Annotated in this window: 105 protein-coding genes (2 of these 105 running past the window's edge); 59 read left to right on the top strand and 46 right to left on the bottom strand. The window is 69.5% G+C overall.

The features are described 5' to 3' along the window. The 3 genes in view from KHC19_RS16110 to KHC19_RS16100 are tightly spaced (at most 50 nt apart) and all read right to left on the bottom strand, a layout consistent with a single transcriptional unit that may run on beyond the window. On the bottom strand, positions 1-304 hold the 5' portion of the coding sequence (locus KHC19_RS16110) for a hypothetical protein (protein WP_213353388.1). The gene continues 749 nt to the left of window position 1, outside the view; only the first 304 of its 1053 coding nucleotides appear in the window; it begins with the start codon at positions 302-304; its stop codon lies off the left edge, out of view. Between the two features lie 50 nt (positions 305-354). Then, complete coding sequence (locus KHC19_RS16105; RefSeq protein WP_213353387.1) at positions 355-1494, bottom strand: M24 family metallopeptidase; 1140 nt, start codon at positions 1492-1494, stop codon at positions 355-357. A gap of 11 nt (positions 1495-1505) precedes the next feature. Next, positions 1506-2666 (bottom strand): mandelate racemase/muconate lactonizing enzyme family protein, encoded by a 1161-nt coding sequence (locus KHC19_RS16100; RefSeq protein ID WP_213353386.1) that lies wholly within the window; start codon positions 2664-2666, stop codon positions 1506-1508. A 272-nt stretch (positions 2667-2938) separates the two neighbouring features. On the opposite strand from KHC19_RS16100, the gene KHC19_RS16095 reads away from it, so the two are divergent. The 3 genes from KHC19_RS16095 to KHC19_RS16085 all read left to right on the top strand — a co-directional run bounded on the left by KHC19_RS16095 (position 2939) and on the right by KHC19_RS16085 (position 5061). Beyond that, positions 2939-3610 carry an aspartate/glutamate racemase family protein gene (locus KHC19_RS16095; protein ID WP_213353385.1) on the top strand — a complete coding sequence of 224 codons (672 nt, stop codon included), beginning with the start codon at positions 2939-2941 and terminating at the stop codon, positions 3608-3610. Between the two features lie 113 nt (positions 3611-3723). After that, positions 3724-4095 (top strand): RidA family protein, encoded by a 372-nt coding sequence (locus KHC19_RS16090; RefSeq protein ID WP_213353384.1) that lies wholly within the window; start codon positions 3724-3726, stop codon positions 4093-4095. A gap of 168 nt (positions 4096-4263) precedes the next feature. Continuing rightward, complete coding sequence (locus KHC19_RS16085) at positions 4264-5061, top strand: GntR family transcriptional regulator (RefSeq protein WP_213353383.1); 798 nt, start codon at positions 4264-4266, stop codon at positions 5059-5061. A gap of 111 nt (positions 5062-5172) precedes the next feature. On the opposite strand, the gene KHC19_RS16080 is transcribed toward KHC19_RS16085, so the two are convergent. From KHC19_RS16080 to KHC19_RS16045, 8 genes are all read right to left on the bottom strand, one after another. Next, positions 5173-6156 (bottom strand): ABC transporter substrate-binding protein, encoded by a 984-nt coding sequence (locus KHC19_RS16080; protein WP_213353382.1) that lies wholly within the window; start codon positions 6154-6156, stop codon positions 5173-5175. A gap of 80 nt (positions 6157-6236) precedes the next feature. After that, positions 6237-7010: an ABC transporter permease gene (locus KHC19_RS16075; protein ID WP_213353381.1), complete on the bottom strand. Its 774-nt coding sequence runs from the start codon at positions 7008-7010 to the stop codon at positions 6237-6239. Between the two features lie 10 nt (positions 7011-7020). Then, complete coding sequence (locus tag KHC19_RS16070) at positions 7021-7824, bottom strand: ABC transporter ATP-binding protein (RefSeq protein ID WP_246548952.1); 804 nt, start codon at positions 7822-7824, stop codon at positions 7021-7023. Positions 7825-8544: 720 nt separating this feature from the next. Further along, complete coding sequence (locus KHC19_RS16065; RefSeq protein ID WP_213353380.1) at positions 8545-9249, bottom strand: aspartate racemase/maleate isomerase family protein; 705 nt, start codon at positions 9247-9249, stop codon at positions 8545-8547. Next, the gene (locus tag KHC19_RS16060) at positions 9246-10364 is read right to left on the bottom strand and encodes an ABC transporter ATP-binding protein (protein WP_213353379.1); all 1119 of its coding nucleotides are present in this window, start codon (positions 10362-10364) and stop codon (positions 9246-9248) included. The genes KHC19_RS16065 and KHC19_RS16060 overlap by 4 nt, the downstream gene beginning before the upstream one ends. Before the next feature lie 26 nt (positions 10365-10390). After that, a complete protein-coding gene (locus tag KHC19_RS16055) occupies positions 10391-11458 on the bottom strand; it encodes an extracellular solute-binding protein (RefSeq protein WP_213353378.1) in 1068 nt (355 codons plus the stop codon). Positions 11459-11495: 37 nt separating this feature from the next. Beyond that, positions 11496-12290, bottom strand: a complete 795-nt coding sequence (locus KHC19_RS16050; protein ID WP_213353377.1) for an ABC transporter permease — start codon at positions 12288-12290, stop codon at positions 11496-11498. A gap of 13 nt (positions 12291-12303) precedes the next feature. Next, positions 12304-13284 (bottom strand): ABC transporter permease, encoded by a 981-nt coding sequence (locus tag KHC19_RS16045; protein ID WP_213353376.1) that lies wholly within the window; start codon positions 13282-13284, stop codon positions 12304-12306. Between the two features lie 137 nt (positions 13285-13421). Here KHC19_RS16045 and KHC19_RS16040 point away from each other — a divergent pair, with 137 nt between their 5' ends. Continuing rightward, the gene (locus tag KHC19_RS16040) at positions 13422-14396 is read left to right on the top strand and encodes a LysR family transcriptional regulator (protein ID WP_213353375.1); all 975 of its coding nucleotides are present in this window, start codon (positions 13422-13424) and stop codon (positions 14394-14396) included. Between the two features lie 486 nt (positions 14397-14882). Here KHC19_RS16040 and KHC19_RS16035 read toward each other — a convergent pair whose 3' ends face one another. The 3 genes from KHC19_RS16035 to KHC19_RS16025 all read right to left on the bottom strand — a co-directional run bounded on the left by KHC19_RS16035 (position 14883) and on the right by KHC19_RS16025 (position 18652). Further along, entirely contained in the window at positions 14883-16310 is a 1428-nt protein-coding gene (locus KHC19_RS16035; protein WP_213353374.1) for a homospermidine synthase, read from the bottom strand. A 347-nt stretch (positions 16311-16657) separates the two neighbouring features. Then, positions 16658-17299, bottom strand: coding sequence for a GNAT family N-acetyltransferase (locus KHC19_RS16030; RefSeq protein ID WP_213353373.1), 642 nt, complete (start codon positions 17297-17299; stop codon positions 16658-16660). Between the two features lie 222 nt (positions 17300-17521). After that, a complete protein-coding gene (locus KHC19_RS16025) occupies positions 17522-18652 on the bottom strand; it encodes a type III PLP-dependent enzyme (RefSeq protein WP_213353372.1) in 1131 nt (376 codons plus the stop codon). 690 nt (positions 18653-19342) lie between these two features. Between KHC19_RS16025 and KHC19_RS16020 the strand changes: the two genes are divergently transcribed. After that, positions 19343-19747 (top strand): SRPBCC family protein, encoded by a 405-nt coding sequence (locus KHC19_RS16020; protein WP_213353371.1) that lies wholly within the window; start codon positions 19343-19345, stop codon positions 19745-19747. Positions 19748-20068: 321 nt separating this feature from the next. Here the strand turns inward: KHC19_RS16020 and KHC19_RS16015 are convergent, their stop codons facing one another. Continuing rightward, positions 20069-20308 (bottom strand): hypothetical protein, encoded by a 240-nt coding sequence (locus tag KHC19_RS16015; protein ID WP_213353370.1) that lies wholly within the window; start codon positions 20306-20308, stop codon positions 20069-20071. A 326-nt stretch (positions 20309-20634) separates the two neighbouring features. Between KHC19_RS16015 and KHC19_RS16010 the strand changes: the two genes are divergently transcribed. From KHC19_RS16010 to KHC19_RS15980, 7 genes are all read left to right on the top strand, one after another. Beyond that, positions 20635-22257, top strand: a complete 1623-nt coding sequence (locus KHC19_RS16010) for a gamma-glutamyltransferase family protein (RefSeq protein WP_213353369.1) — start codon at positions 20635-20637, stop codon at positions 22255-22257. A 77-nt stretch (positions 22258-22334) separates the two neighbouring features. Next, positions 22335-23474, top strand: coding sequence for an alpha-D-ribose 1-methylphosphonate 5-triphosphate diphosphatase (locus tag KHC19_RS16005; protein ID WP_213353368.1), 1140 nt, complete (start codon positions 22335-22337; stop codon positions 23472-23474). Positions 23475-23517: 43 nt separating this feature from the next. After that, complete coding sequence (locus KHC19_RS16000; RefSeq protein ID WP_213353367.1) at positions 23518-24288, top strand: DUF1045 domain-containing protein; 771 nt, start codon at positions 23518-23520, stop codon at positions 24286-24288. A gap of 3 nt (positions 24289-24291) precedes the next feature. Beyond that, positions 24292-24906, top strand: a complete 615-nt coding sequence (locus tag KHC19_RS15995; protein WP_213353366.1) for a DapH/DapD/GlmU-related protein — start codon at positions 24292-24294, stop codon at positions 24904-24906. A 155-nt stretch (positions 24907-25061) separates the two neighbouring features. Further along, on the top strand, positions 25062-26039 hold the full coding sequence (sppA, locus tag KHC19_RS15990; protein WP_213353365.1) for a signal peptide peptidase SppA: 978 nt from the start codon (positions 25062-25064) through the stop codon (positions 26037-26039). 85 nt (positions 26040-26124) lie between these two features. Beyond that, positions 26125-26418 carry an integration host factor subunit beta gene (gene ihfB / locus KHC19_RS15985; RefSeq protein ID WP_213353364.1) on the top strand — a complete coding sequence of 98 codons (294 nt, stop codon included), beginning with the start codon at positions 26125-26127 and terminating at the stop codon, positions 26416-26418. A gap of 26 nt (positions 26419-26444) precedes the next feature. Beyond that, entirely contained in the window at positions 26445-26831 is a 387-nt protein-coding gene (locus tag KHC19_RS15980; RefSeq protein ID WP_343207737.1) for a LapA family protein, read from the top strand. 538 nt (positions 26832-27369) lie between these two features. Here the strand turns inward: KHC19_RS15980 and KHC19_RS15975 are convergent. Beyond that, positions 27370-27786 (bottom strand): Ohr family peroxiredoxin, encoded by a 417-nt coding sequence (locus KHC19_RS15975; RefSeq protein WP_213353363.1) that lies wholly within the window; start codon positions 27784-27786, stop codon positions 27370-27372. 266 nt (positions 27787-28052) lie between these two features. Here KHC19_RS15975 and KHC19_RS15970 point away from each other — a divergent pair, with 266 nt between their 5' ends. The 8 genes from KHC19_RS15970 (at position 28053) to KHC19_RS15935 (ending at position 38892) form a co-directional block, all read left to right on the top strand. Then, positions 28053-28949 (top strand): TIGR01459 family HAD-type hydrolase, encoded by an 897-nt coding sequence (locus KHC19_RS15970; RefSeq protein ID WP_213353362.1) that lies wholly within the window; start codon positions 28053-28055, stop codon positions 28947-28949. A 156-nt stretch (positions 28950-29105) separates the two neighbouring features. After that, complete coding sequence (locus KHC19_RS15965; protein ID WP_213353361.1) at positions 29106-30065, top strand: bifunctional riboflavin kinase/FAD synthetase; 960 nt, start codon at positions 29106-29108, stop codon at positions 30063-30065. Positions 30066-30147: 82 nt separating this feature from the next. Continuing rightward, on the top strand, positions 30148-33210 hold the full coding sequence (gene ileS / locus KHC19_RS15960; RefSeq protein ID WP_213353360.1) for an isoleucine--tRNA ligase: 3063 nt from the start codon (positions 30148-30150) through the stop codon (positions 33208-33210). Next, positions 33207-33704: a signal peptidase II gene (gene lspA / locus KHC19_RS15955; protein ID WP_213353359.1), complete on the top strand. Its 498-nt coding sequence runs from the start codon at positions 33207-33209 to the stop codon at positions 33702-33704. Before ileS ends, lspA begins: the two co-directional genes overlap by 4 nt. Before the next feature lie 72 nt (positions 33705-33776). Next, a complete protein-coding gene (locus KHC19_RS15950; RefSeq protein WP_246548949.1) occupies positions 33777-34475 on the top strand; it encodes a hypothetical protein in 699 nt (232 codons plus the stop codon). Positions 34476-34767: 292 nt separating this feature from the next. Further along, a complete protein-coding gene (locus KHC19_RS15945; RefSeq protein ID WP_213353358.1) occupies positions 34768-36135 on the top strand; it encodes a M16 family metallopeptidase in 1368 nt (455 codons plus the stop codon). A gap of 8 nt (positions 36136-36143) precedes the next feature. Beyond that, the gene (locus tag KHC19_RS15940) at positions 36144-37547 is read left to right on the top strand and encodes a M16 family metallopeptidase (RefSeq protein ID WP_213353357.1); all 1404 of its coding nucleotides are present in this window, start codon (positions 36144-36146) and stop codon (positions 37545-37547) included. A gap of 301 nt (positions 37548-37848) precedes the next feature. Beyond that, a complete protein-coding gene (locus tag KHC19_RS15935) occupies positions 37849-38892 on the top strand; it encodes a hypothetical protein (RefSeq protein ID WP_213353356.1) in 1044 nt (347 codons plus the stop codon). Positions 38893-38974: 82 nt separating this feature from the next. Here KHC19_RS15935 and KHC19_RS15930 read toward each other — a convergent pair whose 3' ends face one another. Further along, positions 38975-40360, bottom strand: coding sequence for a DUF3422 family protein (locus KHC19_RS15930; protein ID WP_213353355.1), 1386 nt, complete (start codon positions 40358-40360; stop codon positions 38975-38977). 234 nt (positions 40361-40594) lie between these two features. Between KHC19_RS15930 and KHC19_RS15925 the strand changes: the two genes are divergently transcribed. Then, a complete protein-coding gene (locus KHC19_RS15925) occupies positions 40595-41341 on the top strand; it encodes an alpha/beta hydrolase family protein (RefSeq protein WP_213353354.1) in 747 nt (248 codons plus the stop codon). Here the strand turns inward: KHC19_RS15925 and KHC19_RS15920 are convergent. After that, the gene (locus KHC19_RS15920) at positions 41334-41741 is read right to left on the bottom strand and encodes a hypothetical protein (RefSeq protein WP_213353353.1); all 408 of its coding nucleotides are present in this window, start codon (positions 41739-41741) and stop codon (positions 41334-41336) included. The genes KHC19_RS15925 and KHC19_RS15920 overlap by 8 nt on opposite strands. 272 nt (positions 41742-42013) lie before the next feature. On the opposite strand from KHC19_RS15920, the gene KHC19_RS15915 reads away from it, so the two are divergent. The 13 genes from KHC19_RS15915 (at position 42014) to KHC19_RS15855 (ending at position 56787) form a co-directional block, all read left to right on the top strand. Then, on the top strand, positions 42014-43495 hold the full coding sequence (locus tag KHC19_RS15915; protein ID WP_378297073.1) for an FAD-linked oxidase C-terminal domain-containing protein: 1482 nt from the start codon (positions 42014-42016) through the stop codon (positions 43493-43495). 1 nt (position 43496) lies between these two features. Beyond that, positions 43497-44915 (top strand): 8-oxoguanine deaminase, encoded by a 1419-nt coding sequence (locus KHC19_RS15910; RefSeq protein ID WP_213353351.1) that lies wholly within the window; start codon positions 43497-43499, stop codon positions 44913-44915. Between the two features lie 7 nt (positions 44916-44922). Beyond that, entirely contained in the window at positions 44923-46167 is a 1245-nt protein-coding gene (locus KHC19_RS15905; protein WP_213353350.1) for an FAD-binding protein, read from the top strand. 5 nt (positions 46168-46172) lie between these two features. Further along, the gene (glcF, locus tag KHC19_RS15900) at positions 46173-47492 is read left to right on the top strand and encodes a glycolate oxidase subunit GlcF (RefSeq protein ID WP_213353349.1); all 1320 of its coding nucleotides are present in this window, start codon (positions 46173-46175) and stop codon (positions 47490-47492) included. 200 nt (positions 47493-47692) lie between these two features. After that, positions 47693-48046: an antibiotic biosynthesis monooxygenase family protein gene (locus KHC19_RS15895; protein WP_213353348.1), complete on the top strand. Its 354-nt coding sequence runs from the start codon at positions 47693-47695 to the stop codon at positions 48044-48046. Positions 48047-48244: 198 nt separating this feature from the next. Further along, positions 48245-48913, top strand: a complete 669-nt coding sequence (locus KHC19_RS15890; protein WP_213353347.1) for an FCD domain-containing protein — start codon at positions 48245-48247, stop codon at positions 48911-48913. Positions 48914-48947: 34 nt separating this feature from the next. Next, positions 48948-50378, top strand: coding sequence for an MmgE/PrpD family protein (locus KHC19_RS15885; protein ID WP_213353346.1), 1431 nt, complete (start codon positions 48948-48950; stop codon positions 50376-50378). A 63-nt stretch (positions 50379-50441) separates the two neighbouring features. Next, the gene (locus tag KHC19_RS15880) at positions 50442-51428 is read left to right on the top strand and encodes a tripartite tricarboxylate transporter substrate binding protein (protein WP_213353345.1); all 987 of its coding nucleotides are present in this window, start codon (positions 50442-50444) and stop codon (positions 51426-51428) included. Positions 51429-51543: 115 nt separating this feature from the next. Then, a complete protein-coding gene (locus KHC19_RS15875) occupies positions 51544-52020 on the top strand; it encodes a tripartite tricarboxylate transporter TctB family protein (protein WP_213353344.1) in 477 nt (158 codons plus the stop codon). Continuing rightward, positions 52017-53543: a tripartite tricarboxylate transporter permease gene (locus KHC19_RS15870; protein WP_213353343.1), complete on the top strand. Its 1527-nt coding sequence runs from the start codon at positions 52017-52019 to the stop codon at positions 53541-53543. Before KHC19_RS15875 ends, KHC19_RS15870 begins: the two co-directional genes overlap by 4 nt. Beyond that, positions 53540-54922, top strand: coding sequence for an MmgE/PrpD family protein (locus tag KHC19_RS15865; RefSeq protein WP_213353342.1), 1383 nt, complete (start codon positions 53540-53542; stop codon positions 54920-54922). The genes KHC19_RS15870 and KHC19_RS15865 overlap by 4 nt, the downstream gene beginning before the upstream one ends. Next, positions 54919-55695, top strand: a complete 777-nt coding sequence (locus tag KHC19_RS15860; protein ID WP_213353341.1) for an SDR family oxidoreductase — start codon at positions 54919-54921, stop codon at positions 55693-55695. Before KHC19_RS15865 ends, KHC19_RS15860 begins: the two co-directional genes overlap by 4 nt. 90 nt (positions 55696-55785) lie before the next feature. Next, positions 55786-56787, top strand: a complete 1002-nt coding sequence (locus KHC19_RS15855) for an asparaginase (protein ID WP_213353340.1) — start codon at positions 55786-55788, stop codon at positions 56785-56787. 69 nt (positions 56788-56856) lie between these two features. Here the strand turns inward: KHC19_RS15855 and pnp are convergent, their stop codons facing one another. The 8 genes from pnp to rimP form a co-directional block, all read right to left on the bottom strand. Beyond that, on the bottom strand, positions 56857-59010 hold the full coding sequence (gene pnp / locus KHC19_RS15850; RefSeq protein ID WP_213353339.1) for a polyribonucleotide nucleotidyltransferase: 2154 nt from the start codon (positions 59008-59010) through the stop codon (positions 56857-56859). Positions 59011-59276: 266 nt separating this feature from the next. After that, on the bottom strand, positions 59277-59546 hold the full coding sequence (gene rpsO, locus KHC19_RS15845; RefSeq protein ID WP_213353338.1) for a 30S ribosomal protein S15: 270 nt from the start codon (positions 59544-59546) through the stop codon (positions 59277-59279). A gap of 215 nt (positions 59547-59761) precedes the next feature. Continuing rightward, positions 59762-60835, bottom strand: a complete 1074-nt coding sequence (gene truB, locus KHC19_RS15840) for a tRNA pseudouridine(55) synthase TruB (RefSeq protein ID WP_246548947.1) — start codon at positions 60833-60835, stop codon at positions 59762-59764. Next, entirely contained in the window at positions 60832-61266 is a 435-nt protein-coding gene (gene rbfA, locus KHC19_RS15835) for a 30S ribosome-binding factor RbfA (protein WP_213353337.1), read from the bottom strand. The genes truB and rbfA overlap by 4 nt, the downstream gene beginning before the upstream one ends. 149 nt (positions 61267-61415) lie before the next feature. Continuing rightward, positions 61416-64214, bottom strand: coding sequence for a translation initiation factor IF-2 (gene infB / locus KHC19_RS15830; RefSeq protein ID WP_213353336.1), 2799 nt, complete (start codon positions 64212-64214; stop codon positions 61416-61418). Positions 64215-64278: 64 nt separating this feature from the next. After that, on the bottom strand, positions 64279-64956 hold the full coding sequence (locus KHC19_RS15825) for an RNA-binding protein (RefSeq protein ID WP_213353335.1): 678 nt from the start codon (positions 64954-64956) through the stop codon (positions 64279-64281). An 89-nt stretch (positions 64957-65045) separates the two neighbouring features. After that, positions 65046-66662, bottom strand: coding sequence for a transcription termination factor NusA (gene nusA, locus KHC19_RS15820; RefSeq protein ID WP_213353334.1), 1617 nt, complete (start codon positions 66660-66662; stop codon positions 65046-65048). Continuing rightward, positions 66662-67447: a ribosome maturation factor RimP gene (rimP, locus tag KHC19_RS15815; protein ID WP_213353333.1), complete on the bottom strand. Its 786-nt coding sequence runs from the start codon at positions 67445-67447 to the stop codon at positions 66662-66664. The genes nusA and rimP overlap by 1 nt, the downstream gene beginning before the upstream one ends. Positions 67448-67664: 217 nt before the next feature. Between rimP and KHC19_RS15810 the strand changes: the two genes are divergently transcribed. Together KHC19_RS15810 and KHC19_RS15805 are read left to right on the top strand one after the other, a co-directional pair. Then, entirely contained in the window at positions 67665-68576 is a 912-nt protein-coding gene (locus tag KHC19_RS15810) for a 4-(cytidine 5'-diphospho)-2-C-methyl-D-erythritol kinase (RefSeq protein WP_213353332.1), read from the top strand. Positions 68577-68586: 10 nt separating this feature from the next. Then, positions 68587-68910, top strand: coding sequence for a YnfA family protein (locus KHC19_RS15805; protein WP_213353331.1), 324 nt, complete (start codon positions 68587-68589; stop codon positions 68908-68910). Between the two features lie 164 nt (positions 68911-69074). On the opposite strand, the gene KHC19_RS15800 is transcribed toward KHC19_RS15805, so the two are convergent. Then, positions 69075-70085, bottom strand: a complete 1011-nt coding sequence (locus KHC19_RS15800) for a polyprenyl synthetase family protein (protein ID WP_213353330.1) — start codon at positions 70083-70085, stop codon at positions 69075-69077. A gap of 171 nt (positions 70086-70256) precedes the next feature. Here KHC19_RS15800 and KHC19_RS15795 point away from each other — a divergent pair, with 171 nt between their 5' ends. The 8 genes from KHC19_RS15795 to KHC19_RS15760 all read left to right on the top strand — a co-directional run bounded on the left by KHC19_RS15795 (position 70257) and on the right by KHC19_RS15760 (position 78224). After that, positions 70257-70496, top strand: coding sequence for a putative signal transducing protein (locus tag KHC19_RS15795; RefSeq protein WP_213353329.1), 240 nt, complete (start codon positions 70257-70259; stop codon positions 70494-70496). Beyond that, positions 70493-71272 (top strand): tRNA1(Val) (adenine(37)-N6)-methyltransferase, encoded by a 780-nt coding sequence (locus tag KHC19_RS15790; RefSeq protein ID WP_213353328.1) that lies wholly within the window; start codon positions 70493-70495, stop codon positions 71270-71272. Before KHC19_RS15795 ends, KHC19_RS15790 begins: the two co-directional genes overlap by 4 nt. A gap of 63 nt (positions 71273-71335) precedes the next feature. Further along, complete coding sequence (locus KHC19_RS15785) at positions 71336-72229, top strand: S49 family peptidase (RefSeq protein ID WP_213353327.1); 894 nt, start codon at positions 71336-71338, stop codon at positions 72227-72229. 15 nt (positions 72230-72244) lie between these two features. After that, on the top strand, positions 72245-72439 hold the full coding sequence (locus tag KHC19_RS15780) for a hypothetical protein (protein WP_213353326.1): 195 nt from the start codon (positions 72245-72247) through the stop codon (positions 72437-72439). 151 nt (positions 72440-72590) lie between these two features. Further along, positions 72591-73796, top strand: a complete 1206-nt coding sequence (locus KHC19_RS15775) for an efflux RND transporter periplasmic adaptor subunit (protein ID WP_213353325.1) — start codon at positions 72591-72593, stop codon at positions 73794-73796. Positions 73797-73806: 10 nt separating this feature from the next. Continuing rightward, positions 73807-75819, top strand: a complete 2013-nt coding sequence (locus KHC19_RS15770; RefSeq protein WP_213353324.1) for a MacB family efflux pump subunit — start codon at positions 73807-73809, stop codon at positions 75817-75819. A 117-nt stretch (positions 75820-75936) separates the two neighbouring features. Then, a complete protein-coding gene (purD, locus tag KHC19_RS15765) occupies positions 75937-77202 on the top strand; it encodes a phosphoribosylamine--glycine ligase (protein ID WP_213353323.1) in 1266 nt (421 codons plus the stop codon). Positions 77203-77300: 98 nt separating this feature from the next. Next, positions 77301-78224, top strand: coding sequence for a patatin-like phospholipase family protein (locus KHC19_RS15760; protein WP_213353322.1), 924 nt, complete (start codon positions 77301-77303; stop codon positions 78222-78224). Here the strand turns inward: KHC19_RS15760 and KHC19_RS15755 are convergent. Continuing rightward, complete coding sequence (locus KHC19_RS15755) at positions 78221-78649, bottom strand: nucleoside deaminase (RefSeq protein ID WP_213353321.1); 429 nt, start codon at positions 78647-78649, stop codon at positions 78221-78223. The two genes, KHC19_RS15760 and KHC19_RS15755, sit on opposite strands and share 4 nt — an antisense overlap. A 117-nt stretch (positions 78650-78766) precedes the next feature. On the opposite strand from KHC19_RS15755, the gene KHC19_RS15750 reads away from it, so the two are divergent. Next, entirely contained in the window at positions 78767-81052 is a 2286-nt protein-coding gene (locus KHC19_RS15750) for a pseudouridine synthase (RefSeq protein ID WP_213353320.1), read from the top strand. 17 nt (positions 81053-81069) lie between these two features. After that, positions 81070-81636, top strand: a complete 567-nt coding sequence (gene rsmD / locus KHC19_RS15745) for a 16S rRNA (guanine(966)-N(2))-methyltransferase RsmD (RefSeq protein WP_213353319.1) — start codon at positions 81070-81072, stop codon at positions 81634-81636. Here the strand turns inward: rsmD and KHC19_RS15740 are convergent. Then, complete coding sequence (locus KHC19_RS15740; RefSeq protein ID WP_213353318.1) at positions 81633-82415, bottom strand: alpha/beta hydrolase; 783 nt, start codon at positions 82413-82415, stop codon at positions 81633-81635. The two genes, rsmD and KHC19_RS15740, sit on opposite strands and share 4 nt — an antisense overlap. A 300-nt stretch (positions 82416-82715) precedes the next feature. On the opposite strand from KHC19_RS15740, the gene infC reads away from it, so the two are divergent. After that, on the top strand, positions 82716-83240 hold the full coding sequence (gene infC, locus KHC19_RS15735) for a translation initiation factor IF-3 (protein ID WP_213353317.1): 525 nt from the start codon (positions 82716-82718) through the stop codon (positions 83238-83240). A gap of 233 nt (positions 83241-83473) precedes the next feature. On the opposite strand, the gene KHC19_RS15730 is transcribed toward infC, so the two are convergent. From KHC19_RS15730 to KHC19_RS15710, 5 genes are all read right to left on the bottom strand, one after another. Beyond that, positions 83474-84817 carry a bifunctional folylpolyglutamate synthase/dihydrofolate synthase gene (locus KHC19_RS15730; RefSeq protein WP_213353316.1) on the bottom strand — a complete coding sequence of 448 codons (1344 nt, stop codon included), beginning with the start codon at positions 84815-84817 and terminating at the stop codon, positions 83474-83476. 16 nt (positions 84818-84833) lie between these two features. Next, entirely contained in the window at positions 84834-85766 is a 933-nt protein-coding gene (accD, locus tag KHC19_RS15725) for an acetyl-CoA carboxylase, carboxyltransferase subunit beta (RefSeq protein WP_246548944.1), read from the bottom strand. An 87-nt stretch (positions 85767-85853) separates the two neighbouring features. Continuing rightward, positions 85854-86693, bottom strand: coding sequence for a tryptophan synthase subunit alpha (gene trpA / locus KHC19_RS15720; protein ID WP_213353315.1), 840 nt, complete (start codon positions 86691-86693; stop codon positions 85854-85856). Next, positions 86690-87901, bottom strand: coding sequence for a tryptophan synthase subunit beta (gene trpB, locus KHC19_RS15715; RefSeq protein WP_213353314.1), 1212 nt, complete (start codon positions 87899-87901; stop codon positions 86690-86692). Before trpB ends, trpA begins: the two co-directional genes overlap by 4 nt. Beyond that, positions 87898-88599 carry a phosphoribosylanthranilate isomerase gene (locus KHC19_RS15710; RefSeq protein ID WP_213353313.1) on the bottom strand — a complete coding sequence of 234 codons (702 nt, stop codon included), beginning with the start codon at positions 88597-88599 and terminating at the stop codon, positions 87898-87900. Before KHC19_RS15710 ends, trpB begins: the two co-directional genes overlap by 4 nt. A gap of 229 nt (positions 88600-88828) precedes the next feature. On the opposite strand from KHC19_RS15710, the gene cysP reads away from it, so the two are divergent. The 3 genes from cysP to cysW all read left to right on the top strand — a co-directional run bounded on the left by cysP (position 88829) and on the right by cysW (position 91868). Further along, on the top strand, positions 88829-89848 hold the full coding sequence (cysP, locus tag KHC19_RS15705; RefSeq protein ID WP_213353312.1) for a thiosulfate ABC transporter substrate-binding protein CysP: 1020 nt from the start codon (positions 88829-88831) through the stop codon (positions 89846-89848). 317 nt (positions 89849-90165) lie between these two features. After that, positions 90166-90987: a sulfate ABC transporter permease subunit CysT gene (gene cysT / locus KHC19_RS15700; RefSeq protein WP_213353311.1), complete on the top strand. Its 822-nt coding sequence runs from the start codon at positions 90166-90168 to the stop codon at positions 90985-90987. A gap of 2 nt (positions 90988-90989) precedes the next feature. Beyond that, entirely contained in the window at positions 90990-91868 is an 879-nt protein-coding gene (cysW, locus tag KHC19_RS15695) for a sulfate ABC transporter permease subunit CysW (protein ID WP_213353310.1), read from the top strand. 162 nt (positions 91869-92030) lie between these two features. Here cysW and polA read toward each other — a convergent pair whose 3' ends face one another. Further along, the gene (gene polA, locus KHC19_RS15690; protein WP_213353309.1) at positions 92031-94973 is read right to left on the bottom strand and encodes a DNA polymerase I; all 2943 of its coding nucleotides are present in this window, start codon (positions 94971-94973) and stop codon (positions 92031-92033) included. A 103-nt stretch (positions 94974-95076) separates the two neighbouring features. Between polA and truA the strand changes: the two genes are divergently transcribed. Continuing rightward, on the top strand, positions 95077-95826 hold the full coding sequence (gene truA, locus KHC19_RS15685) for a tRNA pseudouridine(38-40) synthase TruA (protein ID WP_213353308.1): 750 nt from the start codon (positions 95077-95079) through the stop codon (positions 95824-95826). 171 nt (positions 95827-95997) lie between these two features. Here truA and KHC19_RS15680 read toward each other — a convergent pair whose 3' ends face one another. Then, positions 95998-97332 (bottom strand): dihydroorotase, encoded by a 1335-nt coding sequence (locus tag KHC19_RS15680; RefSeq protein ID WP_213353448.1) that lies wholly within the window; start codon positions 97330-97332, stop codon positions 95998-96000. A 178-nt stretch (positions 97333-97510) separates the two neighbouring features. Between KHC19_RS15680 and KHC19_RS15675 the strand changes: the two genes are divergently transcribed. The 6 genes from KHC19_RS15675 (at position 97511) to KHC19_RS15650 (ending at position 101522) form a co-directional block, all read left to right on the top strand. Next, positions 97511-98314: a Crp/Fnr family transcriptional regulator gene (locus KHC19_RS15675; RefSeq protein ID WP_213353307.1), complete on the top strand. Its 804-nt coding sequence runs from the start codon at positions 97511-97513 to the stop codon at positions 98312-98314. Between the two features lie 159 nt (positions 98315-98473). Then, positions 98474-99319, top strand: a complete 846-nt coding sequence (gene ygfZ, locus KHC19_RS15670; protein WP_213353306.1) for a CAF17-like 4Fe-4S cluster assembly/insertion protein YgfZ — start codon at positions 98474-98476, stop codon at positions 99317-99319. Beyond that, the gene (locus tag KHC19_RS15665; protein ID WP_213353305.1) at positions 99319-99921 is read left to right on the top strand and encodes a DNA-3-methyladenine glycosylase I; all 603 of its coding nucleotides are present in this window, start codon (positions 99319-99321) and stop codon (positions 99919-99921) included. Before ygfZ ends, KHC19_RS15665 begins: the two co-directional genes overlap by 1 nt. A 32-nt stretch (positions 99922-99953) precedes the next feature. Beyond that, on the top strand, positions 99954-100550 hold the full coding sequence (locus KHC19_RS15660) for a YfbR-like 5'-deoxynucleotidase (protein WP_213353447.1): 597 nt from the start codon (positions 99954-99956) through the stop codon (positions 100548-100550). Continuing rightward, positions 100547-101050: a tyrosine phosphatase family protein gene (locus KHC19_RS15655; protein ID WP_213353304.1), complete on the top strand. Its 504-nt coding sequence runs from the start codon at positions 100547-100549 to the stop codon at positions 101048-101050. Before KHC19_RS15660 ends, KHC19_RS15655 begins: the two co-directional genes overlap by 4 nt. 199 nt (positions 101051-101249) lie before the next feature. After that, complete coding sequence (locus KHC19_RS15650; protein ID WP_213353303.1) at positions 101250-101522, top strand: hypothetical protein; 273 nt, start codon at positions 101250-101252, stop codon at positions 101520-101522. Between the two features lie 6 nt (positions 101523-101528). Here KHC19_RS15650 and KHC19_RS15645 read toward each other — a convergent pair whose 3' ends face one another. The 10 genes from KHC19_RS15645 to KHC19_RS15600 form a co-directional block, all read right to left on the bottom strand. Beyond that, complete coding sequence (locus tag KHC19_RS15645; RefSeq protein WP_213353302.1) at positions 101529-102062, bottom strand: GNAT family N-acetyltransferase; 534 nt, start codon at positions 102060-102062, stop codon at positions 101529-101531. Positions 102063-102174: 112 nt separating this feature from the next. Then, complete coding sequence (gene rpsU / locus KHC19_RS15640; protein ID WP_213353446.1) at positions 102175-102411, bottom strand: 30S ribosomal protein S21; 237 nt, start codon at positions 102409-102411, stop codon at positions 102175-102177. Positions 102412-102613: 202 nt separating this feature from the next. Then, a complete protein-coding gene (locus KHC19_RS26480) occupies positions 102614-103237 on the bottom strand; it encodes a DUF1330 domain-containing protein (RefSeq protein ID WP_213353301.1) in 624 nt (207 codons plus the stop codon). A 64-nt stretch (positions 103238-103301) separates the two neighbouring features. After that, the gene (gene pyrF / locus KHC19_RS15630; RefSeq protein ID WP_213353300.1) at positions 103302-104009 is read right to left on the bottom strand and encodes an orotidine-5'-phosphate decarboxylase; all 708 of its coding nucleotides are present in this window, start codon (positions 104007-104009) and stop codon (positions 103302-103304) included. 28 nt (positions 104010-104037) lie between these two features. Further along, complete coding sequence (locus KHC19_RS15625; protein WP_213353299.1) at positions 104038-104649, bottom strand: NADPH-dependent FMN reductase; 612 nt, start codon at positions 104647-104649, stop codon at positions 104038-104040. 83 nt (positions 104650-104732) lie between these two features. Further along, positions 104733-105332: a class I SAM-dependent methyltransferase gene (locus tag KHC19_RS15620; protein WP_213353298.1), complete on the bottom strand. Its 600-nt coding sequence runs from the start codon at positions 105330-105332 to the stop codon at positions 104733-104735. 158 nt (positions 105333-105490) lie between these two features. Next, positions 105491-106621, bottom strand: a complete 1131-nt coding sequence (gene dnaJ / locus KHC19_RS15615) for a molecular chaperone DnaJ (protein ID WP_213353297.1) — start codon at positions 106619-106621, stop codon at positions 105491-105493. Positions 106622-106852: 231 nt separating this feature from the next. Further along, on the bottom strand, positions 106853-108751 hold the full coding sequence (gene dnaK / locus KHC19_RS15610; protein ID WP_213353296.1) for a molecular chaperone DnaK: 1899 nt from the start codon (positions 108749-108751) through the stop codon (positions 106853-106855). Between the two features lie 240 nt (positions 108752-108991). Next, the gene (locus KHC19_RS15605; protein WP_213353295.1) at positions 108992-109921 is read right to left on the bottom strand and encodes a sugar phosphate isomerase/epimerase family protein; all 930 of its coding nucleotides are present in this window, start codon (positions 109919-109921) and stop codon (positions 108992-108994) included. Positions 109922-110066: 145 nt separating this feature from the next. Continuing rightward, entirely contained in the window at positions 110067-110450 is a 384-nt protein-coding gene (locus tag KHC19_RS15600) for a VOC family protein (protein WP_213353294.1), read from the bottom strand. 217 nt (positions 110451-110667) lie between these two features. Here KHC19_RS15600 and KHC19_RS15595 point away from each other — a divergent pair, with 217 nt between their 5' ends. Both KHC19_RS15595 and queG read left to right on the top strand, forming a co-directional pair. Next, positions 110668-111357 carry a glutathione S-transferase family protein gene (locus KHC19_RS15595; protein WP_213353293.1) on the top strand — a complete coding sequence of 230 codons (690 nt, stop codon included), beginning with the start codon at positions 110668-110670 and terminating at the stop codon, positions 111355-111357. Continuing rightward, positions 111333-112093: the 5' portion of a tRNA epoxyqueuosine(34) reductase QueG gene (gene queG, locus KHC19_RS15590; RefSeq protein WP_213353445.1), read on the top strand. It continues 406 nt past the right edge of the window; 761 of the gene's 1167 nt are visible here — the first part of the coding sequence; the start codon lies at positions 111333-111335; its stop codon lies off the right edge, out of view. Before KHC19_RS15595 ends, queG begins: the two co-directional genes overlap by 25 nt.

Here is a 112093-nt window from a genome sequence, read left to right as displayed (position 1 = left end):
GCGTCGACCATTCGGAATCGGCGATGTCGACCTTCCAGGGAGACTGTGCCGACGCCGACTGGACCACGATGCGCGGCTTGACGCGGCGGATACCTTCGGCCAGGGCGGCCGACGAGGTCGAATCGAGTTCGACGCTCGAGAATGACGCCGGCGAGCCGAAATTGACGGCGCGGGCGCGGCACGCTTCCACGAGCCATTTCATCCGCTCGACGTTTCTGCCGCCGATGACCACCGTGATTGCGGTGCGTGCGGTCGCGGCCAGATCGGCAAGCATGATCTCGGCATAATAGCCGGTGCCGACCACGAGGATGTCGCAGGATTGCGCATTCCGGTTTGTCATCCTTCCACCCCTTCTCACGCGCCGATGCGGATCAGCTTGTCGGTGTCGGTAAAGTCGGACAGCAGCACCGAGCCCGTCGCGGTGACGTGCAGGACGTCCTTGTTCTGCACCCCGAATCCGTATCCGGTGCGATAGCAGAGCGGCTCGAAGCCGAGCACCATGTTTTCCTCGACGACGGCGTCCTTGCCGGGCTGGCCCAGAATCGGCGTCGCGCCGATATAGGGGTCTTCGTGCAGGTGCAGGCCGATGCCGTGCCCGACGAACGAGATGGGCGGCAGGTTCATCCCGGCGAGCCGGCGGATGAAGTCGTTGTAGATCGCAAGGCAGCTCGCGCCCGGCTTGATCTGCTCGAGGATGGCATATTTGCACTCGACCATCAGATCCCAGATCTCCGTCGCCATGGCCGGCGGCTCCTCGACATAGGCGGTGCGGCAGACACCGGCCTGGTAGCCGTTGAGCAGGGAGAAGATCTCGACGCGGCAAATATCCCGCGGCTGCAGTTTGCGGCTCGTCGGGCCGACATTCGGAAGCTGGCTGCGTTCTCCCGTCGCCACGATCAGCAGCTTGAAATTCTCGGCGCCGAGCTCGTAGATCCGGCGGGTGAGGACCGCGGCGATATCGAGCTCGGTATCGCCCGCCCGCACCGCGCCGAAGCTGTCGGCGATCGCCTGATCGGCGATGCGGGAGAGACGATGGATGAGCGCGACCTCCTCGGGCGTCTTGATCTGGCGCGCGCGGTTGAGCTGCTGCTCGAAATGCACGAAGGTGGCATTGGGCAGGTAGCCGGCCAGACGCTGGAAATCGCCGGCCGGCAGATAGTCCATCTCCATGCCGATCCGGGAATTGGCCAGGCCGGCGCGCGTCAGGGCATCGGCGAGAACCTTCATGGCGTCGTCGTGGAACTCGCGCCAGACCGTGAGGGGCAACCCGCCGGCGCTCCTCTCGATCGTCGACGCTTCCATGTCGACGCCGAACAGGAAGTCGTTCCCGTCGGCGGTGAGGACGACCATCGCATGCCGATGACGGATCATCGGCTGCGTCGGGACCACAAAGCCCATGACATAGGCGAAGTTCTCGGGCGAGGAGGTAATCGCCGCGTCCAGCGCATCCGCGACCAGTGCCTGGCGAAGTTTCTGAGCAATAACCGTGCGCATGTGAACCGCTCCTAGAGATCGACCGCGTACATGTCGACTTTCCGTTCATCGACGGCGATGCCCATGCCGGGCGCGGTCGGGACGCGAATGCCGCCATCCTCGAACGTCATCGGCTCGATCAGGAGATCGTCGGCGTAGTAGATGCCGCCGATGCGCCCGTTGATCGCCTCCGCAGGCATGGAGACCGGGATAACGTTGGACAGCGTCGCGGTCGGCGCCGCCGCCGCCAGATGGACGTTGGCGAGATTGCCGACGCCGAGCTCCACGGAGCCGTTCACGTTGCAGACAATTCCCGCGGCTTCGCAGACGGCGGACACCTGCATGGCCCGGTAGAGGCCGCCGGGCTTTGTCGTGTAGATCGAGACGATCTGGGCGGCGTCCTGGGCGATGATCTGTATGACGTCGTGGGCATTCCAGGCCGATTCGTCCGCCATGACCGGGGCATCGATGGCGCGCGCCACGCGGGCGATCCGCTCGATGCCCATGACGGGCTGCTCGACATAGAGCAGATGGCAGTCCTGGATCTGCCGAACCGTCTGGATGGCCTGCCCGGGGGTCTTGTAGCCTTCATTCGCGTCGATGCAGAGCGCGATGTCCGGGCCGACCGCCTCACGAATGGCTCGCACGATGGCGACGTCTCTCGTCGGCTCCACGCCGACCTTGATCTTGATCGTGCGAATGCCGTCGGCCGCGACCTTCTTCACCTCGGCGACCGCCTCGTCGATCGGCAGAAGCCCGATCGAATGGGTGACGGGCACGATCTCCCGCTGAAGGCCGCCGAGCAGCACATGAACCGGGACGCCCAGCGCCTTCCCGGTCAGGTCGTAATACGCGAAATCGATGGCCGCCTTGGCGTAGGGATAGCCCTTGATCGCAGCGTCCATCCGCTTGTGCAGCAGCGAGGGGTGGCCGATCTCCAGGCCGAGGACGGACGGAGCGAGATAGCGCTTGATGACCGCGTCGACGATCATCGTGCTTTCACCGTAGTACCGGCCGAATTCGCCGCCCCAATCCTTCAGCGCCGGCGCCTCGCCCCACCCGACGGTGCCATCGCTCGCCGTGATTTTCACCAGAAGGTACTGACCGATCGTTTCGGTGAGGCCGGCCCACTGGTGCTTGCGACGGGTGGGAACTCTTACGAGCCGGGTTTCGATGGATGTGATCGAGATCATTTATGTGCCTCCATATTGTGACGACATAGTGTGATCACACATTGACTGTCAATGGCCTCGTCGATAAAACCCGCGGCCTGCCGAATTCCGGCGCCGGGCGCCCGTGGGAGCTTGCGGAACGTTCGGGGGATGGAACGTGAGCCGGCGGGCCCGGGCGCACTTGAAAAATGCGGAAGCAGGAATATGATCACTATTTGTGATCACATAAAGGGGCGCGGCTTATGCGTATCAGGGATATCGTTCCGGTTCGATCGCCGAAGGTTCTCGCCGGCATGGCCCGGCAGCGCCGGCAATGGGCGCGGCCGGGGGTCGAGATCGAGGTCGTCCCGATCGAGGCCGGTCCCTACTCCATGGAGTTCGCCACCGAAGAGGTGCTGGCGGGGCCCCATATCCTTGCCGCCGTGCGCAAGGCGGAGAATGACGGCGTCGATGCGGTCGTCCTCGATTGCTGTGTCGATCCGGTCCTTCGAGCCGCGCGTGAGACGGTGCGGATACCGGTGATGGCGCCGCTTCACTCGGGACTGCACGTTGCGAGCATGCTCGGCTCTCGCACCGCGGTCCTGAGCATGAGGAACGGCCAGCAGACCATCGAGGAGCACATTCGCGCCTATGGTTTCGAGCGCAAAATATGCTCGATGCAGGTGGTCGATTGCCCGCCGGCAGATCTGATCGAGAGCCAGCAATATTGCCTCGACGTGATCCACCGGGAAATCGAGGCCGCCCTTTCGGCGCATCGCGCCGAGGCGATCCTGTTCGCCTGCACCGCCATGTCCGGCTATGTCGACGGGCTTCGCAAACAGTACGATGTACCGATCATCGAGCCGATGGCGTGTGCGATCAACATGGCGGTCAGCCTGGTGACGCTCGGCCTCTCGCACAGCAAGCGTTGCTACGAGACTTTGCCCGTGCGGGGAACGGCGCCGGGCAGCATCGACATTCCGTGAGATCACGCAAGGTCGACGCGACCGAGGGATGCTTCGCCAGTGGTGATGCGTTCCGCCGCGCGCCCGGCGAAGGCCCGCCGCCACGGATCCAGCCAGCAAGAGAGGAAGAGAAGATGACGCAGACGATCACGCGCTATGCCGGCACGGCCCGGATGAGCAACATGGTGGCCTATCGGGGCGTGCTGGTGACCAAGGGCATCACCGCCCGCGGCATGGCGAGGGACATCACCGCACAAACCCGGGATGTTCTTCGGCAGCTCGATGCTCTGCTTGCAGAGGCCGGCCTGAGCAAGAGCGCCTTGCTGCAGGTGATGATCTGGCTCGCCGACAGCCGCGATTTTGACGCGGCGAACGCGGTCTACGATGCCTGGGTCGCCCCGGGCGAGCAGCCGGTGCGGGCTTGCGTGGAATCCAGGCTCGCGAGCCCGGAGATCCTCATCGAAATTCAGGCAAGCGCCGCCCTTGCAAGCGCCGCCCTTGGATGACAAGGGGCCGAGCGGCCCGCGGCCTGCCGAACGATATCGGCAGGCCGCGGGGCATCTGTCCGCGTGTGCGCTCGGCCGGCATCGTGTTTTCGCGATACGATCGGTGGTTGCGGGCCGGGAGAAGGTAAAGTTATCGGGGAGGGATTGTCGCGAGAGCAAAAATGTACGATGCTGCCGCTCCGTATTGATCACAAATTGTCATCACAAATGAAGCGCGTCAACAAGGAAATCCGCTCGGAAGATCTGGAGCCGCCGACCGAGCCGCGCGCCGTCCGGGGCGCGATGCAGAGCAACGTCCTCGCCAGCCTGCAATATGGGCTGATGTCCGGGCTTTTCGTGCCCGGGGAGGTTGTCAGCCTCCGCAAGCTGGCCGCGAGCCTGGGGACGAGCCTCATGCCCGTGCGCGAGAGCCTCAGCCGATTGGTGGCCGCAAGCGCGCTGGAGGAGCTGCCGAACCGTTCGGTCAGGGTGCCGCGGCTCGACGCTCAAAGCCTGGAGGAGCTTTTCGAGCTCCGGGTGCGGGTCGAAGGCCTTGCGACGCGCCTTGCGACATCGGTGATCGATGACGCTGCGATCGAGAAGCTGGAGCAGCTGAACCGGGCGGTGAAAGCGGCGCATGACGCCTCCGCCATGGGCGAGTTGCTGCAGGCGAACCAGCGCTTCCATTTCTACCTGTACCGATTGACGCGTTCCTCGGTGTTGCTGCCGATGATCGAGGGCCTTTGGCTGCGGGTCGGGCCGACCATGTTCTTCTCGCTCAGCACGCCGGGCCTTTGGGACAGCAGCTCGCATCTCGGCATCCTGTCCGCTCTGAAGCAGCGGGATCCCGACAAGGCAGAAAAGGCGATGGCGCGCGACATCATGAAAACCGGAAAGGTGCTCATCCAGCAGGCGCGGGAAGGCATGCGAACGGGCCCGACGGCAATGCTTTCCATGCGCCCGTTCAAAACCGGCGACGACGATTGAGCGAGCGGGACGCCGCCGGTCCGCATGGCCGCGCGTCTTCATCCGCCCTGATCGGGTTCCCCCTCGTCGCGAGGAGGAAGCGGGCTCCGACGCCGAAGCCCGCTCGTGCCGTTATTTCAGATAGTCGTTCGTATAGATCGTGCCGACATCGATCTTCTGCGGCAGCACGCCCATCTGCAGGAGTGTCTCCTGAAGGCTGTTCCAGCCTTCAGGGGTCGAATGCCCCATCGTGGTCTTGGAGACATCCTCCGATTCCGTGAGGCGCAGCACCTCGGGCAGCTTCATCTTCGCATAGACCTTGTCCGTCTCGGGATTGGCCTCGATGAATGCGGCCAGGGCTTCGGGTTCGTGCGCCTTGGCATAAATCCACCCCTTGACGAATGCGCGCGTGAACCGGCGGACCAGATCGGGATTCTTCTGGGCGAACTCGGAATTGGTGAACAGCGCCGTCGAGTAAATCTTCACGCCGAGATCCTCGAACAGGATCCAGTCCACATCCATCCCCGCGGCGCGCGCCTTCAGCCCGTCATTGAAGAAGTAGCCGATGCCCGCATCGATACGCCCGGCGGACAGCAAGGGAACGATGGCCAGGTCTGCCGGCACTTCCTTGAACGTCGTGGCATCCAGCTTCTGGTCGCCCTTGACCTTGTCCCATTGCAGTTTCGTCGTGCTCTTCAGCTGCACGCCAACGGTCTTGCCGGCCAGGTCCTTCTTCAGATCCTTGATCGGCTTGTCCTTCGGGAAGATGAGGGCTGTCGCATTCTGCTGAAGTATGACCGCGGTCGTCAGCAGCGGCAGACCTCTTTGCGCGGCGATCAGGATCTGGTCCGCTGTCGCATAGCCGAAATCCGCATCGCGATTGCCGACGAGTTTCGCCGTCACCGACGATCCCTCGCCGGGCATCAGCTTCACCTCGATCCCTTCATCGGCGAAGAACCCCTTCTTGATCGCCAGGAAGATCGGCGCGTGTTCAGACCCGTAGGCCCAGTCGAGCCGGATGCTGACCGTGTCGGCGGCCAGCGCAGCGAGGGAGCTGCCAAGCAGCAATGCCGCGCTCAGGGCGCCGGTTGTGTAGCGCTTGATACTCTTCAGCATTTAGTTCCCCTGTGTTCTCTGGATTATGTTTGGTTGGAGAGCGACGGGCAGACGGGTTGCCCACCGGGGGGCCGATGCCGTCACATCGTGCTGTGGCCGGAATCCTCGAGCTGCCCCTGTGGGAGCATGTAACGCTCAAGCAGAACGATCGCGAGATACATGAGAATGCCGAGGACACTCATGGTGACGATGGCCGCGAACATCAGCTCGGTGTTCAGCGTGATATTCGATGAGTTGATGACGTAGCCAAGTCCCTCGCCCGCAGCCACGAATTCACCGACGACGGCGCCGACGATTGCGAGCGTGATCGAGATCTTCAGGGCGGCGAAGATGTAGGGCAGCGCCCAGGGCAGGCTTATCTTCGTGAACTTCTCCCATCCGCTCGAACCAAGCGAATCCATGTACTGGAGCAGTTCCTTGTCGACGGATGTCAGCCCCTTCGCGGTGTTGATGACGATCGGGAAAAACGCGATCAGCGCCGCGATGACGATCTTGGGAGTGAGGCCGAACCCGAACCAGATAAGGAACAGCGGAGCGAACGCGATTTTCGGAAGGATCTGGGCGGCGATCAGAAACGGGTAGGTGAGATCGCGCACGATACGTGAATACGCAATGCCGACCGCGAGGAGGAAGCCGGAGACGACCGCGGCGATGAAGCCAAGGGAAATGGCGGCGAAGGTCGGCCAGCTTTCCTTCAACAGCAGCGCGCGATTTTCCCAGATCTTCTCGGCGATCGCTGTCGGAGCCGGCAAAATGACCGGGCGGATATGAAGCAGGTCGACGAGAAGCTCCCAGATGGCGAAGAAGACGACGAAGACCAGGAACTGTCCAAGGGTTACGGATAGCCGATACATCACAAATCTCTCATTCCGCAGCAATCGCGTGCGCGCGCGGATGCAGCAGGCTTCGGATATGGCCGGCCATCTCCACGAAGTCGGGATGCTCTCTGACGGAATCGACACGGGGGCGCGGGAACGGCACGTTGATGCGCTCGACGACGCGGCCGGGGCGTGCCGACATCACGACGATCTGCTCGGAGAGGATCACCGCCTCCGGTATCGAGTGGGTGATGAAAACGACCGTCGTTTCGGTCTGCTGCCAGAGTTGCAGCAGCTCGTTCTGCAGAGTCTCGCGGGTGATCTCGTCCAGCGCCCCGAACGGCTCGTCCATCAGCAGGATCTGCGGCCGGAAGGCCAGGGCCCGGCAGATGGAAACGCGCTGCTGCATGCCGCCGGAGAGCTCGTGCGGAAAGCGATGCTCAAATCCCTTGAGGCCGGCGATCTCCAGCCACTTGAGTGCCTCGGCCTCGCGCTGCGCCCTGGTCATGGACCGACGCGCGACTTCCATCGTGAGCATCACGTTCTGAAGCGCGGTGCGCCACGGCAGAAGCAGCGCCCGCTGGAACACGTACCCGACCTGGCCTTGGAGCCGCTCCTTCTCGACCGGCTTGCCATCGAAGAGGATGCGCCCGGAGGTGGGGGAATAGACACCGGACAGCAGCTTGAGGAGGGTCGACTTTCCACATCCAGAAGGGCCCACGACGCTCACGAATGAGCCCGGAGCGATATCGAAGGAGACCCTGTCCAGCGCGACGAATGGTCCGGTGCCGGTCCTGAATGCAAGCGACAGATCTTCAATGGTGATGCGCGGCGCCTTGCCCATGGTCATGCTGCTTCTTTTTTCCCGTTTTGGTGGACCGAAACCTGTCTCGTCCGAGAACTCCACCCGGCGCAGGAGCGCGCGCTCGTTTGCTTCAATTGTGACGACACAGTGTGATCACAAAAATGAAGTTGTCAATACGGCGCGCTGGCGAAGATGCAGGCATTGACTGCGTCTGGCCTGGGCAGGCGCCTGTGCACGAGGTGCATGCGGCGGCCGGGCTATCGATGCGGACAGGCTGGGGATTCAGGTCATCGCTCGCGGTGACAAGGACTGGACCGCGGTGCGGTTCGACGCCATGGGGCGGTTCGTCACGCGGGTCGTGCCGGCCGTCGATGCCGAACAAACGGGCCGGAAATCTGCGCGGATGCCCGCGCCTGCTCGGTCATGGGAAGCGCAAAAGCACCGCGCGGCATCTCGGAATCGACATTGGTGACGCCTTGAGCCGATCGACGCCAATGGACCTCTGGCCTTTGGCGTCGGCGATCGAGCCGCTGCCGACGCCGTTCACCCCGGTGGCCGCCAAGGATGTCCGCTCGCGGCGGGGGCCGCATCCCTTTCCGGGAGCTCGTCGCCTCATCACAGGCGTCGGCTCGTGCCGGCCGGGCTCGACGGTCACATCCGCGTCGCGGGCATCAACCCGCGCCGGCACGCCACCACCCAGCGCAAAGAGTCGAATGTCTTGTTGCTGGAGATGTCCAAATGTCCGCCTCTGGTGCGATCATTCCGTCAGGCAGGCGCCAAGGGTCGACATGAGCCTGTCATATAGTCGAGCGCGCCTTCGAATCCGATGGTGGTGGAATCGAGCACGGGGATGCGGGTTTCGTTCAGCGCCAGCCTTGTAAGCGCGTGCCCGGCGAGATTGGTGCTCCAGATGAGAACAGCGTCGAGATCGGCGACCGATGCCAGCCGCCTTGCGTGCGCGTGAATCTCTTCGGGCGTTATCCCGGCTGCTTCAAAATTATCGCCGATGCCGAGACAGTGCCCCGCGACGATGTCGATGCCCTCGGCGCCGAAGGTCTGCTTCAACCGCGCGCCTTCCCGGTCAGCCCCCTGGGCCAGCAGGCCGATGCGCCGGAGATTGCGCCGGCGAAGATGGTCCACCGTCGCGAGCGCCGTGGTGGTGCAGGGAATGCCGGTTTCCTTCTCCACGAAGGCGGCCAGACGCCGATCCGGCTCGAAACCGATCAGCGCGCCGCGCGTCGCGTTCCACAGGATCACATCGGGGCGCGTCTCTGCCAGCATGTCCGCCGCGCGGTGGAACGCGGGCATATCGTAGCCATCCGGCGGATGGCCGGCATACGGCACACGCGTGAAACAGGCATCGAGGTCGGGCCGTTCGCCCAGGATCGATCGCGCCACCCGTTCGACGACGCGATTTGACGATGGCAGGATGATCCCGATCGCGCGCGGGAAACGCAGGGACTGGTTCACTGTTCGCGTACCACCAATGTGCGGGCGGCGGACCAGTGCGCACTCCACGTTTCGCCGGGCTGCGGGTTCATGCGGGCGGCGTCTTCGATCGGGATCGAGACCTGAAGCTCCGGCTGGAGCTCCGCCTGTCCATCGGGTTTCAGCCAGACGGAGAGGACCTGCCCCTTGAACAGGCTACGGATGATCGTGCCGGTGAGCCTGTTGGCCGCGGCAGGCAGTTCGCCCGGTGTCAGGCGCATGCTTTCGGGGCGGATCGCCACCGCGACCCGATCCTGCATCGAGAAATCGTTGGGAACGGTGCTTTCGAACAGATGGCCGGCGGGCGAGCGCAGCGTCATGCGTCCATCGCTGATGTCGACGAGGCTGGCCGGGATGAAGTTCGACGTGCCGATGAAATCGGCGACGAAGTGCGAGATCGGCCGCTCATAAACCGCGCGCGCATTGTCGACCTGCTCGATGCGCCCGCCGCGCATCACCGCGATCTGGTCGGCGAGGATCAGGGCTTCCTCCTGATCATGGGTGACGAGGAGGGTGGTCAGGCCGAGTTCGTTGCAGAGCTGGCGCAGCTCGATCTGCATTTCCTCGCGCAGCTTCTTGTCGAGCGCGCCGAACGGCTCGTCGAGCAGGAGGACGCGGGGGCGGTAGGCGATGGCGCGGGCCATGGCAACGCGCTGCTGCTGGCCGCCGGACAGCGCCGCCGGCATGCGGTCCTCGAAGCCGGAAAGCCGCACGAGGGCCAGCGCCTCCTTTGCCCGTCGCATCGTGTCGCCCTTCGGGACGCCGCGCATGGCGAGACCGAAGGCGACGTTTTCCAGCACGTTAAGATGGGGGAACAGCGCGTAGTTCTGGAACAGCATGCCGAGGTTGCGCTTGTGCACCGGCTGGCCGGTCACGGAGACGCCGTCGATGAGGATGTCCCCGGCGGAGGGCTGGACGAGGCCGGCGACCATGCGCAGCGTCGTGGTCTTGCCGCAGCCCGAGGGGCCGAGCAAAGCGAGGATGCTGCCGCTCGCGGCGGTGAGGTTGACGTCCCGCACCACCTGGGTGTCGCCGTAGGAGCGGCTGATGCCGGCGAGGCGGACTTCGCCGCCCCCCGAAACGCTGGTTGTCGCCATGTCGATCTCCCGATGCGGCCTGTCGCTCAGACGGCGAAGATGCCGTTGAGCTTCTCGGTCCAGCCCGATCGACGGGCGTTGATGTATTCCCAGTCCGGCGTGAACAGGCCGCGCTTGTCCATCTCCTCGACCGGATAGGCGATGTATTTCAGCGTCTCCGGCGAGAACTCGATGCCGGAGACCGGCGGGGCGGTGTAGGCATATTCGGAGAACGCCTTCTGCACGGCGGGCTCCAGCATCCGGTTCATGAAGGCCACCGCGAGGTCCTTGTTCGGCCCGCCCTTCACCAGCACCTGGCAGTTGTTGCCGGCGAAGGAGCCCTCCTTCGGGAAGCTCATCGTCACCGGCGCGCCCTTGGCGGTATAGGGATAGATGTACTTCGACAGTTCCAGCAGGCCGATATCGGCCTGGCCCTGCGCCACCTCGTTCGCGGCCTGTGGGCCGTTGTCGAAGAGGTTCATGATGTTGGGCTTGAGCTCGGCGACCTTGTCGAAGCTGTCATCGACGAGGTACTGCGCCTGCGCGAACGGCTTGCCCGACTTCACCGCCGCCGCGACGATGAGGAAGAAGACGGAAGGTGTGTTCTTCGGGCTGACGAGCTTCAGCTTGCCGGCGAATTCCGGCTTCCACAGCTCGGCATAGCTGGCCGGCGGGGTGATCGAGGTGTTGTTGAACATGCTGGCCACCGAGATCGCCAGCGCCGTGCCCCAGCCATCGAAACCGAAGCGAGGATAGAGCTTGGCGAGCGCCGGCATGTCGCCCGCCGGCAGTTGCTCGATCAGCCCCTCGGCCTTGCAGATCGGGATGGCGACGTCGTCGATGAACATGACGGAGAATTTCGGGTTGGCTTTGGTCGCCCGCATCTTGCCGACATTGGCGAGGGTGAAGCCCTCCTCCGCCGTGACCCTGGCGCCGAAATCCTTCTCGAAGGCCGGGATGATGTTCTTCTTGACGAACTCGCCCTGCGAGCCGCCCCAGATGCCGATCTGGATTTCCTTGCCCTGGGCCCAGCCGTTGCGGACATACCCCATGGGCGCCAGCGCACCCGCACCGAGGACAAGCTTGCCGAACGTACGACGCGAAATCTGTGTCATGACCTGTTCCCCGATTCTGATGTGATGTGAGCCGGCGTCAGCTCGCGAGGCGCGCGAGGCTGAGCCCGAAGACCTTTTCGATGACGAGCACGAGAAGGAGCGCGAAGAAGATCATCAGCGACGCGATGGCCGCGATGGACGGATCGAAGGAGCGCTCGATGATCGTGTAGAGATAGAGCGGCACCGGGAAGTGGTTGCCGTCGGCAAGCCACATCGACACCGGGTAGTCGTCGAAGGAGACGATGAAGCAGAAGGTGCCGCCCGCAAGGATGCCCGGCCGCACCTGCGGCCAGATCACCCTTGTCGCCACCACATGGGGCGGGGCGCCGAGCACGGCGGCGGCGTCCTCGAGGCTGCGGTTGACCAGCAGCAGGCTCGCCGACACCGAGCGGATGACATAGGGCAGGCACACCACGGTGTGGCCGATGACGAGCTGCATCAGCGTGGCGCGCCATCCCATCAGCGCGAAGACCTGCAACAGCGCGACGCCGGTGACGATGAGCGGCACGATCAGCGGCGAGAGGATGAGGCCGAGCACCGCGTCCTGACCGGGAACCCTGTAGCGCGTCAGCCCCGCCGCGCAGGGTATCCCCAGCAGCAGCGACACGGCGGTGACGATGGCCGCGAGTTCCAGCGAGAACAGGAAGCTGCCGCGCGCTTCCGGGTTGGCGAGCACCTCGCCGTACCATTTCAGCGTGAAGCCCTGCGGCGGGAACACGATGTAGGGCGTGTCGGAAATCGACATCAGCACCGGCACGATGAGCGGCGCCACGACCAGAGCCAGGATGATGCCGACGGTGATCTTGAGCGGCAGGCTGACGGTCTCGTTCATCGCGCGGTCTCCGTCACCGGGCGCCGGCCGTCCAGCGCGCGAAGCGCCGGCCGACGAGCTTGAGGAAGATGAGGTTGGAGGCGAGCACGAGGGCGATCAGCAGGGTCGAGATCGCCGCCCCGAAGGGCCAGTCGTTCAAGGTCAGCATCTGCTGCTCGATCAGGGTGCCGAGCAGCGGCGAGAAATTGCCGCCGAGGATCTGGGGGGTGACGTAAGCCGCCGCGCTCAGCGAGAAAACCAGGGAGGCGCCGACCGCGAGGCCCGGCAGGCTGAGGGGCAGGATGACCCGCGTCAGGACGGCAAGACGCGTCGCCCCCGCGACACGCGCCGCCTCTTCGACCGAGCGGTCGATCCGGCCGATGGCGCCGGCGATCGGCATCACCATGAACGGCAGATAGACGTGCACGCAGGCGATCAGCACCGCCCATTCTGTGTAGAGCAGCACCGGCGGGTTGCTGATGCCGAACATCTTGAGGGCCCAGGCAAGGGCGCCGGTCTTGTTGAGGATGGTCTGCCAGCCATAGGAGCGCACCACCACGTTCACCAGCAGCGGTGCGAGAATGGTGATGGTGACCAGCCGGGCGAGCGTGGGGCCTCCCCGCGCGATGGCGATGGCCAGCGGATAGGCGAACAGCGCCGCGAACAGGCTGGTGAGCAGGGCGATGCGGACCGTGCGCAGCAGGATGCGGAAATAAAGGTCCGAGGAGAACAGCCGGACATAGTTCTCCAGCGTGAAGCCCTCGACGCTCACGCCCTCGACGACGCGGCTGGTCAGGCTGAGATGGACCATCGTCAGCACCGGCCACACGAACCAGACGGCGAGGAAAAGCACGGCCGGCGCCACCAGGAGATACCCCGCCATGCGGGTGCCCGTGGCCTGTTCCCAGGCTTGCGCTGCCCGGCGCGCGAACGCTCCCGGCTTCGGGTCCGCTCCTCGCTCCACCATGCGCGCGGGCGCGCGCTCGGGCAGGTCGATGCTCTCGGAATGGCTCATCGGCGGTTCCCGTGGCGGATGGGTAGAGGGTTGCGCGGCAGGCTGCCGGTCCGTCCTGCAAATTAGGTTCCGTCAATCGGTCATTGCCGTCCAGCGCAGATTCAGCAACAATCCATTCGAATAATTAGGATGGTCAGATGGCCCGCGCCTTTCTCGTTCCCGCATCGCTGCGCTACCTCGACCAGGTGGCGCGCTCGGGGTCGATCCAGAAGGCGGCGAAGGAGCTGAACATTGCGGCCTCGGCGATCGACCGGCAGATCCTGCTGCTGGAGCAGGAGCTCGATGTCGAATTGTTCGAGCGGCTGCCGCGCGGCATGCGCCTCACCGCCGCCGGCGATGCGCTGGTGACGCTGGCCCGGCGCTGGCGCGGCGACGAGCGGCGCGTGGCGGCGGAGATCAAGCAGCTCCAGGGCCTGGATCAGGGCCATGTAAGGCTGGTGGCGATGGACAGCCACGCCAACGGCTTCCTGCCGCCTTTCGTCGAGCGCCTCGCCGCCGAGCAGCCGCGCATCTCCTTGGAGGTGGAGATTGCCAGCCCGGACGATGCGCTCACGGCGCTGCTTGCCGGCAGCGCGGACATTGCGGCGATCTTCAACCTCACGCCGCGCCGCGACGTCCATGTGCACTGGAGCGCCGAACTGCCCTTCGGCTGCGTGGTGGCCCCGACCCATCCGCTGGCGAAGGCGGATACGGTGAGCCTTCAGGAAGTGGTGGCCCACCCCATCGCGCTGCAGAGCCGGGCGCTGATGATCCGGCGCTATCTCGACGCGCGCTATGGCTGGCTGTTCACGGATCCGCAGAAGGCGCTGGTGACCAATTCGCTGCAGCTGGTCAAGCAGCTCGCGCGAGGTGGACGCTACGTCGCCTTCACGTCCGAGCTCGACGCGGCATCCGAGCTGGCGGCAGGCCAGCTCAGATTCCTGCCGGTCCGCGACAAGAGCGTCGAGCCGCAGAGCGTGTCCATCGCCATCGATGCGAAGAAGCCGCTTTCCCGCATCGGCGGGATCATCATGAATTTGCTGACAGCAGAAATACAGTCGTCGTTGCAGAGCGCCCGGACGGCCGATGCCGGCCGCGTGAGCAATCAGGACGAGCGAATGTCCGCTTCTTGACCGGCGGTCTGCGGGACGCAGGCGGCTCGATCAAGCGAGGCGAGGTTCACGCGGGACGGTATGGTGACATCGTCGCGATCGCCGACGGGGGGTATCGTAGGGATCGGAGCGCTTTCCCAAAGCCGGTCGTCTCTCCCTCCGCCCCTTGCTTTCGCGCGAGACACGGACTGGTCCCGGGGAGCGACGCTTGTTCGGATGCGGTGGCCGGGCCGAAGGCGTGGATGGCCGGGACAAGCCCGGCCATGACGGTGCAGGGGAGGTTGCGGCGGCTGCTTTCGAGCGAAGTGGCTCGTCGTGACGGAGCGCGGGGTGGGAAGGCTGCTTCCGGACGGAATGGCCGGGCGCGTCCAGGCGGCAGGCGGGTGCCGTGAACGCGGGCGCCGTGACCGCGACCGCCGTGACCGCGACCGCCCGAACGAAAATGGCCGGGACATGCCCGGCCATTTCGTCACGTTTCCCGCGTCGTCACGTTTCCTGCGAAATCCCTCACCGCACCAGGATGTTGCGGAACTGCCAGGGGTCGCTGGCGTCGATGTCCTCGGGGAACAGGCCGGGGCGGCCGTCGAGCGGCGTCCAGTCGGTGTAGTAACCCTTCAGCGTGCCGAGATAGGGCCTCTGGATCTCCAGGCAGCGGCGATAGTCCATCTCGTCGGTCTCGACGATGCCGGCCTCGGGGTTTTCCAGCGCCCACACCATGCCGGCGAGCACGGCGGAGGTCACCTGCAGCCCGGTGGCGGTCTGGTAGGGCGCGAGGTCGCGCGCCTCCTCGATGGTCAGCTGCGAGCCGAACCAGTAGGCGTTCTTCGCATGACCGAACAGCAGCACGCCGAGCTCGTCGCGCCCGTCGACGATCTCGTGCTCGCTGAGGATGGTCCACGCGTCCTGGAACTTGCCCTCGTTGCCGAGCATTTCGTGCCACGACAGCACCGCGTCGTTGCAGGGATGGTAGGCGTAGTGGCAGGTCGGGCGGTAGGCGACGCCGGCCCCCTCGCGCACCGTGTAGTAGTCGGCGATGGAGATCGACTCGTTGTGGGTGACGAGGAAGCCGTGCTGCGGCCCGAGGCTCGGGCACCAGGTGCGCACCTTGGTGGCGGCGCCGGCCTGCATCAGGTAGATCGCCGCGCCGGAGCCCTGATTATGCGAACGGGCGGTCTCCGGCTGCCACTTCTCATGCGTGCCCCAGCCGAGCTCGGCCGGCTGCAGGCCCTCGGAGACGAAGCCCTCCACCGACCAGGTGTTGATGAAATGGCCGAACGGGCGCGGCGCGCTCGCGCGCTGGGTGTCGCGCTCGGCGATGTGGATGCCCTTGACGCCGAGCGTCTGGGCGAGGCGTGCCCAGCCCTCGCGCGAGGTCGGCTCGGCGAAGGCGAGGCCGGTGTCGGTGGCGATGTCGACCAGCGCCTGCTTGACGAACCAGGACACCATGCCGGGATTGGCGCCGCAGCAGGATACCGCGGTCGGCCCGCCGGGGTTCCTGCGCTTGGCGGCGAGCATGGATTCGCGCAGCGCGTAGTTGGAGCGGCTGGCCGGGGTGGCGTTCTTGTCGAAATAGAAGCCGAGCCAAGGCTCCACCACCGTGTCGATGTAGAGGGCGCCGAGCTCGCGGGCGAGCGACATGATGTCGACCGAGCCGGTGTCGACCGACAGGTTGATGACGAAGCCGCGCCCGCCGGTGGTGAGCAGCGGGGTCAGCACCTCGCGATAGTTTTCCTGGGTGATCGGCAGCTGCAGGAAGGTGATGCCGCGCTCGTCGAGCAGAGCGCGGTTGTCGTCCTTGGGATCGATGACGGTGAGGCGATCCTTGTCGAAGTCGAAATGCCGCTCCAGCAGCGGCAGGGTACCACGCCCGATCGAGCCGAAGCCGATCATCACGATGGGACCGTCGATTTTTCCATAGACCGGCCAGACCGACATTCTCAGGGACACTCCTTTGGTTAGCCTCAATACTTTGCAGGTGCGGGGCACCATGGTGGGGCTGGGGGGCGGCGTCAATAGCGGGCGCCACAGCGGGCGCCACACGGGTCGAGCGAGCCTGCCGCGCCGATGATGACGCGCGCGTGACATCGCGGCGAAGGGGGGACGCCGCCCCGGCGGGACCGCTGCGAGCGGTCGCCGGGCCGGGACGGCGCCAGGGCATGTTCCGGGCGTGCCGGCCGCGTGGGAGGCGCCACAGGCCGGTTGCCGGAACATGCTTCAACCCGTCGAACCGGAAGCGCCTCCCTGCCGGTCGAGCCTTAGCCCGAGGGGAAGGCGCTCGCGCCTCACGCCGAGCGCTTGAGCGCGGCGGGCACGGATTCGCGGGCGATCAGTTCGTCGAGGCTGGGGACGGCGAGGAAATCGCCGGTGGGGCTCACCAGGCCGCGCGCGCCCTCGAGCGCACCGGACTTGAGCTCCAGGCCGAGGAAGCGCGAGCGCTCGAAGGCACCCGGCAGCCACAGGCCGTCGGCGAGGCGCTGCTCGAAGCCGAAGCGCGCATAATAGGGCGCGTCGCCGACCAGGAGGATGGCGCCGTGGCCGAGGCGGGTCGCCTCGTTGATGGCGGTGATCATCATCGCCTTGCCGAGGCCGCGGTCGCGGAACCACGGATGCACCGCCAGCGGGCCGAGCAGCAGCGCCGGCCGGGCCGGGCCCGCCGTGACGTGCCACAGGCGCAGCGTGCCGACCACCCGGCCATCGGCGCCATGGGCGGCGAAGGCGAGGCCTTCCGCCGGCTTGCGGCCCTCGCGCAGGCGCTCCGAGGTCTTGCCGAAGCGGGCGGCGCGGCCGAAGGCGAGGTCGAGCAGCGCCTCGCGCTGGGCGACGTCGGCCGCGCGCTCCAGCGAGATCGCGGGCGCGGGACCGGCGAAATCGGCCGGGGCGGGGACGAGCGAAGCGGCGGCGAGATCGGTGACGGCGCGTTCCATGGCGGCCTCCAAAACCCGGTTCCCGGGCAAAAGAGGTGAAAAGGAATTGTGAAGGTGCGGCGGGGTGTTTCCGCTGCGGCGGCTCGATGCCGCCCGACACGAGGCCCGGGATGGATCCCGGGGAGCTCCGCCGTCGCGGCTGGTCGAGCCGACCGCGGGGGAGCCTCCCGAACCGGGTGTTTCCGGTTCGGGTCTGACAAAGGCGAGCCGGCCCGGGCCGGCTCAGATCACGTAGGATCGCAGCGGATCGAAGCCGTTGAACGCCACCGCCGAATAGGTGGTGGTGTAGGCGCCGGTGGCCTCGATCAGCACCTTGTCGCCGATGGCGAGCGAGATCGGCAGCTCGATCGGGGTCTTCTCGTAGAGCACGTCGGCCGAATCGCAGGTCGGGCCGGCAAGCACGCAGGGCTCGGTGGCATCCCCGTCCCGCTCGGTGCGGATCGGGTAGCGGATCGCCTCGTCCATCGTCTCGGCGAGGCCGCCGAACTTGCCGATGTCGAGATAGACCCAGCGCATGGTGTCGGTCTCGGACTTCTTCGAGATCAGCACCACCTCGGCCTCGATCAGGCCGGCGGCGCCGACCATGCCGCGGCCCGGCTCGATGATGGTCTGCGGGATGGCGTTGCCGAAGTGCCGGGACAAGGCGCGGAAGATCGCCTCGCCATAGGCCTCGGCGGCCGGCACGTCCTGCAGGTACTTAGCCGGGAAACCACCGCCGAGATTGACCAGCGACAGCGAGAAACCGCGCTCGGCGCACTCGGTGAAGATCTTCGAGGCGGAAGCCAGCGCCGAGTCCCACGCCTCGACGTTCTTCTGCTGCGAACCGACATGGAAGGAGACGCCGTGCGCCTCCAGGCCGAGGCGATGGGCGTGCTCCAGCACGTCGACCGCCATCTCCGGCTCGCAGCCGAACTTGCGAGACAGCGGCCATTCGGCGCCGGCGCCGTCGCACAGGATGCGGCAGAACACCTTGGAGCCGGCGGCGACGCGGGCCACCTTCTCCACCTCGGCCGCGCAGTCGACCGAGAACAGGCGCACGCCCAGCTCGAAGGCGCGGGCGATGTCGCGCTCCTTCTTGATGGTGTTGCCATAGGAGATGCGGTCCGGCGAGGCGCCGGCCGCGAGCGCCATCTGGATCTCGGCGACCGAGGCGCAATCGAAGCAGGAGCCCAGCTCGGCGAGCAGGCTGAGGACTTCCGGCGCCGGGTTGGCCTTCACCGCGTAGAAGACGCGGGTGTCCGGCAGGGCGCGCGAGAAGGCGGCATAGTTGGCGCGCACCACGTCGAGGTCGACGACGACGCAGGGACCATCCTCACGTCGGTTGCGCAGGAATTCGCGAATACGGTCGGTCATGGCGCTCTCCCACAGACCCGAAGCTTCGACCCATGGAGACGATCCCTCGCCCGCGCGGCGTCAATGAGCCGCGTCGGTGGCGAGAATGCGCCTCCGTTCGCCGGCCGCACGGTTTTTGCCGCAAGGCCGGATGAAGTGGAGCCGTGGCAGCGATGCAAGCGAGCGCGCATGTGGAGAGCGCGACCGTTCGACCGATGCCTTCGCTTGGTACGGGAAACCCGACCGCACGCCCGGCAAGAAGTAGTGCCTCTTCAGTGTCGCCGACCTTTGGAGGGTCGACCGAGACCAAAAAAGCCCGCTACGTCGTTGCTTCAAGTCACGTTCCCAGCTGAGAGCTGAGTGCGCCGGTTTCGCCTCCGGCTACCGATCTGGCTGGCGACGTTTCGGCCTCTTGTCCGAACTGTCGCCGATCGGCACGCGACCACAGGCACGTGCGAATATTGGGCGAGGCGTGATGTAGGGACATTCGCCGTCACATGCAAGCGGGTTTTGCGATTTTTTGCCGGCCTGCCCGCCGCGACGCTGCCCCGCGGCCGCAGGATAGCCGATTGCCATGTCCCGTTAAGGAGTTGGCAAGGATTGCCGCGGGCGGTTCCCCGCGCGACAGGCGTGGCCGGCTGCCGGAGCCACTTGCCCGCCGGCCGGGAGTGTGTTCTAGTTTTGTTCTTGTCGTGGAGAAGGGAGACGGCGATGTCGGTTCGGCCGGCGCTGCATATCGGCATCGGCATTGCGCGCGCCTTCGAGGAGGTACGCGCCTTCCTGTCCGACCCGGCAAACTTTCCCGCCTGGGCGGAGGGGCTGGGCCACGGCTTCACGCCGCTCGGGGGCCGCGAGTGGCGGGTGGAGACCCCGCTCGGGCCGATGCGGGTGCGCTTCACGCCGCCCAATCCCTACGGCGTGCTGGACCACACGCTGATCCCGGCCGAGGGCGCGCCGATGTACAACCCGATGCGGGTGGTCGCCAATGGCGAGGGCAGCGAGGTGGTCTTCACCCTGTTCCGGCGCGAGGGGATGGACGACGCCGGATTCGCGGCGGATGCCGAATGGGTGCGGCGCGACCTCGCGCGGCTGAAGGCGCTGATGGAAGCCGGCTGAGCGCGGGGGGCGACGCCTGTCAGGACGGCGGTGTCCTGCGCGCGGCGCCGGCGGTTCGCCCGGATCGCAGGACGGGGCGTGCACGACGTCGGCACCCCGGTCGTTAGGTGTCCGGTCGTTATGCGTGGAGACAGATGATTGCGGAGGAGCGGAGGGCCGACGGCCACGGCCTGTCCGGGGCAGGGAACCGGCTGCCGCGGGCGGGCCTGGCGGTGCGGGGCCACCACCCGGCCGCGTGGCCGGATCGATCGGGCGGATCTGCGGAGACGGCGGGAATGTTGCAGCGCGCGGGGGGCTCGATGGCCGCCCCGCGGTCGGGCATCAGCCCTCGACGAAGGGCTCGACGCTCTTGGCCTTCATCACGAAGCGGTAGATGCCGTAGACGGCGAGCAGGCCGAAGAAGCCCTCGAAGATCAGCTCCGTCATCCAGCCGGCATTGAACAGCGCCGCCACCGCCCAGCCGGCGGCGAGGCCGGCGCCGATGAGCTCGGCTCCCAGCAGGATAGCGGCGCTCACCACCGTGCTGACATGGTCCAAGCGGATGCGACGGCCCGTGCTCATCAGTGTTCCCTGCCTCGGTCTTCTGCACTTAATTGACGGCGCGCAACCTGCTATGCCCGGCCGCGCCGGTCAAGTCGCCCCACGGGAGCGTGATTCGGCGCCGCCCGCAGGCGTCCGCACCGGCAGGACGCCGGACAGGCTTCCGGCATGTGCCGGCGAGGCCTGCAGGCGACGAGTCCGGGGACAATCCCCGGAAGCAGCCCCGGAGCAAGAGCCCCGGAATGGAGAACCCGAGCGACGTCTCGGGAAAACAGAACCTGAGGCACGCAACGCCGGGGAGGACCTCCCCGGCCAGGGCCTCGGGAAACGAGACTGAGGAGACGGATATGGATCGCTTCGCCGCCTATGAAAGCCGCGGGCACGAGAGCAGGTTCGGAGGGCGCGGGGTGATCGCGGCGCCGCACCGGCTGGCCGCGCTCGCCGGCCGCTCCGTGCTGGAGGAGGGCGGCAATGCGGTGGAGGCGATGCTGGCCGCCGCCGCGACCATCGCGGTGGTCTATCCGCACATGAACCAGCTCGGCGGCGACGGCTTCTGGCTGATCCGCGGCCCGTCCGGTCGGGTGGCCTATATCGAGGCCGCCGGCCCGGCGGGCGCGAAGGCGACCCGTGCCTTCTATCGCGACGCCGGCCACGACGCCGTGCCGACGCGCGGCCCGCTGGCGGCGCTCACCGTGCCCGGCCAGGTCGGCGGCTGGATGCTGGCCGCGCAGATGGCGAAGGGGCTGGGCGGGCGCCTGCCGCTGAAGCGGCTCCTCGAGGACGCGATCGGCCACGCCCGGGCCGGCTATCCGGTCTCGGCCTCGCAGGCGCGGCTGACCGCCGAGAAGCTCGGCGAATTGAAGGACGTGCCGGGCTTCGCGGAGGTCTATCTCGCGGATGGCAAGCCGCCCGAGGCCGGCACGGTGCAGCGCGCCGAGCGGCTCGGCGACACGCTGGAGCAGCTCGCCGGCGCCGGTCTCGCCGATTACTACCGCGGCGATGTCGGGCGCGAGCTCGCCGCCGATCTCGAGCGCGCCGGGTCGCCGGTGACGCGCGCCGACCTCGAATCCTTCAGCGCGGTGGAGCGCAAGCCGCTCGCCGCGACGCTGCGCGGCATGAAGCTGTGGGGCTCGCCGCCGCCGACGCAGGGGCTGGCCAGCCTGATGATCCTCGGCGTCTTCGACCGGCTGGGCGTCGCCGAGCCGGAGGGCTTCGCCCATATCCACGGCCTCGTCGAGGCGACCAAGCGGGCCTTCCTGGTGCGCGACCGCGTGGTGACCGATTATGAGCGCCTCGCCACCGACCCGGCCTCCTTCCTCACGGCGGAAGCGCTGGGCCGCGAGGCGGCGGCGATCGACGCCCGCCGCGCCGCGCCCTGGCCGCACAAGGCCGCGCATGGCGACACGGTGTGGCTGGGGGCCACCGATGCGAGCGGCATCTCGGTGTCCTACATCCAGTCGATCTACTGGGAGTTCGGCTCCGGCCTGGTCTCGCCCTCGACGGGCATTCTCATGCAGAATCGCGGCGCCTCCTTCTCGCTCGATCCCAAGGCGGTGAACCCGCTGGAGCCGGGCCGGCGGCCCTTCCACACGCTCAATCCGTGCATGGCGGAACTGCCGGACGGGCGGTTCATCGCCTTCGGCTGTATGGGCGGCGAGGGCCAGCCGCAGACCAATGCGGCGGTGATGAGCCGCTACGGCATGTTCGGCGTGCCGCTCGGCGAGGCGGTGGCGCGGCCGCGCTGGCTGCTCGGGCGTACCTGGGGCGACGACACGGTGGAGCTGCGGGTCGAAGGGAGCTTCGATTCGCGCGTCGCCGACGACCTGCTGCGCGCCGGCCACGCGCTGAGCGTGGTGCCGGAGGCCTATAGCGACACGATGGGCCATGCCGGCGCGGTCGTGCTGCACCCGAAGGGGAGCGTCGAGGGCACCCACGATCCGCGTTCCAACGGCGACGCCGAGGCGGTGTGAACCGGGAAAGGCCGACGCGACAAGGGGTTCGCGCGGGTTCATCGAATGGTCACGGCAACATGCGAGACGCGCGGCCCATGGAAACGATTCTCACCAATGCCCGAGTCGTTCTCGACGACGCCGTCGTCGAGGGCACGCTGGTCGTCGAGGGCGGCGACATCCGCGCCGTCGACGAGGGCCGCTCGCACCTGCCGGCGGCGGTCGATTGCGCCGGCGCCTATCTGGCGCCCGGCCTGATCGACCTGCACACCGACGCGCTGGAAAGCCACTTCGTGCCGCGCCCGAAGGTGATCTGGCCGGACGCCCGCGCCGCGGCGCTGGCCCATGACGCGCAGATGGCCGGCTCCGGCGTCACCACCGTCTACGACGCCATCTGCGCCGGCGGCTTCGACCAGTCCAAGGCCGACCGCCGGGCGCTCTACACGGTGATGCTCGACGCCGTCGACGAGGGGACGGCGCGCGGCATGTTCCGCGTCGAGCACCGGCTGCACCTGCGCTGCGAGCTGACCGACCCGACGCTGGAGGAGCTGGTGGCGCAGGCCTCGGGGCGGCCGAGCCTCTCGCTCGCCTCGCTGATGGACCACACGCCCGGCGCCCGGCAATGGCGCAATGTCGAGCATCTCAAGACCTATCTCTCCGGCATCGGCAAGACCGCCGAGGAGATGGACCGCGAGCTGAACGAGCGCGCCGCCCGCGGCCGGGCGGCGGTGCCGGGCAATTTCGCCAGGATGATCCAGCTGTTCGCCGGCTCCGGCATCGTGCTGGCGAGCCATGACGACACCACGCCCGAGCATGTCGCCGACGCCAAGGCGGCCGGCTGCACCATTTCCGAGTTCCCCACCACGCCGGAAGCGGCGAAGGCCGCGCGCGAGGCGGGCCTCGCCACCATTGGCGGGGCGCCGAACGCGGTGCGCGGCGGCTCGCATTCCGGCGGCGTGTCGATGCGGGCGCTGGCGGCGCAGGGTCTGATCGACGCGCTCGCTTCCGACTATGTGCCGGCGAGCCTCCTGCAGGCGGCGCTGGCGCTGACCCGCGACCCCGGCCTGACGCTGCCGGCGGCGCTGGCGCTGGTGACGTCCCGGCCGGCGGCGCTGGCGGGGCTGGCCGATCGCGGCCGGCTGGCGCCGGGGCTCAGGGCCGATCTGGTCGCCTTCCATGTGATCGACGACACGCCGGTGGTGCGCGAGGTGTTCCTCGCCGGCCGCCGCATCTTCTGAACGACGGGACTTCGCGCAGGCGAAGCTGTTCTCGGGAGGACGCATGACCACGTTGCAGATCGATTTCCCGCTGGCCGAGCCGCGCCGGACCGAACCACGACCGGCCGAGGCCCGCTACGCCATCTATTTCGCGCCGCCGGCGACGAGCCCGCTGTGGCGGTTCGGCTCCTCGGTGATCGGCTACGACGCCGAGACCGGCCGCGAGCTGCCGCAGCCCCGGCTGTCGCGCTTCGCGCCGGATCGCTGGCGCGAGATCACCTCCGAGCCGCGGCGCTACGGCTTCCACGGCACGCTGAAGGCGCCGTTCCGCCTCGCGCCCGGCAAGGACGAGGCGGGGCTGCGCGCGGTCTGCGCGCGCTTCGCCGCCGACCGGGCGAGCTTCGCCTGCGCCGGGGTGACGCTGGCCGCCATCGGCCGCTTCTTCGCGCTGAAGACGGTGTCGACCTGCGCGGCCTTGAACCGGCTCGCCGCCGGGGCGGTGGCGGCCTTCGACGATTTTCGCGCGCCGATGAGCGAGGCCGAGCGCGAGCGCCGGCTGCGCGCGCCGCTGAGCGAGCGGCAGAAGGACTATCTGGCGCGCTGGGGCTATCCCTATGTGCTCGACGATTTCCGCTTCCACATGACGCTGACCGGTCCGCTCGACGACGCCGACCGCGGCGCGGCGGGGGAGGAACTGGCCGAGCTCTTCCTGCAGAGCGGTGCCGACGGGCCGCTGATCGTCGGCGGCATCGCGCTGTACCGCCAGGATGCGCAGCCGGACGGCGGCACCGGCGGCCGCTTCCGGCTGATCGAACGCTTCGCCTTCGGGAGCTGAGCCGTGACCAAGCTGGGCGTTGCGCCTCTCGTCGATCCGAGCGCCGAGGTGCACGCCTCGCGGCTCGGCCGCTATACCGAGGTCGGCGAGCGCACCCGGCTCGTCGAGGTGGAGCTCGGCGACTATTCCTATGTGGTGAACGACAGCGACATCGCCTACGCGACCATCGGCAAGTTCACCTCCATCGCCGCCATGACCCGGATCAATCCCGGCAATCACCCGATGGAGCGGGCGAGCCAATCGCATTTCACCTATCGCGCCGGCGACTATTTCGACGGCGAATCGAACGAGGACGGCTTCTTCGACCGCCGCCGCGCGCAATGGGTGACGATCGGTCACGATGTGTGGATCGGCCACGGCGCCATCGTGCTGCCGGGCCGCTCGATCGGCGACGGCGCGGTGGTGGCGGCCGGCGCGGTGGTCACCAAGGACGTGCCGCCCTACATGATCGTCGGCGGCAACCCGGCGCGGCCGATCCGCGCGCGCTTTGCCGCCGGGATCGGCGAGCGGCTGCAGGCGCTGGGCTGGTGGCACTGGGAGCATGAACGGCTGCACGCCGCGCTGGCGGATTTCCGCTCGTTGCCGGTGGAGGCCTTTCTCGCGCGGCACGGCGGCTGAGCCTGCCGGCTGGGCCGCCGGCCGCTTCCGGCCCGGCTTCTCCTGCCGCGCAACTCCCGCTTTCCATCTCCTGCCTTCCATCTCCTGCCTTGCGTCCGCCGAACTTGGGTTCTAGGTCAGGGGCTCGGCTTTGAAGACGGAGCGGCCCGGACCCGATGCTCGGCACTGCGATGGATGTCGATTCCCTGCTTGAGCGCCGGCGGCTGCGCCGCAAGCTCACCTTCTGGCGGGTGACGGTGCTGGTGGTGCTCGCCGGCGCGCTGGCGCTGGCGGCGATCTGGTGGAGCGACGGCGGCCTCACCCCGCGCTCGGCGCCGCATGTGGCGCGGGTGACCATCGGCGGCATCATCCGCAACGACCGCGACCGGCTGGAGATGTTCGACGACATCGCCACATCCGGCGCCCGCGCGGTGATCATCGCCATCGACAGCCCGGGCGGCACGGTGGTGGGCTCGCAGCAGCTCTATGACGGCCTGCGGCGGCTGGCGGAAAAGCTGCCGGTGGTGGCGGTGGTGGACGGCATGGCCGCCTCGGGCGCCTATATCGCCGCCATGGGCGCCGACCATATCGTGGCGCCGCGCAACGCCATGGTCGGCTCGATCGGCGTCATCTTCCAGTACCCGAACTTCACCGAGCTGATGAAGACCGTGGGCGTCGCCTATGAGACCGTCAAGTCGAGCTCGCTGAAGGCGGTGCCGAACGGCTTCGAGCCGACCAGCCCCGAGGCGCGGGCGGCGGTGATGTCGCTGGTCACCGACAGCTATGACTGGTTCCGCGGCCTGGTTTCCGAACGGCGCACCATCGCGGGGGAAAAACTCGACCTCGTCGCGGACGGGCGGGTATTCACCGCCCATCAGGGGTTGCCGCTGGGCCTGGTGGACGAGCTCGGCGACGAGCGCACCGCCCGCGCCTATCTTGCGCGCGAGCGCGACGTGCCGGAGAATTTGCCGGTGAGGGCGTGGCGCACCGGGCGCTCCGGCGAGGAATTCGGCTGGCTCAAGGCGGCCGGCACGCGGCTGATGTCGCTGTTCGGGCTGGAGGAGGCGGCCTCGCTGCTGCTCGGCCCGGCTTTCGAGGCGGCGGCGCAGTCTCGCCTTGACGGTCTGTTGGCCCTCTGGCACCCTCGCGATTGAGCTCTGGGGGGAGCCAACAGTTTCCAGAATAAAGTGTTTTCGGATTTGCGACGAGCCGAAGACGAACGAAGGGGCCGGGGCGTCGATGATCAAGTCGGAACTAGTCCAGCGTATCGCGGAAGCCAATCCGCACCTTTACCAGCGCGACGTCGAGAACATCGTGAACGCGATCCTCGATGAGATCGTCGGCGCGCTCGCCCGCGGCGACCGGGTGGAACTGCGCGGCTTCGGCGCCTTCTCGGTGAAGGCGCGTCCCGCGCGCACCGGCCGCAACCCGCGCACCGGCGCCCATGTGGCGGTGGACGGCAAGGCCGTGCCCTATTTCAAGACCGGCAAGGAGATGCGCGAGCGCCTGAACGGCGGCGTGGATCTCGAATAGCCGGACCCGCAAACCGGAGTGAAGGCGTGCTGCTGCGTCGCATCCTAACCCTCGTGCTGATCCTGCCGGTCTCGATCGGCCTCGTCATGCTGGCGGTGGCGAATCGCCATCCGGTGACGCTGGTGCTCGATCCCTTTGCCGGCGCATTGTCGGCGGAGCTGCCGCTCTTCGTGGTGGTGCTGGCGAGCCTCATCATCGGCGTGGCGCTGGGCGGGATCACCGTGTGGCTGCGGCAGGGCCGCTACCGCAAGGCGGCGCGCAGCGCCGGCCGCGAGGCGCGCCGGGCCAATGCTCAGGTGGAAAGCCTGCGCGCGGCGATGTCGGACAGCCGGCCGCGCGTGCCGCTGGCGCCCGGCGGCGGATTGGGGCCGATCGGCCCGGCGGCGCTGCCGGACCGGCGCGACGCCGCCTAGGCCGCCTTCAGGGGCGAGGATTCGACCCGGCAGAGGGCGCGATCGGCCGAACGGTTTGCTCCGGGGACCGGCGCGATCCGCTCCGATCGCGATGTCGCCTGCGTTCGCTCGCGTAGGTGCTCGCGGCGACCGACCGGGGTCGGCTCAGGCCGGCGACAATGCCGGAATTCATGTCGTGAAAGACCCCGGGTAAGAGGCCCGGGTGCTTGCAGGCCGGCGGGGGGCGCCGTGCTCTTGGGGCGTCTTTCGCCCTGAAGACCTTGACCCGTGAAAGCCTCGTCTCGTGAAAGCCTCTTGCCTGCGGCATTGCCGGGGGTGTGACGGCCTCGCCTGCAGAGAGGCGGACGCTTCCTGCCCGGGCGGGGATCGCCACGCGGGGCTCTTGTCCGTGACCCGGTCTGCGGTTCGCGTCCCCGGTGCTCGCGCCGTCCGGCCCGCGCTCCCGGGAACGGTGACGCCGCTGGGACGGGGCGGCGGATGGGTCGGGGCCGTCGAGTGCCGGCCCGGCGCGAGCCGGGCCGACCCGTCCGCTACAGCGTCATTCCACCGCCAGCTCGACGGGGATGTTGCCGCGCGTCGCCTTGGAATAGGGGCACATCTGGTGCGCCGCCTCGATCACCTCCTGCGCCTGCTCCCTGGTCAGCGCCGGCGCCTTGAGGGTGAGCTTCACCGCCAGGCTGAAGCCGGTGTCGCTCTTCTGCAGCGAGGCGGCCACCGTTACCGAGGCGTCGGAGACGTCGAGCTTCTTCTGCGCGCCGACCGCCTCCACCGCCGAGCCGAAGCAGGCAGCGTAGCCGGTGGCGAAGAGGTGTTCCGGCGTGGTCTTGCCGGGTTCCAGCACCCCGTTCTTCGGCATGCCCAGATCAACGGAAACCGAGCCGTCGCTGGTGGCGGAGTGGCCGTGGCGGCCGCCCTTGGCGGTGGCGGTGCCGGTGAAGAGCGTGGTCGCGGTCATGGGGAGCTCCTTGCGCTTTCGGGTTCGCCGATCATCGACGGGTGCGATGAAGATAGGGCGACGGTACCGGCCGGCAACGCCCGGCCCGGCGTTCCGGCCTCGCGGGGCGTGCGAAGCCGCAAAGCCGCGGCACCGCGCGCGGCGGACCGGGGCGGGAGGCTGCCATGCCGCCGCCGGCCTTGTGCCGGGGCGGCCGGCATGGCACTTGCTGCCCCGTCCCGCCGTCCGTTTCGCCCCTTCAACGATCCGCCGAGGCCGTTTCGCCCATGTCGTCCCCCTCCACGCCGCCCCGGCCCGCCGCGCCGATTCCCGTCCTGCCCTTCGCCGAGCTGGCGCCGCGCTACGACGTGATCCTGTGCGACGTCTGGGGCGTGCTGCACAACGGCGCCGTCGGCTTCGCGGCGGCGGCGGCGGCGCTGGAGCGGGCGCGTGGCAACGGCCTGACGGTGATCCTCGTCTCCAACGCCCCGCGGCCGAGCGGCGATGTCGCCACCATCCTCGACCGCTTCGACATTCCCCGCAGCGCCTATGACGCCATCGTCACCTCCGGCAACGTCACTACTGGCCTGCTGCGCGAGCGCGGCGTCGGCCGGATCTGGCATCTCGGGCCGGAGCGCGACCTCGGCATCTACAAGGAGGCCGGTGTCGAGCTCACCGGGATGGAGGCGTCGGAGCTGGTGGTCTGCACCGGGCTGTTCGACGACACCACCGAGACGCCGGAGACCTATCGCGACACGCTGGCGGCGATGAAGGCGCGCGGGCTCACCATGATCTGCGCCAATCCCGACATCGTGGTGGAGCGCGGCGGCGAGCTGGTCTGGTGCGCCGGCGCGCTCGCCGAGGCCTATGAGGCGATCGGCGGCACGGCGGTGTGGTGCGGCAAGCCGCACCGGCCGATCTACGAGGCGGCCTTCGCCAAGGCCGCCGAACTGCGCGGCGCGCCGGTGGAGCCGGCCCGTTTCCTCGCCATCGGCGACGCGCTGCGCACCGATCTCGCCGGTGCGCTCGGCGTGGGCATCGATTGCCTGTTCATCGCCGGCGGCATCCATGCCGGCGAGCTGGGGCTGGAGCGCTCGGGCACCATCGATCCGCAGGCCCTTGCCCGGCTGATCGCCGACGGTCCCGGCCTGCCGGTCGCCGCGGCGCCGCAGCTCGTCTGGTAGGCCGAGCAAGGCGCAGCCTGTCGAGCCGATAGCTTATTCGTATCGGCCGGCCGGTTTCCCGGGACGCGGAAAGCGGCTAGGGATGGCCCCGGATCGTCGCGCCGGCCGCCGTCGCCGCCGCCCGATCCGCCCGGCAGGTTTCGACGGTGTCGCCCGATGAGTGCTTCCCCCGCCCCCCGTCCCTTCACCGTGCTGCGCGGCGGCGATGCCGTGCCGGCCGCGCTCGCCCGCCCGGTGGTGGCGATCGGCAATTTCGACGGCGTGCATCGTGGCCATCGCGCGGTGATCGGCGAGGCGGTGCGCCGCGCCCACGCCGCCGGCAAGCCGGCGCTGGCGCTGACCTTCGAGCCGCACCCGCGCGCCTATTTCCGCCCCAACGAGCCGATGTTCCGCCTGACCCCGGAGCCGATGAAACTCGGCCTGCTCGCCTCCACCGGCCTCGACGGCGCGGCGGTGCTGGCCTTCGACGCGCTGCTGGCGGCGAAAGACGCCGAGAGCTTCGTCACCGACATCCTCGTCGAATGGCTGGGCGTCGATTGCGTGGTGGCGGGCTTCGACTTCCACTTCGGCCGTGCGCGCGGCGGCTCGCCGGCCTTCCTGCGCGAGGCGGGGGCGCGCCACGGCTTTGCGGTGGAGATCGTGCCGCCGCTGCTCGACGACGGCGCGCAGATCTCCTCCAGCGCCATCCGTGCGGCGCTGGCGCAGGGCCGGGTGGAGCAGGCGGCGCACATGCTGGGGGCGCCCTTCGCCGTCGAGGCCGAGGTGATCCATGGCGACAAGCGCGGGCGCGAGCTCGGCTACCCCACCGCCAATATGCGGCTCGACCCGACCATCGAGCTCGCCCACGGCATTTACGCGGTGACGGTGGAGATCGACGGGGTGGAGCGGCCGGCGGTGGCGAGCTTCGGCCGCCGCCCGACCTTCGACGACGGCGCGCCGCGGCTGGAGACCTTCGTCTTCGACTGGTCCGGCGATCTGTATGGCCGCAAGCTCAAGGTGGCCTTCCATGCCTATCTGCGGCCCGAGCTCAAATTCGCCGGCATCGAGCCGCTGATCGCCCAGATGGACGAGGACAGCCGCCGCGCCCGCGCCATACTGGGCGCCGGCGCCGGCTGAGGCGCTGCCGAGGCCGCTTGCAAACCCTTGCACCGCCTCGCCGCTGCGCTTACACCGTGCGCGACAGCGTGAGGAGCCGGCGATGACGAACCGAAACAGCGATGGACGCGAGCCGAAGACGCCCGACACCGAGGGTGGCGAGGCGCACGACTACTCCTCGACGCTGTTCCTGCCGCAGACCGACTTCCCGATGCGCGCCGGCCTGCCGCAGCGCGAGCCGGAATTCCTCGCCCGCTGGGAGGAGATCGGCCTCTATCGCCGCCAGCGCGAGGCCGGTGCCGGCAAGCCGCGCTTCGTGCTGCATGACGGCCCGCCCTATGCCAATGGCAACATCCATATCGGCCACGCGCTCAACAAGATCCTCAAGGACGTGGTGGTGCGCTCGCAGGGCGCGCTCGGCCACGATTCCAACTATGTGCCGGGCTGGGACTGCCACGGCCTGCCGATCGAGTGGAAGATCGAGGAGCAGTACCGCGCCAAGGGCCGCAACAAGGACGAGGTGCCGGTCGTCGAGTTCCGCCAGGAATGCCGTGCCTTCGCGCAGGGCTGGATCGACGTGCAGCGCGCCGAGTTCAAGCGGCTCGGCGTCGGCGGCGACTGGGACCATCCCTATGTCACGATGAGCTTCGACGCCGAGGCGCAGATCGCCCGCGAGATCATGAAGTTCGCGGCGAACGGCCTGCTCTATCGCGGCTCCAAGCCGGTGATGTGGTCGGTGGTGGAGCGCACCGCGCTCGCCGAGGCGGAGGTCGAGTATCACGACCACCAGTCGACGACGATCTATGTGAAGTTCCCGGTCACCGGCTATCGCAAGAGCGCCGCCACCGCCGGCGGCCTGCCCAAGGGGCTCGCCCCGGCCGACAAGGCCGACGACATCCACCTGTTCCCCTCCTATGAGGGCGCCTCGGTGGTGATCTGGACCACCACGCCCTGGACCATCCCCGGCAACCGCGCCATCGCCTTCTCGCCGGATGTCACCTATGCCGTCTACGAGGTGACCGAGGCGCCGGCCGACAATTGGGCCAAGGTGGGCGAGCACTTCATCCTCGCCGACAAGCTGGCGGCCGAGGTGTTCAAGGCCGCCCGCGTCACCGGCTTCGAGCGGCATGCGGCCGTGGACCCGACCCACCTCGTCTGCGCGCATCCGCTCGCCGGCGTCGAGGGGGTGAAGGACTATTTCGACTTCCCCGTGCCGGTGGTGGCCGGCGACTTCGTCACCGACGACACCGGCACCGGCTTCGTGCACATCGCGCCCGGCCACGGCGCCGACGACTTCAACCTCTATGTCGCCGAGCGCCTCGGCGAGGTGCCGCACACCGTCGGCCCGGACGGGCGCTATTACGAGCATGTGCCGCTGTTCGCCGGCCATCGGGTGATGGACGACAAGGGCAAGGACGGCGACGCCAACGACACCGTCATCAAGGCTCTCGCCGCCGCCGACAAGCTGCTCGCCCGCGGCCGGCTGAAGCACCAGTACCCGCATTCGTGGCGCTCCAAGGCGCCGGTGATCTTCCGCAACACGCCGCAATGGTTCATCGCGATGGACAAGGACATCGCGGCGGCGGACGGCTCCTCCACCGCCGGCGACACGCTGCGCGCGCGGGCGCTGGACGGCATTGCCGGCGTCGACTGGGTGCCCGCCTCCGGCGAGAACCGCATCAACGGCATGATCGAGAACCGCCCGGACTGGGTGGTGTCGCGCCAGCGCGCCTGGGGCGTGCCGATCGCCGTGTTCGTGAAGGACAAGGGCGACGGCACCGTCGAGATCCTGCGCGACGACAGGGTGAATGCCCGCATCGCCGAGGCCTTCGCCCGCGAGGGAGCCGACGCCTGGTACAAGGACGGCGCCACGCAGCGCTTCCTCGGCACCGACTACAGCGCCAATGAATGGCACAAGGTCGACGACATCCTCGACGTCTGGTTCGATTCGGGCTCCACCCACGCCTTCACGCTGGAGGTGCGCGAGGACCTGAAGGTCGATCGCGCCTTCAATGGCGGGCCGGACCGGGTGATGTATCTCGAAGGCTCGGACCAGCATCGCGGCTGGTTCCACTCCTCGCTGCTGGAGAGTTGCGGCACCCGCGCGCGGCCGCCCTATGACGTGGTGCTGACCCACGGCTTCGTGCTCGACGAGCAGGGCCGCAAGATGTCGAAGTCGATTGGCAACGTGGTCGCGCCGCAGGAGGTGATCAAGTCGTCCGGCGCCGACATCCTGCGCCTGTGGGTGTGCGCCTCCGACTATTCCGACGATCTGCGCATCGGCCCGGAGATCCTCAAGACCACGGTCGAGACCTATCGCAAGCTGCGCAACACGCTGCGCTGGCTGCTCGGCTCGCTGCACCACTACCGCGAGAGCGAGCGGGTCGCCTTCGCCGACATGCCGGCGCTGGAGCGCATGGTGCTGCACCGGCTCGCCGAGCTCGACAAGCAGATGCGCGAGGCCTATGCGGCGTTCGACTTCAAGCGGGTCAACGCGCTGCTGACCCAGTTCATGACCGCCGAGCTCTCGGCCTTCTATTTCGACGTGCGCAAGGACGCACTCTATTGCGACCCGATCTCCTCGGTGACTCGCCGCGCCTGCCTGACCGTGCTCGACGAGGTGTTCCGGCGCCTCGTCATCTGGCTGGCGCCGATCCTGCCCTTCACGGCGGAGGAGACCTGGCTGGCGCGGTTCCCCTCGCCGGACGGCTCGGTGCATCTGGAGACCTTCCCCGACACGCCGACCAAGTGGCGCGACGAGACGCTTGCCGACGAGTGGCGCAAGATCCGCCTGGTGCGCCGCGTGGTGCTGGGCGCGCTGGAGGTGGAGCGCGCCAACAAGCGCATCGGCTCCTCGCTGGAGGCCGCCCCGGTGATCCATGTGTCGGACCCCAACCTGTTCGCGGCGGTGAGCGCGGTCGACCTCGCCGAGGTGTGCATCACCTCCGACGCGCATCTGATGCCGGATGAGGGGCCGAAGGACGCCTTCCGCCTCGAGGACGTGCCGGGCGTGGCGGTGGTGCCGGCGAAGGCGGAAGGGCGCAAATGCGCCCGTTCCTGGAAGATCTCGCCGCTGGTGGGCACCGACCCGGACTATCCCGACGTCACCCCGCGCGACGCCCAGGCGCTGCGCGAGCGCGCCACCGCCCGGCGGGCCGCCGAATGAGGCTGCGCCTCTCCGGCCCGCTTACCGGCCTCGGCGCGCTCTATGCGCTCGGCGCGCTGGTCGTCGACCAGGCGTCGAAGCTCGCGGTGCTGCACGGCGTCGATTTCGGCGACGACGGCAAGGTGACGGTGCTGCCGTTCCTCGACCTGGTGCGGGCCTGGAACACCGGCATCAGCTACGGCATGTTCGCCGGCGGCGCCGATGGCTGGTGGCTGCTGGGTGGGCTGAAGCTGGTCGCGGCGGTGTTCTTCTGGTTCTGGCTGGCCGCCACCGAGCGGCGGCCGGAGGCGATCGCCCTCGGTCTGCTGATCGGCGGCGCACTGGGCAACGCCATCGACCGCGTCGCCTATGGCGCGGTGTTCGACTTCGTGTCGCTGCACGCCTTCGGCTTCTACTGGTACGTCTTCAACCTGTCGGACGTGGCGATTGTTGCCGGCGTGGCGCTGCTTTTGTATGACTCGTTCATCGGCGGTGCCGTAAAATCGCCGTCCTGAGATGAACACTGCGGACGAGCCCTGCGTGCCGGCCCTCGAGCGGCCGCGCGGGATCGGCAGGAGACGACCCTTATGACGACTTCGCCCATGACGATATCGACCCGTGCCCCGCGCGCGCTGAACCTTGCCCTTGCCGCGGCGTTCTCGTCGGGCCTGATGGCGCTGGCCCTCGTCAGTGCCGTCCCCGCCGCCGCCCAGGAAGACAATTTCACCGAGCAGATGCTCACCACGCTGGGGCTGGTGCCGCCGCCCGGCCCGGACATCGACTATCGCGAGCGGGCGCCCCTCGTCGTGCCGCCCTCGGGCGACACGCTGCCGCCGCCGCGCGATTCCGCCGCCATCACCCAGAATCCCGCCTGGCCGAAGGACTACGACGCCGAGCGCAAGAAGAAGGAAGAGGCGGCGGCCAAGAAGACCAAGGTCTTCGTCAACGACAACGCCCAGACCCGCGCCCTCGGCCCGGCCGAGATGGCCAGCACCCGCACCGGCGTCGCCTCCGATCACCAGGCGCAGGGCCGCAACGCCTCGGCGCGCGAGGACTGGCTGAAGCCGAAGGGCTACGGCCTGTTCAGCTTCGGTCCGAAGCAGGAAGAGAAGCCGACGGTGTTTGCCGGCGAGCCGGAACGCCAGTCGCTCACCGAGCCGCCGCCGGGCTTCCAGACGCCGGCGCCGGGCGCCGCCTACGGGGTGGTGGCCGACCGGCCGGAGGACAAGGCCTGGAACCCGCTGAGCTGGTTCGACCAGACCCAGCGCAACAAGGACCGCAACTGAGCGGATCTGCGAAGGCCGGCCGACAGGCCGGCCTTTTCCCGTTTCCGGGGGTGCGTTCACGCGGGATTGACCCCGCCGCCGGTCCGTTTGCTGCGGTTCCGGCCCATCCTTACGCCGATTTAATCAGCCGGAGCATGTTCTTGTCGCCGAACTCGTGCGACGTTCGCGGAACGTGCTCGGGGCACGCCCGGCACCAGGCCGGCCGCCGTCATTCCCCTCTACCGGGGGTGCGGACAGGGCGTTGCGTGCCCATATGACCCAACCGGATGCCGTTATGTCGACTGGAAAGCTGATGCCCGCTCTGTTGCTTGCCGCCGCCACCGGCGCGGCCGCCCTCGCCGCTCCCCGCCCCTCGGAGGCCGCCGAGGTGGCGCAATACACGCTCGACAACGGCATGCAGGTGGTGGTGGTGCCCGACCATCGCGCCCCCGTCGTCACCCACATGGTGTGGTACCGCGTCGGCTCGGCCGACGAGCAGCCGGGCAAGTCCGGCATCGCGCATTTTCTCGAGCACCTGATGTTCAAGGGCACCGCCAGCCATCCGGCCGGCGAGTTCTCGCAGGTGGTCTCGCAGATCGGCGGCCAGGAGAACGCCTTCACCTCCACAGACTACACCGCCTATTTCCAGCGCGTCGCCAAGGAGCACCTGAAGACGGTGATGGGCTTCGAGGCCGACCGCATGACCGGCCTGGTGCTGACCGACGAGGTGGTGCTGCCCGAGCGCGACGTGGTGCTGGAAGAGCGCCGTATGCGCACCGACAACGATCCGGGCGCGCAGCTCTCGGAAGCCGCGCAGGCGGCGATGTACACCAACCATCCCTATGGCCACCCGATCATCGGCTGGGAAGACGAGATCAAGCAGCTCAACCGCGAGGACGCGCTGGCCTTCTACAAGCGCTTCTACACGCCGAACAACGCCATATTGGTGGTGGCCGGCGACGTGGAGCCGGAGGCGGTGAAGGCGCTGGCGGAAGAGACCTACGGCAAGGTCGCGCGTCGCGCCGAGACCGCCGAGCGGGTGCGTCCGAAGGAGCCGACCCCGCGCGCCGAGCGCCGGCTGGTGCTGGCGGATGCCCGCGTCGGCCAGCCGAGCCTGTCGCGCGCCTATCTGGTGCCGGCCTATCGCAACGAGAAGAAGGACAGCGTGGCGCTCGACGTGCTGGCGCAGGTCCTCGGCGGCGGCTCCACCGCCCGGCTCTATCGCGAACTCGTGGTGGCGCAGGGCCTCGCGGCCGGCGCCGGCGCCTGGTACCAGTCGACGTCGCTCGACGACACCCGTTTCGGCGTCTCCGCCACTCCGCGCCCGGACGTGGCGATGGACAAGCTGGAGGCGGCGATGGACGCGGTGATCGCCAAGCTGGCCGCCGACGGGCCGGAAGCCGCCGAGCTGGAGCGCGCCAAGACCCGCCTCGTCGCCGAAGCGATCTACGCCCAGGACAACCAGGCGACGCTGGCGCGCATCTACGGCGCCGCGCTCGCCACCGGCACCACCGTCGACGACGTCAAGAACTGGCCGGACGAGGTGAAGCAGGTGACCGCCGAGGACGTGAAGGACGTCGCCCGGCGTTATCTCGTTCCCTCGCGGGCGGTGACCAGCCAGCTGCTGCCGGCCCGCGGCGAAGCGGCGGCCGCGCCGGCGACGCCGGACAAGCGCTCGTGAGCCTCCTCATGAGCACCCGTCACCAGGACCGGGGCACGGCCGTCTCGCCCGCGCCCGCCCGTAAACTCCTCGCCGCAGGCCTCATTGCCATGACCGCCCTCGTCTCCCTCGCCCCGACCTCGCCCGCCCAGTCCGAGACCACCCGCATCCAGCGCGTGGTCAGCCCGGGCGGCATCGAGGCCTGGCTGGTGCACGACACCACCCTGCCGCTGGTGGCGATGGAAGTGGCGTTCCTCGGCGGCGGCGCCCAGGACCCGGCCGACAAGCCGGGCGTCGCCAGCCTCGCCGCCTCGCTGCTCGACGAGGGTGCCGGCGATCTCGACGCCCGCGCCTTCCAGGACAAGATGGCGGAGAAGGCGATCGAGCTGCGCTTCGACGCCTCGCGCGACATGGTCGGCGGCTCGCTGCGCACCCTGTCGGAGAATGTCGGACCCGCCTTCGAGCTGATGAAGCTCGCCGTCGCCTCCCCGCGCTTCGACGACGAGGCGGTGGAGCGCATCCGCCAGGGCCAGCTCGCCAATCTGCGCCGGCGCGTCAACGACCCCTCGACGCAGGCGAGCCTTGCCTGGTCGGCGAAGGCCTTCCCCAACCATCCCTATGGACGCCCGCTCGCCGGTTCGCTGGAGAGCGTGCCGACGATCACCCGCGGGGACCTCGCCGCCTTCGCGAAGAAGACGCTGGCGCGGGACAATCTCAAGATCGCCGTGGTCGGCGACATCGCCCCGGAGAAGCTCGGCCCGGCGCTCGACGAGATGTTCGGCGCCCTGCCCGCCAAGGCGGAACTGACGCCGGTGCCCGACGTGACGCCGCAGGGCCTCGGCACGGTGGAGGTGAAGACGCTCGACGTGCCGCAGACCTCGATGGTGTTCGGCGGCATCGGGCTGAAGCGCAACGACCCGGACTTCATCCCCGCCTTCGTGCTCAACCACATGCTGGGCGGCTCGGCCTTCTCCTCGCGGCTGTTCAAGGAAGTGCGCGAGAAGCGCGGCCTCGCCTATTCGGTCTACAGCCATCTCGCGCCGCTCGACCATGCCGGGCTGATCCTCGGCGGCACCGCCACCAAGAACGAGCGCGCCGGCGAGACGGTGGACCTGATCCGCGCCGAATACCTCAAGCTGCTGACCGAGGGGCCGAGCGAGGAGGAGCTCGCCGATGCCAAGAGCTATCTCATCGGCTCCTTCGCGCTGCGCTTCGATTCGTCGGCCAAGGTCGCCTCGCAGCTGCTGCAGATCCAGATCGACGATCTCGGCATCGACTATATCGACCGGCGCAACGAGCTGGTCGCGGCGGTGACGCTGGACGACATCAAGCGGGTCGCCGGGCGGTTCCGCGAGAATCCGGCGCTGCTGTTCAGCCTGGTGGGCAAGCCGGAAGGGCTCGCCGGCGCCGGCAATGGCAGCTCCGGCGGCTGATCCGGCGAGGTGCGGGCCGGCAAGTGCCGGCTCGCCTGTTCCCCCCGGCGGCCATGCTTTGCTATAAGAACCGCCTCTCTGGAGCCCCGCCGATCGCGCCTTGTCGCGTGATCGGTGGAAAAGTGCTCTGAATTCAATGAACTGGGGCATGTTCTCGCCGCAAAGGCCGTTCAGCCTTTGCCGGACATGCGTTCAGGGGATCGGCCGTCGACGCGTATGAGCGCAGGGCTAACGCCGCAAGGGCGTGGTTTCCTGCGTCGGGGATGAGCGTCGCGTGCCGCGAGGACAGGGGAACGTGCCTATGCGTGAAGGCGTTTTCGGCGTCAGGGGAATCGCGGGTTCGCTGCGCCGCTTCATCATGGTGCCGGCTCTCGGGCTATCGCTTGCCGGTTGTGCCGGCGGTTTCGGCGGCGGCGGCAATGAAGGGCCCATGGGAGCCGGCAATGCCGACGGCCAGGGCGGCTTCGGCTCGACCATGGAGACCACCACCGTCGCCCCGACGTCGGGCTCTTCCTCCGGGCCGACCGCGGTGGGCCGCGCCGCGCCGGCCGCGCCGGCGCTGCCGGCCCCGGTGACCGCCGCCAGCGGCACCGGCGGGACCCAGACCGTGGTCGCCGGTGGCGCCGGCGGCGGTGCCAACTCCACCGCCGGCGTCGATCCGAGCGACTATACCTGCCCGGGCGTGCAGGTGCGCGGCGGCGCCGCCTCCTGGCAGGTGACCGACGGTGCCGAAGGCGGCGTGCGCTACCAGGCCAATCTCGGCACCTTCTCGCGCGAATGCCATTTTGCCCGCCCGGACATGACCATGCGCGTCGGCATCCAGGGCCGGGTGCTGCTCGGCGCCAAGGGCGGCCCGGGCAAGGTGACGGTGCCGATCCGCCTCGCCGTCGTGGAGGAAGGCCCGACGCCGAAGCCGGTCTGGACCAAGCTCTATGCGGTGCCGGTGGAAATCGGCCAGGGCGTGATGCAGGTCGATTTCGGCCTCGTCGCCGACGATGTGTCGTTCCCCCTGCCGTCGCCGGCCACTCTCGAGCGCTACGTCGTCTATGTCGGCTTCGATTCGCAGGCCGGTGCCGCCGAGGCGCGGCGGACCACACGGCCGCGGCCGGCGGCGCAATCCCGTCCTGCCCAGCCGCGCCCGGCCGCTGCCGCCGCGCCCGCGGCCGCGGCTCCCGCCCCCGTGACGCCTGCCCGCACGACCCCGGCCCCCGCCGCCGCCGCGCCGGCGACCACCGCCCCAGCCGCTGCGCCCGCACCGGCACCGGCGGCCTCCTCGGGCGCGTCGAGCGGCGGAACGCAGTGGATCGGCGCGCCGGCACCCTCGACGGGCGGCTTCTCGCAATAGACTGGCGGCCCGGCTGCTCGGTTTTCCGACATTCTGAAGCCCGTCGTCCCGAAAGAGGCGGCGGGCTTCGGCTTTCCGGGCGCTAGCCCTCGTCGAAATGGCCGCGGCGGATGCGTCGCACCACCATCCAGATCGCCAGCACCACGAAGGGAACGGCGAGCGCGGTGGCGATGCCGACGTCGTAGTGCAGGCCGGCATGCTCGGCGGCGGCGTGCAGCCCCTCCAGCGCGTAGTGCAGCAGGCTGATCACGTAATAGGAGATCGCCGCCACCGACAGGCCCTCGACGGTCTGCTGCAGGCGCAGCTGCATGCGGGCGCGCTTGTTCATCGAGGAGAGCAGGTCGCGGTTCTGCTGCTCAAGCTCGACGTCGACGCGGGTGCGCAGGAGGTTGGCGGCGCTGGTGAGCTTGAGCGAGAGGTTGGCCTGGCGCTGCTCGGTGGTCTGGCAGGTGCGCATCGCCGGCAACAGCCGGCGGGCGAGGAATTGCTGCCAGGTCGGGAAGCCGGCGATGGGCCGCTCGCCGATGGTGCGCAGCCGCAGGCCGACGATCTCGTCATAGGCGCGGCTGGCGCCGAAGCGGAACAGCGAGGCGGCGGCGTCCGCCTCCACCTCGGCGGCGAGCGAGGTGAGCTCGTCCAGCAGCTTGTGGTTGGCGGCCAGCCCCTCGGTGTTCTTCATCTCGGTGGTGAGGGCGCGCAGCCGCTCCTCGATGCGGGCGATCGAGGGAGTGATGCGCATCGCCTCCGGCAGGCCGAGCAAGGCGAGGGTGCGGTAGGTCTCGACCTCCAGCACCCGCTGGATGAGCGCGCCGGCGGCGTCCGGCGTCATGCCGCGGTCGCGCACCAGGATGCGCACGAAGCCGGAGACGTCGGGCTGGAAATCGGTGGCGATCTCGGCGAAGCCGTCCTCGACATCGGAGCGGGCGAGGCTCGATCGGTCGAACAGCCGGTCCAGCGGCAGCGAATCGGCGGTGTCGGTGGTCAGGTGCAGATCGACCGCCACCAGGAGCAGGCCGGGTTGTGGCAGCTGCGCCAGCGATGCCATCAGGCTCGCCGAGGACGGATGGAAAGGCAGGCCGCCCGCGATGATGTCCTCGGCCGGCAGTTCCCAGGTGTAGGTGGTGAATTCGGCGTGGCGCTCCCAGCGTACATTCACCCCGCCAAAGGCGGCGTGATGCTGCTTGGCCTGCCGTGACGGCGCCGGCTGGCCGCGGGCGGTGCACAGGGCGGCGAAGGCGTCGCGGTCGGCGGACGCCTCCTCCCGATTGACCAGAAAGGCGAGATGCAGCAATCGCGCCGGCGTCGCGACCGGCACGAAGGGGCGGGCATGCAGCTCGGCGAGAACCCCGGCACGCAGCGGATGGTCGCGGAACGGGCTGAGCGCGGGAGGCGGTCCGTTCGGTGCGGGTTGCGGCGCAGGCGCCGGGATGCCGGGCCGGGAGGCACCGGGCACGGGGACATCGGACATGACGGGCTCCCTCAAGCGCCGTGGAACTTTACGCCGAGCGCAGCGGTTGCACGGTGGCGGCGGCAAGGCAAGGCCGATGCGAGGCGGCAGCGTGCGAAACCGCGTCGCGCCGGGCGATCTTGTGGCGCATTTGCATTAACGGCCGGGCAATATCGTTACGGTTAAAAATTCGATTGCATTGCCGATTGCGGCGGATGCATGAAAGTTGCTTCGGATGGCTTGGGAAATTCGATCATGACGTTGCTTGCGCGTATCTGGGGTCTGTGCGTCGTCCTTGTCCTCGCTCTCGCAATGTCGTCACCGGCGGATGCCCAGACCGCCGGAAAGCCGCGCGTCTATCTGCTGCGTGGGCTCGCCAACATCTTCTCGCTCGGCATGGACGATCTCGCCGCCAAGCTGAACGCGCGCGGCATCAAGGCCACCGTGCATTCCTATGCCGATTGGCAGGCGGTGTCGGCCGCCGCGGTGGCCGAGGCCAAGGCCGGCAAGCGCCGCCCCTCGACGGTGGTCATCATCGGCCATTCGCTGGGCGCCGACGCGGCGGTCTATATGGGCAACAGGGTGACCGGCGAGGGCGTGCCGGTGCCGCTGGTGGTGACGTTCGACCCGGTGACGCCGACCACCGCCTCGGCCGCGATCGGCAAGGTGGTGAATTATTACGTGGCGTCGGGATCCGGCAAGCCGGTGGCCGGGCCCAAGGTGCAGAACATCAACATGGCCAGCGATTCCAAGGTCGGCCATTTCAACATCGACAAGCTCGCCGCGCTGCACGAGAAGGTCATCGCCATGATCGACCGGCCGGCGCCGCGTCCGCGCCGCCCCCGGCCGGCAGCGACGGTTCCGCCCGTCGCCACCCCTGCCGCTCCGGCGACGCCTTCAGCCGCGCCGGCGGCGGCTGCCGTCCCGGCCGGTGCCGCCCCCTCGTCGGGCTCGGCCACCGAGACCGCCGCGGTGCCGGCGGCTGCCCGCGCGCCTAATTGAAATCGACCGAAACCACCTTGAAGGTGTGCATCTCGCCGTCCTCGTCGCGCAGCGAGACATATTCGCCCGGCGCGAAGGCGTGGTCGCCGAAGCGATAGCCCGCCTCGTCGTCCTCGACATCTCCCTGGTCGTAATCGAACACCCAGGTGGCGCCATGCGCGCCCCCGGCGCGGTGCACCAGCCGGCCGTCCTCCGGCCGCTCGCTGCCCCAGAAGCGGTGCACGGTGCAGGCGTCCCGAACGGCATGCCAGGCGGCGAGGTCGATATGGCCGGTCGCATCGAGCGGGGCGACGAACTCATAACCGTGCCGCGCGCTGCCCTGCGGGAACTCCTTCGATCGGGCGAGATGCAGGCGGATGCGCTTCAGAGCGGCGGTATCGGCGGGCGCGTGGACGGTCATCGGACGCTTCTCCTGTCGCGGCATGCACGGGCATGCTCCCTTCTTGCCTCCAAAAAAGTGATCACCGCCGCGATCCGGCGCAAGACCGGCCGCCGGCGGGCGCGCCGAATTGATCGGGCTCGACCAACAGATGAGAGGCGTTGGTCTAGATTTTTTACCAGAGGCGGTGCATTGGTTCTCTAGAACGGGTCGAATGACCGAACGGGAGGACCGCCATGTCGCAGCAGAGCGCGGAGGCGCATGCGCCGGGTGAGGTGGGGCATGCGCTGGTCATGCCGGAGCCCAAGCGCGACGTGCTGGCGCGCCGCGCCGCGATCATCGCCGACCTCAGGGCCATCGTGCCGGGCGAGGGGGTAATCGACAGCACCATCGAGATGCGCCCCTATGAGAGCGACGGGCTGACCGCCTACCGGCAGCTGCCGCTCGCCGTGGTGCTGCCGTCCGACACCGCGCAGGTGTCGAAGGTGCTGGCCTATTGCCACGCCAACGGCGTCCGCGTGGTGCCGCGCGGGGCGGGCACCTCGCTCTCCGGCGGCGCGCTGCCGCTGGAGGACGCGATCCTGCTCGGCATGGGCAAGTTCAACCGCATCCTCGACATCGACTTCGACAACCGCACCGTCACCGCCCAGCCCGGCGTGACCAATCTCGGCATCACCAATGCGGTGGTGCATGAGGGCTTCTACTACGCGCCCGACCCTTCCTCGCAGATCGCCTGCACCATCGGCGGCAATGTGGCGGAGAATTCCGGCGGCGTGCACTGCCTGAAATACGGCCTCACCACCAACAACGTCATGGGTGTCGAGATGGTGCTGATCACCGGCGAGGTGATCCGGCTCGGCGGCCAACATCTCGATTCCGGCGGGCTCGACCTGCTCGGCCTCATCGTCGGCTCGGAGGGGCTGCTCGGCGTGGTCACGGAAGTCACCGTGCGCATCCTCAAGAAGCCGGAGACCGCGCGGGCGGTGCTGGTCGGCTTTCCCTCCTCCGAGGCGGCCGGCGAATGCGTGGCGGCGATCATCGCCGCCGGCATCATTCCCGGCGGCATGGAGATGATGGACAAGCTCGCCATCGAGGCGGCCGAGGCCTTCGTGAAGGTCGGCTACCCGCTCGATGTCGAGGCATTGCTGATCGTTGAGCTCGACGGGCCGGAAGCCGAGGTGAACCACCTGATCGAGCGGGTGTCGCAGATCGCCTCCGGGCTCGGCTGCATGACGCTGCGCGCCTCCACCAGCGAGGAGGAGCGCATGGCGTTCTGGGCCGGGCGCAAGGCGGCGTTCCCGGCGGTGGGGCGCATCTCGCCGGACTATTACTGCATGGACGGCACCATTCCGAGGAAGGCGCTGCCGCGCGTGCTCGCCGGCATGATCGAGATGTCGGAAAAATACGGGCTCGCCTGCGCCAACGTGTTTCACGCCGGCGATGGCAATCTGCATCCGCTGATCCTCTACGATGCCAACAAGCCGGGCGAACTGGAGCGCGCCGAGGCGTTTGGCCGCGACATCCTGCTGCTTTGCGTCGAGGTCGGTGGCGTGCTCACCGGCGAGCACGGGGTGGGCGTCGAGAAGCGCGACCTGATGGGCTCGATGTTCGACGAGACCGACCTCGCGCACCAGCAGCGGCTGAAATGCGCCTTCGATGCCGACGGGCTGCTCAACCCCGGCAAGATGTTCCCGCAGTTGCATCGCTGCGCCGAGCTCGGGCGCATGCATATCAGTGGCGGCAAGCTGCCCTTCCCGGACATTCCGCGGTTCTGAGATGGCGACGCTGCTCGCGAAGAACGCCACGGTGCTGGTCACCATGGACGGCGCCCGCCGGGAGATCCCCGGCGGCGGCCTGTTCGCGCGCGACGGCATGATCGAGGCGGTGGGGCCGGCCGAGGTGCTGCCGGCCACCGCCGACCGGGTGATCGACCTTTCCGGCCATGTGGTGCTGCCGGGGCTGGTGAACTGCCACCACCATCTCGACCAGACGCTGACCCGCAACCTGCCGGCGGCGCAGAACACCAATCTGTTCCGCTGGCTGAAGGCGCATTACCGGATCTGGGGCGCCCGCACGCCGGAAGCCTCGCGCACCGCCACGCTGGTCGGCCTCGCCGAGTTGGCACTGTCCGGCTGCACCACCGCCTTCGACCACGCCTATGTGTTCCGCAATGGCTGCAAGGTCGACGACCAGATCTTTGCGGCCCGCGAGAGCGGGATGCGCTTCATGGTCTCGCGCGGCTCGATGTCGCTCGGCGAAAGCCGTGGCGGCCTGCCGCCGGACGACTGCGTGGAGGACGAGGACGACATCCTCGCCGACTCGGAGCGGGTGATCGGCGCCTGGCATGACGCCGCGCCGGGTGCGATGCTGCAGATCGCGCTGGCGCCGTGCTCGCCCTTCTCGGTGACGCCGGAGCTGATGCGCGACAGCGCGGCGCTGGCCCGTCGCCACAAGATACGCCTCCACACCCACCTCGCCGAGACCATCGACGAGGAGCGCTACACGCTGGAGCGCTTCGGCAAGCGGCCGGTCGCCTATATGGAGGAACTCGGCTGGCTGGGCGACGATGTCTGGTTCGCCCATGCGGTGCATGTGAACGCCCATGAGATCGGCTGTTTTGCCGGCACCGGAGTCGGCGTGTGCCATTGCCCGTCCTCGAATATGCGCCTCGCTTCCGGCATCGCCCCAGTGAAGGCCTATCGGCGCGCCGGTGTGAAGGTCGGGCTCGGCGTCGACGGCTCGGCCTCGAACGACGGCAACCACATGCTCGGCGAGGCGCGGCAGGCGATGCTGCTGGCGCGGCTGCAGATCAGCCTGCGCCCGCCGGAAGGGCCGGATACCGCGCTCTCCACCTCCGATCCCTCGCGCGATCCCGAATGGACGACCGCGCGCGAGGCGCTGGAGCTCGCCACGCTGGGCGGTGCGGCGGTGCTGGGGCGCGACGATATCGGCGCGCTCCAGCCCGGCAAATGCGCCGACTTCACCGCCTTCCGCCTCGACGACCTCGCCTTTGCCGGCGGGCTCGCCGACCCCGTCGCCGCCTGCCTGTTCACCGGTCCTCACCGTGCCAACTGGACCGTGGTGCATGGCAAGCCGGTGGTGGAGCGCGGCGAGATCGTCACTTTCGACCTGCCGGCGGTGATCGCCGAGCACAACCGGCATGCGGCGCGCCTCGCCGCGCTGCATTTCGAGTGAACGCGCCATGACCGACGCCGCCCCCGTCATCGACCGCCTGCGTCCCCGCGATGAAGCCGAGGTCGTCGAGACCGTCCGCTGGGCGGTTTCCGATGGCCGTACGCTCGATGTCGCCGGTACCGGCACCAAGCGGGCGCTCGGCCGCCACATCCAGACCGACGCCACGCTCGACCTGTCGGCGCTGACCGGGGTGACGCTCTACGAGCCGGCGGAGCTGGTGTTGAGCGCCCGGGCGGGCACGCCGGTCGCCGAGATCGAGGCGCTGCTCGCGGCCTCCAGCCAGATGATGGCGTTCGAGCCGATGGATTACGGCCCGCTGCTTGGCCGTCCGAGAGGCGAGGGCACGCTGGGCGGGTTGATGGCGACCAATCTCGCCGGCCCGCGCCGCCCTTTCGCCGGCGCCGCCCGCGACCATGCGCTCGGCGTGCGCGCCGTTTCCGGCCGCGGCGAGGCCTTCAAGGCCGGCGGCCGGGTGGTGAAGAACGTCACCGGTTACGACCTGCCGCGCGGCCTGTCCGGCAGCTACGGTACGCTGGCCGCCTTCACCGAGCTGACCATCAAGGTGCTGCCGCGCCCGGAGACGCTGGAGACGCTGCTGATCTACGGTCTCGACGACGCCACGGCGGCGAAGGCGATGAGCGCGGCGGTCGGCTCCTATTACGACGTGTCCGGCGCCGCGCATGTGCCCTTCGCCCTTGCCGGGCGCATCCCGGCGCTGGCGCTGGCCGGCACCTCGGTGACGGCGCTGCGGCTGGAGGGCGTGCCGCCCTCGATCCGCCATCGCCGCGAGAAGCTGGAAGGGCTGCTCGGCGGCTTCGGCGGGCTCGGCCATCTGGAGGCGGAGGCCTCGGCGGCCTTGTGGGCGGCGCTGCGCGATGTCGAGCCCTTCGCCGGCGATCTCGCCCGCGCGGTGTGGCGGGTCTCCACCGCGCCGATGGCCGCCGCCGCCATCGGCGCGACGGTCGTGCAGGCGGGCGGTGCCTGCTTCTATGACTGGGCCGGCGGCCTGATCTGGATCGAGATGCCCGACGCCGATCCGCGCGCCGAGCTGGTGCGCGGCGCGGTCGCCAAAGCGGGCGGCCAGAAATCGGGCGGCCACGCGACGCTGGTCCGCGCCGATGCCGCCGCCCGCGCGGCGCTCGACGTGTTCCAGCCGCTCGATCCCGTCACTGGGGCGCTGGTGAAGCGGATGAAGGACGGTTTCGACCCGAGCCGGGTGCTGAGCCCCGGCCGCATGTATGCGGGAGTGTGAGGACCATGCAGACCCATTTCTCGCTCGCCCAGCTCGCCGATCCGCAGGTCGCTCGTTCCGAACAGATTCTTCGCGCGTGCGTCCATTGCGGTTTCTGCACCGCCACCTGCCCGACCTACACGCTGCTCGGCGACGAACTCGATTCACCGCGCGGGCGCATCTACCTGATCAAGGACATGCTGGAGAACGACCGGCCGGCCACCGCCGAGGTCGCCAAGCATGTCGACCGCTGCCTCTCCTGCCTGTCCTGCATGACCACCTGCCCGTCCGGGGTGCACTACATGCACCTCGTCGACCATGCCCGCGATCATATCGAGAAGACCTACAAGCGCCCCTTCCTCGACCGCACGCTGCGCGCGGTGCTGGCGAAAGTGCTGCCGAGCCGGTCGCTGTTCCGCCTGTCACTGGCCGGCGCCATGCTGGCGCGTCCCTTTGCCGGGATGATCGGCCAGGTCCCCGGCCTCGCCCCGGTCGCCGCCATGCTGAAGCTGGCGCCGGCCCGTCCTGCCACCCGCTCGGCGAGCGAGACTGTCCGCAAGTTCCCGGCGCTCGGCGCCCGCCGCGCCCGCGTGGCGCTGCTCGACGGCTGCGCCCAGCCGGTGCTGCGGCCGGAGATCGACGAGGCGACGATCCGCCTGCTCACCCGCATGGGGGTGGAGGTGGTACGCCCGGTCGGCGGCGGCTGCTGCGGCTCGCTCACCCATCACATGGGCAAGGAGGAGCCGGCGCTCGCCAATGCCCGCGCCAATGTCGACGCCTGGTGGCGGGAGATTGAGGGCGAGGGGCTCGACGCCATCCTCGTCACCACGTCGGGCTGCGGCACCACCATCAAGGATTACGGCCACATGCTGCGCCTGGAGCCCGCCTATGCCGAGAAGGCGGCGAAGGTCTCCGCGCTGGCCAAGGACATCAGCGAATTTCTGGTCGAGCGCGAGCTGCCGGCACCGGTGATCGAGGCGGGGATGCGCGTCGCCTATCACTCCGCCTGCTCGCTGCAGCACGGGCAGAAGGTGAAGACGGCGCCGAAGGAATTGCTGGCCCGCGCCGGCTTCACCGTGCTGGAGCCGGCCGAGGGGCATCTGTGCTGCGGCTCGGCCGGCACCTACAATATCCTCCAGCCGGAGATCGCCGGCCGGCTGCGCGACCGCAAGGTGGCGAATATCGAGCGCACGCAGCCGCAGGTGATCGCCGCCGGCAATATTGGCTGCCTCACCCAGATCGGCGGCGGCACCGCCATCCTCGCCGTGCATACGGTTGAGCTGCTGGACTGGGCGACCGGTGGCCCGAGCCCGTTGCCGGACACCTTCGCCGTCGCGGCGGAGTGAGGCGGGGCGGGGAGAGTCTTCTTGACGTCCGACCCCTCAGACGCCCTCATCCTGAGGTGCCCGGCCGCAGGCCGGGCCTCGAAGGATGGGGGTCTCGCGCGCCCGGATGAGCATCCTTCGAGGCTCGCCGGCGCTCGCGCCTCGGGATGAGGGTGCTATAGGCCGCGACGGAATTCGAAACGTCTGTTCGGGAGCACGCCATGATTGCCGTCATCTTCGAGGTTTGGCCGGCGGAAGGCCAACGCCAGCACTATCTCGAGCTGGCCGCCGCCTTGAAGGCGGATCTCGAAGGGCGCGACGGCTTCATCTCGGTGGAGCGCTTCGAAAGCCTCACCGAGCCCGGCAAGCTGCTGTCGCTTTCCATCTGGCGCGACGAGGAGGCCGTGCGCGCCTGGCGTTGCCTGCCCTCGCATCGAGCCGCGCAGGGCAAGGGACGCGGCGGGGTGTTCCGCGACTACCGGCTGCGGGTGGCGGGCATCCTGCGCGACTACGGCATGGATGAACGCGCGCAGGTGCCGGACGACAGCCGGGCGGCGCATCCGCCGGCGCCCTGATCCGCTCAGACCCGATTTCCCCTTCCATGACGTCGGCGGAAAGCCGGCGGCAGGCGCTTGCGTGCGTCACCGTTCCCGTCGCCGCCCACGGCTGGCGGTCGCACGACGATATCCTCGCCGTGAAATTGAAAATTGTAGGACAATCTTCAATTGACATGAGGGCAATTCCTCTGTCAGATGCCGATAACGGAGGGGCGCATGCCGACGCCAGAGATCGAACTGCTGAAATCCCGTTCCCTGCCGATGCTGATCGAGGAGGAGATCCAGCGGGTGATCCTGAGCGGCCAGTACGCGCCCGGCGACCGCATCAACGAGAAGGAGCTGACGCTGCGCTTCGGCACCAGCCGGGGGCCGATCCGCGAGGCGCTTCGTTCGCTGGAATCGAGCGGCCTGATCGAGCAGATCCCCAACCGGGGAGTGTTCGTGCGCAAGCTCACGCCGGAGCAGGCGGCGCAGATCTATGATGTGCGGGCGTTCCTGTTTGCGCTTGCCGGACGCTTGCTGGCGATGCGCGCCAGCGAGCAGGAGATCGCCACGCTGCGCGGCTTCGTCGCCGCCATGGACGAGGCGATCGCCGCCGACGACACCGATCGCTATCTGCGCGAGAATTTCGCGCTGCATGAATTCATCGTCGCCCACGCCGCCAATCCGGTGCTCGCCGGGCAATATCTGTCGCTGATCAAGCAGCTGCAGCTCTACCGCGCGCGCAATCTGGCGCTCGTCGATTCCATGCAGGTCTCCAATCGCGAGCACCACGAAATGGTCGAGGCGATCGCCGCCCGCGACCCCGACCGCGCCCAGGCCGCCCATATGGCGCATGTGATGTCGGCGAAGCGGCGGCTGGCGGCGAATGCCGGCCTTTCCTGAAATTTCATCGCCTTATCCATCGCAGGAGTTGTTCATGAGCGCTGCCGACGTCACGAGCCAGGCGCTGCGGTTCGTCGAGACGACCCGCTATGCGGACCTTCCCGAGGAGGCGCTGCGCATCGGCCGTCGCTGCATCGTCGACGCCGTGGGCCTCTATCTCGCCGGCAGCCGGGAGCCGTCAGTGCGGATCCTGGCCGAGGATGCGCTGGATCAGGGCGGGCGCGCCGACGCGCCATTGCCGGCGGCCGGGCGCCGCCGCGTTCCCGCGGCGCTGGCCGCCCGCGTCTGGGGAACCGCCGGCCATGCCCATGACTGGGACGACACCCAGGTCTCGCACGATCCGGCGCATGTCTACGGCCTCTTGACCCACCCCACCATCCCGCCGCTGACCGCGGCGCTGATCGTCGCCGACATGCTCGGCCAGCGCGACGGGCGGGAGGTGATGCTCGCCTTCCAGCTCGGCTTCGAGGTGGAGTGCAAGATCTCCGAGTGGATGCTGCCCCGCCACTACCGGCGCGGCCACCATTCCAGCGGCACGGTGGGCACCTTCGGCGCCTGCGTCGCCGCCGCCAGGCTGCTCGGCCTCACCGGCCCGCGCCTCGCCCATGCCTTCGGCATCGCCGCCAGCCTCGCCGCCGGCATCCGGGTGAATTTCGGCACCATGACCAAGCCGCTGCATGTCGGGCGCGCCTGCGAGAACGGCGTCACCGCGGCGCTGCTGGCTGCCCGCGGCTTCGATGCCGACCCGGCCGCTCTCGATGGCCCCTGGGGCTTCTTCTCGGTGATGGGCGAGGGCTTCGACGCCGGCAAGGCGGCGCAGGGCTTCGGCGCCCCGCTGACCATCGTGAGCCCCGGCGTGTCGATCAAGCCCTATCCGTCGGGCATCCTCACTCACCAGTCGATGGACGCCATGCTGAAGCTGGTGCTCGACCACGACCTCAAGCCCGAAGAGGTGGAACGCATCCGCTTCTTCGCCGGCAAGAACATCATCGAGCCGATCCGCTATCCGATCGCCCGCAACCATCTGCAGGCGAAGTTCTCCATGCCGGCGCTGCTGTCGATGATCGTGCTGCGCCGCCGCGCCAGCCACCACGAGTTCGAGGACGCCTTCGTCGCCGGCCCGGCCATGCAGGATCTGCAGGGGCACACCGACGTCATCAACGACCCGGAGATCGACGCGCGCGGCTACGACCTGATCCGCTCGCGCATCGAGGTCGAGACGCGGGACGGCCGCACGCTGGTGGAATGGGCGGACGAGCGCTATCGCGGCGGGCCGCTCAACCCGATCAGCGATGCCGATCTCGATGGCAAGTTCCGCATGTGCGCCGAGGGCGTGCTGCACGCTTCCGCGCAGGAGGATGTGCTGGCGCTGGCGCGCGGGCTCGACACCGGCGCCGACCTTTCGCGGCTGATGGCCCTGCTTTCCGCCACCGATGCCGGCGAGGTGCGGGCGGTGGCGGAATAGCGATCCGCGCGACGACCGGCGAGCAACCCGAAGAGGTGCCGCCTTTCACTGGGAGGAACGAGCATGAACTTCAAGGCCGATCTGACCCGCAGGACGGGTCTGGCGCTTCTCCTTGCCGGTGCGCTGGCGGGGAGCGGTCTCCTGGCCGGCAGGGCGGCAGCCGAGCCGGCGCCGTATCCGGTCAAGGTGGTGACGCTGGTCACCCATTCCAGCCCCGGCGGCGGCTCCGACGTGTTCCTGCGCGAGCTGTCGAAATATCTCGGCAAATATATCGACGCCACCTTCGTCGTCGAGAACGTGCAGGGCGGCAGCGGCGCCAAGGCGGTGGCGCGCGTCGCCGGCGCACCGGCGGATGGCAGCGTGTTCTACGCCACCACGCCGACCTACATCTACACCTCGCTGCTGTCGAAGCCGCCCAAGACCTACAAGGACCTGGAGCCGCTGGCGAACATCTTCGCCGACAGCGAGGTGGTGTTCACCCGTGCGGACGGCCCCTACAAGACGCTGCAGGACGTGGTCGACAAGGCGAAGAAGGAGCGCGGCAAGTGGGGGGCGGCGAACCCGGCCTCGCTGGAGCGCCAGGCCGCCGAGCAGCTCAAGCGCGCCGCCGGCGTCAACGCCGCCATCGTCACCCATGAGGGCGGCGGCGACATGATGCTGAACGTGCTCAACGGCACGCTCGACATCGGCGTCGGCGAGTTTCAGGAACTGCGGTCGCAGATCGAGGCCGGCAAGATCCGCGTGCTCGCCACCTTCAACCCCGAGCGCTTGCCGGAGAAGCCGGACGTGCCGACGGTGAAGGAAGCCGGCTACGACGTCCAGCTGGTGAAGTTCCGCGGCCTCGCCGGCCCGAAGGGCCTGCCGGACGCGGTGACCAAGACGTGGGACGCGGCGATCCAGAAGGTGCTGCAGGATCCCGACTACAGGAAGGAATACACCGAGGAGGTGCTGGTGGCGAAGTTCATCGACCACAAGGACTATCCCGCCTTCGTGAATTCCTTCGCCACCACCACCGAAGCCTTCCTGAAGGAGACCGGCGCCATCAAGTAGCGCCGGCTCCCGCCACCACCGGCGCGGCGCGCGCCGGCCGGATCACCCTGCGCGATGCATGGTCGCGACGCATGGCCGGAGGCGGCCGCGCCGCGGCTTCGGGAAAGGGTCTGTCATGAACAAGGACGCTTGGAGCGGCGTAGCGCTGCTCGCGGTGGCCGGGATCTACTACTGGGCCACCGGGGCGATTCCCGACAGCACGCTGGAGGACGAGGTCGGCGCGGTCGGCCTGCCGCATGTGCTGGCCCTGGTGCTGGCGCTGCTGGGTCTCATCCTTCTCGTGCGGGGCGTGCTCGCCGCGCGGAGCGAGGCGGCCACGGCGCCGGAGGATGAGGAGCGCGACGCGCGGCTGCCGCGCGCCCTCGGCTTCCTCGCCCTGGGCGCGGCCTATGTGCTGCTGCTCCCCTATGTCGGCTATCTGCTCGGCGTCGCGCTTCTGATCGGTGCGGTGGCGCTCTATGAAGGTGCGCCGCGAAACTGGACGCTGCCGGCCGCGGCGCTGGGCGGCGCAGTGCTGTACTGGGCCGTGTTCGTCAAACTCCTCGGGGTCAACCAGCCCGTCGGCACGCTGTTTCAGGGGTTGTTCTCATGACGACGTTCTGGGACATCGTCCATCTGCTCACCGGCACGCCGCTGATCCCGGTGGCGATCATGGGTCTCACCTGGGGCATCCTCGGCGGGGCGCTGCCCGGCATCTCCGCCTCGATCACCATGGCGCTGGTGCTGCCCTTCACCTACACGATGGACCCGGCGATGGCGATCGCGCTGCTCGCCTGCGTCTATATCGGCGCCGAATATGGCGGCTCGATCCCGGCCATCCTGATCCGCACGCCCGGCACCAATTCCTCCGCCGCCACCGTGATCGACGGCTACGAGCTGAACCGCCAGGGCCGCGCCGGCGAAGCGCTCGGCATCTCGCTGATGTCCGGCGTGGTCGGCAGCCTGTTCGGCTTGGCCATGCTGGTGCTGCTCACCGAGCCCCTGTCCTGGCTGGCGCTCGCCTTCACCCCGCCCTCCTATTTCGGGCTGGGCATTCTCGGCCTCAGCGTCATCGCCTCGATGACCGGCGGCTCGCTGGTGAAGGGCCTCGCGGCGGCGGTGATCGGCCTGATGATCGCCACCGTCGGCACCGACCCGATCTCCGGCGTCACCCGCTTCACCTTCGACGTGCCGGACCTGCTCAACGGCGTCGAACCGGTGCTGGTGATGGTCGGCCTGTTCGCGCTCACCGAACTGATGAGCCAGTCCGGCTCCGTCTCGCTGACGCAGCTGAAGGAATCGGTGCGCATCCGCCTGCCCGGCCTCGCCATGATGAACAGGCTGAAGCGTTCGCAGATCATCGGCTGCATCCTCGGCCTGTTCGAGGGGCTGACCCCCGGCGGCGGCGGCTCCATCGCGGCCTTCATGTCCTATAACGAGGCGCGGCGCTGGTCGAAGACGCCGGAAAAGTTCGGCAAGGGCTCGGAGGAAGGCGTCGCGGCGCCGGAGGCCGCCAACAACACGGTGGCGAGCACCGCGCTCATCCCGCTGCTCAGCTTCGGCATACCCAGCTCCAACTCGACGGCGGTGCTGCTCGGCGGCCTCTTGATGCACGGCCTGCTGCCCGGCCCGCGCCTGTTCGAGCAGAACCCGCAGGTCATCGACAGCCTCTATGTCGGCTCCTTCGTCGCCATCATCGCCCAGATCGGCGTCGGCATGCTGCTGCTCCCCGCCGCGGTGTGGCTGGTGAACCGCCCGCGCCCCTATCGCGCCGGCTTCATCTTCGCGCTCATCCTCTCGGGCATCTACACGCTCAACACCTCCACCTTTGACCTCGGCATCGCGCTGGCGCTCGGCGTCGTCGGCTACCTCATGCGCCGCACCGGCTTCCCCTTCCTGCCGATGATCCTCGGCGTGGTGCTCGGCCACATGGTGGAATCCAGCTACCGGCGCTCGCTGGTGCTGTCGGGCGGCGACATGATGGTGTTCCTGCAGGACCCGATCTGCGTCGGCCTGCTGCTCGCCGCCACCGGCTTCGTCGTCTTCTCGCTCACCCGCGAGCTGCGCGACGGCCGCCGGGCCCGGGCGGAGCAGGCGCGCAACCACAAGACCCATGGGCAGGAAGCGCACGGATGAACCCGCATGATCCCATCCCGTCCCTGCCGCTTGCGAATGCCGTCGGCGGCTTCGCCGCTGCGGCGGTGCCCTCCCCGGCAGCTGCCGCGGTGTGCCGCAGCCTGCTGTTCGACATTGCCGGGCTGATCGTCGCCGCCCGCGATGCCGATTATGTGCGGGCGGCGCTCGCCAGCGCCGTCGACGACGGACGCTGCACCGCGCTCGGCCATGCGCGCCGGCTCGGCATGTACGACGCGGCGCTGGTCAACGGCACCGCCGCGCATGGCGAGGATTTCGACGACACCTTCGAGGGCGGCCCGGTGCATCCCGGCGCGGTGGTGGTGCCGGCGGCGCTGGCGGCGGCCGAGCAGCACGGCATCGGCGGCGCGGCGGTAATGCGCGGCATCGCCGTCGGGGCGGAGCTGATGTGCCGCCTCAGCCTCGTCGCCCCGCAGGCGACGCACAAGGCCGGCTTCCACCCGACCGCCATCTTCGGCGCCCCGGCGGCCACTGCGACGGTCGCCGCCGTGCTCGGCCTCGATGCCGAGACTACGGCGCGGGCGCTCGGCATCGCCGGCAGCCTCGCCTCGGGCATCATCGAATATCTCGCCGACGGCTCCTCGACCAAGCGCCTGCATGCCGGCGCGGCGGCGCAGGCGGGGCTGCGCGCCGTGCATCTCGCCCGCGCCGGCTTTTCCGGGCCGGCCACGGTGTTCGAGGGCACGCATGGCCTGTTCAAGGCCTTCGCCCCCTCGAGGGCGCCGGACTTCGCCCGGCTGACCGAAGGGCTCGGCACGCGCTGGGTCATAGAGGGCCTCGCCTTCAAGCCCTATGCCTGCGGGACCATGACCCAGCCCTTCGTCGACTGCGCGCTGAAGCTGGCGGCGAGCGGCGTGAGCGCGGACGAGATCGTCTCCATCCGCTGCAAGGTGGGCGAAGGCACGGTACACCGTCTGTGGGAGCCGCTGGTCGCCAAGCATCGCCCGCCCAACGGCTATGCCGGCAAGTTCTCGACGCCCTATTGCATGGCGGTAGCCTTCATCGACGGTGCCGCCGGCCTCGGCCAGTTCACCGATGCGCGCTCGCAGGACGTTGCCGTGCAGGCGCTCGCCGCGAAGATCGCCTACGAGATCGACCCGGCGGACGAGTATCCGCGCAATTTCTCCGGCCATCTCGAGGCGACGCTCCGGGATGGCCGGCTTATCAGCTTCCGGCAGCCACATATGCGCGGCGGCGCGCATGAACCGCTCGGCGAGGCCGAGCTTGCCGCCAAATTCGAGGCCAATCTGGCGTTCGGCGGCATGGACGCCGCCGCCATCGCCGGGCTCCGCGGTGCGCTCTCCGCCCTCGCCTCGGGCGGCGGCGTCGATCTCGCGGTCGCGCGGGGCGAGGCCCGATGAGCGCCCTCGTGCCGGAGGCCTTTGCTTTTGCCGGCCGGGAACTTGCCGGGCGTGTCGCCCTCGTCACCGGCGGCTCGCGCAATATCGGCCGCGCCATCGCGCTCGCCCTCGCCGAGGGCGGTGCGGCGGTGGTGGTGGCCGGGCGGCGGGACCGCGCGGCGGTGGATGCCGTCGTCGAGGCCATCGCGGCGGCCGGCGGGCGGGCGCTCGGCGTGCTCGGCGACGTCACGCAGCCGGAAGAGGCGGCGGCGATGGTCGAGGCCGGCATGCAGGCCTTCGGCCGGCTCGATATCCTCGTCAACAACGCGGCGGTGCGTGACGAGGCGCCGCTCGCCGATCTCACCTATGGCCAATGGCGCGAGGTGATGGCGCTGTCGCTCGATGCCCCGTTCCTGATGGCGAAGGCGGCGCTGGAGCCGCTCTCGCGCTCCGGCGCGGCGGCGATCGTCAATATTGGCGGGCTCACCGCCTATATCGGCGCGCGCAACCGCGCCCATGTGGTGGCGGCCAAGGCCGGCCTCGACGGCCTGACCCGCGCCCTCGCCCATGAGATGGCGGAGGCCGGCATCACGGTGAACCTGGTCTCGCCCGGGCTGATCGAGACGGTGCGCGAGGGCGGCCACCGGCCGCATCACCACGGGGCGACCGCCAATCTCCTCGGACGGCGCGGCTTGCCGGAGGAGGTGGCGGCGATGGTACGCTTCCTCGCCGGCCCGGCCGCCCGCTACGTCACCGGCCAGACGCTGCACGTCAATGGCGGCGCCTATATGTGAGCGGCGGCATGGGGGTGCCCGGGTGGCGCCGAGCGACAAGCGGACCGGCGCGGGCTATAGAGGAACCCTCCCGCACTCCCCGGAGACGTCATGGCCGGTACCGTCAGACCTCCCCGCCTCCTTGCCCTGTCGCTGGGCGGCACCATCACCATGACCGCCGCCACCGGCGGCGGCATCGCCCCGACGCTCGGCGCCGGCGACCTGGTGGCCGCGGTGCCGGAACTGGCCGCCGTGGCCGAGATCACGGCGCGCTCGCCGTTCCGGCTCGGCAGCGCCTCGCTGACACTTGCCAACATCGTCCAGGTCGCCGCCGAGATCCACGCCGCCTTCGCGGAAGGGTATGACGGGGCGATCGTCATCCAGGGCACCGACACCATCGAGGAGACCGCCTTCGCGCTGGACCTGATGGTCCGCGACGCGCGGCCGGTGGTGGTGGTCGGCGCCATGCGCGGGCCGCAGCAGCCGGGCGCCGACGGGCCGGCGAACCTGCTCGCGGCTGCCCTCGTCGCGGCGAGCCCGCAGGCGCGCGGCCTCGGCACGCTGGTGGTGCTGAACGACGAGATCCATGCCGCGCGGTTCGTGCGCAAGGCGCATACCGCACTGACATCCGCCTTCGTCTCGGCGCATGGCGGCCCGCTCGGGCTGGTGGCGGAAGGGCGGGTGCGCGTCTTCGCGCGTGTCGCACCGCCGGCGCTGCCGGTGCTGCTGCCCGGTCCCGGCGAGTTGCCGCCGGTGGCGCTGGTGAAGATCGGCATGGGTGACGATGGGCGGCTGCTGCCGGTGCTTCCCGGGCTCGGCTATGCCGGCGCGGTGATCGAAGGTGCCGGCGCCGGCCATGTGCCGGGCGTGATGGCGGAGGCGGTGGGAGAGCTGGCGGCGCGGATTCCGGTGGTGCTGGCCAGCCGGACGCTTGGCGGCCCGGTGTTCGAGAGCACCTATGGCTATCCGGGCTCGGAGATCGACCTCATCGCCCGGGGCGTGATTCCGGCCGGGCTTCTGTCGGCGCTGAAGGCGCGGCTGGCGCTGGTGCTGGCGCTTGCCGCCGGGCTGTCGCGCGAAAACATCGCGGAGCTGTTCGCGGCCTTCGGGTGATCGCGGGGCGCAAACGAAAACGGGGCGCCCGAAGGCGCCCCGCTCGTTGGATGCGATGGGCGGCCGAACTCACTCGGCGGCGTCGCCTTCGCCCTCGGCCTTGCCCTTCGCCTCGAGATCCTCGCCGGTCGCCTGGTCGACGACCTTCATGGACAGGCGGGTCTTGCCGCGCTCGTCGAAGCCGAGCAGCTTCACCTTCACCTTGTCGCCTTCCTTGACGACGTCGGAGGGCTTCGCCACCCGCTCCTTGGCGAGCTGCGAGACGTGCACGAGGCCGTCCTTGGCGCCGAAGAAGTTCACGAAGGCGCCGAAATCGACGACCTTCACCACGGTGCCTTCGTAGATGTGGCCGACTTCCGGCTCGGAAGCGATCGACTTGATCCAGTTGATCGCCGCCTTGATCGACTCGCCGGACGCCGAGGCCACCTTCACGGTGCCGTCGTCCTCGATGTTGATCTTGGCGCCGGTCTTCTCGACGATCTCGCGGATGACCTTGCCGCCGGAGCCGATGACTTCGCGGATCTTGTCGACCGGGATCTGCAGTACCTCGATGCGCGGAGCATGCTCGCCGAGTTCGGCGCGGGCGCCGGTGAGCGCCTTGGCCATCTCGCCGAGAATGTGCGCGCGGCCACCCTTCGCCTGCTCGAGGGCGACCTTCATGATCTCCTCGGTGATGCCGGCGATCTTGATGTCCATCTGCAGGGCGGTGACGCCCTTGTCGGTGCCGGCCACCTTGAAGTCCATGTCGCCGAGGTGATCCTCGTCGCCGAGGATGTCGGAGAGCACGGCGAACTTCTCACCCTCGAGGATGAGGCCCATGGCGATGCCGGCCACGGGACGGCGCAGCGGCACGCCGGCGTCCATCAGGGCGAGCGAGGTGCCGCAGACGGTCGCCATCGAGGACGAGCCGTTGGACTCGAGGATCTCCGACACCGCGCGCAGCGTGTAGGGGAACTCGTGCGCGGGCGGCAGGATCGGGCGAATGGCGCGCCAGGCGAGCTTGCCGTGGCCGATCTCGCGGCGGCCGGGCGAACCCATGCGGCCGGTCTCGCCCACCGAGAAGGGCGGGAAGTTGTAGTGCAGCAGGAAGCGCTCCTTGTAGGTGCCTTCCAGGCTGTCGATGAACTGCTCGTCCTCGCCGGTGCCCAGCGTCGCGACCACGAGGGCCTGCGTCTCGCCGCGGGTGAACAGCGCCGAGCCGTGGGTGCGCGGCAGCACGCCGACTTCGGAGACGATCTGACGGACGGTCTTGGTGTCGCGGCCGTCGATGCGCACGCCCTCGTCGAGGATGGTCCAGCGGACGATCTTCGCCTCGAGCTCCTTCAGAACCTCACCGAGGGTCTGGGCGTCCGGCACGTCCTTGCCCTCGGCGGCCAGCGCGGCGTAGTGCGCCTTGGCCTTGGCCTTGGCGGCGCCGACGGCGTCGTAGCGGTCCTGCTTGCGGGCGATCTTGTAGGCGGCGCGCAGCTCGGCCTCGATCAGGCCGCGCAGCTCGGCTTCCAGCGCCGAGTTGTCGGGGGCGGTGAAGTCGCGCGGCTCCTTGGCAGCCTTCTCGGCGAGGCGGATGATCGCCTCGATGACCGGCTGGAAGTGGCGGTGACCGAACATGACCGAGCCGAGCATGACCTCTTCGGACAGCTCCTTGGCCTCGGATTCCACCATCAGCACGGCGTCGGCGGTGCCGGCGACCACGAGGTCGAGCGCCGAATCCTTCAGCTCGTCGACGGAGGGATTCAGCACGTATTCATTGTCGATGAAGCCGACGCGGGCGGCACCCACCGGGCCCATGAAGGGCACGCCGGAGAGGGTGAGCGCGGCGGAGGCGGCGACCAGCGACACGATGTCGGGGTCGTTCTCGAGGTCGTGCGACAGCACGGTGACGACGACCTGGGTGTCGTTCTTGTAGCCATCCGCGAAGAGCGGGCGGATCGGGCGGTCGATCAGGCGGGAGACCAGGGTCTCCTTCTCGCTCGGACGGCCTTCGCGCTTGAAGTAGCCACCGGGAATGCGACCGGCCGCATAGGCCTTTTCCTGGTAGTTGACGGTGAGCGGGAAGAAGTCCTGGCCGGGCTTCGGCGACTTCGCCGAGACCACGGTGGCGAGCACGGTGGTGTCGCCGTATTTCGCGAGCACGGCGCCGTCGGCCTGACGCGCCATCTTGCCGGTCTCGAGGGTGAGCGTGCGCCCGCCCCAGTCGAGTTCCTCGCGGTGAATGTCGAACATGTCTGTCTCTGGCTTTCCGAAGAGGGGCCATGAGCAAGACGGCGGGAGGTTCCTCGCTCCGGGAGCCCCCGGGAAAAGCCTCCGGCGATCCTGCCATGGCCGCCGCTTCTGTCGGATGCGGCGCGCCCCATGCCCGCCGCTCTTGCGTTCTCCGAAACCCGTTCGTCAGGCTCCGGGCTTGATGAGGCGGCGGCGCGGACCATCCACGCGCGCCGTCCAGATAGCGCACGAGGCCCGCACCGGCAGGTGCGAGCCTCGGCGAAACGTCAGCGGCGGATGCCGAGGCGCTGGATCAGCGACTTGTAGCGGGCTTCCTCGGTCTTCTTGAGATAGTCGAGGAGACCGCGGCGCTGGGAGACCAGCTTCAGGAGGCCGCGCCGGGAATGGTTGTCCTTGGCGTGGGACTTGAAGTGGCCGGTCAGGTTGGTGATGCGCTCGGTGAGGATCGCAACCTGCACTTCCGCCGAACCGGTATCACCCGGCTTGGTGGCATATTCGGTGATGAGCGCCTGCTTGCGCTCCGGCGTGATCGACATCGGATATCCTTTCCGGTTTTTCGGTAGTTTCGATAAGGCGGCCTGCATATTGCGGGCGCGCCGGCCTCGCGGCTCGGCCGGGCCGGGATGTCGTCCAGCACGGTCGAAAAGCGAAGGGTTCGCGCGAACCTCACGGTCCGCGGCGCGGGCGCAACATACACGAAAACGCCCGCAACGCCAGCCGCATCTTCGTGGCGGGCGACGCCCTCCCGGCCTCAGTTCGCCGGGTTGGCGTGGAAGATGCGGCGCGGGAAGATTTCCGCGCCTTCGGCCTCGCCGAGCGCCACCAGCCGGCCGCCGGCGGTAATGGCGACCGGGCCTTCGAGGATCGGCGCGTCGCGCCCGCGCAGGATGATCGACTGGCCGCGCGCCAGGCGCGCCGCATCCGCCGGGCTCACCCGCAGCGAGGGCAGGCTGTCGAGGCCGATCTCCACCGGCCGCAGCGCCGCGAAGGGCGGGGTCTCGCCATTGTCCGCGTGCATCGCGCGCAGATCGTCGAGCGGGATGAGTTCCGCCTCGGCGAAGGTACCGACCACGCTGCGCCGGAGCGCGGTGATGTGGCCGAGCGTGCCGAGCGTGCGCCCGAAATCGCGGGCGAGCGAGCGCACATAGGTGCCCTTGCCGCATTCGGCCTCGAACACCGCATGATCGGCGTCCGGCATGTCGACGAGGTCGAGCCGGTGGATCTCGACCGTGCGGGCGGCCAGCTCCACGGCGATGCCGTCGCGGGCGAGGTCATAGGCCCGCTCGCCATTGATCTTCAGCGCCGAGAAGGCGGGCGGCACCTGCTCGATCTCGCCGCGGAACGCCGGCAGGATGGCGAGGATGGCCTCGCGGTCTGGGCGGGCGTCGGAATGCGCGACCGCCTTGCCCTCGCTGTCGTCGGTATCGGTCTCGATGCCCCAGCGCACGGTGAAGCGATAGACCTTGCGCCCGTCCATGACGAACGGCACCGTCTTGGTGGCCTCGCCGAGCGCGATGGGCAGGCAGCCGGAGGCGAGCGGGTCCAGCGTGCCGGCATGGCCGGCCTTCTTGGCCTGGAACAGCCACTTCACCGCCCCGACCGCCTGGGTCGAGGTCATCCCCACCGGCTTGTCGAGCAGGATCCAGCCGTCGACGTCCTTCTTCGGGCGACGGGCGGGACGTTCGCGGCGATCCTTCTTCGGCGGCCGCGTGCCGGCCTCGGTGGCGGGGGAGAGCGTGGCGTCGCCCATTGCCGGCTCGATGGCGACCGACTCGGTGGTGGCGTTGTCCGTGGCCAGGGCGGCCTCGCTGATCGGGGCGCTCATGCCTCGTCCTCGTTGGTGTCGTTGTCGTTCTGGTCGCCGGGATGGTCGAGATCGCGCGCCACATCCGGCGAGCGCAGCAGCGCGTCGATGCGCGCGCCTTCCTCGAAGGAGGTGTCGATGCGGAAGCGCAGCTCCGGCACGTATTTCAGCTCCACCCGGCGGGCGATCTCGCCGCGCAGCGGCTTGGCATTGGTCGCCAGCGCGTCGATCGTCGCCTTGGTGTCCTTGCCGCCGAGCGGCATGACGAAGCAGGTGGCGATCTTGAGGTCCGGGCTCATCCGCACCTCCGGCACGGTGATGAGCACGCGCGACAAGGCCGGATCGGGCAGGTCGCCGCGCGACAGGATGTCGGACAGGGCGTGGCGCACCAGCTCGCCGACGCGCAGCTGGCGCTGGCTCGGGCCATTGCCCGAGCTCGCTTTGGTCTTCATGGCGTTCAACAGTCCCAAACGCCCGCCCCGGCTGTGCCGGCTGGCGGGACGGCTTCGACCGGAGCCGACGGATTTGGACCGTCCGGCTCCCGCGGAATCTTCACACGGCCGGGCGGAGAACCGTCCGGCCGTGCCGCATCAGGCGGGCATCACAGCGTGCGCTGGACCACCTCGACGCGGTAGCATTCGATGACGTCGCCGGCGCGCATGTCCTGGTAGTTCTCGAAGGACATGCCGCATTCCTGGCCGGCCTGCACCACGTTGACCGCGTCCTTGAAGCGGTTGAGCGTGGCGAGCTTGCCTTCGTGGATGACGACGTTGTCGCGGATGAGGCGGACATGCTGGCCGCGCTCGACGGTGCCGTCGGTGACGCGGCAGCCGGCGACCTTGCCGACCTTCGAGACGTTGAAGATCTCGAGGATCTGCGCGTTGCCGAGCATGGTCTCGCGGTTCACCGGCGCCAGCAGGCCGCCCATCGCCGCCTTCACGTCATCCACGAGGTCGTAGATGATGTTGTAGTAGCGGATCTCGATGCCGGCACGCTCGGCCGCCTCGCGGGCTTCCTTGTTGGCGCGCACGTTGAAGGCGATGATCACCGCGCCGGCGGTTTCCGCCAGCGTGACGTCGCTCTCGTTCACGCCGCCGGCGCCGGAGTGGATGATGCGGGCCTGCACCTCGTCGGTGCCGAGCTTCTCCAGCGAGGCGATGATCGCTTCCACCGAACCGGACACGTCGCCCTTGACGATCAGCGGGAATTCCTTGCGGCCCGCCGTCTTCGCCTGGCTCATCATCTGTTCCAGCGAGCCGCGGACGGTGGCGGAACGCGCCGCCGCCTTCTCGCGCTTCTGGTTCTTGCGGTAGTCGGTGATCTCGCGGGCGCGGGCTTCGCTCTCCACCACCGCGAGGCGGTCGCCCGCCTCCGGGGTCCCGTTGAAGCCGAGCACCTCGACCGGCATGGACGGCTCGGCCGAGCCGAGCTGGCTGCCCTTGTCCGAAATGAGCGCGCGCACGCGGCCCATCTCGGCGCCGGCCACCACGATGTCGCCGACATGCAGCGTGCCGCGCTGGACCAGCACGGTAGCCACCGGGCCGCGGCCGCGATCGAGCTTGGCCTCGATGACGGTGCCCTCGGCCTCGCGGTCGGGGTTCGCCTTGAGGTCGAGCACTTCCGCCTGCAGGCTGATCGCCTCGAGCAGCTTGTCGAGATTGGTGTGGGCCTTGGCCGACACTTCCACCTCGAGCGTATCGCCGCCCATGCTTTCGACCTGCACCTCGTATTGCAGCAGCTCGGAGCGCACGCGCTCGGGCTTGGCGTCGGGCTTGTCGATCTTGTTGATCGCCACGATCAGCGGCACCTTGGCGGCGCGGGCGTGGTTGATGGCTTCCACCGTCTGCGGCATGACGCCGTCATCGGCCGCCACCACCAGCACCACGATGTCCGTCACCTTGGCGCCGCGGGCGCGCATGGCGGTGAACGCGGCGTGGCCGGGCGTGTCGATGAAGGTGATCTTGCCGCCGAGCGGCGAGGTCACCTGATAGGCGCCGATGTGCTGGGTGATGCCGCCGGCCTCGCCGGAGACGACATTGGCCGAGCGCAGCGCGTCGAGCAGCGAGGTCTTGCCGTGGTCGACATGGCCCATGATGGTCACGACCGGCGGGCGCGACAGCAGGTTCTCCGGCGCGTCCGGCGTGTCGAACAGGCCTTCCTCGACGTCCGATTCCGCGACGCGGCGCACGGTGTGGCCGAGTTCCTCGGCGATGAGCTGGGCGGTGTCGGCGTCGATCACGTCGGTGATCTTCACCATCTGGCCCTGCTTCATCAGCAGGCGGATGACGTCGACCGCGCGCTCGGCCATGCGGTTGGCGAGTTCCTGAATGGAAATCGTCTCCGGGACCGTGACCTCGCGGGAGATCTTTTCCTTGGTCTCGACATGGCGGTGGCCGCTCATGCGCTGGGTGCGGCGGCGGAAGGAGGCGACCGAGCGCTGGCGCTCCTCGTCGCCGGACTGCGCCGTCACCAGGGTGAGGCGGCCGCGATTCTTCTCGGCACCGGCGGCAGGCCGCGCCGGCTTGGCGGGAACCGCCGGACGCACGGGGGCGCCGCCGGGGCCGCGGCGGGCGGGACGGCGGTCGTCATCCTCGGAATCCATCGCCGCATTGTTGCGCGGCGTCGCCACCCGCGGCGCGCCGGGGGCGGCGGCCGGAGCGGACGGCGTGGCAGCCGCCGGGGTCGCGGCGCGGGGCGCGGCGGCCGCAGCCGGCTGCGCGGCATTCTCCTCGCCGAAGCGCTTGCGCGCCTCCTGCTCGGACTTGCGCTTGGCCTCTTCCTCGAAGGCGCGGCGCGCCTCTTCCTCGCGCTTGCGGGCCTCGGCGGCCTCGCGCTCGACCTTTTCGCGGGCCTCGCGCTCGGCGCGGCGGCGAGCCTCTTCCTCGGCGCGCTTGCGCTCCTCGACTTCGCGCACGCGTGCGTCCTGAAGGGCGGCGGCGCGGGCGCGGGCCTCCTCCTCGGTCAGCGAGCGCAGCACGACGCCGCCGGGGCGGGTGCCCACGGGGCCCGGGCGCGGGCCGGAATAGTTGGAACCGGGAGCCGGCTGGGTGCGGCCCTGCACCGGCGGGCGCTGCGGCTGCTGCGCCGGCGCGGCGGGACGGGCGCTCTGCGGAGCGGGCTGCGCCGGGCGAGCGGCCTGGGGCGCCTGCGCAGGGCGCGGCGCGGCCGACTGGGCCGGGGCGGCAGGTGCGGCAGCCGGAGCGGCGGGCGCGGACGGTGCCTCGGGCTTGTCGCCCGGACCGATCACGCGCCGCTTCACCTTCTCGACCACCACCGACTTGGAGCGGCCATGGCTGAAGCTCTGGCGAACGACGCCCTGCTCGACAGGCCTCTTGAGCGTCAGGGTCTTGCCCTGTCCAACGCCCATCGTCTTCTCGCCGGGGTTCTTCGTATCGGTCATTCGGTATCCGTTCCTGAGCATCCAGCCCCTTGCGGGATGCCTCACATCTGTGCGCCGGCTTCGCTTATCCAGCGCGCCAGCTCTCGAGCCTTCTCACGCGCGCAAGAAACCCTGCGCTCGTCGGATGGGCGAGCAGCGCAGCATGTACCACATTTGCCCTGCCCAACGCCAAGTCCAATTGCACGCCTGACAAAGAGTTAACGAAGGCTATTTCCTTACCTTCCGCCTCGCCGACGCGCCGGGCGAGCGCATCGAGCTTGGCGACCCCGTCGCGCGCCGCGTCACTGGCGTGGACGAGAATGGCGGCGCCGCCCGTGAGCGCCTCCGCCACCTTGGTCGTGCCGGTCACCAGCTGGCCCGCCTTGTTGGCGAAGCCGAGGGCACCGAGCACGTCTTTCTCGAGCAGGGCGTCGACCAGCTCGATCAAGCCGGCCTCCGCCCGGCCCTTGCCGCGAAAGGCGCGGCCGAAGGCCTTTTTCTTCAGTGCCAGCTCCAGCTCGGCGCGGGTCGCCCCGACCCAGGCGCCGCGCCCGGGCAGTTTGCCGGCCAGGTCGGGGACCACCCGCCCGTCCGGCGCCACCACGAAGCGGAGCATCTCGCCCACCGGCCGCACGGTGCGGCCGGCCAGGCACAGGCGCGTGAGCGCACGGCGCGCCTCGGTGGGACCGGCATCGGTCTCCTCCGGCTCGCCGCCGCCGGCGGGGAGCCCGTGCTCCCCGGCCTGTTCGCTCGCCTGCCGCATCGCTGCGCCTTACTCCGCTCGCCGTCGACGGCGCGGTAAGCCGGGAGCGTCCCGCACCGGGCTGGCGCCCGGACGGAAAGCCCGAAGGCTCACGCCGCGCTGCCGGCGTCCTCCTCGGTGGTCTCCTCGGCCTCGTCGCCCGCGCCGGCGAGCTCCTCGGCCGAGATCCAGCCCGCCTTCACGCGGGCCTGCATGATCAGCGCCTCGGCTTCCTCGCGGGACAGCTGGAAGCCTTCCAGTGCACCGGCGATGCGGACGGTTTCGCCGTCCTTGCGCTCGGTCCAGCCCACCAGGTCGTCGGTGGCGCAGCCGGCGAGGTCCTCGACGGTCTTGATGTCGTTCTCGCCGAACGCCACCAGCATCGGCGAGGTCACGCCCGGCACCTCGCGCAGCTCGTCCTCGACGCCGAGCGCGCGGCGGCGCTCGTCGATCTCGGCCTCGACCTGCGCAAGATGGCTCTGCGCGCGGTTCTGCAGTTCCTGCGCCGTGTCCTCGTCGAAGCCCTCGATGCTCGCGAGCTCGGAGATCGGCACATAGGCGAGCTCCTCGACGGAGGCGAAGCCTTCGGAGGCGAGCAGCTGGCCCATCATCTCGTCGAGGTCGAGCGCCTCGGCGAAGATCTTCGAGCGCTCGGCGAATTCCTTCTGGCGCCGCTCGCTCTCTTCCGCCTCGGTCATGATGTCGATGTCCCAGCCGGTGAGCTGGGAAGCGAGGCGGACATTCTGGCCGCGGCGGCCGATGGCCAGGCTTAGTTGGGCATCGGGGACCACGACTTCAATACGCTCGCGGTCCTCGTCCAGCACCACCTTGACGACTTCCGCCGGGGCCAGCGCGTTGACGATGAAGGTGGCGACGTCGTTCGACCACGGAATGATGTCGATCTTCTCGCCCTGCAGCTCGTTCACCACCGCCTGCACGCGCGAGCCGCGCATGCCGACGCAGGCGCCGACCGGATCCACCGAGGTATCGCGCGAGGTGACGGCGATCTTGGCACGCGAGCCGGGGTCGCGGGCAACCGCCTTGATCTCGACGATGCCGTCATAGATCTCCGGCACTTCCTGCGCGAACAGCTTCGCCATGAACTGCGGATGGGTGCGCGACAGGAAGATCTGCGGGCCGCGCGGCTCGCGGCGCACGTCATAGACATAGGCGCGGATGCGGTCGCCGACCTTGAAGACTTCGCGCGGCAGCAATTCGTCGCGGCGCAGCGAGGCTTCGCCGCGGCCGAGATCGACGACGACATTGCCGTATTCGACGCGCTTGACCGCGCCGTTGATGACTTCGCCGATGCGGTCCTTGAATTCCTCGTACTGCCGGTCGCGCTCGGCCTCGCGCACCTTCTGCACGATGACCTGCTTGGCCGACTGGGCGGCGATGCGGCCGAAATCGAAGGGCGGCAGGGTGTCGGCGATGGAATCGCCCACCTGCGCCGCCGGGTTCAGCCGGCGGGCGCCGACGAGGTCGATCTCGGTGGCGTAGTTCTCCACCTGGTCGACCACCAGAAGGTGACGGGCGAGGCGCAGCTCGCCGGTGCGGGGATTGATCTCCGCATGGATGTCGGTCTCGGCGCCGTAGCGGGAGCGCGCCGCCTTGGCGATCGCGTCCTCCATGGCGGCGATGACGATGTGCCGGTCGATCGACTTCTCGCGCGCGACCGCATCGGCGATCTGCAGAAGCTCGAGCCGGTTTGCGCTGACGACAGCCATCAGTGCGTCTCCTTCGCGGTGGGTTTCCGGTTTGGCTTGCCGGAGGGCTTTCCGCCCGGAGCCTTGCGGCCGGGCGCGGGTTTCTTCGCGGGCGCGGCGCGCACCGGCATCTTCTTCTTCGGCAGGATGCGGACGACGATGTCCTCGCCTTCCTCCTGGCCCTCCTCGGCGGGTTCTTCGCCGTCCTCGTCCTCATTGGCCTCGCGCAGCGCCTTGTCGCGGCGCAGCGCCTCGCGGATGAGGTCGTCGGTCATGACGAGCCGCGCCTCGCCGATATCGGCGATCGGCAGCGCATAGGTATCGGGCGCGTCGGCCGGGGCGTCGGGCAGGCGGATGACCGCCGCGCCGTCCTTGTGGCCGATCAGCGTGCCGCGGAAGCGCTTGCGGCCGTCGAGCGGCATGGCGAGCTCCACCTTGGTCTCGTAGCCGGCCCAGCGGTCGAAGTCGCTCGCCCGCACCAGCGGACGGTCGATGCCGGGCGAGGACATTTCGAGATTGTAGGCGCCGGAGATGGGGTCCTCGACATCGAGCACCGGCGAGATGGCGCGGCTCGCCGCCTCGCATTCGTCGATGCCGAACGAGCCGTCCGGCCGCTCGGCCATGATCTGCAGCGTCATCGGGTCGCCGCCGGAGATCTTCACCCGCACGAGGCGGAAGCCGAGCCCTTCGAGCACCGGGGCCACGATCGCCGCCACCCGCGCGGCGGGGCCGGTCTCGGTAACGAGCCGCGGCTCGTCGAGCCGGGATTCGAAGGTGGGGGTGTCGGCGTTGTCGTTCTCGCTCATCGTCCTCACCGGACCGGAGATGATCGGCAATGCAAAAAGAGCGGGTCCCGGCGGCGGAACCCACTCTCAACCGACCGTCAGGTCATCTGAGATATGTGAATGACCGTCATATACAGCCAAAACGCGGTCCAGCGCAAGCCGCCGCTCGTCGGGCCGACCCGGCGACCCCGATGGACACCCGCTTGCCGCCGGGCCCGGCGCCGCGCATAAGCGGGCCATGCACCCTCCCGAGACCGCCGCGCTCCCTTCGACCCGCCGTCCCGTCGCGCCGCTTTTGGAGCGCGCGCCGGCCAAGGTCAATCTCGGCCTCCGGGTGCTGGGTCGCCGTGCCGATGGTTATCACGAGCTCTGGAGCCTCGTCGCCTTCGCCGGCGCGGGGGATCGGCTGACCTATGATCCGGCCGGCGCGCCGGGGTTGGGTCTGGCCGGTCCCGGCGCCGCCACGCTCGCCGTCGAGCCGGACAATCTGGTGCTGAAGGCCGCGCGGGAACTGGCGGGGCGCGTATCGGGACTGGAGGTCGGCCGCTTCACGCTGGACAAGCGGCTGCCGGTTTCCTCCGGCATTGGCGGCGGCTCGGCGGATGCGGCGGCGGTGTTGCGGCTGCTGGCCCGGGCGAACGGCCTCGCCCAGGACGATGCGCGTCTTTTCGAGGCGGCGCTCGCCACCGGTTCGGACGTGCCGGCCTGCCTTCACGGCCGGTCCTGCCTGATGGCCGGGCGCGGCGAGAGCCTCACGCCGCTGCGGCTGCCACGCTTCGGTGCGCTGCTGGTCAACCCACGCATTCCCGTCGCCACCGGCGCGGTGTTCCGCGCCCTCGGCCTCGCGGCCGGCGAGACACGGGCACCGCCCCCCGCGATGCCGGACGGTTTCGCGACGCGGGCGGAGGTGCTCGCCTTTCTGGCCGACCTGCCCAACGATCTCGAGCCGCCGGCGCGCAGGCTCGAACCCTCGCTCCAGGAGGTGGCGGAGCGGCTCGCCGGGACCCCGGCCGTTCGGCTCGTGCGGATGTCCGGCTCGGGGGCGACCTTCTTCGGGCTTTACGATGATTGCCGCGCCGCCGCGCGGGCGGCCAAGCAGATTGCCGCCGCCCGGCCGGACTGGTGGGTGAAGCCGACGGTCCTGGGCTGAGGGGAGGCCAATGACGACGGCATTCATCTATGCGCTGGCCGCGCTCGCCGAGATCGCCGGCTGCTTCGCCTTCTGGGCGGTCCTGCGTTCGGAAGCGAGCCCGCTCTGGCTGGCGCCGGGCGCGTTCAGCCTGATCGTCTTCGGCGCTCTGCTGACGCGGGTGGAGTCGGAGGCGGCGGGGCGCGCCTTCGCCGCCTATGGCGGCGTCTACATCGCCGCTTCGCTGGTCTGGCTATGGGCGGTCGAAGGGGTCCGTCCCGACCGCTGGGACCTGATCGGCGGCAGCGTCTGCCTCGCCGGCGCGGCGATCATCCTCTACGCGCCGCGGGGGTGAGGGCTTTACGGCCGATGGACACGGAGCACCCTCATCCTGAGGCACCCGGCCGCAGGCCGGGCCTCGAAGGATGGTCATCGGAGCGCGCTTGAACGAGCCTCCTTCGAGGCTCGCTTCGCTCGCGCCTCAGGATGAGGCTGTATCAGGGGGAGAGCGGTGAAGTGTCACCGTGCCCGCGCGACGCAGAATTCCACCACGTCGACCAGCGCCTGCTTGGCCGGGCCGTCGCGGAACAGGCCGAGGGCGTCCTTGGCGATGGCGCCATAGTGCCGCGCCCGTTCCACCGTGTCGGCGAGCGCGTTGTGGCGCGCGAGCAGCTCGATGGCGTGCTCGAGGTCGCCCTCGCCAATCTGGCCCTCCTGCAGGCAGCGCGTCCAGAAGGCGCGCTCCTCGTCATTGCCGCGCCGGAAGGCGAGCACGATCGGCAGGGTGATCTTTCCCTCGCGGAAATCGTCGCCGACATTCTTGCCGAGCTTGGCGCGCTGGCCGCCATAATCCAGCGCGTCGTCGATCAGCTGGAAGGCGATGCCGAGATTCATGCCGTAGCTGCGGCAGGCGGCCTGCTCGGCCTTGGAGAGCTTGCCGAGCACCGGGCCGACCTCGCAGGCGGCGGCGAACAGCTCCGCCGTCTTGCCGCGGATGACGGCGAGATACTCGTCCTCGCTGGTCGATGTGTTCTTGGCGGCGGCGAGCTGGGCCACCTCGCCCTCGGCGATCACCACCGCGGCGGTGGAGAGGATGTCGAGGCAGCGCATGTCGCCGACCTCGATCATCATGCGGAAGGCCTGGCCGAGCAGGAAGTCGCCGACCAGCACGCTGGCCTCGTTGCCCCACAGCATGCGGGCGGCGGGCTTGCCGCGGCGCATGTCGCTGTCGTCGACCACGTCGTCGTGCAGCAGCGTCGCGGTGTGCATGAATTCCACCGAAGCGGCGAGCTTGACGTGGCCCTCGCCGCGATAGCCGGCGAGAATGGCGGTGGCCACGGTGAGCATCGGCCGCAGCCGCTTGCCGCCGGAGGAGATGAGATGCGTCGCCACTTCGGGGATCATGGTGACGTCGGAGCCGGTGCGGGACAGGATCAGCGTGTTCACGCGCTCCATGTCGTCGCGCACGAGCGCGATGATGTTCTCCAGCGACGGCTCGGCAACGGGATCGAAGGGGACGACGACGGCCACAGTCATTTTCCGACAGGTTGAAAACCGGCGCCACAATAAGGACAGGCCCGGCCCCGGGGCAAGCCGCCCTCTGCCGCGCCGCGTCGCCGCCCTGCCGGCGACACGGGGACGGGCGTGCGGATCGGAGCCGCGCCTCTCCCCAGCCGAAGGGCGCCATGCCATGATGGACGCATGCAGGAAATCATGCGCACCAACGACCCGGTCCTCCTCTCCGCCGTCGAGGCGCTGCTGACGGCCGGGGGGATAGACCATCTCGTGCTCGACCGGCACATGAGCATCCTCGAAGGCTCGCTCGGGGTGATTCCCCGTCGGGTTCTGGTGGAGGACGGGGCGGCGATTCGCGCCCGCCGGCTCCTGGTCGAGGCCGGGCTCGGCCGCGAGCTGGAACCGGACCGGTCGGTGCCGGAATGAGCGCGGAAGGCGCGATTCCCGACGAGGTGCCGCTTACCGACGATGCGCTGCTCGGTGGCCGGCTGCACCTGTTGCAGCCGGCGCGAGGCCATCGCGCCGGCCATGATGCGCTGCTGCTTGCCGCCATGGTGCCGGCGGTGGCCCGCCATGTGGTCGATCTCGGCGCCGGCGTCGGCGCGGCGGGTCTCGCCGTCGCGGTGCGGCTGCCGGCCGCACGGCTGCATCTCGTCGAGCTCGATCCGCCGACCGCCTCGCTCGCCCGTCGCAACGCGGCGCGCCAGCAGCCCGATCTCGCGGCGCGGGTGGCGGTGGTGCAGGCGGATATCGCGACGCTGGCCCGGTCGGGCGGGCCGGTCGAGCCCGCGCCCCGCGCCGCCGACGCGGTGCTGATGAACCCGCCCTTCAACGACCCGGCGTGCCATCGCATCTCGCCGAACGACCGGCGGGCACTCGCCCATATGGCCCCGGACGCGACCCTCGATGGCTGGGTGCGGTCGGCGGAGCGGCTGCTGGCGCCCGGCGGCCATCTCGCGCTCATCCATCGGCCGGAGGCGCTCAGTGCGATCCTCGCGGCGCTGGACCGTCGTTTCGGGGCCGTGACGATACGTCCGGTGCACGGGCGGCCGCAGGCGCCGGCGATCCGGGTGCTGGTCGGCGCGGTGAAGGGACGCCGGACGCCGCCTTCGCTGCTGCCCGGCCTCCTGCTCGCCGATAGCGAGGGCCGGCCGACGCAGGAGGCCGAAGCGGTGCTGCGGGAGGGCGCGCCGCTCGCCTGAGCGTTATCGCCCGCACCGACGGAGGCGCTTGAGCCGGAGCGCGCGCGGCCCTATGTCTTGGGCATGGCAAATGCGTCCCTGTTCACCCAGTTGCGCCGGCACATGGCGCCCGTCCTGCCGGCGTCGCTGCGCGAGGACGTGGCCATCGTGCCGGTGGTCCGCCTCACCGGCACCATCGGCATCGGCTCGCCGCTGCGCCCGGCACTCACCCTGGCCTCGGTCGCGAAGAGCCTCGACAAGGCCTTTGCGGTGAAGCGGGCGAAGGCGGTGGCGCTGGTGATCAACTCGCCGGGCGGTTCGCCGGCGCAGTCGCATCTCATCTACAAGCGCATCCGCGACCTCGCCGCGGAAAAGCAGCTGCCGGTGCTCGCCTTCGTCGAGGACGTGGCGGCCTCCGGCGGCTACATGCTGGCCTGCGCCGCCGACGAGATCGTCGCCGACCCGTTCTCGATCCTCGGCTCGATCGGCGTGGTGAGCGCCGGCTTCGGCTTCGACAAGGCGCTCGGCAAGCTGGGCATCGACCGGCGCGTCTACACCGCCGGCGAGCGCAAGGTGATGCTCGATCCGTTCCAGCCGGAGAAGGAGGAGGACGTCGAGCGGCTGAAGAGCCTGCAGAAGGACATTCACGGCGTCTTCGCCGGCCTGGTGCGGTCGCGGCGCGGCGACGTGCTGACCGCCGACGAGGCGACGCTGTTTTCCGGCGAGTTCTGGGGCGCGGAACAGTCGCAGGAATTCGGCCTCGTCGATTCGATCGGCGACCTGCGCTCGTTCCTGCGCTCCCGCTACGGCGAGAAGGTGATGACCCCGCTCATCCAGTCCGGCGGCGGGCTGTTCGGCCGGCGCACGCCCGGCGTCGGCGCGTGGTCGGGATCGGCGGCGGCGATCGGCGCCGGTCTGGCCGACGAGCTGGTGCACGTCGCCGAGAGCCGGGCGCTGTGGGGCCGTTTCGGCCTGTAACCGGAGGACCCGTCGATGCCCCCTTTCCTCATCGTCGCCCTGGGAACGCTGGGTGCTGCCGCCCTGGTCAAGAAGCTGGCGCAGGAATCGCGTCGCGTGAATGCCGAACTCGACGCGGCGCGGCGCGACGAGGAGGCCTCCCGCGCCCCGGCCACCGACACGCTGCGCCGCGATCCGGCGACGGGTGAGTATCGCCCGCAGCGCCGCTAGAGGCGCTCGACCGGAACCGCGCCGCGGGCGGCGATTTTCCCGATCGTGACGCAGCGGTATCCTCCTCGCGCGACATTACCGCGAATTCACTTTGTACGGTGTGGCTTCCGGGCTATCCCCTTGCATGGACAGGGAAAGCGGCGGGACGGCGATGCTTCAGCGCTCCGGCACGGAATTGGGTGAGACACGGCTCGCGCCGCGGCGGCGGCGATGGCCGTGGCTGCTCCTGGCCGGCCTCCTCGCCGGCGGCGGCGGGAGCTACGCCTATCTCGCCCGCGAGCGTGCCGGTGCCGAGGCGCCAGCCTTCCAGACCGCCAGCGTCGAGCTCGGCGACATCGAGACGGTGGTCACCGCGATCGCCAAGCTGCAGCCGAAGAACTATGTCGATGTCGGCACCCAGGTTTCCGGCCAGCTGCGCGTCATCCATCCCGATGTCGGGGCGGTGGTGAAGAAGGGCGACCTGCTCGCCGAGATCGATCCCACCGTCTACCAGACCCGCGTCGCCGGCGACCGCGCCAGCCTCGACAATCTGCGTGCCCAGCTGGCGCAGGCGCAGGCGCAGCTCACCCTCGACCGGCTGCGCGACGAGCGCGCCCGGCAGCTGCTGGCCAACCAGTCCGGCAGCAAGGACGCCGCCGATGCGGCCACGGCGACGGCGCGCATCAGCGAAGCCAAGATCGACGCCCTCAAGGCGCAGATCGCCCAGACGCAGGCGACGCTGGACGGCGACCTCGCCAATCTCGGCTACACCAAGATCTATGCGCCGATGGGCGGGACGGTGGTCTCGATCACCGCTCGCGAGGGGTCGACGCTCAACGCCAACCAGAGCGCGCCGATCGTGCTGCGCATCGCCGACCTGCAGACCATGACGGTGACGGCGCAGGTTGCCGAGGGCGACATTCCGCGCATCCAGGTCGGCACCCCCGCCTATTTCTCCACGCTCGGCCTGCCGGACCGGCGCTGGGAGGGTACGGTGCGGCAGGTCGAGCCGACCCCGACCATCGTCAACGACGTGGTGCTCTACAATGTGCTGATCGACGTGCCGAACGACGATCTGATGCTGATGACCGACATGACGGCGCAGGTGTTCTTCCGCCTCGGCGAGGCGAAGGGCGTGCCGCTGGTGCCCACCGCCGCCCTCCGTGCCGGCCGCGACGGGGAGAAGACCGTGCGCGTGCTGGGCCGCGGCGGCGCGGTCGAGGAGCGCAAGGTGACGACCGGCCTGTCCAACCGCTCGATGACGCAGATCACCGGGGGCCTGTCCGTCGGCGACCGGGTGATCACCGGCACGCGCGGCCCTGGCGCCGCGCCCGGTTCGGGCGGCGGCCGGCCGCCGATGATGCCGCGGCTCGGCTGAGGCGATGGCCATGAGCGACAGCACGGTTGACGCCGCCGGCCTTCCCAGCGCCGCCGCCCGCGCCGTGCCGCCGGGCACGCCGATCGTCGAGCTCGTCGATGTCAGCCGCCTCTATCCGAACGGCGAGACGGTGGTGCGGGCGCTCGACAGGGTGTCGCTGTCGATCATGCCCGGCGAGTTCGTCGCCATCATGGGCCAGTCGGGCTCCGGCAAATCGACGCTGATGAACATCGTCGGCTGCCTCGACCGGCCGACCGGCGGGCAGTATCGCGTCGCCGGCGTCGATGTCGCCGGGCTCGACCCCGATGCGCTGGCGCATCTGCGCTGCTCGACCTTCGGCTTCGTGTTCCAGCGCTACAATTTGCTGCCGAGCCTCACCGCGGCGGAGAATGCCGAGATCCCGGCCATCTATGCCGGCCTGCCCAAGGAGCGGCGCATTTCCCGCGCCCAGGCGCTGCTCGCCCGTCTCGGGCTCGCCGAGCGCGCCGGGCACCGGCCCAGCCAGCTCTCGGGCGGCCAGCAGCAGCGCGTCTCCATCGCCCGCGCGCTGATGAACGCCGCGCCGGTGATCCTCGCCGACGAACCCACCGGCGCCCTCGACAGCCGCTCGGGCGAGGAAGTGCTGGCGCTGCTCACCGAGCTGAACGCCGAGGGCCACACCGTCATCCTCATCACCCATGACGCCGAGGTGGCGGCGCATGCGCGGCGCATCGTGCGCTTCCAGGACGGGCATATCGTTTCCGACGAGCCGACGCCCCGGGCGGCGCTGCCGGCGCCTGCCGCGGCGCCCAAGCCGGCGGGCCATCTGCAAGGGCGCGGCGGCCTCGCCCGCTTCATGCCGGATCTGGCGGAAGCGGTGCGCATGGCCTTCGCCTCCATGCATGCCAACCTGTTCCGCACCGTGCTGACGCTGCTCGGCATCGTCATCGGCGTCGCCTCGGTCATCACCATGCTGGCGGTGGGTGACGGCGGCAAGCAGCAGGTGATGGAGCGCATCGCCCAGATCGGCACCAACCTGCTGATCGTGCGGCCCGGCGCGCCAGGCATCCGCACCTCCGGCGACAACGCCACCCTGCTGCCGGAGGATGCCGAGGCCCTGCGCGCCATTCCCGGTCTGGGCGCCGTCGCGCCGGAGCGGACGGGGCGCTACACGATGCGCTTCGGCTCTGACGACTATTACACCCAGATCACCGGCACCACGGCCGACTATCTCGCCGCCCGCGACTGGCCGATGGAGCGCGGGGTGATGTTCTCCGCCGATGACGTGAGGGCCTATGCGCCGGTGCTGGTGCTCGGCCAGACGGTGGCCCGCAACCTGTTCGGCGAGGACGACCCGATCGGCCGCTACGTGCTGGTGAAGAACGTGCCCTATCAGGTGATCGGCATCCTCGGCGCGCGTGGTGCCAATGCTTTCGGCCAGGACCAGGACGACGTGGCGCTGGTGCCGCTCTCCACCGGCTTCGTGCGGGTGTTCGGCCGTCGCTTCGTCAATTCGGTGACGCTGAAGGTGGACGATGCGGCCAATATCCCCGCCGTCGAGCGCGAGGTCACCCGCCTCCTCGCCGAGCGCCACCAGGCCGAGGACTTCCAGGTGCGCAACACCGCGCAGTTCCTGGAGACGGCGGTGGCGACGCAGGAAACGCTGACGCTGGTGCTGGGTTGCGTCGCCGCCATCTCGCTGCTGGTCGCCGGCATCGGGGTGATGAACATCATGCTGGTGAGCGTCACCGAGCGCACCCGCGAGATCGGCATTCGCATGGCGACCGGCGCGCGCATGAGCAATATCATGCTGCAGTTCAACACCGAGGCGCTGGTGGTGTGCGGCGTGGGCGGCGCGGTCGGGGTGGGGATCGGCCTCGTCGCGGCGATCGGGCTGGGGGCGTTGGGCGTCAATGTGGTGCTGTCGCCATTGCCGCCGCTGCTCGCCTTCGGCTGCGCCTTCCTCACCGGGCTGATCTTCGGCTATCTGCCGGCGCGCAAGGCGGCCGGCATGGATCCGGTCGCGGCGCTTGCCTACGAATAGGCATCGATCGAGCCGCTTCCCGTCGCGCAGCTTCCTCTTGCTCCCCGGCGCCGGCTCGTCTAGGCGAAGCGCGGACCGGATGGCGTCCGGCCGGATGAGGCGAAGGGGAGACGAGGCATGAACGTTCTGCTGCTGGGCTCGGGCGGCCGCGAGCATGCGCTCGCCTGGAAGCTGGCGCAGAGCCCGTCGCTTGCCACGCTGATCGCCATCCCCGGCAATCCCGGCATTGCCGAGCACGCCCGCTGCCTCGACAGCATCCCGCTCACCGACCACGACGCCATCGTCACCGTCTGCGCCGCCGAGAAGATCGACCTCGTGGTGGTCGGTCCCGAGGCGCCGCTGGTCGACGGCATCGCCGATAGGCTGATTGCCGAGGGCATCAACGTCTTCGGTCCCGGCCGCGCCGCCGCGCAGCTGGAAGGCTCCAAGCTGTTCACCAAGGAGCTGTGCCGCCAGCACGACATTCCGACCGCCGCCTTCGGCCGCTTCTCGCAGGCGGAGGCCGCGCGCGATTTCGTGCGCCGGCGCGGCGCGCCGATCGTGCTGAAGGCGGACGGGCTGATGGCCGGCAAGGGCGTGGTCGTCGCCATGACGCTCGACGAGGCGCTCGCCGCCGTCGACGAGGTGTTCGCGATGGGAGACGCCGGCACCGAGATCCTCATCGAGGAATATCTCGAGGGCGAGGAAGTGAGCTTCTTCTGCCTGGTCGACGGCGAGACGGTGCTGCCCTTCGGCTCGGCGCAGGACCACAAGCGCGCCTTCGACGGCGACCAGGGCCCGAACACCGGCGGCATGGGCGCCTATTCGCCGGCACCGGTGTTCACCGCCGAGATGGAGCGCCGCACGCTCGCGGAAATCGTCAAGCCGACCGCCCGCGCGCTCGCCGACGGCGGCAGCCCCTATCGCGGCGTCCTCTTCGCCGGGCTGATGATCACCCTCGATGGCCCCAAGCTCATCGAATACAATGTCCGCTTCGGCGACCCGGAATGCCAGGTGCTGCTGATGCGGCTGGAGGGCGACCTCCTCGAAGTGCTCCATGCCACCGCCACCGGGACGCTGGCCGACGAACGGGTGTCGATGGCGCCGGACGCCGCCATCACCGTGGTCATGGCCGCGCGCGGCTATCCCGGTTCCTACGAGAAGGGCACGCCGATCAAGGGCGTCGCGGCGGCCGGGGGGCTGCCGGGCGTGCACGTCTTCCACGCCGGCACGCGGCTGGAGGGCGAGCGCCTTGTCGCCAATGGCGGGCGGGTGCTCAACGTCACCGCCATCGGCGCCAATGTCGCCGAAGCGCGCGAGCGCGCCTATGACGCGGTGGCGCTGATCGACTGGCCGCAGGGCTTCTGCCGTTCCGACATCGCCTGGCGGGCTCTCGCCGAATGATGCGGCGGCCCCGGAAGCACGGCGAGGCTCCCGGCGGGCCGCCTGACGGGGCCGCGGCGTTTCAAACAAATGCCGCGGAGCCGTGCGATACGGCTTTCATGGACGATCCTCACGCCGCGCGCGGGCGGCCCGCGCCCACTCCGCCCCATGAATCGCACCGCGAGCCGGTTCTCTCCTCGCACGGCACCCCGGTCGCCGGCCGCGAGCCTTCGCTGGCCGTCGCGCTGGGCTCGGGCGGTGCGCGCGGCCTGTCGCACATATTGGTGCTGGAAGCGCTGGACGAACTCGGCATTCGTCCCGTCGCCATTGCCGGTGCCTCCATCGGCGCGCTGGTCGGTGCCGCCTATGCTGCGGGCGTCCCGGCTCAGGAGCTGCGCCATATCGTGTCGGGCCTGCTGAAGGACCGCGGCGAGGTGATGCGCCGGTTGCTGGCGGCGCGGGTCGGGCGTATCGCCGATCTGTTCGGCGGGCTGGGCAACCCGGTGCTGCTCGACGCGGAGCGTTTCCTCGACGGTTTCCTGCCGGCCTCGGTACCGTCGCGTTTCGAGGATTTGGCGATCCCCCTGCATGTGGTCGCCACCAATTACTGGGCCCGGCGCGAGCAGGTGTTCGCCAGCGGGGAGATCCGCCCGGCGGTGGCGGCCTCGCTGGCGATCCCCGGGCTGATCCGCCCCGTCGTGCATGGCGGCCATACGCTGGTGGACGGCGGCGCGGTCAATCCGCTGCCCTTCGACCTCTTGCGGCTGCGCGCCGACAAGGTGCTGGCGGTGGACATCACCGGCGGCCCGGGGGGCGAGGTGCGCGGCGTGCCGCGTCCCTTCGACGCCATGTTCGCGGCGCTGCAGATCATGGCCGGCTCGATCGTCGCCGAGAAGCTGAAATCGGGCGCGCCGGACATCCTCATCCGGCCCAATGTCGACAATTTCCGCGTGCTGGATTTCTTCCGGGCGCCCGCCATCTTCAAGGCCGCCGAGCCGGTGAAGGACGAGGTGAAGCGCCGTGTCGAGGCGGTGCTGGCCTAGCGCCGGGCGGCGAAGAAGGCCTTCAGCAGCTCCGCCGCTTCCATTGCCCTGATCCCGTCATAGATCTCCGGCACATGGTGGCAGGTCGGCGACGAGAAGAAGCGCACGCCGCTTTCCACCGCCCCGCCCTTGGGATCGGCGGCGCCGTAATAGACCCGGCGCAGCCGTGCCCAGGCGATGGCGCCGGCGCACATGGTGCAGGGCTCCAGCGTGACGTAGAGATCGCAGTCGGAAAGCCGGTCGGTGCCCAGCACCGCCGCCGCCCGGCGGATCGCCAGCATCTCGGCATGCGCCGAGGGGTCGGCGCGTTCGCGGGTGCGGTTGCCGTCGGCGGCCAGTATCTCGCCTGCGCAGGCCACTACCGCGCCGACCGGCACCTCGCCGCGCTCGGCGGCCTTCCGCGCTTCCAGAAGCGCCCTTTCCATGAAATCCGGCCGTGCCGTCGCCTGATTCAACCGCCGATGCCCCAAAAACTCGCGCAAATGCTCGCCACTCCGCCCCGGACGTGATAGCACCGCCGCCCAAAGTTTCGGATATTTCCCATGCCCAAGACGCCCCCGCCTCCGCGCCATCCTTCCGCGCCCCGCAAGGAGCAGAACCGCGTGCCCCGCGCGCCGCGCAACCTTGCCCCGGCCGAGCCGAGGGAGGCGGAGCGCGTCGCCAAGGTAATCGCCCGCGCCGGGCTCGGCTCGCGCCGCGAGATCGAGGACTGGATCGCCGAAGGCCGGGTAACGGTGAACGGCGAGGTGCTCGACACCCCCGCCCGCACCGTCACCGCCGAGGACGCCATCACGGTGGACGGGCGCCCGCTTCCCGCGAAGGAGCGCACGCGGCTGTTCCTCTACCACAAGCCCAAGGGCGTGGTGACCACCAATTTCGATCCCGAGGGGCGCCCGACCCTGTTCGAGATCCTGCCGCAGGCCCTGCCGCGCCTGGTCTCGGTGGGCCGGCTCGATCTCAACACCGAAGGGCTGATCCTGCTCACCAACGATGGCGGCCTGTCGCGGGTGCTGGAACTGCCGGAGACCGGCTGGCTGCGCCGCTACCGCGTGCGCGCCAAGGGCGAGATCACCCAGGACAAGCTCGACGCGCTGATCAGCGGCATCACCGTCGACGGCGTGCATTACGGTCCCATCGAGGCGGTGCTGGACCGGGTGCAGGGCGCCAATAGCTGGCTGACGCTGGCATTGCGCGAGGGCAAGAACCGCGAGGTGCGCAATGTGCTGGGCAGCCTCGGCCTCGACGTCAACCGGCTGATCCGCCTCTCCTACGGCCCGTTCCAGCTGGGCGAGATCGCCCAGGGGGCGATCGAGGAAGTGCGCACCCGCGTGCTGGCCGACCAGCTCGGCCCGGAGCTGACGGCGGCCGCCGGCGCCGATTTCGACGGCCCGGTCTTCGTCTATGACGGCTCCGACGACGAGGCGCCGCGTCCGCCGGCGCGTGGCAAGGCGGCGCGCTATGCCAAGGTCGAGGGGGCGGAGGATCGCCATCGCCGCAAGCCGATCGACACCGAGGCGAATGCCGAGCGCACGGTGAAGGCCGGCATCGTGGCCGACCGCAAGGGTCGCAAGGTGCTGGTGCAGCGGGTGAAGAGCAACGCGCCCGAGCCGGAGCCCGAGCGGGCGCCGCCGCGTGGTCGCCGCGGAGAGGGCGAGCGCCCGTTCCGCAGCCGCGACGGCGAGGAGCGCCCCTCCCGTGGTCCGCGTCGCGACGAGGGTGGCGAGCGCACCTTCCGCTCGCGTCCGCCGCGCGAGGAAGGGGAGCGTACCGAGCGCCCGTTCCGCCCGCGCGATGAGCGCCCGGATGGGGAGCGCCCGTTCCGCGCCCGCAGCGAGCGTCCGCGCCGCGACGAGGACGGCGGCGAGCGCGGCTTCCGTCCGCGCCGTGAGGACGGCGACCGGCCGTTCCGCAGCCGCGACGCCGAGGAGCGTCCCGCCCGCGGTCCGCGCCGCGAGGAGGATGGGGAGCGCCCGTTCCGCGCCCGCAGCGAGCGTCCGCGCCGCGACGAGGACGGCGGCGAGCGCGGCTTCCGTCCGCGCCGCGAGGAGGGCGACCGGCCGTTCCGCAGCCGCGACGGCGAGGAGCGTCCCGCCCGCGGTCCGCGCCGCGAGGACAGCGAGCGTACCGAGCGGGCTTTCCGCCCGCGCACGCCGCGCGAGGAAGCCGCGGCCGCCCGTCCCTTCCGCTCGCGTTCCGACGAAGGCGGTTTCCGCCCGCGCGGCGAGCGTGCCGAGGGCGAGCGCCCGTTCCGCTCCCGTTCGCCCCGCGAGGAGGGGGAGCGCGGCGACCGTCCGTTCCGCCCGCGCGCCGAGCGGCCGGAGGGCGAGCGTCCCTTCCGCAAGCGGGAGGAGGGCGAGCGCCCGTTCCGTTCCCGCGATGGCGAGGAGCGGCCGGCGCGTGGTCCGCGTCGCGAACAGGGCGAGCGCCCGTTCCGCGAGCGCTCCTTCCGCGGCGAGGGCAGCGACCGACCCTATAGCGGCCGGGTGAAGTCGGAGGAGACCGGGCGCGGCCGTCCGTTCCGCTCCGGCGAGGACGGCGAGCGTCGCGACGGCCGGCCGGGTGGCAAGGGGGCGGGCGCCGGTGGCAAGACCTATGGCGCGAAGAACTTCGCCGGCGACAAGCCGCGCGGTGAGCGCGCCTTCGGCGACAAGCCCGGCGGGCGTCCCGCTGGCAAATTCGCCGGCAAGTCTGGCGCCGGCAAGCCGGGCGGCGGAAAGAGCTTCGGCGGCAAGGGGTCCGGCGGCAAGCCCGGCGGCGGCAAGCCGCGCGGGGAGCGTCCCTCGGGCGGCCCGTCGAAGCCGCGCGGCCCGCGCCCGCCGCGTACCTGAGCCTCGAGGTTCGGACGATGCGCATCGTCGGCGGACGCCTTGGCGGCCGGCCCCTTCGCGGGCCGAGCTCCAGCGCCACCCGTCCCACCACCGACCGGCTGCGCGAGGCGTTGTTCAACGTCCTCGCCCATGCCTATGACGACGCGGCCGACGGCGCGCGGGTGCTGGACCTGTTCGCCGGCACCGGCGCGCTGGGGCTGGAAGCCCTCTCGCGCGGCGCGAAGTTCGCGGTGTTCGTCGAGGAGGCGTCCGAACCGCGGGGGCTGATCCGGGCCAATATCGAGGCGTTCGGGCTCGGCGGCGTCACCCGCATCTTCCGCCGCGACGCGACCAAGCTCGGCACCGCCTTCGCCAGCGACGCCTTCGATCTCGTCTTCTGCGACCCGCCCTATGGCCACGGCCTCGCCGAGAAGGCGCTGGAGGGCGCACGCGACGGCGACTGGCTGGCGCCGGGCGCGCTCATCCTCGTCGAGGAAGCCGTGCAGTCCGGCTTCACACCGCCGGACGGCTTCACCGAGCTGGAGCGTCGGCGCTACGATACCACCGAGGTGGTGTTCCTGCGCGCGCCGGGCGGCCGCGACTAGAGCGACGCCACCGCCGCGAGCAGGCGCTCTATGTCCTCCGGCCGCGACAGGCGGTGATCCCCGTCCTTGATCAGCGTGGCCACCACGTCGTCCTCGGCGAGGCAGGTGACGAGCTTCATCGCGTGGCGCCACGGCACCACGTCGTCGGCGACGCCTTGCAGGATGCGCACCGGGCAGCCGACCGCGAAGGGCTCGCCGAGCACCAGGTGCCGCCGCCCGTCCTCGATCAGCTTCAGGGTGATCGGGCTGCGGCCATACTCGCCCTCGCGATACCAGACGCCGTTTGCGAGGATTTCGCTGCGGATCTCCGGCGTCATCGCCTTCCACATCAGCTCCTCGGTGAAGTCCGGGGCCGGGGCGATGAGCACGAGGCCCGCGAGCCGCTTGTCGCCCCGCGCCGCAAGCGCCCGGGCCAGCAGCAGCGAGATCCAGCCGCCCATGGAGGAGCCGACGACGATCTGCGGCCCGCTCGTGCAGCGGTCGAAGACCGCGAGCGCGTCCTCCGTCCAGTCGGAAATCGTGCCGTCGATGAAGGCGCCGCCCGATTCGCCATGGCCGGAATAGTCGAAGCGCACTACCTCCCGGCCCTGCGCCTCGCCCCATCTCGCCAGTTCCTCGGCCTTGGTGCCGCGCATGTCGGAGAGATAGCCGCCGCACCACAGGATGCCGGGGGCGCCGTCCTGGCCGCGACCTGGCGTCGCCCGCACCGCGATGCGCCGGGCCGGATGGCCGACCTCGATGAAGCTTGCCTCGATGAGATCCGGCGTATCGTCGGCCATTCCCGTCCCCGCTTGCTCGGCGTCGTGCCTCCGCCGGCGCGGTGAATCGGCCGGCCGACGGCGCACTCAAGGCGTCTCGAATGGCGAAAAGCAACATCAAAAGGCATCTGTCGGGGAGAAATTGCTCAATTTGGCGGCTTTCGGACCCTCTTCCCCTAGGGAAGGCCGTTGACTTCCGGCGGGTTTGTCCCGATGTTCGGCGACCGTTTTATGCGCGCAAGAAAGAACCGGTCCAATTGTCCGGGAGCGCGGTGAAGCGGACCCCGAACGTCAGAGGAGAAGACCCCCATTCGTCGTCCCATGAGAGCCGCCGTGCCTGAAAAGGAAGGCCCGCGCGTCAACGAAGACATCCGCATCCGTGAAGTCCAGCTCATCGACCAGGACGGGCAGAATCGCGGCGTCGTGCCGACGCGCGATGCCATTGCCCTGGCGCAGGAGGCTGGCCTCGACCTCGTCGAGATCGCTCCGAACTCGACCCCGCCTGTCTGCAAGATCCTCGATTACGGCCGCTTCAAGTACCAGAACCAGAAGAAGGCCAGCGAGGCGCGCAAGAAGCAGCACGTCGTCGAGATCAAGGAAATCAAGCTGCGTCCCGGCATCGACACCCATGATTACGAGGTGAAGATGAAGGCGATCCACCGCTTCTTCGACGAAGGCGACAAGGTGAAGGTCACCCTGCGCTTCCGTGGTCGCGAGATGGCGCATCAGGAGCTCGGCTACAAGCTGCTCAACAAGGTCAAGGAAGAGCTCGCGACCATCGCCAAGGTCGAGTCCGAGCCGCTGCTGGAAGGCCGGCAGATGATCATGGTGCTGGCGCCGCGCTGAGCGCGGGCGCCGTCGCCGGTCCTGTCTCCCGCGCGATAGCAACCGGGCCCTCACGGGCGCCGGTGTTTTCGCGCGTCTCGATGGCACCGCCCTGCCTGACGATCGTGCTTGCCATCGCCGCCCTCGTCTGCTGCCGGAGGCGGGAGGCTGCCGTGGTATTGCCGGCGGTGGGATAAGCGGCCGGCCCCGGCGCGGCGGTGGCACCCGGGCGAGGAGACCGAAAGGCGCTGCGCCTATTCCGGCAGGTTGCCGTTCTCACCCAGCACAGCGCCGGCGAGATAGAGCGAGCCGGCGATCAGCACCCGCGGCGGCGGGGCGGTGGGATAATCGGCCAGCCCGTCCAGCGCCGCCGCCACGCTCGGGGCGGTGGAGGACGAGAGGCCGTGCGCCGCGCCGGCGGCCGCGACCTCTTCCGGTGGGCGCCCCTTGTGCTCGCCCGGCACCGGCACGGCGATGAGTTCGCGCGCCAGCCCGGCGAAGGGGGCGAGGAAGGCGCCGGAATCCTTGGTGCCGAGCATGCCGACGATCAGCACCAGCGGCCGCGGCGCCCGGTCTTCTATATCCGCGAGCGCCGCCGCCAATGCCTGTCCGCCGGCGGCGTTGTGGCCGCCGTCGAGCCAGACCTCGACTCCTTCCGGCGCGCGGGCGGTGAGCGGGCCGGGACCGAGCCGCTGCAGCCGCGCCGGCCATTCCGCGGCGCGGATGCCGTCCTCGAAGGCCTGGGGCGGCAACGCCAGCGACGGCAGGAGCTGCGCCGCGATCCGCAGCGCCTCGACGGCGAGGCCGGCATTCTCGATCTGGTGCGGGCCGACGAGGCGCGGGCGCGGCAGGTCGACCAGCCCGTTCTCGTCGGCGACGATCAGCCGCCCGCCTTCCTCATGCGCCTGGAACTGTTCACCCATGATGGTGAGCGGCGCTCGCATCCGCGCAGCCTGACGCTCGATGACGCGCAACGCCGCCTCGTTCTGGCGACCGATCACCGCCGGCACGCCGGGCTTCAATATGCCGGCCTTTTCGCCGGCGATGGCGGCCACCGTGTCGCCGAGGAAGTCGACATGGTCGATCGACACCGGCGTGATGACGCTGGCGAGCGCGGTCTCCACCACATTGGTGGCGTCGAGGCGGCCGCCGAGGCCGACTTCCAGGAGCAGGACGTCCGCTTCCACTTCGGCGAACAAAAGGAAGGCGGCGGCGGTGGTGATCTCGAAGAAGGTGATCGGCTCGCCGCCATTGGCCTTCTCGGCGCGGTCGAGCGCGTCGACCAGCGGGGCGTCCTCCACGAGGCGCCCGGCGAGGCGGATGCGTTCGTTGAAGCGCACCAGATGCGGTGAGGTGTAGACGTGCACCCGCTTGCCGCCGGCTTCCAGCATCGCCCGCATGAAGGCGACGGTCGAGCCCTTGCCATTGGTGCCGGCGACATGGATCAGCGGCGGCAGCCGGCGCTCGGGATGGCCGAGCCGCGCCAGCAACCGTTCCATGCGGTCGAGCGACAGGTCGATCAGCTTGGGATGCAGCGCCAGCAGCCGCTCGAAAATGGCATCGATGGGCGCGCCGCCGGCGGCCGGAAGGGCAGGCACGGCCTTCGTCCTTGCGTCAGGAAGCCGCGGGGGCGGCAGGAGCGGCGGCGTCGGCCTCCGCGACCGGCGCCTCGTGACGGGTCGGCGCCGCCTCGGCGGCGGGCGCGCGCGTCAGCAGGCGGCACAGCCGGGCGAGGGTGGCGCGCATGTCGTGGCGGTGGACCACCATGTCCACCATGCCGTGCTGGCGCAGGAATTCCGAGCGCTGGAAGCCGTCCGGCAGCTTCTCGCGAATGGTCTGCTCGATGACGCGCGGGCCGGCGAAACCGATCAGCGCGCCCGGCTCGGCGAGGTGCACGTCGCCCAGCATGGCGTAGGAAGCGGTGACGCCGCCGGTGGTCGGGTTGGTCAGCACGACGATATAGGGCAGGCGCGCCTCGCGCAGTTCCTGCACCGCGCAGGTGGTGCGCGGCATCTGCATCAGCGAGAGGATGCCCTCCTGCATGCGCGCGCCGCCGGAAGAGGCGAAGATGATGAACGGCGTGCCGCGCGCGGCGGCGGTTTCCAGACCGGTGACGATGGCCTCGCCGGCCGCCATGCCGAGCGAGCCGCCCATGAAGCCGAAATCCTGCACCGCGATGGTGACGGCGAGGCCTTCCAGCTTGCCGTAGCCGACCTTCAGCGCATCCTGCGCCCCGGTCTTGGTGCGGGCATCCTTGAGGCGGTCGGTATAGCGCTTCTCGTCGCGGAACTTCAGCGGATCGGCGGCCACCGCCGGCAGGGCGATGTCGTACCAGGTGCCGCCGTCGAACATCATGCGCAGCCGCGCGGTCGGCTCCATGCGCATGTGGTAGCCGGAGCCGGGAATGACGTGCAGATTGGCTTCGAGGTCCTTATGGAACACCATCTGCCCGGTCTCGGGGCATTTCACCCACAGATTCTCGGGCACTTCCCGCCGGTTGAGGAAGCTGTTGAGCTTGGGGCGGACGACGTTCGAGATCCAGTTCAAGGGCTCGGCTCCGGGTGGTCGAGGCGGCGCTCGCGGGCGCCGGCCTTCATCTAGTGTCGCAGCAAGGCGATGAAAAGGCGGGCGGCCCTATTCGGCCGCCGCCGGCCGGGCGGTACGGACCGCCTGCGCCAGCTCCGAGACGAGCCGGGTGACGGCGGGAACGGTGGCGGGCGTCGCCTGCTCCTCGGCGTCGAGCGTGCCGCGCAGGGCGTCGATCAGCGCCGAGCCGACCACCACCCCGTCGGCACCGGCGGCGATGGCGGCGGCCTGCGCCGGGGTCTTCACCCCGAACCCGACCGCCACCGGCAGCGGCGTATGCGCCTTGATGCGGGCGACCGCCTGCGTCACGCGCCCGGCGTCCGGCGTCGCGGTGCCGGTGATGCCGGCGATGGAGACATAGTAGACGAAGCCCGCGGTGTTCTTCAGCACCGCCGGCAGGCGCTTGTCGTCGGTGGTCGGGGTGGCCAGGCGGATGAAGGCCAGCCCGGCGGCCAGCGCCGGCAGGCACAGCTCGTCGTCCTCTTCCGGCGGCAGGTCGACCACCACCAGCCCGTCGACGCCGGCCGCCTTGGCGTCCACCAGGAAGCGCTCGACGCCGTAGATATAGACGGGATTGTAGTAGCCCATCAGCACCACCGGCGTGGCGGTGTCCTCCTCGCGGAAGGCGCGCACCATGGCCAGCGTCTTGGCCAGCGTCTGGCCGTTCTTCAGCGCCCGCAGGCCGGCGGCCTGGATCGCCGGGCCGTCGGCCATCGGATCGGTGAAGGGCACGCCGAACTCGATGACGTCGGAGCCCGCGGCCGGCAGCGCCTTCAGCAGCGCCAGCGAGGTGTCGTGGTCGGGGTCGCCGGCGGTGACGAAGGTGACGAGCGCGGCGCGGCCCTCGCGGGCGCAGGCCTCGAAGCGGGCGGTGAGGCGCGAGCTCATATGCGGGTCCCCAGAATCTCCGCCACCTGCGGAATGTCCTTGTCGCCGCGGCCGGAAAGGTTGACCACCATCAGATGGTCCTTCGGCAGGGTCGGCGCGAGTTCGATCACCTTGGCGAGGGCGTGCGCCGGCTCCAGCGCCGGGATGATGCCCTCGAGCCGCGAGACGAGCTGGAAGGCGGCCAGCGCCTCCTGGTCGGTCGCGGAGATGTAGGTGGCGCGGCCGGTGTCGTGCAGCCAGGAATGCTCCGGCCCGATGCCGGGATAGTCGAGGCCGGCGGAGATGGAATGCGCCTCGGTGATCTGCCCGTCGTCGTCCATCAGGAGATAGGTGCGGTTGCCGTGCAGCACGCCGGGGCGCCCGCCGGTGAGCGAGGCGGCGTGCTGGCCGGTCGGGATGCCGTGGCCGGCGGCCTCGACGCCCCAGATCTTCACGGAAGGATCGTCGAGGAACGGGTGGAACAGCCCCATGGCGTTGGAGCCGCCGCCGATGCAGGCGATCAGGCTGTCCGGCAGCCGGCCTTCCTGCTCCAGCATCTGCGCGCGGGTCTCGTGGCCGATCACGCTTTGGAAGTCCCGAACCATGGCTGGATAAGGGTGCGGGCCCGCCACGGTGCCGATGCAGTAGAAAGTGTCGTGCACGTTGGTCACCCAGTCGCGCAGCGCCTCGTTCATGGCGTCCTTCAGCGTCTTGGCGCCGGCCTGCACCGGCACCACCTCGGCGCCCAGCATCTTCATGCGGAACACGTTGGGCGCCTGCCGGGAGACGTCGAGGGCACCCATATAGACAACGCATTTCAGCCCGTAGCGGGCGCACAGCGTGGCGGTGGCCACCCCGTGCTGGCCAGCGCCGGTCTCGGCGATGATGCGCTCCTTGCCCATGCGGCGGGCGAGCAGGATCTGGCCGAGCACGTTGTTCACCTTGTGCGAACCCGTGTGGTTCAGTTCCTCGCGCTTGAAGTAGATCTTGGCGCCGCCCAGATGCTCGGTCAGCCGCTCGGCGAAGTAGAGCGGGCTCGGCCGGCCGACATAATGCTTCAGCCCGGCATCCATCTCCGCCTTGTAGGCGGGGTCCGCCTTGGCGTCCTGATAGGCCTTTTCCAGATCGAGGATCAGCGGCATCAGCGTTTCGGCGACGAAGCGGCCGCCGAACAGGCCGAAATGCCCGTTCTCGTCGGGGCCGGTGCGGAAGGAGTTGGGTGCGTTCACGGAGCGAGGCTCGTCTGTTCGGCCGGCAGGGCGGAGGCCCGGCTGCCGGCGGCGGTTTCGAATGCGCGCGCCGCCCGGACGAAGGCGGCGATGCGCGCCGGGTCCTTCACGCCGGGGGCGCTCTCGACGCCGGAGGAGACGTCCACCCCCCGCGCGCGGGTGAGGGCCAGAGCGTGCCCGACATTTTCAGGCGTCAGCCCTCCTGACAGCATGAAGGGCTTTGCCAGGTCAAGGCCGGCGAGGAGATTCCAGTCGAAGGGCACCCCGTTGCCGCCCGGAAGCGCCGCGCCCTTCGGGGCCTTGGCGTCGAGCAGCAGCCGGTCGGCCACCGCCGCATAGTCCGGCAGCCGGGCGAGATCCTCCCGCCCCGCTATGCCGATCGCCTTCCATACCGGCCGGCCGAAGCGGGCGCGGATGGCGGCGACGCGTTCGGCCGTCTCCCTGCCGTGCAGCTGCAGCGCCTGGGGATCGACGGCGGCGACGATGTCGTCGAGCGCGGCATCGTCGGCATCGACGGTGAGCGCGACGACCTGTGCCCGCCCGCGTGCCCGCGCCATCAGCGCGGCGGCGGTGGCGAGGTCGAGATGACGGGGGCTCGGCGCGAAGAACACCGCGCCGACCATGTCGGCGCCGGCCGCGAGCGCCGCTTCCAGCGTCTCCGGGGTCTTCAGGCCGCAGATCTTGATCTCGATGGCCACGCGCAGCTCTCCTCGGCGCCAGCCACTAGCACGGAACGAGCGGTCGGCGCGAGGCCCTGCCGGCGAGCCGGGGTGCCGCTCCGCCGGCCGTGCGTCGCGGAGGGCCCGGCGAGGTCGTGCCGTTTTCCCCTTCCGCGAGGACAAGCGTCATGCTAGATCAATTTCGACTGTGGAATTGAAATTTCCACAAATTCTAATTGATAATTCCCGTCCGTCTGGAGTTTCCGCCATGCGCCTGTCGCGCCGTCTCGTCCTCGCCGCCGCCCTGGCGCCCGTCCTGCTCTCCGCTGCTGTCCCCGCCGCCCGGGCGGCGGAGCCGACCTCGATCCTCAACGCCTCCTACGACATCGCCCGCGAACTGTTCGAGGCGATCAACGCCAAGTTCGAGCCGGCCTACAAGGCGAAGACCGGCAAGGAGATCAAGGTCAACCAGAGCCATGCCGGCACCTCCAAGCAGGCGCGCTCGATCGTCGAGGGGCTGGAGGCGGACGTCGTCACCTTCAACCAGATCACCGACATCCAGTTCCTGGTCGACAAGGGCTTCGTCGCCAAGGACTGGCAGACCCGGCTGCCCAACGCCGCCTCGCCCTGGTATTCCTTCCCCGCCTTCCTGGTGCGCGCCGGCAATCCCAAGAATGTGAAGAACTGGGACGACCTCGTCCGCGACGACGTCAAGCTGGTGTTCCCCAACCCGAAGACCTCGGGCAATGGCCGCTACACCTACATCGCCGCCTATGCCTTCGCGCTGGAGAAGTTCAACGGCGACGAGGCCAAGGCCGACGCCTTCGCCAAGAAGCTGCTTTCCAATGTCGTGGTGTTCGATACCGGCGGGCGCGGCGCCACCACCTCCTTCGTCGAGCGCGAGCAGGGCGACGTGTTGATCACCTTCGAGGCCGAGGTCATCAGCGCCAAGGACGCCTACAAGGACAAGAACTTCCAGGTCGTGGTGCCGCCGGTGAGCCTGCTCGCCGAGTTCCCGGTCGCGGTGGTCGACAAGGTGGTGGACAAGCGCGGCTCGCGGCAGGTGGCGACCGACTACCTCACCTGGCTCTATTCCACCGAGGGTCAGACCATCGCGGCGCAGGCCAATAACCGCGTGGTCGACAAGGCGGTGGCCGAGCAGTTCAAGGACAAGTTCGCCCCGGTGCGCCTCCTCAAGGTCGAGGACGTGTTCGGCGGCTGGGACAAGCTGCAGAAGGGGCACTTCGTCTCCGACGGCAAGCTCGACCAGCTCTTCGTCGGCAAGTGATTTTTGTCGGCAGGTGATTTCGTCGGCAAGTGATTTTCGCCTGTTCTGCCGAAGAAGCAGAAGACCGGTCATGCCCGGGCCTGTCCCGGGCATCCACGTCTCGGGCCGGTGCCTGGGTTGAACGGCGTGGATGGCCGGATCACGTCCGGCCACGACGTTGCTCGGGGACGCCTCACGTCCGGCAAGGCCCTGATTCCCGTCCCGCCTCCGTGAAAACCGGTCTCGCACTGGACATCGGCGGATAAGTGCGGCATGGCCGGTCCTGCACCGGCCATCGGCCGGGAAGTGGCCGTCGCCGAGGGGAAGGAGCCGAGCCGTTGAACCGCGTCATACCGGGCTTCGGATTGTCGCTCGGCATCACCCTCACCTATCTCAGCCTCATCGTGCTGCTGCCGCTGGGCGCGCTGGTCTGGCAGGCGCTGGATGTTGGCTGGGAGCGCTACCTCGCCATCCTCTCGGGCCCGCGCACCGCCAACGCCTTCCGCATCACCTTCGCCACCGCCGCGCTCGCCACCGCCTTCAACTGCGTCTACGGCCTCGCCTTGGCCTGGGTGCTGGCGCGCTATGAATTTCCCGGCAAGCGGCTGCTCGACGCCCTGGTCGACGTGCCTTTCGCGCTGCCCACCGCCGTGGCCGGCCTCGCGCTGTCGGCGCTGTTCGTGAAGAACGGCTGGTTCGGCGGCCCGCTGGCGGCGCTCGGCATCGACGTCGCCTACACGCCGCTCGGCATCGCCATCGCCATGGCGTTCACCTCGATCCCCTTCGTGGTGCGTACCGTGCAGCCGGTGCTGGAGGACCTGCCGGCCGATGTCGAGGAGGCCGCCGCCACGCTCGGCGCCTCGGACCGGCGCATCTTCGCCACCGTGATCTTCCCGGCGATCTTCCCCGCCTTCCTCACCGGGGCGTCGCTGTCCTTCGCGCGCTCGCTCGGCGAGTTCGGGGCGATCATCTTCATCGCCGGCAACCTGCCGGGCAAGACCGAGGTGGTGTCGCTGCTCACCTTCATCCGCATCGAGGAATATGACTACCCGGCGGCGGCGGCCATTGCCGGCACGTTGCTCGCCACCGCCTTCGTGATGCTGTTCCTCGTCAATATGATCCAGCTGTGGCAGCAGCGGCGGATCGGATCGGCGGACTGAGCATGGCGGCACCTCCCACCATTCCCCGCCCGCGCAAGGACGATCTCGGCGCCCGCGTGCGCGTCGGTTCCGGCGCGACGACCCGCCGGGTGCTGGTCGGCGCCGTGCTGCTCGTCACCGCGCTGATCCTGGTGGCGCCGCTCGCCGCCATCTTCGCCGAGGCGCTGAAGCATGGCTGGGCCGCCTATGCCCGCTCCTTTGCGGCGCCGGACACGCAATACGCGATTCTGCTGACGCTGATCACCGCGCTGGTGGTGGTGCCGGTGAATGTCGGCTTCGGCATCGCCGCCGCCTGGTGCATCGCCAAATTCTCCTTCCCCGGCCGTAACCTCCTGGTGGCGCTGGTGGAGTTGCCCTTCTCCATCTCGCCGATCATCGCCGGCGTCGCCTATCTGTTCGTCTATGGCGCCCAGGGCCTGCTCGGGCCGTTCCTCGAGGCGCATGACATCAAGATCATGTTCGCGGTGCCCGGCATCATGCTGGCGAGCCTGTTCGTCACCGCGCCCTTCGTCGCCCGCGAATTGATCCCGCTGATGATCGCGCAGGGGTCGGAGGAGGAAGAGGCGGCGGTGACGCTCGGCGCCGGCGGCTGGCGCATCCTGCGGCTGGTGACGCTGCCCAATGTCCGCTTCGCGCTGCTCTACGGCGCGGCACTGTGCAATGCGCGCGTCATGGGCGAGTTCGGCGCGGTGTCGATCGTCTCGGGCAACATTCGCGGCCAGACCAACACCCTGCCGCTGCAGATCGAGCTGCTCTACCAGGACAACAACGCGGTCGCCGCCTTCGCGGTGGCGACGCTGCTCACCGCGGTGGCGCTGGCGACGCTGGTGGCCAAGGCGATCATCGAGCGGCTCGACCGCGCGCGGGAGCGGGCGCATTGAGCTGATCATGGCGTGCCCCGGCCAAAGGCGTGGATGCCCGGGCCAAGCCCGGGCATGACGTGGTTTTGGTGGACGCGCGCCGCTCAGAGGACCGTCATGGCCGGGCTTGGCCCGGCCATCCACGTCTTGCCGCAAGAACGGCGGTCGCAGCACAATCCGCCCTCAATGCGCCTCGTCCCAGTTGTCGGCGGCGCGGGCGTCCACCTTCAGCGGCACGGTGAGCGCCACCGCCGGCATCGGCGCCTCCTCCATCACCCGGGTGATCACGGGAATGGTCGCCGCGATCTGATCGTCCGGCACCTCGAAGATCAGCTCGTCATGCACCTGCAGCAGCATGCGCGCCTCGAGCCTCGCGCCGGCCAGCGCCGCTTCCATGCGGGCCATCGCCCGCCGGATGATGTCGGCCGCCGAGCCCTGCAGCCGGGCATTGATCGCCGCGCGCTCGTTGAAGGCGCGGATCGACGGGTTCTTGGCGGCGATGTCCGGGTAGTGGCAGCGCCGGCCGAACAGCGTCTCGACATAGCCGTGCTCGCGGGCGAAGGCGCGAGTCTCGTCCATATAGGCGCGGATGCCGGGGAAGCGCTCGAAATAGCGCTTGATATAGGCACCGGCCTCCTCGCGGGGGATGGAGAGCTGGTTGGCCAGCCCGAAGGCCGAGATGCCGTAGATGATGCCGAAATTGATCGCCTTGGCGCGCCGGCGCACTTCCGCCGGCATGCCGGCGATCGGCACGCCGAACATTTCCGAGGCGGTCATCGCGTGGATGTCGAGCCCGTCCTGGAAGGCCTGGCGCAGCGAGGGCGTGTCGGCGATCTCGGCCAGCAGCCGCAATTCGATCTGCGAATAGTCGGCCGAGACCAGCTTGTGGCCGGGCGCGGCGACGAAGGCCTTGCGGATCTTGCGGCCTTCCTCGGTGCGCACCGGGATGTTCTGCAAGTTCGGCTCGGAGGAGGAGAGCCGCCCCGTCGTGGTCGCCGCCAGCGCGAAGGAGGTGTGCACCCGGCCGGAATGCGGGTTCACATAAGTCGGCAGCGCGTCGGCATAGGTGGATTTCAGCTTCTGCAATTGCCGCCAGTCGAGGATGCGGCGCGGCAGTTCGTGGCCCTGCTCGGCGAGTTCCTCCAGCACGTCGGCGCCGGTCGACCAGGCGCCGGTCGGCGTCTTGCGGCCGCCAGGGATCTGCATCTTGCCGAACAGGATGTCGCCGAGCTGCTTGGGCGAGCCGGGATTGAAGGTCTCGCCCGCCATCTCGGAGATCTCGGCCTCCAGCCGCGCCATGCCCTGTGCGAAATCGCCGGAGAGCCGCGACAGCATCTGCCGGTCGATGAGGATGCCGCGCCGCTCCATATTGGCGAGCACGGTGACGAGCGGGCGCTCCAGCGTCTCGTAAACGGTGCTCTTGCGCTCGGCGATCAGCCGGGCCTTCAGCACCTGCCACAGCCTCAGGGTGACGTCGGCATCCTCGGCGGCGTATTCCACCGCCTTCTCGATGGCGACGCGGTCGAAGGTGACGGCGCCCTTCCCCTTGCCGGCGACCTCTTCATATTTGATCGGCGTGTGGTTCAGCCAGCGCATGGAGAGCGGGTCCATGCCGTGCGGCGAGGCGCCGGCATCGAGCACGTAGGAGATCAGCATCGTGTCGTCATAGGGCGCGATCTCGATGCCGTGGCGGGCGAGGATCAGCCAGTCATATTTCAGGTTCTGGCCGATCTTCAGCACGCCGTCGTCTTCCAGCAGCGGCTTGATCGTCTCCAGCGCCTCGGTGAGCGGGATCTGGCCGGGAACCAGCCCTTCCGCGAACAGCCCGTCGCCGGCGCCGACATGCTGGAGCGGCACGTAGCAGGCCTCGTTGGGCGCCAGCGCCAGCGAGAAGCCGACCAGCTCGGCCTGCATGGCGTCGAGCGAATTGGTCTCGGTGTCGATGGCGACATAGCCGCGCTCGAAGGCGCGGCCCACCCAGTCCCGCAGCCGGGCGATGTCCGTCACGGTCTCGTAGCGCGACCGATCCACCGGCGTCTTGCCGGCTTCCGCCACCCGCGCCACCGCCCGTTCCGTTGGCGAGGCGAGGCCGTCGGTCCCGGCGGCGGCGTCTTCCCCCGCTGCGGGCTCCGGTTCCGGGCCGAGCTCCGCGGCTTCCGTGAAGGCGACCGAGGCCGGGGCGCCGGCGACCAGCTTCGGGTCCGGCTCGATGGCGGAAAGCTCGATGCCATAGGCTTCCGCGACGCGGCGCGTCAGCGTGGTGAACTCCATCGCCTTGAGGAAGGCGACCAGCCGTCTGGTCTCCGGCTCCACCACGGCGATCTCGTCGAGCGGCACCTCCAGCGGCACGTCGCGCTTCAGCGTCACCAGCTCGCGGGAGAGCCGCGCCTGGTCGGCGAACGCGATCAGGTTCTCGCGCCGCTTGGTCTGCTTGATCTCGGCGGCGCGGGCGAGCAGCGTGTCGAGGTCGCCATAATCGGCGAGCAGCTGCGCGGCGGTCTTGATGCCGATGCCCGGCACGCCCGGCACATTGTCCACCGAATCGCCGGCCAGCGATTGCACGTCGATCACCTTGTCCGGGCTGACGCCGAACTTCTCGAACACCTCGTCGGCGCCGATGGCCCGATCCTTCATCGGATCGTACATCCGCACCTTCTCGTCGACGAGCTGCATCAGGTCCTTGTCGGAGGAGATGATGGTCACCCGCGTGCCGCGCGCCTTGGCCTGCTCGGCATAGGTGGCCATGATGTCGTCGGCCTCGTAGCGGTCCTGCTCGACGCAGGCGAGGTCGAACGCGCGCGTGGCTTCCCGAATGAGCGGGAATTGCGGGATCAGGTCTTCCGGCAGGTCCGGGCGCTGCGCCTTGTAGAGCGGGTAGATCTCCTTGCGGAAGGTCTGCTCGCTCTTGTCGAACACCACCGCGAGATGGGTCGGCTTCGGCTCGAAACCCTGCGCGCGCACCAGCTTCCACAGCATGTTGCAGAAGCCGGCCACCGCGCCCACCGGCAGCTTGTCGGAGGTGCGGGTGAGCGGCGGCAGCGCGTGATAGGCGCGGAAGATGTAGGCCGAGCCGTCGATCAGCACGACATGGTCGTTCGGGTCTACGATGTCGGTGCGGTCGGTCATGTCGGGCTCCGTGTCGGGCGCGCACGATGCCCAAGCCCGCCCGCCGGGGCAAGGGCGGAAGGCGAGATAGTGACGCGGAAGCGAGACGGCGCTAGAGAGCCGCATGCCCCGCTACAAGCTCACCATCGAATATGACGGCACGCCCTTCGTCGGCTGGCAGATCCAGGCCGAGGGCGCCTCGGTGCAGGGCGCACTCACCGATGCGGTCGAACGCTTCACCGGCGAGCGGGTGCAGGTCCACGGTGCCGGGCGCACCGATGCCGGCGTGCATGCCACCGGGCAGGTGGCGCATGTCGAGCTGGCGAAGGAGTGGCGCCCCGATACGGTGCGCGACGCGATGAACGCGCATCTGCGCCCGCTGCCGGTGGCGGTGCTGGCGGCGGAGCGGGCGGCGGACGATTTCCATGCCCGCTTCTCGGCGATCGGCCGGCGCTATCTCTACCGCATCATCGTGCGCCGGCCCGATCTGGTGCTCGACCGCGACCGGGCCTGGCGGGTGCTGCGCCCGCTCGACGCGGCCGCGATGGCAGAGGGCGCCAGGCAGCTGATCGGCCGGCACGACTTCACCACCTTCCGCGCCATTGGCTGCCAGGCCAATTCGCCGGTGAAGACGCTGGACCGGCTGGAGGTGGAGCAGGTGTCGCTCGATGTCGGCACCGAGATCCGCGTCCATGCCGCCGCGCGGTCCTTCCTGCACCATCAGGTGCGCTCGATGGTCGGCACGCTGGTGAAGGTCGGCGAGGGCGCCTGGACGCCCGGCGACGTCAAGGCGGCGCTGGAGGCGAGGGACCGCACGCGCTGCGGCCCGATGGCGCCCTCGGCGGGGCTGTATCTGGCGGAAGTGACGTATTGAGCCCAATACCCGCTCATGCAACGTCATGGCCGGGCTTGACCCGGCCATCCACGCAGTCCGACCCGGCTCGGGCAGAAACACTGTGGCGCGGAAAAGGCGCGGATGCCCGGCACAAGGCCGGGCATGACGGTCATCTAGTTTATCGCGCGTCCTCGGGTAGGCGCACTCGCCTCACAGCGGCTTCAGCGCATCCATGAAGCGCACCGGCGCGCCGGAGGACGGCGTCGTCAGCTCGCCCTCCCACATCACCTTGGCGCCGCGCAGGAAGGTGCCGACCGGCCAGCCGGTGACTTCCACCCCGTCATATGGCGTCCAGCCGGGCCGCGAGGCGATCCAGCCATTGCGGATGGTCTCGCGCCGCTTCAGGTCGACCACGGTGAAGTCGGCGTCGTAGCCGACCGCGATCCGCCCCTTGGTGGCGATGTTGAAGATGCGCGCCGGCCCGGCGCTGGCGAGGTCGACGAAGCGCTCCAGCGTCAGCCGTCCGGCATTCACATGATCGAGCATCATCGGCACCAGCGTCTGCACGCCGGTCATGCCGGAGGGGCTGTCGGGATAGGGCTTGGCCTTCTCTTCCAGCGTGTGCGGCGCATGGTCGGAGCCGAGCACGTCGACCACGCCGTCCGCCAGCGCCTGCCACAGCGCGGCGCGGTGGCGCGCCTCGCGCACGGGCGGGTTCATCTGCACCAGCGAGCCGAGGCGGGCGTACCAGCTCGCGTCCATGGTGAGGTGATGCGGCGTCACCTCCACCGTGGCGACATCCTTGTTGTCGCGCAGGAACGCCATCTCCTCCGCCGAGGTGACATGCAGCACATGCACGCGCTTGCCGACCTCGCGGGCGAGATTGACGAGGCGGGTGGTGGCGGTCAGCGCCGCGATCTCGTCGCGCCACACCGGATGCGAAGCGGCGTCGCCCGGCACGCGCAGGCCCTTGCGCTCGGCGAGGCGCGGCTCGTCCTCGCAATGGAAGGAGGCGCGGCGGCGGATCACCTTCAGGATCTCGCGCACGCCGGGATCGTCGGCCACCAGCAGCGAGCCGGTGGAGGAGCCGATGAACACCTTGATGCCGGCCGCACCGGGCAGCATCTCCAACTCCGGCAGGTCCTTCACATTGTCATGCGTGCCGCCCACGAAGAAGGCGAAGTCGCAATGCATGCGCCCGGTGGCGCGGGCGATCTTGTCCTCCAGCGCGCTGGCCGAGGTGGTGAGCGGATTGGTGTTGGGCATCTCGAACACCGCCGTCACCCCGCCCATCACCGCGGCGCGGGAGCCGGTCTCTAGGTCTTCCTTGTGCTCCATGCCGGGCTCGCGGAAATGCACCTGGGTGTCGATCACCCCCGGCAGCACATGCAGCCCGCTGCAATCGATCGTCTCGCCGGCCTGCGCCGCGTCGAAGGCGCCGATGCCGGCGATCCGCCCGGCGGTCACGCCGACATCGCGCGTGGCGATGCCGTCCTGGTTCACCACGGTGCCGCCCTTGAGGAGAAGGTCGAAGGTCTGGGTCATGGTGTCCCCGCTGGTCATGGAAGCGCTGCCGGGCTCTTAGCCCAGTTCCGTCCGCAAGGCCACGCGCAACAGGCCCGATCCGTCCGGTATCCGCGCCACGCAGAGAGCGGCTTCTGCGCTCCAGTGAACATTTCGGCGCCTCCGGGCGTTTAAGGCGCAGACGCGCAGGGAGGGCGGAATGGCGGTCACGGCTGGCGGCAGCGGCGTTTTCGGTGGGACGGCGACCGGCAACAACCTGCTCGCGGCGTTGCGGGCGGCGGATTTCGCGCTGCTGCGCGGGCATCTGATGCGGTTCGAGCGGCCGGCCGGTGCCGTGCTCTACGAGCCCGGCGACGATGTGCGCACCGTCTATTTCCCCTGCGGCCCGACGCTGGTTTCCTTCATGGTGGTGCTCGACGACGGGCGTCCTGCCGAGGTCGGCATGATCGGCCGCGAGGGAGCGGTCGGCGGCATCGTCAGCCAGGGGCGGCTGCCGGCCTATTGCCGGGCGCAGGTGCAGATCGGCGGGCCGCTGCTGCGGCTCGACAGCGGCGAGCTCGAGCGCGCCAAGGGCCAGTCCCTGACCCTGCGCCATCTGTTCGCGCGCTATGCCGATTGCCTGCTGGCGCAGATCTTCCAGTCGGTGGCGTGCAACGCTGCCCATTCCATCGAGCAGCGTACCGCCAAATGGCTCATCGGCGCCATGGATCGCACCGGCGACGAGAATGTGCGCCTGACTCAGGAACAGCTGGCCGCCATGCTGGCGGTGGGGCGTTCCTATATGGGACGGGTGCTCAACACCCTGCGCGAAACCGGTGCCGTGGACACGCGGCGGGGACGGCTGGTGGTGAGGGACGCGGCCCGGCTGCGGCAGATCAGCTGCGATTGCAGCGACGCGGTGCGCCGCCATTTCGACGAGGTGCTGACGGGTGTCTATCCCGCGGCCGACCTCGCCGGACACGGCACCGACATCGGCGTTCCCGCCGCGCCGCGCCGCAGCTGAGCCGAACCGTTCCGGGCTTCTCGCCTTCCGCGCTTCTCGCCTTCCGCGCTTCTCGCCTTCCGCCCTTGCCCGCACCGCCGGCTCGCTTTACCTGTGCGGAACGGCCGGTCCGCCGGCCGAGTCGGCGCCGCCACGGCGCGTCGTGCGGGAGACGGCTGCATGCCCATCGCTCTTTTCGGCCAGCGTGCCCTCGCCCGGATCGACGGAGCCGATGCGGCGCATTTCCTCGACAACCTGCTCACCGCCCGCACGCCGGCACCCGGGACCGCGCGCTATGCAGCCCTGCTGACCCCGCAGGGCAAGATCATCGCCGACATGTTCGTCTATGCCGTCGAGGAAGGCTTCCGCCTCGACGTGCCGGCGGACCGCCTGCCCGACCTCCTGAAGCGCCTCACCCTCTACCGGCTGCGGGCCAAAGTGGAGATCGCCGCCCTGGAGGGCTGGCGCGTCGGCATCGCCTGGAACGGCGCGGAGCCGCCGGCCGGCGTGGCCGCCTTCGCCGACCCCCGGCTGCCCGCGCTCGGCATCCGTTTCCTTCTGCCTCCGGGTGTGGCCGTCGCCGAGGATGCCGACGAGGCCGCCTGGCAGGCGCATCGCGTCGCCCTCGGCGTGCCGGAAGGCGGACGCGACTTCGCCTATGCCGACGCCTTCCCGCACGAGGCGGACATGGACCAGCTGCACGGCATCGACTTCGACAAAGGCTGCTATGTCGGCCAGGAGATCGTCAGCCGCATGCAGCACCGCGGCACCGCCCGCACCCGCGTCGTCCCCTTCGCGGTGTGCGGCCCGGCGCCGGCGCCCGGCACGGCTATCCTCGCCGGCGGCAAGACGCTCGGTACCGTCGGCTCCGGGGTGGAGGGGCGGGTGCTCGCGCTGATCCGGCTGGACCGGTTGGCGGAGGCGCGCGAATCCGGGTTGGCCATCGAGGCCGACGGGGTGACGCTGGTGCCCGAGAGGCTCGATTGGGCCAGCTTCGCCATTCCGGGAACCGGGAGCGCCGCCTGATGCCTGTCCATGCCGATGGCCTCCACCGCTGCCGCTGGTGCGGCACCGATCCGCTCTACGTCGCCTATCACGACGAGGAATGGGGCGTGCCGGAGCATGACGACCGCGCCTTGTTCGAGAAGCTCATCCTCGACGGGTTCCAGGCCGGCCTCGCCTGGATCACCATATTGCGCAAGCGCGACCAGTTCCGTCGCGCCTTTGACGGCTTCCGGCCGGAGATCATCGCCGGCTACGGCCCGGAGAAGGTCGAGGCGCTGATGCAGGATGCCGGCATCGTGCGCAACCGCGCCAAGATCGAGGCGACCATCCGCTCCGCCCGCTCCTTTCTCGACATCATGGAGAAGGGACCCGGCTTCTCGGCGCTGCTCTGGGGCATCAACGGACCGACGCTGGACAATCGCTGCGAGGAGGGAGGCGCGCCGATCGTCACCTCTCCCGTGGCCCAGGCGATGTCGAAGGAGCTGAAGGGCCGCGGCTTCAATTTCGTCGGGCCCACCATCGTCTATGCCTTCATGCAGGCGGTGGGCATGGTCGACGACCATCTCGTCACTTGCCACCGGCATGGCGCCCGGACGTTCGGCCGCGCCGGAGCCCGCCCTTGAGCGCCGCGCGTTCTCCCCGCGCGTGGCAGCGCATGCTTTCCGGCCGGCGGCTGGACCTGCTCGACCCCTCGCCGCTCGACATCGAGATCGAGGACATCGCCCATGGCCTCGCCCGCGTCGCCCGCTGGAACGGCCAGACCAGCGGCGAGCACATCTTCTCGGTCGCCCAGCATTCGGTGCTCGTCGAACTGATCGCCCGCCGGCAGGCGCAGGCCGCCGGCGTCGAGCTCGATCGCCGCTGGCGCCTCGCCATGCTGCTGCACGACGCGCCGGAATATGTGGTGGGCGACATGATCAGCCCGTTCAAGGCGGTGCTCGGCGGCGACTACAAGAGCGTCGAGGCGCGCCTGCTGGCCGCGGTGAGCCTGCGCTTCGGCCTGCCGATCCAATGGCCGGTGGCGCTGGTCAAGAAGGTGAAGGCGGCCGACCGCGCCAGCGCCTTCCTGGAAGCCACCCACCTTGCCGGCTTCGGGGTTGCCGAGGCGAAGCGCTTCTTCGGGGCGCCGTTCCCGCTCGATGCCGCGGCCGAGCGCGAGCATCTCGCCCCCTGGAGCGCCGGCGAGGCCAAGATGCGCTTCCTTGCCCGCTTCGCCGAGATCGCCGGGCCTGTGCCGGGAGAACCGAAATGATCCATGTCTGCCCGCTCTCGCGCCTGGAGGAGACGGTGACGCGCACCGGTGCCTCCCATGTGCTCACCGTGATCAATATCGGCACGCCGGTGGTGCGGCCGATGGCGATCCGCCAGGAGGACCATCTCTTCGTCGGCTTCAACGACATCGTCGAGCCGCAGGAGGGCCTGGTCCATCCGGCTGCCGAGCATGTGGAGGCGATTCTCGGTTTCGCGCGCCGCTGGCCGCGCCGGGCGCCGCTGGTGGTGCACTGCTTCGCCGGCATCAGCCGCTCCACCGCCTCGGCCTTCGTCGCCGCCTGCGCGCTGGCTCCCGAGCGCGACGAGGCCGAGATCGCGAGGGCGTTGCGCGTGGCCTCGCCCAGCGCGACGCCCAATGCGTTGCTGGTGGCGCTCGCCGATGCGGCGCTCGGCCGGCAGGGGCGGATGAGCGCGGCGATCGCCGCCATCGGGCGCGGCTGCGAGGCGATGCAGGGCGAGCCCTTCGAGATCGCGCTGTGAGGCGCCAACGGAACGGCGTGTTCCTTGGGACATGCTGCGGCCGCATTCTGCGGCTATTGCGCAACAGTCGCGACTGAAAAGACACAGCGTGGCGAATTCCCGGTCGCCGTTAACCCTTGTTCAAAACTTGGGCGGACCATCGGAATCGTCGTGCTATGGTGAGTTGGGCGCGGGGGTTGCACGCGCGGAGGTGCCAAGCTTGTCCGAGATTACCGATCCGACCGCCATCGATCCCGCTGCCGAGCGGGCGCAGGAGGATGAGCGCCACGCGGCGCTGGCCTATCTCGACGAAGCGTGGAACGAGGCTGTCTATGACGGTCTCGACGAGGATTGCCTGGCGCAGGCGGCGCTGTTCACCGCCATACGTTCCATGGTCGCCACCTATGGCGAGGAAGCGTCGGCCGATTTCGCCGCCCGTCTCGCCGAGCGCATTCGCGCCGGCGAATACACCGTACCGATGAACCGCCAGTGAGGCGCGTCAGCCGGGGCGGAAGCACCGGCTGAGAATATCCAGCCCGCCAATGCCGGTCTCGTGCGTCGCCCAGCCGCGCCGGCGATAGAAGCCGGCATGCGCGGCCGTCGCCGCCAGGTAAATCCGTGGATAGCCCTCGCGGCAGGCGAGCCGCGCCGCCGCCTCCACCAGCGCCGTGCCCAGGCCGGCCCGCCGATGCGCCGGCTCCACCCACAGCGCCGCCAGCCAGGGAGTCAGCGCCGGGCGCTCCTCCATGTCGCAGGCGATGAGCGAGATGGTGCCCAGGAAGGTCGCGCCGGACTGCGCGACGAGGGTGGTCGGCACCGGTTCCGTTCCGAGGCTCTCCCGGACGCGCGCCTGCAGGGCGTCGAGCGCCACGCCTTCCTCGCGCCACCAGGCGTGCCAGAGGCGATCGGCAACCGTCGCCGTGAAATGCGGGACGGTGCGCAGGTCGTGGATGATGAGGTCGTCGACGAGGAAGCCGGCGGACGAGCGCGTCCCGCGCGCCGGGCCGTCTTCGCGCTTGGAGGGGAAGCCCATGGCGCTATCCCGACACTTTCGCCGCCGTGGCGACATACGCCAAAAAGCGCGGTGACGCCGTCACCGCGCTCATCGGACTATATTCGGAAGCCCCGAAGAGGGGCCGGCGCGCTCAGCGGCCGGCGACGGTCTTCGGCTTGGACGGCAGCAGGCCTTCGCGCTGGGCGCGCTTACGGGCCAGCTTGCGGGCGCGACGGATGGCCTCGGCCTCCTCGCGGGCGCGCTTTTCGGACGGCTTCTCGTAATGGCCGCGCAGCTTCATCTCACGGAAGATGCCTTCGCGCTGCATCTTCTTCTTGAGGGCCTTCAGGGCCTGATCGACATTGTTGTCCCGAACGAGAACCTGCACGTGTCTTCCTCTTCGTGCCTGCGCTATCGCGTATGCGTTGATGTCGTAGATCGGGGGAGGCACGTCCCGGAAAAGGCGCTGGGACGGCACATCGGCCGATCGAGGTGTGCGCAGATAGCAGAAGCCGTCAGCCTTGTCCACAGCCGGCGGATATCCGGCCGGGCGAATCCGTCCGGTGCCGGCACATTTGCGTGAGATCCGCCTATTCGGCGCCGTGGACGATGATCACCTCCGCTTCCGCCGCCGCCTTGCGGAAGGCGAGTGCCGCCTGGTACTCGGGCGAATGATAGGCGGCGCGGGCGGTCTCGTAGTCCTTGAACGCAAGGACGACGTTGCGCGAGCGGGCGGGGCCGTGCACCGCCTCGTGCCGGCCGCCGCGCACCAGGAACCAGGCCGCGGCCTTCTCCACCGCGATGGCGTCGGCGGCGATATAGGGCTTGTAACCCTCGGCGTCGTGCACGTCGATGCGCATCACCCAATAGGCGGTGCCGGGACCGCTTGCCGGCCCGTCGATCACGCCGGCCGCCGGCTGGTGGCCCTCATACTGCTCGACGACGATGTGCTCGCCGGTGGAGGAGGCGAGGCGGTGTGCATAGGCGGCCTGGTATTCCGGCGAGCGGAAGCAGGCGAGCGCCGTCTCGTAGTCCTTGAACTCGACCACCACATTGCGCGAGCGCGCCACGCCCTCGGGGGCCTCGAAGGTGCCGCCGCGCACCAGGAAACGCCCGCCATGGGCGGCGATGGCGGCATCCGCGCCGGCCACATAGGGCTTGTAGGCTTCCGCGTCGTGGACGTCGATGCGGCTGATCCAGTAACCCTTGGCCATGTTGTCGAAACCTTCCGTCTGTCGGGAAAGGCCGGGCGCCGGAACGCCGTGCGCCCGGGTCGGTCTAGAGGGCCGCGGCGATCTCCGCCTGCACCGCCCGGGCGGCGGCGGCGGGATCCGGCGAGGCGACGATCGGCCGGCCGACCACCAGATGGTCGGCGCCGGCCCGGATGGCGACGGCGGGGGTGGCGATGCGCTTCTGGTCGCCGGCGGCCGAGCCGGCCGGGCGCACGCCGGGGGTGACGATGGCGCGGCGCGGGCCGAGAACCTCGCGCACCATGGTCGCGTCGGTCGGGGCGCAGACGATGCCGTCTATGCCGATCTCGCCGGCCTGCTCGACGCGCCGGCGCACCGTGGCGTCGACGCCCTGGGCGTAGCCGGCTTCCGCGAGATCCGCCTCGTCATAGGAGGTGAGCACGGTCACGGCGAGGATGCGCAGCGGGCTCGCGCCCTTGCCTTCCATCGCCGCCCGCATGGTCTGGGGATAGGCGTGCACGGTGAGGAAGCTGGCGCCCATATGGGCGACGCTCGCCACGCCCTTGGCCACCGTGTTGCCGATGTCGTGCAGCTTGAAGTCGATGAAGACCTTCTTGCCCTCGCCGATCAGCTCGCGGGCGAAGCCGAGGCCGCCGGCGAAGCCGAGCTCGTAGCCGATCTTGTAGAAGCTGACGGTGTCGCCCAGTTTCGAGACGATGTCCTCCGCCGCCCGCAGTGAGGGCAGGTCGAGGGCGACGATCAGCCGGTCGCGCGGATCGGGAACGGGCAAGCTCATCGGCGGTCTCCAGTCGGCGCCAATTGCCTCAGGCGCGCAGGCCCGCGCGCAGCGCCGACTGGTCGATAAGCGCGCGCAGCGTTCCGCGCAAGCGGTCGAGCTGGCGTTCGTCCTTGAAATCGCCGCCGTCGGAGAAGGCCTGATGCGCGGCGGGTACCATCGCCTGCTCGGCGAGCACCAGCGCGCTCAGGCCCAGCGCCAGCACCTGGCGCAGCATCATCGCCGCCCGATAGCCGCCGAGCGCCCCCGGCGAGGTCGAGCCGATGGCGAAGACCGGCCCCTTGAACGGGTCGTGCCCGCCGCCGCCCGACGCGCTGCCACTGCCTGCGCCCTTGGCGCGGCTGGCCCAGTCGATGGCGTTCTTCAGCAGCGGCGGCACGGCGGCATTGTATTCCGGCGTCACGATGAACACGCCGTCGGCCAGCGCCAGCTGCTCGCGCAGCTGCTCGGCGGCCTGCGGCACGCCGTCCTCGGCCTCGAGGTCGGCGTCGTAGATCGGCAGCGGATAGTCCTCGAGCGAGATCCGCACCGGCTCGGCGCCGAGCAGGGCGAGCTCCCTGGCCGCCAATGCCGCCAGCGTCGCCGAATAGGAGCCGGTACGGACCGAACCGGCGAAAACCAGGATCTTGGGAGGACGCATCGCAATCTCCGCGCAGGCGTGGACAACAGGGGCCGGATGGCGGGCCCGGGGCGCCGGATGGCGCTTCCCGCCTCGGGCCGCTGTCAGGCGGTGCGGGAACGATACACCCAGACCCGCGCCGGCGGCAGGTTGGCCCAGATGCGCGGGCTGCGATGGGCGTCGAAGCGCTGCGACTGCAGCGGCACCGGGGACACCACCGCATAGGTGAACTGGATGAACGGCGCCTGCGGGCGCGACAGGGCGAAGGCCTGGTCGAGCAGGCTGTGGCGCTCGGTCACCGGCCGGGTGAACAGCGGCAGCGAGGAGACCACCGCCGTCGCCGGCTTGTCGATGACCCCGTCCAGCGTCTTGGCGATGCCGTAGGCGTCGCCGCGGATCACCGTCGCGCCGGGAAAGCGCGCCTGCAGCAGGTTGCAGAATTCCGGGTTGTATTCGATCAGCACCAGACGCTCGGGCGCCACGCCGCGGGCGATCAGCGCCGCCGTTACCGGGCCGGTACCCGGCCCGAGCTCGATCACCGGCCCGTCTTCGTCCGGGTCGACATAACCGGCCATGGTGCGCGCCAGCGCGCGGCCGGAGGGCGACACCGCCCCGGTGCGCAGCGGATCCTGGAGCCAGGACTGGAGGAAACGGACTTCGTCGGGACGTGATTTCGGGCTGTCGGAGCAGGAGCGATGCAGCATGCCACTAAGGTTCCAAGGCGCCGAAACGAACGGCCATGAATGAAGGGAGCGAAACGCAATCCGGCAAGACTAGGCGCACTATCCGGCAATGTTAAGTCGTCGCGATGACGCAACCGTTACATTGGGAAAGCGGTGGCGTCGTCGATGCGTCGATGGGGTCATTCGGCGTCGCCGGCGAAGAAGTCCTTCACCTTGGCGAAGAAGCCATGGGCCTCGGGATGGTTCTCGTTGGAGGATTCCTCCTCGAACTCGGCCAGCAGCTCGCGCTGGCGGCGGGTGAGGTTCTGCGGCGTCTCCACCACCACCTGCACATACATGTCGCCGCGGGTGCGGGTGCGCAGCACCGGCATGCCCTTGCCGGCGAGGCGGAAGCGCTTGCCGGACTGGGTGCCCTCGGGAATCTTCACCTTCGACTTGTCGCCGTCGATGGTCGGCACCTCGAAGGAGCCGCCCAGCGCCGCGGTCACCATCGAGATCGGCGCCCGGCAGAACAGGTCGGCGCCGTCGCGCTGGAAGAAGTCGTGCGGCGCGATGGACAGGAAGATGTAGAGGTCGCCCGCCGGGCCGCCGCGTGCGCCGGCCTCGCCCTCGCCGCCGAGGCGGATGCGGGTGCCGTCCTCGACGCCGGCGGGAATGGCGACCTCGAGCGTGCGCTCCTTGGTCACGCGCCCGGCGCCGGCGCAGGCCGGGCATGGGTCCTCGATGACCTGGCCGCGGCCCTGGCAGCTCGGGCAGGTGCGCTCCAGCGTGAAGAAGCCCTGCGCCTGCCGCACGCGCCCGGCGCCGCCGCAGGTGCGGCAGGTGGTCGGCTGGGTTCCCGGCTTGGCGCCGGTGCCGGTGCAGGCCTCGCAGGTGATGGAGGTCGGCAGGTGGATGGTGGCATCCTTGCCGCCATACGCCTCCTCCAGCGTGATTTCCATGTTGTAGCGCAGGTCCGCGCCGCGCTCGCGCCCGGTGCCGCGTCCGCCGCGCCGTCCGCCGCCCATGCCGAACAGGTCGTCGAAGATGTCGGAGAAGGTGGAGGCGAAATCGTTGCCGAAGCCGGCGCCGGCCCCGCCGCCATTCTCGAAGGCGGCATGGCCGAAGCGGTCATAGGCGGCGCGCTTCTGCGGATCCTTCAGCACGTCATAGGCTTCGCTGATCTGCTTGAAGCGGGATTCCGCCTCGCCGTCACCGGGATTGCGGTCCGGGTGCCACTTCATGGCGAGCTTGCGATAGCTCGATTTCAGCTCCCCGTCCGAGCAGGTGCGGGTCACTTCGAGCAGTTCGTAATAGTCGATCTTGGCCATGGGTCGCCGTGCCGCCGAATCGTTCTGCCCACCGGCCAGCCGTGAGATCGGGTCCGTTGCGGGACACGCGGGGCTGGCGGGACGTTCGGGCCCGTTGCATGCAGGAAGCTTGCCGCCGGAAGAAGCGCTCGCCGGGTCTCGTCCGGGAATCCGGGCGGCGGCTTGCCCGCCTCATCCTTGCAAAGCCGCCCCGGGAGCGGACTCCCGGGGCGGGGTTTTCGAGAAAGCCGGTCAGGCCGACTTCTTCTTGTCGTCGTCGACCTCGGTGAACTCGGCGTCCACCACGTCGTCCTTCGGCGCACCGGCCTCGGCCTCGGCGCCGCCCTGCTGCGCGGCGTACATCGCCTCGCCCAGCTTGAGCGAGGCCTGCGCCAGCGCGTTGGTCTTGGCGGCGATCGCCTCGGCGTCGTCGCCTTCCAGCGCCGTCTTCAGCTCGGCGATGGCGGTCTCGATGGCGCCCTTCTCGGCCGCGCCGACCTTGTCGCCATGCTCGGCCAGCGCCTTCTCGGTCGAATGGACCAGCGCCTCGCCGTGGTTCTTGGCTTCCACCACCGCGCGCCGCTGCTTGTCGTCGGCGGCGTGCGCCTCGGCGTCCTTCACCATCTTCTCGATGTCGGCGTCGGAGAGGCCGCCCGAGGCCTGGATGCGGATCTGCTGCTCCTTGCCGGTGCCCTTGTCCTTGGCCGACACGTTGACGATGCCGTTGGCGTCGATGTCGAAGGCGACCTCGATCTGCGGCACGCCGCGCGGCGCCGGCGGGATGCCGACCAGGTCGAACTGGCCGAGGATCTTGTTGTCCGCCGCCATTTCGCGCTCGCCCTGGAACACGCGGATCGTCACCGCGGTCTGGCCGTCCTCGGCCGTGGAGAACACCTGGCTCTTCTTGGTCGGGATGGTGGTGTTGCGGTCGATCAGGCGGGTGAACACGCCGCCCAGCGTCTCGATGCCGAGCGAGAGCGGGGTGACGTCGAGCAGCAGCACGTCCTTCACGTCGCCCTGCAGCACGCCGGCCTGGATGGCGGCGCCGATGGCGACCACTTCATCCGGGTTGACGCCCTTGTGGGGCTCCTTGCCGAAGAACTGCTTCACCACTTCCTGCACCTTCGGCATGCGGGTCATGCCGCCGACCAGCACCACCTCGTCGATCTGCCCGGCGGTGAGCCCGGCATCCTTGAGCGCCTTGCGGCAGGGCTCGACGGTGCGCTGGATCAGGTCGTCCACCAGCGCCTCGAACTTGGCGCGGGTGAGCTTCATGGTCAGGTGCTTCGGCCCGGAGGCGTCGGCGGTGATGAAGGGCAGGTTGATCTCGGTCTGCTGCGCGCTCGACAGCTCGATCTTCGCCTTTTCAGCGGCCTCCTTGAGGCGCTGCAGGGCGAGCTTGTCATTGCGCAGGTCGATGCCCTGCTCCTTTTTGAACTCGTCCGCCAGGTAGTTCACCAGGCGCATGTCGAAGTCTTCGCCGCCGAGGAAGGTGTCGCCATTGGTCGACTTCACCTCGAACACGCCGTCGCCGATCTCCAGCACCGACACGTCGAAGGTGCCGCCGCCGAGGTCGTAGACCGCGATGGTGCCGGCCGACTTCTTGTCGAGGCCATAGGCGAGCGCGGCCGCGGTCGGCTCGTTGATGATGCGCAGCACTTCGAGGCCGGCGATGCGGCCGGCGTCCTTGGTGGCCTGGCGCTGGGCGTCGTTGAAATAGGCGGGGACGGTGATGACCGCCTTGTCGACCTTGGCGCCGAGATAGGCCTCCGCGGTCTCCTTCATCTTCTGCAGCGTGAAGGCGGAGATCTGCGAGGGCGAGTATTTCTTGCCGTCGGATTCCAGCCAGGCGTCGCCATTGTCGCCCTTCACGATGGAATAGGGGACGAGCTTCTTGTCCTTCTCGACCATCGGGTCGTCATAGCGGCGGCCGATGAGGCGCTTCACCGCGAAGAAGGTGCGCTCGGGATTGGTGACCGCCTGGCGCTTGGCCGGCTGGCCGACGAGGCGCTCGCCGTCCTCGGTGAAGGCGACGATGGAGGGCGTCGTGCGCGCGCCCTCGGCGTTCTCGATCACCTTCGGCGAGGTGCCTTCCATGACGGCGACGCAGCTATTGGTCGTGCCGAGGTCGATGCCGATGACTTTAGACATTCACATTCTCCTTCTGGCAGGCCGGCCGGACCTCGTTGAGCACCCGGAGAGGACTGGCATCGGCGCCTCGCGCCACGCCGTCCCCCGGACCGGCCCCCGATAGATTGGGTACGGCACGTTGCCTCGCGCCGTTCGCCGCCGATATAGGGGCGGCGTTACGCGCCTGCAAGAAGCCCCGGCGGGCTGAATCGAAGCCGCGACGGAGGAAAGGCGGCTTTCGGGGCGGCCCGGGCCTCCGCTTCAGGCGGCCACGGCGGCGTCGAGCCCGCGAAACCGGGCGGCCACGGCCCGCAGCGCCGGTATCTGCGCGCCGATTTCCCGCCAGTGCCGCGGGTTCAGCTCCAGGATCGCCACCGTGCCGGAGGCGAGCGGCGCCGCCGCGGCCACCGCCGCCCAGTCGATGCTGCCCCAGCCGATCGGCAGATGCAGGTCGCCCTCGCCGAACGCCGCGGCCTCGGCGGGATCGTAGGTCCACAGCTCCTTCGGCCGGCCGAAGCTGTCGTGCAGGTGCAGATGCGCGACATAGGGCGCCAGCTCGGCGATCTCGGCCAGCGGGTCGTGCCGGGTTTCGGCGCAGCGTATATAGGCGTGGCTCACATCCAGCGTCGCGCGCACCGCCTCGTGGTCGATGGCGGCGATCTCGCCGGCCAGCTTCAGGGGGCTCGCGGTCTCGCGCGCGCCAACGAAGCGGAAGATGTTCTCCACGCACAGGGTGATGCCGGCGGCGGCCGCCTTGTCGCCTATGCCCGCCAGCGCCTCGCGCTGGCGGGCATAGGCGACCTCGATGTCGTCGCCGGGCTCGCGTACCACGCCGGTATGGATGACGAGATGATCGGCGCCGATGGTGCCGGCCACCTCGATGGAGGCTTCCAGCACCGCCTCGTGGCGCGGCAGACGCTCGGGAAGGTCCATCAGGTTGATGGCGAGCGGGCCGTGGACGCTATAGCCCAGCCGGCGGCCGGCAAGGGCGCGGGAGAGGTCGGCCAGCCGGTCGGTGAGCACCCGGCCGCCGATGACGAGGTGCCACGCATACACCGGCAGCTCCACCACATCGACGCCGAGCGCCTCCGCTTCGTCGAGAGAGAGGCCCAGATCGTCGAATTCGGGGCTGCCTTCACGCAGGGAATAGCCACAGGCACGGATGGGGGAAGCCGGGAGGGGCATCTGCATCGTTCGGATTTTCCTTCGCTTCGCAGGTTGATAGGCGGTCGGACGCCACAGGCGCGCCGCCTGAGCGACGCACCTGCGCCCGCAACATGACATGCGAATGTCGGAAACGCCTAATGCCCCAGCGGCATCAGCGCCTTGAGCCGCCTTACATTTTCGGCGTGATCCAGCCCATTACCGCGCCTTCGGCATCCTTCACCACGGCGATGCGCCCGACGCCCGGAATGTCGAACGGGGCCTTGAGGGCCCGCCCGCCGGCGGCCTTGGCCTGCTTCACGCTGGCATCGACGTCGTCGACGGCGACATAGGTCATCCAGTGCGGCGGCACGCTGTCGAATTCCGGCCCGTTCATCGCGAACATGCCGCCCACGTCGACGCCGTTCTTCTTGATCACCCAGTAGGTGCGATCCCCGACCGGCATCGGCACGAAGTCCCAGCCCATGAGCCGCCCGTAGAAGCTCTTGGCGGCCTCGACGTCATGGCTGTTCAGCTCGTTCCAGACGATGGCGCCGTGTTGCGGTGTTTCGGCCATGAGATCCTCCCTTTTGTTGCTTGTCGACGCGTTTCCCCGTCGCAATCCATGTTAACGGCTCGGACACGATACCTCTAAAAAAGCGCGCCGTGCCGTATCGGCAACCCCCCTCGGTGCTGCCATCTTGATGCCGTCATCGCTTGCGATGTCGCGGCAACCCCTCTAGACCGATCAGCGGACGGCGTTTTTCAGGCCGCCGCGCGGCGCTCCCCGGACAATGCAGCTTTATCATCATCCCTTCTGCCAGTTCTCGCGCATGATCCGTCTCGCCCTGGGCGAAATGGGCATGGATCCCGAACTCATCGAGGAGCGGGTGTGGGAACGGCGTCCGGGTTTCCTGATGCTCGATCCCGCCGGCCAGACGCCGGTGCTGGTCGAGGCGGACGGGTTGGTGGTGCCCGGCGGCACCGTCGCGGCCGAGTATCTCGACGAGACCTATGGCCATGCGATGGGCGACCGCCGCCTGCTGCCGACCGGCCGGGAGGAGCGCGTCGAGGTGCGCCGCCTGATGGCGTGGTTCAACGAGAAATTCTACTTCGAGGTGTCCGAGCCGCTGGTGCGCGAGAAGGTGTACAAGCGCTTCATGCCGCGCGAGGCGGGCGGCGGCCCGCCGGACATGCCGGCCATCCGTGCCGCCCGCGCCAATATCCGCTATCATCTCCACTATATCGGCTGGCTTCTGAAGACGCGGAACTGGCTGGCCGGCGACCGGCTCTCCTATGCCGATCTCGCGGCGGCCGCGCATATTTCCTGCGTCGACTATCTGGGCGACGTGCCGTGGAACGAGGACGAGACGGCGAAGATCTGGTACGCGCGCATCAAGTCGCGCCCGGCCTTCCGGCCGCTGCTCGCCCTGACCATGGCGGGCATGCCGCCGGCCGCCTGCTACGCGGATCTGGATTTCTGACCCCCGCCGCCGCCCGGCTGCTGATCGTCGATCTCGCCCGTGCCGAGGGCTTCGACGCCGTCGGCATCTGTGCCGCCGACGCCATTCCCCACGCCGCGCCGCGCCTTGCCGAATGGCTGGCCTCCGGCGCCCAGGGCGACATGGGCTGGATGACCGAGACGGCCGAGCGCCGCGCCTCCCCGCGCGCCCTGTGGCCGGACGTCCGCTCCGTCGTCATGCTCGGCCTCAATTACGGGCCGGACGAGGACCCCCGCGCCGCGCTGATGGACCCGGCCCGCGCGGCCATCTCGGTCTATGCCCGCGGCGACGATTATCACGAGCTGATCAAGGGCAAGCTGAAGCGCATCTGCTCGCGCCTGGTGCCGCGCGTCGGGGGCCCGGAGCGCGCGGAAGTGAAGGTGTTCGTCGACACCGCCCCGCTGATGGAGAAGCCGCTCGCCGCGAGCGCGGGGCTCGGCTGGCAGGGCAAGCACACCAATCTGGTCTCGCGCGAGAAGGGCTCCTGGCTGCTGCTCGGCGCCATCGCCACCACGCTGGAGCTGCCGGTCGACGCGCCGGAGCGCGATCATTGCGGCTCCTGCCGCGCCTGCCTCGACGCCTGCCCGACCGGCGCCTTCCCGGCGCCCTACCGGATCGATGCCCGCCGCTGCGTCTCCTATCTCACCATCGAGCACAAGGGGCCGATCCCGCGCGCGTTGCGCCCGCTCATCGGCAACCGCATCTATGGCTGCGACGA

Source organism: Ancylobacter oerskovii (assembly GCF_018390555.1).
Taxonomy (GTDB): Bacteria; Pseudomonadota; Alphaproteobacteria; order Rhizobiales; family Xanthobacteraceae; genus Ancylobacter; species Ancylobacter oerskovii.
The sequence above is the reverse complement of the archived record's forward strand: the minus strand, read 5'-3'. Positions and strand labels throughout refer to the sequence as shown.

Excerpts from the sequence above, each read along its gene's own strand:
- KHC19_RS15930 (WP_213353355.1), bottom strand. The coding sequence starts at position 40,360 with ATGTCCGATGTCCCCGTGCCCGGTGCCTCCCGGCCCGGCATCCCGGCG.
- KHC19_RS15910 (WP_213353351.1), top strand. The coding sequence starts at position 43,497 with ATGGCGACGCTGCTCGCGAAGAACGCCACGGTGCTGGTCACCATGGAC.
- KHC19_RS16105 (WP_213353387.1), bottom strand. The coding sequence starts at position 1,494 with ATGCGCACGGTTATTGCTCAGAAACTTCGCCAGGCACTGGTCGCGGAT.
- KHC19_RS15975 (WP_213353363.1), bottom strand. The coding sequence starts at position 27,786 with ATGACCGCGACCACGCTCTTCACCGGCACCGCCACCGCCAAGGGCGGC.
- KHC19_RS16050 (WP_213353377.1), bottom strand. The coding sequence starts at position 12,290 with ATGAACGAGACCGTCAGCCTGCCGCTCAAGATCACCGTCGGCATCATC.
- KHC19_RS15875 (WP_213353344.1), top strand. The coding sequence starts at position 51,544 with ATGAACAAGGACGCTTGGAGCGGCGTAGCGCTGCTCGCGGTGGCCGGG.
- KHC19_RS15770 (WP_213353324.1), top strand. The coding sequence starts at position 73,807 with ATGAGCGACAGCACGGTTGACGCCGCCGGCCTTCCCAGCGCCGCCGCC.
- KHC19_RS16060 (WP_213353379.1), bottom strand. The coding sequence starts at position 10,364 with ATGGCGACAACCAGCGTTTCGGGGGGCGGCGAAGTCCGCCTCGCCGGC.
- KHC19_RS15935 (WP_213353356.1), top strand. The coding sequence starts at position 37,849 with ATGCGTGAAGGCGTTTTCGGCGTCAGGGGAATCGCGGGTTCGCTGCGC.
- nusA (WP_213353334.1), bottom strand. The coding sequence starts at position 66,662 with ATGGCTGTCGTCAGCGCAAACCGGCTCGAGCTTCTGCAGATCGCCGAT.
- KHC19_RS16025 (WP_213353372.1), bottom strand. The coding sequence starts at position 18,652 with ATGACCGACCGTATTCGCGAATTCCTGCGCAACCGACGTGAGGATGGT.
- KHC19_RS15825 (WP_213353335.1), bottom strand. The coding sequence starts at position 64,956 with ATGCGGCAGGCGAGCGAACAGGCCGGGGAGCACGGGCTCCCCGCCGGC.
- ihfB (WP_213353364.1), top strand. The coding sequence starts at position 26,125 with ATGATCAAGTCGGAACTAGTCCAGCGTATCGCGGAAGCCAATCCGCAC.
- glcF (WP_213353349.1), top strand. The coding sequence starts at position 46,173 with ATGCAGACCCATTTCTCGCTCGCCCAGCTCGCCGATCCGCAGGTCGCT.
- KHC19_RS16055 (WP_213353378.1), bottom strand. The coding sequence starts at position 11,458 with ATGACACAGATTTCGCGTCGTACGTTCGGCAAGCTTGTCCTCGGTGCG.
- lspA (WP_213353359.1), top strand. The coding sequence starts at position 33,207 with ATGAGGCTGCGCCTCTCCGGCCCGCTTACCGGCCTCGGCGCGCTCTAT.
- KHC19_RS16095 (WP_213353385.1), top strand. The coding sequence starts at position 2,939 with ATGGCCCGGCAGCGCCGGCAATGGGCGCGGCCGGGGGTCGAGATCGAG.
- dnaJ (WP_213353297.1), bottom strand. The coding sequence starts at position 106,621 with ATGGCCAAGATCGACTATTACGAACTGCTCGAAGTGACCCGCACCTGC.
- KHC19_RS16040 (WP_213353375.1), top strand. The coding sequence starts at position 13,422 with ATGGCCCGCGCCTTTCTCGTTCCCGCATCGCTGCGCTACCTCGACCAG.
- KHC19_RS15950 (WP_246548949.1), top strand. The coding sequence starts at position 33,777 with ATGACGACTTCGCCCATGACGATATCGACCCGTGCCCCGCGCGCGCTG.
- rbfA (WP_213353337.1), bottom strand. The coding sequence starts at position 61,266 with ATGAAGACCAAAGCGAGCTCGGGCAATGGCCCGAGCCAGCGCCAGCTG.
- infC (WP_213353317.1), top strand. The coding sequence starts at position 82,716 with ATGAGAGCCGCCGTGCCTGAAAAGGAAGGCCCGCGCGTCAACGAAGAC.
- KHC19_RS15905 (WP_213353350.1), top strand. The coding sequence starts at position 44,923 with ATGACCGACGCCGCCCCCGTCATCGACCGCCTGCGTCCCCGCGATGAA.
- KHC19_RS15885 (WP_213353346.1), top strand. The coding sequence starts at position 48,948 with ATGAGCGCTGCCGACGTCACGAGCCAGGCGCTGCGGTTCGTCGAGACG.
- KHC19_RS15760 (WP_213353322.1), top strand. The coding sequence starts at position 77,301 with ATGGACGATCCTCACGCCGCGCGCGGGCGGCCCGCGCCCACTCCGCCC.
- KHC19_RS15795 (WP_213353329.1), top strand. The coding sequence starts at position 70,257 with ATGCAGGAAATCATGCGCACCAACGACCCGGTCCTCCTCTCCGCCGTC.
- KHC19_RS15870 (WP_213353343.1), top strand. The coding sequence starts at position 52,017 with ATGACGACGTTCTGGGACATCGTCCATCTGCTCACCGGCACGCCGCTG.
- KHC19_RS16035 (WP_213353374.1), bottom strand. The coding sequence starts at position 16,310 with ATGTCGGTCTGGCCGGTCTATGGAAAAATCGACGGTCCCATCGTGATG.
- KHC19_RS15810 (WP_213353332.1), top strand. The coding sequence starts at position 67,665 with ATGCACCCTCCCGAGACCGCCGCGCTCCCTTCGACCCGCCGTCCCGTC.
- KHC19_RS15665 (WP_213353305.1), top strand. The coding sequence starts at position 99,319 with ATGCCTGTCCATGCCGATGGCCTCCACCGCTGCCGCTGGTGCGGCACC.
- KHC19_RS15895 (WP_213353348.1), top strand. The coding sequence starts at position 47,693 with ATGATTGCCGTCATCTTCGAGGTTTGGCCGGCGGAAGGCCAACGCCAG.
- pyrF (WP_213353300.1), bottom strand. The coding sequence starts at position 104,009 with ATGAGCTTGCCCGTTCCCGATCCGCGCGACCGGCTGATCGTCGCCCTC.
- KHC19_RS16075 (WP_213353381.1), bottom strand. The coding sequence starts at position 7,010 with ATGTATCGGCTATCCGTAACCCTTGGACAGTTCCTGGTCTTCGTCGTC.
- KHC19_RS16000 (WP_213353367.1), top strand. The coding sequence starts at position 23,518 with ATGACCACGTTGCAGATCGATTTCCCGCTGGCCGAGCCGCGCCGGACC.
- KHC19_RS15965 (WP_213353361.1), top strand. The coding sequence starts at position 29,106 with ATGAGTGCTTCCCCCGCCCCCCGTCCCTTCACCGTGCTGCGCGGCGGC.
- KHC19_RS15785 (WP_213353327.1), top strand. The coding sequence starts at position 71,336 with ATGGCAAATGCGTCCCTGTTCACCCAGTTGCGCCGGCACATGGCGCCC.
- KHC19_RS15940 (WP_213353357.1), top strand. The coding sequence starts at position 36,144 with ATGAGCACCCGTCACCAGGACCGGGGCACGGCCGTCTCGCCCGCGCCC.
- KHC19_RS15970 (WP_213353362.1), top strand. The coding sequence starts at position 28,053 with ATGTCGTCCCCCTCCACGCCGCCCCGGCCCGCCGCGCCGATTCCCGTC.
- truB (WP_246548947.1), bottom strand. The coding sequence starts at position 60,835 with ATGAGCGCCCCGATCAGCGAGGCCGCCCTGGCCACGGACAACGCCACC.
- KHC19_RS15915 (WP_378297073.1), top strand. The coding sequence starts at position 42,014 with ATGCCGGAGCCCAAGCGCGACGTGCTGGCGCGCCGCGCCGCGATCATC.
- KHC19_RS15680 (WP_213353448.1), bottom strand. The coding sequence starts at position 97,332 with ATGACCCAGACCTTCGACCTTCTCCTCAAGGGCGGCACCGTGGTGAAC.
- KHC19_RS15855 (WP_213353340.1), top strand. The coding sequence starts at position 55,786 with ATGGCCGGTACCGTCAGACCTCCCCGCCTCCTTGCCCTGTCGCTGGGC.
- KHC19_RS15595 (WP_213353293.1), top strand. The coding sequence starts at position 110,668 with ATGCAGCTTTATCATCATCCCTTCTGCCAGTTCTCGCGCATGATCCGT.
- KHC19_RS15890 (WP_213353347.1), top strand. The coding sequence starts at position 48,245 with ATGCCGACGCCAGAGATCGAACTGCTGAAATCCCGTTCCCTGCCGATG.
- truA (WP_213353308.1), top strand. The coding sequence starts at position 95,077 with ATGCCCCGCTACAAGCTCACCATCGAATATGACGGCACGCCCTTCGTC.
- KHC19_RS16005 (WP_213353368.1), top strand. The coding sequence starts at position 22,335 with ATGGAAACGATTCTCACCAATGCCCGAGTCGTTCTCGACGACGCCGTC.
- rsmD (WP_213353319.1), top strand. The coding sequence starts at position 81,070 with ATGCGCATCGTCGGCGGACGCCTTGGCGGCCGGCCCCTTCGCGGGCCG.
- KHC19_RS16090 (WP_213353384.1), top strand. The coding sequence starts at position 3,724 with ATGACGCAGACGATCACGCGCTATGCCGGCACGGCCCGGATGAGCAAC.
- KHC19_RS15945 (WP_213353358.1), top strand. The coding sequence starts at position 34,768 with ATGCCCGCTCTGTTGCTTGCCGCCGCCACCGGCGCGGCCGCCCTCGCC.
- KHC19_RS15865 (WP_213353342.1), top strand. The coding sequence starts at position 53,540 with ATGAACCCGCATGATCCCATCCCGTCCCTGCCGCTTGCGAATGCCGTC.
- KHC19_RS15755 (WP_213353321.1), bottom strand. The coding sequence starts at position 78,649 with ATGGAAAGGGCGCTTCTGGAAGCGCGGAAGGCCGCCGAGCGCGGCGAG.
- rpsO (WP_213353338.1), bottom strand. The coding sequence starts at position 59,546 with ATGTCGATCACGCCGGAGCGCAAGCAGGCGCTCATCACCGAATATGCC.
- KHC19_RS15660 (WP_213353447.1), top strand. The coding sequence starts at position 99,954 with ATGCTTTCCGGCCGGCGGCTGGACCTGCTCGACCCCTCGCCGCTCGAC.
- sppA (WP_213353365.1), top strand. The coding sequence starts at position 25,062 with ATGCTCGGCACTGCGATGGATGTCGATTCCCTGCTTGAGCGCCGGCGG.
- KHC19_RS26480 (WP_213353301.1), bottom strand. The coding sequence starts at position 103,237 with ATGGCCAAGGGTTACTGGATCAGCCGCATCGACGTCCACGACGCGGAA.
- KHC19_RS15620 (WP_213353298.1), bottom strand. The coding sequence starts at position 105,332 with ATGCTGCATCGCTCCTGCTCCGACAGCCCGAAATCACGTCCCGACGAA.
- KHC19_RS15750 (WP_213353320.1), top strand. The coding sequence starts at position 78,767 with ATGCCCAAGACGCCCCCGCCTCCGCGCCATCCTTCCGCGCCCCGCAAG.
- infB (WP_213353336.1), bottom strand. The coding sequence starts at position 64,214 with ATGACCGATACGAAGAACCCCGGCGAGAAGACGATGGGCGTTGGACAG.
- cysW (WP_213353310.1), top strand. The coding sequence starts at position 90,990 with ATGGCGGCACCTCCCACCATTCCCCGCCCGCGCAAGGACGATCTCGGC.
- KHC19_RS16020 (WP_213353371.1), top strand. The coding sequence starts at position 19,343 with ATGTCGGTTCGGCCGGCGCTGCATATCGGCATCGGCATTGCGCGCGCC.
- KHC19_RS16010 (WP_213353369.1), top strand. The coding sequence starts at position 20,635 with ATGGATCGCTTCGCCGCCTATGAAAGCCGCGGGCACGAGAGCAGGTTC.
- KHC19_RS15600 (WP_213353294.1), bottom strand. The coding sequence starts at position 110,450 with ATGGCCGAAACACCGCAACACGGCGCCATCGTCTGGAACGAGCTGAAC.
- KHC19_RS15645 (WP_213353302.1), bottom strand. The coding sequence starts at position 102,062 with ATGGGCTTCCCCTCCAAGCGCGAAGACGGCCCGGCGCGCGGGACGCGC.
- KHC19_RS16070 (WP_246548952.1), bottom strand. The coding sequence starts at position 7,824 with ATGACCATGGGCAAGGCGCCGCGCATCACCATTGAAGATCTGTCGCTT.
- KHC19_RS16030 (WP_213353373.1), bottom strand. The coding sequence starts at position 17,299 with ATGGAACGCGCCGTCACCGATCTCGCCGCCGCTTCGCTCGTCCCCGCC.
- KHC19_RS16080 (WP_213353382.1), bottom strand. The coding sequence starts at position 6,156 with ATGCTGAAGAGTATCAAGCGCTACACAACCGGCGCCCTGAGCGCGGCA.
- trpA (WP_213353315.1), bottom strand. The coding sequence starts at position 86,693 with ATGAGCTCGCGCCTCACCGCCCGCTTCGAGGCCTGCGCCCGCGAGGGC.
- KHC19_RS15925 (WP_213353354.1), top strand. The coding sequence starts at position 40,595 with ATGACGTTGCTTGCGCGTATCTGGGGTCTGTGCGTCGTCCTTGTCCTC.
- rimP (WP_213353333.1), bottom strand. The coding sequence starts at position 67,447 with ATGAGCGAGAACGACAACGCCGACACCCCCACCTTCGAATCCCGGCTC.
- KHC19_RS15775 (WP_213353325.1), top strand. The coding sequence starts at position 72,591 with ATGCTTCAGCGCTCCGGCACGGAATTGGGTGAGACACGGCTCGCGCCG.
- KHC19_RS15790 (WP_213353328.1), top strand. The coding sequence starts at position 70,493 with ATGAGCGCGGAAGGCGCGATTCCCGACGAGGTGCCGCTTACCGACGAT.
- KHC19_RS15860 (WP_213353341.1), top strand. The coding sequence starts at position 54,919 with ATGAGCGCCCTCGTGCCGGAGGCCTTTGCTTTTGCCGGCCGGGAACTT.
- KHC19_RS16015 (WP_213353370.1), bottom strand. The coding sequence starts at position 20,308 with ATGAGCACGGGCCGTCGCATCCGCTTGGACCATGTCAGCACGGTGGTG.
- purD (WP_213353323.1), top strand. The coding sequence starts at position 75,937 with ATGAACGTTCTGCTGCTGGGCTCGGGCGGCCGCGAGCATGCGCTCGCC.
- ygfZ (WP_213353306.1), top strand. The coding sequence starts at position 98,474 with ATGCCCATCGCTCTTTTCGGCCAGCGTGCCCTCGCCCGGATCGACGGA.
- KHC19_RS16100 (WP_213353386.1), bottom strand. The coding sequence starts at position 2,666 with ATGATCTCGATCACATCCATCGAAACCCGGCTCGTAAGAGTTCCCACC.
- KHC19_RS15675 (WP_213353307.1), top strand. The coding sequence starts at position 97,511 with ATGGCGGTCACGGCTGGCGGCAGCGGCGTTTTCGGTGGGACGGCGACC.
- ileS (WP_213353360.1), top strand. The coding sequence starts at position 30,148 with ATGACGAACCGAAACAGCGATGGACGCGAGCCGAAGACGCCCGACACC.
- KHC19_RS16085 (WP_213353383.1), top strand. The coding sequence starts at position 4,264 with ATGCTGCCGCTCCGTATTGATCACAAATTGTCATCACAAATGAAGCGC.
- KHC19_RS15605 (WP_213353295.1), bottom strand. The coding sequence starts at position 109,921 with ATGCAGATGCCCCTCCCGGCTTCCCCCATCCGTGCCTGTGGCTATTCC.
- cysP (WP_213353312.1), top strand. The coding sequence starts at position 88,829 with ATGCGCCTGTCGCGCCGTCTCGTCCTCGCCGCCGCCCTGGCGCCCGTC.
- dnaK (WP_213353296.1), bottom strand. The coding sequence starts at position 108,751 with ATGTCTAAAGTCATCGGCATCGACCTCGGCACGACCAATAGCTGCGTC.
- KHC19_RS15655 (WP_213353304.1), top strand. The coding sequence starts at position 100,547 with ATGATCCATGTCTGCCCGCTCTCGCGCCTGGAGGAGACGGTGACGCGC.
- KHC19_RS15880 (WP_213353345.1), top strand. The coding sequence starts at position 50,442 with ATGAACTTCAAGGCCGATCTGACCCGCAGGACGGGTCTGGCGCTTCTC.
- KHC19_RS15740 (WP_213353318.1), bottom strand. The coding sequence starts at position 82,415 with ATGGCCGACGATACGCCGGATCTCATCGAGGCAAGCTTCATCGAGGTC.
- KHC19_RS15780 (WP_213353326.1), top strand. The coding sequence starts at position 72,245 with ATGCCCCCTTTCCTCATCGTCGCCCTGGGAACGCTGGGTGCTGCCGCC.
- KHC19_RS16045 (WP_213353376.1), bottom strand. The coding sequence starts at position 13,284 with ATGAGCCATTCCGAGAGCATCGACCTGCCCGAGCGCGCGCCCGCGCGC.
- KHC19_RS15625 (WP_213353299.1), bottom strand. The coding sequence starts at position 104,649 with ATGCGTCCTCCCAAGATCCTGGTTTTCGCCGGTTCGGTCCGTACCGGC.
- polA (WP_213353309.1), bottom strand. The coding sequence starts at position 94,973 with ATGACCGACCGCACCGACATCGTAGACCCGAACGACCATGTCGTGCTG.
- KHC19_RS15920 (WP_213353353.1), bottom strand. The coding sequence starts at position 41,741 with ATGACCGTCCACGCGCCCGCCGATACCGCCGCTCTGAAGCGCATCCGC.
- pnp (WP_213353339.1), bottom strand. The coding sequence starts at position 59,010 with ATGTTCGACATTCACCGCGAGGAACTCGACTGGGGCGGGCGCACGCTC.
- KHC19_RS15805 (WP_213353331.1), top strand. The coding sequence starts at position 68,587 with ATGACGACGGCATTCATCTATGCGCTGGCCGCGCTCGCCGAGATCGCC.